Source organism: Pseudomonas sp. GW823-FHT02F05 (assembly GCF_058797315.1).
This window is the reverse complement of record NZ_JBXAJM010000002.1, coordinates 450,167-564,361: the sequence shown is the minus strand read 5'-3', so window position 1 is coordinate 564,361 and position 114,195 is coordinate 450,167. Positions and strand designations below refer to the sequence as shown.

At 61.1% G+C, this 114,195-nt stretch carries 100 protein-coding genes and 1 pseudogene (1 of these 101 running past the window's edge); 45 read left to right on the top strand and 56 right to left on the bottom strand.

The features are described 5' to 3' along the window. Positions 1 to 306, top strand: partial view of an alpha-ketoacid dehydrogenase subunit beta gene (locus tag AC1RAC_RS04965; protein ID WP_054896571.1) — the end only. Its footprint begins 714 nt before the window's first position; only the last 306 of its 1,020 coding nucleotides appear in the window; the start codon falls outside the window, past its left edge; it ends in the stop codon at positions 304 to 306. Next, positions 303 to 1,406, top strand: coding sequence for an acetoin dehydrogenase dihydrolipoyllysine-residue acetyltransferase subunit (locus tag AC1RAC_RS04960; protein WP_072447702.1), 1,104 nt, complete (start codon positions 303 to 305; stop codon positions 1,404 to 1,406). Before AC1RAC_RS04965 ends, AC1RAC_RS04960 begins: the two co-directional genes overlap by 4 nt. A gap of 59 nt (positions 1,407 to 1,465) precedes the next feature. Here AC1RAC_RS04960 and AC1RAC_RS04955 read toward each other — a convergent pair whose 3' ends face one another. Beyond that, entirely contained in the window at positions 1,466 to 2,362 is an 897-nt protein-coding gene (locus tag AC1RAC_RS04955) for a helix-turn-helix domain-containing protein (protein ID WP_057977162.1), read from the bottom strand. Positions 2,363 to 2,499: 137 nt separating this feature from the next. Between AC1RAC_RS04955 and AC1RAC_RS04950 the strand changes: the two genes are divergently transcribed. From AC1RAC_RS04950 to AC1RAC_RS04940, 3 genes are read left to right on the top strand one after another with little or no spacing between them, the layout of a single operon-like run. Then, positions 2,500 to 3,858 carry a glutamine synthetase family protein gene (locus tag AC1RAC_RS04950; protein ID WP_014718136.1) on the top strand — a complete coding sequence of 453 codons (1,359 nt, stop codon included), beginning with the start codon at positions 2,500 to 2,502 and terminating at the stop codon, positions 3,856 to 3,858. A 25-nt stretch (positions 3,859 to 3,883) separates the two neighbouring features. After that, a complete protein-coding gene (locus tag AC1RAC_RS04945; RefSeq protein WP_492616312.1) occupies positions 3,884 to 4,972 on the top strand; it encodes a polyamine ABC transporter substrate-binding protein in 1,089 nt (362 codons plus the stop codon). Continuing rightward, positions 4,969 to 6,261 carry an NAD(P)/FAD-dependent oxidoreductase gene (locus AC1RAC_RS04940; protein ID WP_034125775.1) on the top strand — a complete coding sequence of 431 codons (1,293 nt, stop codon included), beginning with the start codon at positions 4,969 to 4,971 and terminating at the stop codon, positions 6,259 to 6,261. Before AC1RAC_RS04945 ends, AC1RAC_RS04940 begins: the two co-directional genes overlap by 4 nt. A gap of 130 nt (positions 6,262 to 6,391) precedes the next feature. Here the strand turns inward: AC1RAC_RS04940 and AC1RAC_RS04935 are convergent, their stop codons facing one another. Next, entirely contained in the window at positions 6,392 to 7,276 is an 885-nt protein-coding gene (locus AC1RAC_RS04935; protein WP_492616311.1) for a LysR substrate-binding domain-containing protein, read from the bottom strand. A gap of 112 nt (positions 7,277 to 7,388) precedes the next feature. Between AC1RAC_RS04935 and AC1RAC_RS04930 the strand changes: the two genes are divergently transcribed. From AC1RAC_RS04930 to AC1RAC_RS04920, 3 genes are read left to right on the top strand one after another with little or no spacing between them, the layout of a single operon-like run. Further along, the gene (locus tag AC1RAC_RS04930; RefSeq protein ID WP_054918610.1) at positions 7,389 to 8,399 is read left to right on the top strand and encodes an aldo/keto reductase; all 1,011 of its coding nucleotides are present in this window, start codon (positions 7,389 to 7,391) and stop codon (positions 8,397 to 8,399) included. An 11-nt stretch (positions 8,400 to 8,410) separates the two neighbouring features. Further along, on the top strand, positions 8,411 to 9,208 hold the full coding sequence (locus tag AC1RAC_RS04925; RefSeq protein ID WP_259039043.1) for an SDR family NAD(P)-dependent oxidoreductase: 798 nt from the start codon (positions 8,411 to 8,413) through the stop codon (positions 9,206 to 9,208). 25 nt (positions 9,209 to 9,233) lie between these two features. Next, the gene (locus tag AC1RAC_RS04920; RefSeq protein ID WP_054918606.1) at positions 9,234 to 9,644 is read left to right on the top strand and encodes an SRPBCC family protein; all 411 of its coding nucleotides are present in this window, start codon (positions 9,234 to 9,236) and stop codon (positions 9,642 to 9,644) included. Positions 9,645 to 9,753: 109 nt separating this feature from the next. On the opposite strand, the gene AC1RAC_RS04915 is transcribed toward AC1RAC_RS04920, so the two are convergent. Then, a complete protein-coding gene (locus AC1RAC_RS04915; protein WP_054918604.1) occupies positions 9,754 to 10,251 on the bottom strand; it encodes a P-loop nucleotide/nucleoside kinase family protein in 498 nt (165 codons plus the stop codon). 161 nt (positions 10,252 to 10,412) lie between these two features. On the opposite strand from AC1RAC_RS04915, the gene dapF reads away from it, so the two are divergent. Next, positions 10,413 to 11,216 (top strand): diaminopimelate epimerase, encoded by an 804-nt coding sequence (dapF, locus tag AC1RAC_RS04910; protein ID WP_197884190.1) that lies wholly within the window; start codon positions 10,413 to 10,415, stop codon positions 11,214 to 11,216. Here dapF and AC1RAC_RS04905 read toward each other — a convergent pair. After that, the gene (locus AC1RAC_RS04905) at positions 11,213 to 12,349 is read right to left on the bottom strand and encodes a PAS domain-containing sensor histidine kinase (RefSeq protein ID WP_259039045.1); all 1,137 of its coding nucleotides are present in this window, start codon (positions 12,347 to 12,349) and stop codon (positions 11,213 to 11,215) included. The genes dapF and AC1RAC_RS04905 overlap by 4 nt on opposite strands. After that, positions 12,339 to 13,154, bottom strand: a complete 816-nt coding sequence (locus AC1RAC_RS04900) for an alpha/beta fold hydrolase (protein WP_034125766.1) — start codon at positions 13,152 to 13,154, stop codon at positions 12,339 to 12,341. Before AC1RAC_RS04900 ends, AC1RAC_RS04905 begins: the two co-directional genes overlap by 11 nt. Positions 13,155 to 13,285: 131 nt before the next feature. On the opposite strand from AC1RAC_RS04900, the gene AC1RAC_RS04895 reads away from it, so the two are divergent. Then, a complete protein-coding gene (locus tag AC1RAC_RS04895; protein ID WP_034125765.1) occupies positions 13,286 to 14,479 on the top strand; it encodes a TPM domain-containing protein in 1,194 nt (397 codons plus the stop codon). A gap of 145 nt (positions 14,480 to 14,624) precedes the next feature. Here the strand turns inward: AC1RAC_RS04895 and AC1RAC_RS04890 are convergent, their stop codons facing one another. The 3 genes from AC1RAC_RS04890 to AC1RAC_RS04880 all read right to left on the bottom strand — a co-directional run bounded on the left by AC1RAC_RS04890 (position 14,625) and on the right by AC1RAC_RS04880 (position 17,648). Then, complete coding sequence (locus tag AC1RAC_RS04890) at positions 14,625 to 15,191, bottom strand: hypothetical protein (protein ID WP_127881287.1); 567 nt, start codon at positions 15,189 to 15,191, stop codon at positions 14,625 to 14,627. A gap of 308 nt (positions 15,192 to 15,499) precedes the next feature. After that, the gene (locus AC1RAC_RS04885; RefSeq protein ID WP_034125762.1) at positions 15,500 to 16,009 is read right to left on the bottom strand and encodes a GNAT family N-acetyltransferase; all 510 of its coding nucleotides are present in this window, start codon (positions 16,007 to 16,009) and stop codon (positions 15,500 to 15,502) included. 223 nt (positions 16,010 to 16,232) lie between these two features. Further along, the gene (locus AC1RAC_RS04880) at positions 16,233 to 17,648 is read right to left on the bottom strand and encodes a purine-cytosine permease family protein (RefSeq protein ID WP_492616310.1); all 1,416 of its coding nucleotides are present in this window, start codon (positions 17,646 to 17,648) and stop codon (positions 16,233 to 16,235) included. A 250-nt stretch (positions 17,649 to 17,898) separates the two neighbouring features. Here AC1RAC_RS04880 and AC1RAC_RS04875 point away from each other — a divergent pair, with 250 nt between their 5' ends. Further along, on the top strand, positions 17,899 to 18,810 hold the full coding sequence (locus tag AC1RAC_RS04875; RefSeq protein ID WP_072447726.1) for a LysR family transcriptional regulator: 912 nt from the start codon (positions 17,899 to 17,901) through the stop codon (positions 18,808 to 18,810). A 30-nt stretch (positions 18,811 to 18,840) separates the two neighbouring features. On the opposite strand, the gene tkt is transcribed toward AC1RAC_RS04875, so the two are convergent. Next, the gene (gene tkt / locus AC1RAC_RS04870) at positions 18,841 to 20,895 is read right to left on the bottom strand and encodes a transketolase (protein ID WP_492616309.1); all 2,055 of its coding nucleotides are present in this window, start codon (positions 20,893 to 20,895) and stop codon (positions 18,841 to 18,843) included. A 175-nt stretch (positions 20,896 to 21,070) separates the two neighbouring features. On the opposite strand from tkt, the gene AC1RAC_RS04865 reads away from it, so the two are divergent. Beyond that, on the top strand, positions 21,071 to 21,295 hold the full coding sequence (locus tag AC1RAC_RS04865; RefSeq protein WP_034125758.1) for an HP1242/YdcH family protein: 225 nt from the start codon (positions 21,071 to 21,073) through the stop codon (positions 21,293 to 21,295). Positions 21,296 to 22,092: 797 nt separating this feature from the next. Here the strand turns inward: AC1RAC_RS04865 and hglS are convergent. Further along, positions 22,093 to 23,469, bottom strand: coding sequence for a 2-oxoadipate dioxygenase/decarboxylase HglS (gene hglS, locus AC1RAC_RS04860; RefSeq protein WP_492616308.1), 1,377 nt, complete (start codon positions 23,467 to 23,469; stop codon positions 22,093 to 22,095). Between the two features lie 198 nt (positions 23,470 to 23,667). On the opposite strand from hglS, the gene AC1RAC_RS04855 reads away from it, so the two are divergent. Beyond that, positions 23,668 to 26,304, top strand: coding sequence for an MGH1-like glycoside hydrolase domain-containing protein (locus AC1RAC_RS04855; RefSeq protein ID WP_054896553.1), 2,637 nt, complete (start codon positions 23,668 to 23,670; stop codon positions 26,302 to 26,304). Positions 26,305 to 26,495: 191 nt separating this feature from the next. On the opposite strand, the gene AC1RAC_RS04850 is transcribed toward AC1RAC_RS04855, so the two are convergent. Continuing rightward, a complete protein-coding gene (locus AC1RAC_RS04850; protein WP_034125754.1) occupies positions 26,496 to 26,810 on the bottom strand; it encodes an SCP2 sterol-binding domain-containing protein in 315 nt (104 codons plus the stop codon). Between the two features lie 56 nt (positions 26,811 to 26,866). After that, positions 26,867 to 27,577, bottom strand: a complete 711-nt coding sequence (locus AC1RAC_RS04845) for a histidine phosphatase family protein (RefSeq protein WP_034135852.1) — start codon at positions 27,575 to 27,577, stop codon at positions 26,867 to 26,869. Between the two features lie 194 nt (positions 27,578 to 27,771). Here AC1RAC_RS04845 and sohB point away from each other — a divergent pair, with 194 nt between their 5' ends. Then, positions 27,772 to 28,797 (top strand): protease SohB, encoded by a 1,026-nt coding sequence (sohB, locus tag AC1RAC_RS04840; RefSeq protein WP_014718187.1) that lies wholly within the window; start codon positions 27,772 to 27,774, stop codon positions 28,795 to 28,797. Positions 28,798 to 28,945: 148 nt separating this feature from the next. Here sohB and dhaL read toward each other — a convergent pair whose 3' ends face one another. From dhaL to AC1RAC_RS04805, 7 genes are all read right to left on the bottom strand, one after another. Then, positions 28,946 to 29,590, bottom strand: a complete 645-nt coding sequence (dhaL, locus tag AC1RAC_RS04835; protein ID WP_492616307.1) for a dihydroxyacetone kinase subunit DhaL — start codon at positions 29,588 to 29,590, stop codon at positions 28,946 to 28,948. Between the two features lie 3 nt (positions 29,591 to 29,593). Next, entirely contained in the window at positions 29,594 to 30,595 is a 1,002-nt protein-coding gene (locus AC1RAC_RS04830; RefSeq protein ID WP_492616306.1) for a dihydroxyacetone kinase subunit DhaK, read from the bottom strand. 96 nt (positions 30,596 to 30,691) lie between these two features. Next, positions 30,692 to 31,807 (bottom strand): erythritol/L-threitol dehydrogenase, encoded by a 1,116-nt coding sequence (locus AC1RAC_RS04825; RefSeq protein WP_019817618.1) that lies wholly within the window; start codon positions 31,805 to 31,807, stop codon positions 30,692 to 30,694. Between the two features lie 27 nt (positions 31,808 to 31,834). Continuing rightward, positions 31,835 to 32,590, bottom strand: a complete 756-nt coding sequence (locus AC1RAC_RS04820) for an SDR family oxidoreductase (RefSeq protein WP_054896550.1) — start codon at positions 32,588 to 32,590, stop codon at positions 31,835 to 31,837. Between the two features lie 120 nt (positions 32,591 to 32,710). Then, positions 32,711 to 33,718: a substrate-binding domain-containing protein gene (locus AC1RAC_RS04815; RefSeq protein WP_034125748.1), complete on the bottom strand. Its 1,008-nt coding sequence runs from the start codon at positions 33,716 to 33,718 to the stop codon at positions 32,711 to 32,713. A gap of 34 nt (positions 33,719 to 33,752) precedes the next feature. Beyond that, positions 33,753 to 34,730, bottom strand: a complete 978-nt coding sequence (locus tag AC1RAC_RS04810; RefSeq protein ID WP_014718193.1) for an ABC transporter permease — start codon at positions 34,728 to 34,730, stop codon at positions 33,753 to 33,755. Then, a complete protein-coding gene (locus tag AC1RAC_RS04805) occupies positions 34,727 to 36,214 on the bottom strand; it encodes a sugar ABC transporter ATP-binding protein (RefSeq protein WP_294156568.1) in 1,488 nt (495 codons plus the stop codon). Before AC1RAC_RS04805 ends, AC1RAC_RS04810 begins: the two co-directional genes overlap by 4 nt. Before the next feature lie 273 nt (positions 36,215 to 36,487). Between AC1RAC_RS04805 and rpiB the strand changes: the two genes are divergently transcribed. The 3 genes from rpiB (at position 36,488) to AC1RAC_RS04790 (ending at position 39,993) form a co-directional block, all read left to right on the top strand. Continuing rightward, positions 36,488 to 36,949: a ribose 5-phosphate isomerase B gene (gene rpiB, locus AC1RAC_RS04800; protein ID WP_492616305.1), complete on the top strand. Its 462-nt coding sequence runs from the start codon at positions 36,488 to 36,490 to the stop codon at positions 36,947 to 36,949. Positions 36,950 to 37,012: 63 nt separating this feature from the next. Continuing rightward, positions 37,013 to 37,993: a sugar-binding transcriptional regulator gene (locus tag AC1RAC_RS04795; RefSeq protein WP_034125745.1), complete on the top strand. Its 981-nt coding sequence runs from the start codon at positions 37,013 to 37,015 to the stop codon at positions 37,991 to 37,993. A gap of 431 nt (positions 37,994 to 38,424) precedes the next feature. Then, on the top strand, positions 38,425 to 39,993 hold the full coding sequence (locus AC1RAC_RS04790) for a TerC family protein (RefSeq protein WP_197882025.1): 1,569 nt from the start codon (positions 38,425 to 38,427) through the stop codon (positions 39,991 to 39,993). A gap of 22 nt (positions 39,994 to 40,015) precedes the next feature. Here the strand turns inward: AC1RAC_RS04790 and AC1RAC_RS04785 are convergent. Beyond that, positions 40,016 to 40,297: pseudogene (locus AC1RAC_RS04785) on the bottom strand (thioredoxin family protein); the annotation flags it as partial. Positions 40,298 to 40,377: 80 nt separating this feature from the next. Continuing rightward, positions 40,378 to 40,626 (bottom strand): hypothetical protein, encoded by a 249-nt coding sequence (locus tag AC1RAC_RS04780; RefSeq protein WP_034125743.1) that lies wholly within the window; start codon positions 40,624 to 40,626, stop codon positions 40,378 to 40,380. A 281-nt stretch (positions 40,627 to 40,907) separates the two neighbouring features. Between AC1RAC_RS04780 and AC1RAC_RS04775 the strand changes: the two genes are divergently transcribed. The 8 genes from AC1RAC_RS04775 to AC1RAC_RS04740 all read left to right on the top strand — a co-directional run bounded on the left by AC1RAC_RS04775 (position 40,908) and on the right by AC1RAC_RS04740 (position 47,494). Beyond that, positions 40,908 to 41,756 carry a transporter substrate-binding protein gene (locus AC1RAC_RS04775; protein WP_054896548.1) on the top strand — a complete coding sequence of 283 codons (849 nt, stop codon included), beginning with the start codon at positions 40,908 to 40,910 and terminating at the stop codon, positions 41,754 to 41,756. A gap of 52 nt (positions 41,757 to 41,808) precedes the next feature. Next, positions 41,809 to 42,471, top strand: a complete 663-nt coding sequence (locus AC1RAC_RS04770) for an amino acid ABC transporter permease (protein WP_054896547.1) — start codon at positions 41,809 to 41,811, stop codon at positions 42,469 to 42,471. 11 nt (positions 42,472 to 42,482) lie between these two features. After that, complete coding sequence (locus tag AC1RAC_RS04765) at positions 42,483 to 43,145, top strand: amino acid ABC transporter permease (protein ID WP_034135844.1); 663 nt, start codon at positions 42,483 to 42,485, stop codon at positions 43,143 to 43,145. After that, on the top strand, positions 43,142 to 43,924 hold the full coding sequence (locus AC1RAC_RS04760) for an amino acid ABC transporter ATP-binding protein (protein WP_020301585.1): 783 nt from the start codon (positions 43,142 to 43,144) through the stop codon (positions 43,922 to 43,924). Before AC1RAC_RS04765 ends, AC1RAC_RS04760 begins: the two co-directional genes overlap by 4 nt. 14 nt (positions 43,925 to 43,938) lie before the next feature. Then, a complete protein-coding gene (locus AC1RAC_RS04755; protein WP_003191822.1) occupies positions 43,939 to 44,328 on the top strand; it encodes a RidA family protein in 390 nt (129 codons plus the stop codon). A 134-nt stretch (positions 44,329 to 44,462) separates the two neighbouring features. After that, positions 44,463 to 45,227: an IclR family transcriptional regulator gene (locus AC1RAC_RS04750; protein WP_003191821.1), complete on the top strand. Its 765-nt coding sequence runs from the start codon at positions 44,463 to 44,465 to the stop codon at positions 45,225 to 45,227. A gap of 9 nt (positions 45,228 to 45,236) precedes the next feature. Continuing rightward, entirely contained in the window at positions 45,237 to 46,445 is a 1,209-nt protein-coding gene (locus AC1RAC_RS04745) for an amino acid deaminase (RefSeq protein WP_054896545.1), read from the top strand. A gap of 143 nt (positions 46,446 to 46,588) precedes the next feature. Further along, on the top strand, positions 46,589 to 47,494 hold the full coding sequence (locus tag AC1RAC_RS04740; RefSeq protein WP_054896619.1) for a sugar kinase: 906 nt from the start codon (positions 46,589 to 46,591) through the stop codon (positions 47,492 to 47,494). Between the two features lie 129 nt (positions 47,495 to 47,623). Here AC1RAC_RS04740 and AC1RAC_RS04735 read toward each other — a convergent pair whose 3' ends face one another. The 14 genes from AC1RAC_RS04735 to AC1RAC_RS04670 all read right to left on the bottom strand — a co-directional run bounded on the left by AC1RAC_RS04735 (position 47,624) and on the right by AC1RAC_RS04670 (position 64,474). Then, positions 47,624 to 47,899: a peptidylprolyl isomerase gene (locus AC1RAC_RS04735; protein ID WP_003174397.1), complete on the bottom strand. Its 276-nt coding sequence runs from the start codon at positions 47,897 to 47,899 to the stop codon at positions 47,624 to 47,626. Between the two features lie 43 nt (positions 47,900 to 47,942). Further along, complete coding sequence (locus tag AC1RAC_RS04730) at positions 47,943 to 50,480, bottom strand: PAS domain-containing hybrid sensor histidine kinase/response regulator (protein ID WP_034125737.1); 2,538 nt, start codon at positions 50,478 to 50,480, stop codon at positions 47,943 to 47,945. A gap of 138 nt (positions 50,481 to 50,618) precedes the next feature. Continuing rightward, the gene (locus tag AC1RAC_RS04725) at positions 50,619 to 52,574 is read right to left on the bottom strand and encodes an acetoacetate--CoA ligase (RefSeq protein WP_492616304.1); all 1,956 of its coding nucleotides are present in this window, start codon (positions 52,572 to 52,574) and stop codon (positions 50,619 to 50,621) included. A gap of 127 nt (positions 52,575 to 52,701) precedes the next feature. Continuing rightward, a complete protein-coding gene (locus AC1RAC_RS04720; protein ID WP_492616303.1) occupies positions 52,702 to 53,475 on the bottom strand; it encodes a 3-hydroxybutyrate dehydrogenase in 774 nt (257 codons plus the stop codon). 7 nt (positions 53,476 to 53,482) lie between these two features. Next, on the bottom strand, positions 53,483 to 54,874 hold the full coding sequence (locus AC1RAC_RS04715) for a GntP family permease (RefSeq protein ID WP_492616302.1): 1,392 nt from the start codon (positions 54,872 to 54,874) through the stop codon (positions 53,483 to 53,485). Positions 54,875 to 55,167: 293 nt separating this feature from the next. Continuing rightward, positions 55,168 to 56,559 carry a sigma-54 interaction domain-containing protein gene (locus tag AC1RAC_RS04710; RefSeq protein WP_463389184.1) on the bottom strand — a complete coding sequence of 464 codons (1,392 nt, stop codon included), beginning with the start codon at positions 56,557 to 56,559 and terminating at the stop codon, positions 55,168 to 55,170. Between the two features lie 145 nt (positions 56,560 to 56,704). Next, on the bottom strand, positions 56,705 to 58,276 hold the full coding sequence (locus AC1RAC_RS04705) for an ABC transporter ATP-binding protein (RefSeq protein ID WP_054896540.1): 1,572 nt from the start codon (positions 58,274 to 58,276) through the stop codon (positions 56,705 to 56,707). A gap of 10 nt (positions 58,277 to 58,286) precedes the next feature. Beyond that, a complete protein-coding gene (locus AC1RAC_RS04700; protein ID WP_032896898.1) occupies positions 58,287 to 59,309 on the bottom strand; it encodes an ABC transporter permease in 1,023 nt (340 codons plus the stop codon). Continuing rightward, a complete protein-coding gene (locus AC1RAC_RS04695) occupies positions 59,309 to 60,367 on the bottom strand; it encodes a microcin C ABC transporter permease YejB (protein WP_005788805.1) in 1,059 nt (352 codons plus the stop codon). The genes AC1RAC_RS04700 and AC1RAC_RS04695 overlap by 1 nt, the downstream gene beginning before the upstream one ends. After that, positions 60,367 to 62,226 (bottom strand): extracellular solute-binding protein, encoded by a 1,860-nt coding sequence (locus AC1RAC_RS04690; RefSeq protein WP_054896539.1) that lies wholly within the window; start codon positions 62,224 to 62,226, stop codon positions 60,367 to 60,369. The genes AC1RAC_RS04695 and AC1RAC_RS04690 overlap by 1 nt, the downstream gene beginning before the upstream one ends. A 129-nt stretch (positions 62,227 to 62,355) precedes the next feature. Further along, the gene (locus AC1RAC_RS04685; protein WP_492616301.1) at positions 62,356 to 62,637 is read right to left on the bottom strand and encodes a peptidylprolyl isomerase; all 282 of its coding nucleotides are present in this window, start codon (positions 62,635 to 62,637) and stop codon (positions 62,356 to 62,358) included. Positions 62,638 to 62,744: 107 nt separating this feature from the next. Continuing rightward, entirely contained in the window at positions 62,745 to 63,239 is a 495-nt protein-coding gene (locus tag AC1RAC_RS04680; protein ID WP_127881307.1) for a DUF1543 domain-containing protein, read from the bottom strand. A 144-nt stretch (positions 63,240 to 63,383) separates the two neighbouring features. After that, positions 63,384 to 63,866, bottom strand: a complete 483-nt coding sequence (locus AC1RAC_RS04675; protein ID WP_054896538.1) for a copper chaperone PCu(A)C — start codon at positions 63,864 to 63,866, stop codon at positions 63,384 to 63,386. Next, the gene (locus AC1RAC_RS04670; RefSeq protein ID WP_034125726.1) at positions 63,866 to 64,474 is read right to left on the bottom strand and encodes an SCO family protein; all 609 of its coding nucleotides are present in this window, start codon (positions 64,472 to 64,474) and stop codon (positions 63,866 to 63,868) included. The genes AC1RAC_RS04675 and AC1RAC_RS04670 overlap by 1 nt, the downstream gene beginning before the upstream one ends. 182 nt (positions 64,475 to 64,656) lie before the next feature. Between AC1RAC_RS04670 and AC1RAC_RS04665 the strand changes: the two genes are divergently transcribed. The 3 genes from AC1RAC_RS04665 (at position 64,657) to AC1RAC_RS04655 (ending at position 68,672) form a co-directional block, all read left to right on the top strand. Then, positions 64,657 to 65,040, top strand: a complete 384-nt coding sequence (locus tag AC1RAC_RS04665) for a DUF2946 domain-containing protein (RefSeq protein WP_034125725.1) — start codon at positions 64,657 to 64,659, stop codon at positions 65,038 to 65,040. 62 nt (positions 65,041 to 65,102) lie between these two features. Next, the gene (locus AC1RAC_RS04660; protein ID WP_492616300.1) at positions 65,103 to 65,648 is read left to right on the top strand and encodes a putative natural product biosynthesis protein; all 546 of its coding nucleotides are present in this window, start codon (positions 65,103 to 65,105) and stop codon (positions 65,646 to 65,648) included. 129 nt (positions 65,649 to 65,777) lie between these two features. Further along, entirely contained in the window at positions 65,778 to 68,672 is a 2,895-nt protein-coding gene (locus AC1RAC_RS04655; RefSeq protein ID WP_492616299.1) for an RHS repeat-associated core domain-containing protein, read from the top strand. 54 nt (positions 68,673 to 68,726) lie between these two features. On the opposite strand, the gene AC1RAC_RS04650 is transcribed toward AC1RAC_RS04655, so the two are convergent. From AC1RAC_RS04650 to AC1RAC_RS04635, 4 genes are all read right to left on the bottom strand, one after another. Continuing rightward, positions 68,727 to 73,157: a SpvB/TcaC N-terminal domain-containing protein gene (locus AC1RAC_RS04650; protein ID WP_492616298.1), complete on the bottom strand. Its 4,431-nt coding sequence runs from the start codon at positions 73,155 to 73,157 to the stop codon at positions 68,727 to 68,729. Beyond that, positions 73,154 to 77,833 (bottom strand): Tc toxin subunit A-related protein, encoded by a 4,680-nt coding sequence (locus tag AC1RAC_RS04645; protein WP_492616297.1) that lies wholly within the window; start codon positions 77,831 to 77,833, stop codon positions 73,154 to 73,156. The genes AC1RAC_RS04650 and AC1RAC_RS04645 overlap by 4 nt, the downstream gene beginning before the upstream one ends. Positions 77,834 to 77,867: 34 nt before the next feature. After that, positions 77,868 to 80,504, bottom strand: a complete 2,637-nt coding sequence (locus tag AC1RAC_RS04640; RefSeq protein ID WP_314544128.1) for a Tc toxin subunit A — start codon at positions 80,502 to 80,504, stop codon at positions 77,868 to 77,870. Positions 80,505 to 80,687: 183 nt separating this feature from the next. Then, complete coding sequence (locus AC1RAC_RS04635; protein ID WP_003191732.1) at positions 80,688 to 81,164, bottom strand: PA2171 family ribosome-binding persister protein; 477 nt, start codon at positions 81,162 to 81,164, stop codon at positions 80,688 to 80,690. Between the two features lie 299 nt (positions 81,165 to 81,463). Here AC1RAC_RS04635 and AC1RAC_RS04630 point away from each other — a divergent pair, with 299 nt between their 5' ends. After that, positions 81,464 to 81,670, top strand: coding sequence for a PLDc N-terminal domain-containing protein (locus tag AC1RAC_RS04630; RefSeq protein ID WP_003191730.1), 207 nt, complete (start codon positions 81,464 to 81,466; stop codon positions 81,668 to 81,670). A 237-nt stretch (positions 81,671 to 81,907) separates the two neighbouring features. Here AC1RAC_RS04630 and AC1RAC_RS04625 read toward each other — a convergent pair whose 3' ends face one another. Further along, positions 81,908 to 82,468, bottom strand: a complete 561-nt coding sequence (locus AC1RAC_RS04625; protein WP_492616296.1) for a type 1 glutamine amidotransferase domain-containing protein — start codon at positions 82,466 to 82,468, stop codon at positions 81,908 to 81,910. Between the two features lie 30 nt (positions 82,469 to 82,498). Next, positions 82,499 to 83,002 (bottom strand): DUF4142 domain-containing protein, encoded by a 504-nt coding sequence (locus AC1RAC_RS04620; protein WP_020303039.1) that lies wholly within the window; start codon positions 83,000 to 83,002, stop codon positions 82,499 to 82,501. Between the two features lie 196 nt (positions 83,003 to 83,198). Here AC1RAC_RS04620 and AC1RAC_RS04615 point away from each other — a divergent pair, with 196 nt between their 5' ends. After that, a complete protein-coding gene (locus AC1RAC_RS04615; RefSeq protein ID WP_492616295.1) occupies positions 83,199 to 83,408 on the top strand; it encodes a hypothetical protein in 210 nt (69 codons plus the stop codon). A gap of 176 nt (positions 83,409 to 83,584) precedes the next feature. Next, complete coding sequence (locus tag AC1RAC_RS04610) at positions 83,585 to 84,379, top strand: class II aldolase/adducin family protein (RefSeq protein ID WP_072447767.1); 795 nt, start codon at positions 83,585 to 83,587, stop codon at positions 84,377 to 84,379. Positions 84,380 to 84,503: 124 nt separating this feature from the next. Here the strand turns inward: AC1RAC_RS04610 and AC1RAC_RS04605 are convergent, their stop codons facing one another. Beyond that, positions 84,504 to 85,349, bottom strand: a complete 846-nt coding sequence (locus AC1RAC_RS04605) for an AraC family transcriptional regulator (protein ID WP_054897762.1) — start codon at positions 85,347 to 85,349, stop codon at positions 84,504 to 84,506. Between the two features lie 109 nt (positions 85,350 to 85,458). Here AC1RAC_RS04605 and AC1RAC_RS04600 point away from each other — a divergent pair, with 109 nt between their 5' ends. The 3 genes from AC1RAC_RS04600 to glsB all read left to right on the top strand — a co-directional run bounded on the left by AC1RAC_RS04600 (position 85,459) and on the right by glsB (position 87,251). Next, on the top strand, positions 85,459 to 85,869 hold the full coding sequence (locus AC1RAC_RS04600; protein ID WP_034125714.1) for a hypothetical protein: 411 nt from the start codon (positions 85,459 to 85,461) through the stop codon (positions 85,867 to 85,869). A gap of 73 nt (positions 85,870 to 85,942) precedes the next feature. Further along, entirely contained in the window at positions 85,943 to 86,287 is a 345-nt protein-coding gene (locus AC1RAC_RS04595) for a hypothetical protein (protein ID WP_314544110.1), read from the top strand. A gap of 55 nt (positions 86,288 to 86,342) precedes the next feature. After that, positions 86,343 to 87,251, top strand: a complete 909-nt coding sequence (glsB, locus tag AC1RAC_RS04590) for a glutaminase B (protein ID WP_014718789.1) — start codon at positions 86,343 to 86,345, stop codon at positions 87,249 to 87,251. A gap of 191 nt (positions 87,252 to 87,442) precedes the next feature. Here glsB and AC1RAC_RS04585 read toward each other — a convergent pair whose 3' ends face one another. The 6 genes from AC1RAC_RS04585 to AC1RAC_RS04560 form a co-directional block, all read right to left on the bottom strand. Then, positions 87,443 to 87,682 (bottom strand): DUF6124 family protein, encoded by a 240-nt coding sequence (locus tag AC1RAC_RS04585; RefSeq protein ID WP_054918539.1) that lies wholly within the window; start codon positions 87,680 to 87,682, stop codon positions 87,443 to 87,445. A 675-nt stretch (positions 87,683 to 88,357) separates the two neighbouring features. After that, positions 88,358 to 89,167: a PDZ domain-containing protein gene (locus AC1RAC_RS04580; protein ID WP_054918537.1), complete on the bottom strand. Its 810-nt coding sequence runs from the start codon at positions 89,165 to 89,167 to the stop codon at positions 88,358 to 88,360. 402 nt (positions 89,168 to 89,569) lie between these two features. Next, positions 89,570 to 89,734 carry a methyltransferase family protein gene (locus tag AC1RAC_RS04575; RefSeq protein WP_492616294.1) on the bottom strand — a complete coding sequence of 55 codons (165 nt, stop codon included), beginning with the start codon at positions 89,732 to 89,734 and terminating at the stop codon, positions 89,570 to 89,572. 23 nt (positions 89,735 to 89,757) lie between these two features. Continuing rightward, positions 89,758 to 90,336, bottom strand: a complete 579-nt coding sequence (locus tag AC1RAC_RS04570) for a hypothetical protein (protein ID WP_492616293.1) — start codon at positions 90,334 to 90,336, stop codon at positions 89,758 to 89,760. A gap of 449 nt (positions 90,337 to 90,785) precedes the next feature. Beyond that, positions 90,786 to 92,033, bottom strand: a complete 1,248-nt coding sequence (locus tag AC1RAC_RS04565; protein ID WP_054918531.1) for a saccharopine dehydrogenase family protein — start codon at positions 92,031 to 92,033, stop codon at positions 90,786 to 90,788. 28 nt (positions 92,034 to 92,061) lie between these two features. After that, a complete protein-coding gene (locus tag AC1RAC_RS04560; protein WP_005787689.1) occupies positions 92,062 to 93,159 on the bottom strand; it encodes a carboxynorspermidine decarboxylase in 1,098 nt (365 codons plus the stop codon). Positions 93,160 to 93,503: 344 nt separating this feature from the next. On the opposite strand from AC1RAC_RS04560, the gene metE reads away from it, so the two are divergent. Further along, positions 93,504 to 95,846 (top strand): 5-methyltetrahydropteroyltriglutamate--homocysteine S-methyltransferase, encoded by a 2,343-nt coding sequence (gene metE, locus AC1RAC_RS04555; RefSeq protein ID WP_313043194.1) that lies wholly within the window; start codon positions 93,504 to 93,506, stop codon positions 95,844 to 95,846. Between the two features lie 77 nt (positions 95,847 to 95,923). On the opposite strand, the gene AC1RAC_RS04550 is transcribed toward metE, so the two are convergent. Next, complete coding sequence (locus AC1RAC_RS04550; RefSeq protein ID WP_054897771.1) at positions 95,924 to 97,078, bottom strand: acetyltransferase domain-containing protein; 1,155 nt, start codon at positions 97,076 to 97,078, stop codon at positions 95,924 to 95,926. Between the two features lie 71 nt (positions 97,079 to 97,149). On the opposite strand from AC1RAC_RS04550, the gene AC1RAC_RS04545 reads away from it, so the two are divergent. Continuing rightward, the gene (locus tag AC1RAC_RS04545; RefSeq protein ID WP_054897772.1) at positions 97,150 to 97,692 is read left to right on the top strand and encodes a DUF924 family protein; all 543 of its coding nucleotides are present in this window, start codon (positions 97,150 to 97,152) and stop codon (positions 97,690 to 97,692) included. On the opposite strand, the gene AC1RAC_RS04540 is transcribed toward AC1RAC_RS04545, so the two are convergent. Further along, positions 97,689 to 99,128 (bottom strand): alpha/beta hydrolase family protein, encoded by a 1,440-nt coding sequence (locus AC1RAC_RS04540; RefSeq protein ID WP_492616292.1) that lies wholly within the window; start codon positions 99,126 to 99,128, stop codon positions 97,689 to 97,691. The two genes, AC1RAC_RS04545 and AC1RAC_RS04540, sit on opposite strands and share 4 nt — an antisense overlap. A 146-nt stretch (positions 99,129 to 99,274) precedes the next feature. Between AC1RAC_RS04540 and yfcF the strand changes: the two genes are divergently transcribed. Further along, a complete protein-coding gene (gene yfcF / locus AC1RAC_RS04535) occupies positions 99,275 to 99,907 on the top strand; it encodes a glutathione transferase (RefSeq protein WP_054897773.1) in 633 nt (210 codons plus the stop codon). Here yfcF and AC1RAC_RS04530 read toward each other — a convergent pair. Continuing rightward, positions 99,866 to 100,150: a hypothetical protein gene (locus AC1RAC_RS04530; RefSeq protein WP_034125707.1), complete on the bottom strand. Its 285-nt coding sequence runs from the start codon at positions 100,148 to 100,150 to the stop codon at positions 99,866 to 99,868. The two genes, yfcF and AC1RAC_RS04530, sit on opposite strands and share 42 nt — an antisense overlap. A gap of 137 nt (positions 100,151 to 100,287) precedes the next feature. On the opposite strand from AC1RAC_RS04530, the gene AC1RAC_RS04525 reads away from it, so the two are divergent. Beyond that, positions 100,288 to 100,932, top strand: coding sequence for a hypothetical protein (locus tag AC1RAC_RS04525; protein ID WP_054897774.1), 645 nt, complete (start codon positions 100,288 to 100,290; stop codon positions 100,930 to 100,932). 46 nt (positions 100,933 to 100,978) lie between these two features. Further along, positions 100,979 to 101,320, top strand: a complete 342-nt coding sequence (locus AC1RAC_RS04520; RefSeq protein WP_034125705.1) for a hypothetical protein — start codon at positions 100,979 to 100,981, stop codon at positions 101,318 to 101,320. Between the two features lie 171 nt (positions 101,321 to 101,491). Here the strand turns inward: AC1RAC_RS04520 and AC1RAC_RS04515 are convergent, their stop codons facing one another. Both AC1RAC_RS04515 and AC1RAC_RS04510 read right to left on the bottom strand, forming a co-directional pair. Further along, positions 101,492 to 102,238, bottom strand: a complete 747-nt coding sequence (locus AC1RAC_RS04515; protein ID WP_020301789.1) for a creatininase family protein — start codon at positions 102,236 to 102,238, stop codon at positions 101,492 to 101,494. A gap of 30 nt (positions 102,239 to 102,268) precedes the next feature. Continuing rightward, on the bottom strand, positions 102,269 to 102,997 hold the full coding sequence (locus AC1RAC_RS04510; protein WP_019817186.1) for a murein L,D-transpeptidase catalytic domain family protein: 729 nt from the start codon (positions 102,995 to 102,997) through the stop codon (positions 102,269 to 102,271). Positions 102,998 to 103,036: 39 nt separating this feature from the next. Here AC1RAC_RS04510 and AC1RAC_RS04505 point away from each other — a divergent pair, with 39 nt between their 5' ends. Beyond that, positions 103,037 to 104,638, top strand: coding sequence for a L,D-transpeptidase family protein (locus AC1RAC_RS04505; protein ID WP_294157060.1), 1,602 nt, complete (start codon positions 103,037 to 103,039; stop codon positions 104,636 to 104,638). 123 nt (positions 104,639 to 104,761) lie between these two features. Here AC1RAC_RS04505 and AC1RAC_RS04500 read toward each other — a convergent pair whose 3' ends face one another. Both AC1RAC_RS04500 and AC1RAC_RS04495 read right to left on the bottom strand, forming a co-directional pair. Next, positions 104,762 to 106,153: a sensor histidine kinase gene (locus AC1RAC_RS04500; protein ID WP_034125702.1), complete on the bottom strand. Its 1,392-nt coding sequence runs from the start codon at positions 106,151 to 106,153 to the stop codon at positions 104,762 to 104,764. Next, entirely contained in the window at positions 106,131 to 106,814 is a 684-nt protein-coding gene (locus AC1RAC_RS04495; RefSeq protein ID WP_003191687.1) for a response regulator transcription factor, read from the bottom strand. The genes AC1RAC_RS04500 and AC1RAC_RS04495 overlap by 23 nt, the downstream gene beginning before the upstream one ends. 375 nt (positions 106,815 to 107,189) lie before the next feature. Here AC1RAC_RS04495 and AC1RAC_RS04490 point away from each other — a divergent pair, with 375 nt between their 5' ends. Beyond that, the gene (locus tag AC1RAC_RS04490; RefSeq protein WP_054897777.1) at positions 107,190 to 108,095 is read left to right on the top strand and encodes a hypothetical protein; all 906 of its coding nucleotides are present in this window, start codon (positions 107,190 to 107,192) and stop codon (positions 108,093 to 108,095) included. A gap of 199 nt (positions 108,096 to 108,294) precedes the next feature. Here the strand turns inward: AC1RAC_RS04490 and AC1RAC_RS04485 are convergent, their stop codons facing one another. Continuing rightward, entirely contained in the window at positions 108,295 to 109,203 is a 909-nt protein-coding gene (locus tag AC1RAC_RS04485) for a MurR/RpiR family transcriptional regulator (protein ID WP_005787722.1), read from the bottom strand. A 284-nt stretch (positions 109,204 to 109,487) separates the two neighbouring features. Here AC1RAC_RS04485 and AC1RAC_RS04480 point away from each other — a divergent pair, with 284 nt between their 5' ends. From AC1RAC_RS04480 to AC1RAC_RS04465, 4 genes are all read left to right on the top strand, one after another. Further along, a complete protein-coding gene (locus AC1RAC_RS04480) occupies positions 109,488 to 111,425 on the top strand; it encodes a bifunctional 5-dehydro-2-deoxygluconokinase/5-dehydro-2-deoxyphosphogluconate aldolase (RefSeq protein WP_294157125.1) in 1,938 nt (645 codons plus the stop codon). A gap of 148 nt (positions 111,426 to 111,573) precedes the next feature. Beyond that, complete coding sequence (gene iolE / locus AC1RAC_RS04475; RefSeq protein ID WP_236454854.1) at positions 111,574 to 112,461, top strand: myo-inosose-2 dehydratase; 888 nt, start codon at positions 111,574 to 111,576, stop codon at positions 112,459 to 112,461. 3 nt (positions 112,462 to 112,464) lie between these two features. Beyond that, on the top strand, positions 112,465 to 113,253 hold the full coding sequence (gene iolB, locus AC1RAC_RS04470; protein ID WP_057977494.1) for a 5-deoxy-glucuronate isomerase: 789 nt from the start codon (positions 112,465 to 112,467) through the stop codon (positions 113,251 to 113,253). Between the two features lie 26 nt (positions 113,254 to 113,279). Further along, positions 113,280 to 114,101: a TIM barrel protein gene (locus AC1RAC_RS04465; RefSeq protein WP_294157138.1), complete on the top strand. Its 822-nt coding sequence runs from the start codon at positions 113,280 to 113,282 to the stop codon at positions 114,099 to 114,101. The last annotated feature ends 94 nt before the right edge of the window (positions 114,102 to 114,195 follow it).

Genomic DNA, 114,195 nt, shown 5'->3' with positions numbered 1-114,195 from the left:
GATTGTGAAGTGCTGGACCTGCGCACCACCAGCCCGCTGGATGAAGACAGCATCCTTGAAAGCGTCGAGAAAACCGGGCGCCTGGTGGTGATCGACGAATCCAACCCGCGCTGCTCGGTCGCCACCGACATCAGTGCCCTGGTGGCCCAGCGGGGGTTCGCTTTCCTGCGCGCTCCCATCGAGATGGTCACCGCGCCGCACACCCCGGTGCCGTTTTCCGATGCTCTGGAAGACCTGTACATCCCCAACGCCGCGAAGATCGAGGCCGCCGTGATGAAGATCGCCGACAAGAGGACTTCCGCATGATTCATACCCTGACCATGCCCAAATGGGGCCTGTCGATGACCGAGGGCCGCATCGATGTCTGGCTCAAACAACCCGGCGACCGAGTGGAAAAGGGCGAGGAAGTGCTGGACGTGGAGACCGACAAGATCTCCAGCAGTGTCGAGGCGCCTTTTAGCGGCGTGCTGCGTCGGGTACTGGCGCTCAGTGATGAAACCCTGCCGGTGGGCGCTCTACTGGGAATTGTGGTGGAGGGCGAGGCGACAGAGGCTCAGATCGATAGCGTGATCGAAAGCTTCAACGCCGGGTTCGTCTCCAGTGCCGCCGAAGCCGAAGAGGCCGGCCCCAGCGCACAAAAAGTCGAGGTAGGCGGGCGCTTGCTGCGTTATCTGGACATGGGCGAGGGCGGCACGCCGCTGGTGTTGGTGCACGGCTTCGGGGGCGATCTGAACAACTGGCTGTTCAATCAACCGGCCCTGGCCGCCGAACGCCGGGTGATTGCCCTGGACCTGCCGGGGCACGGGGAGTCGGGCAAGTCTCTGCAAACGGGAGACGCTGCCGAACTCAGTCACGCCGTACTGGCATTGCTCGACCACCTGACGCTCGACCGTGTGCATTTGGCCGGCCACTCCATGGGTGGGCTGGTGACCCTCACCGTCGCCAGCCTGGCGCCTGCACGTATCGCCTCCATCACCTTGATCGCCAGCGCCGGTCTGGGTGCCGATATCAACGGCGATTACCTGCGAGGTTTTGTCGAAGCCAACAACCGTAACGCGCTCAAGCCGCCATTGACTCAACTGTTCAGTAACCCTGCGCTGGTGACGCGGCAGATGCTGGAGGACATGCTCAAATTCAAGCGCCTGGAAGGGGTGGATCAAGCGTTGCGCCAGCTCGATCACAGGCTGTTCGATGGCGGGCGGCAGATGCTGGATCTTCGCAGCGAGGTGGGCCGCCAGCCGAGCCTGGTGATCTGGGGCAGTGACGACGCGATCATCCCGGCAAGTCACGCCCAAGGGCTGCAGGCTCAGGTGCATGTATTGCCGGGGCAGGGGCATATGGTGCAGCTGGAGGCGGCGGAGCAGGTCAATCAACTGATCTCCACTTTTTTGAACGCGCAGCCCTGATTGAGGTTTAAGGGAGGGACGGTTTGGCCTGTCCCTCCCACAAGGTCAAGCGTGTTTTTTCAGCTGGAGCGTTTCAGGGTTTCGCTGGGCAGCTCCTGAAAAAGCGCCCGGTAGCTGTTTGAAAACCGCCCCAAATGCCAGAACGACCAATTCATCGCGACCTCGGCGACCGTGGTGTCGGTCGTGCTCAGCAACTCACGCCGCGCCCCGTTCAACCGACGCAACCTTAACCACTGCGCCGGGCTCATCCCCGTGTAGGTCTTGAACCCTTGCTGCAATTGGCGCAACGGCACACCCGCAATCTGCGCCAGTTCCAACAGGTTGGCGGTTTCATCCGGTGCATCCGCCGCCCATTCGCCGATGCGCGCCATCAATTGGCGTTCTTCATTGCGCTTTTGCAATGAACTGCCGTCCAGGCACACGCAGGCGTTATCGAGGATAAACAGGCAGTCGTCGAGCAGTTGCTGGGTGAGGGCATCGCGGCTGATGGGGTCGGTCAGTGCCGACAGGCGCGTAAGGGTGCCGCTCAGCCAGCGAGTGAACAGCGCATTTTGCCGACAGGTCAGCGGTGCCATGAACAAACCTTCGAGTTTGGCTATATCCAGGCCCTGGCGCTGGACGAACTGCGGGCCGAACACCACTGCCACTTCGCGGTAGTTTACCGGGGTGATCCAGGTGTTGCGGCTTTCGCCATTGAGCAGGTACAGCGCGTTGTCACTGGCGTCGAAACAAAACGCCAGGGCGCCGGCAGGTGCGTTGAAATGCTGCTCCACCCGGGTGTTCATGCACTCTTCGTACACCTGCACCCCGTGCAGGTCGAGGTAGCGCACCCGCCCGGCAAAATGCCCGGGGGACATCTGCTGGTACTGCTGCACCCAGCCGGGTGTCGCACTGCATTGGGCGGCCACATCGCCGGTGGCGAAGGCCTGTACGCGCAAAGCGGTTGCCTGTGTCATGGTGATCCGTGCGCACTCTATTGGTGCGTTGTGCCGCGTGCAAAGTGGATAGATGCCGTTTCAAGGCTGGGCCAAGATAGACCTCAATGCGCTGGGAGTACAAGCCGGCGTCGCATCCCACCCAAGACGAGGTCCTTATGAACGCCCCCTTCGATCAGCTGTCCACCTGGCTGAAAGAACACAAGATTACCGAAGTCGAATGCGTGATCAGTGACTTGACTGGCATCGCACGCGGCAAGATCGCACCCACCAACAAGTTCCTGCATGAGCGAGGCATGCGCCTGCCGGAAAGTGTGTTGCTGCAAACGGTAACCGGGGACTTTGTCGACGACGATATCTACTACGACCTGCTGGACCCGGCCGATATCGACATGATCTGCCGCCCGGTCGCCAACGCCACTTACGTGGTGCCGTGGGCCATCGAACCCACCGCCATCGTGATCCACGACACCTTCGACAAACAGGGCAACCCCATCGAACTGTCGCCGCGCAATGTGTTGAAGAAAGTCCTGCAGCTCTACACCGACCAAGGCTGGCAGCCGATTGTCGCGCCGGAAATGGAGTTCTACCTGACCCAGCGCTGCGAAGATCCGGACCTGCCGTTGAAAACTCCCATCGGCCGCTCGGGCCGTGCCGAAACCGGGCGCCAGTCGTTTTCCATTGATGCCGCCAACGAATTCGACCCGCTGTTCGAAGATGTCTATGACTGGTGCGAAGCTCAGGGCCTGGACCTGGATACGCTGATCCACGAAGACGGCCCCGCGCAGATGGAAATCAACTTCCGTCATGGCGACGCCCTGGACCTGGCCGACCAGATCACGGTGTTCAAGCGCACCTTGCGCGAGGCCGCCCTCAAGCACAACGTGGCCGCCACCTTCATGGCCAAGCCGGTGGCCGACGAACCCGGCAGTGCCATGCACCTGCACCAGAGCGTGGTGGAGATTGCCACCGGCAAACCGGTGTTCGTCGATGCCGACGGCAACATGAGCCCGTTGTTCCTGCATCACATCGGCGGCCTGCAGAAGTACATCCCCAAGCTGTTGCCGATGTTCGCGCCCAATGTGAACTCGTTCCGCCGCTTCCTGCCCGATACCTCGGCGCCGGTCAACGTCGAATGGGGCGAAGAGAACCGCACCGTCGGCTTGCGCGTGCCCACTTCCAGCCCGGAGGCGATGCGCGTGGAAAACCGCCTGCCGGGCGCCGATGCCAATCCTTACCTGGCGATTGCTGCCAGCTTGTTGTGTGGCTACCTGGGCATGATCGAGCACATCGAACCCAGTGCCCCGGTGGAAGGCCGCGCCTATGAACGCCGCAACCTGCGCCTGCCGTTCACCCTCGAAGATGCGCTGGCGCGCATGGAGGATTGCGACACGGTCAAGCAGTACCTGGGGGAGAAGTTCGTGCGCGGCTATGTCGCGGTCAAGCGTGCCGAGCATGAGAATTTCAAGCGGGTGATCAGTTCGTGGGAGCGTGAGTTCCTGCTGTTGAGCGTCTGAAAACAAGCATAAGAGGGGTGACGATATGCGTCTTGTGAACAAGCTTCTTCCACTGGCCCTGGTCGCGGCGTTCAGCAGTGCCGGCCAGGCGGCGCCGACGGTAAGTGTCTACAACTGGACCGATTACATTGGCGAGACCACCTTGGCGGACTTCCAGGCCAAGACCGGCATCAAGGTGATCTACGATGTGTTCGACTCCAACGAAACCCTGGAGGGCAAGTTGCTGGCCGGGCGCACAGGGTATGACGTGGTGGTGCCGTCCAACCATTTCCTGGCACGCCAGGTGAAGGCCGGTGCGTTCCTCAAGCTTGACCGTGCGCAGTTGCCCAACTTCAAGAACCTGGACCCCAAGCTGCTCAAGTTACTGGAACAGAACGACCCCGGTAATGCGCACTCGGTGCCATACCTGTGGGGCACCAATGGCATTGGCTACAACGTCGACAAGGTCAAACAAGTGCTGGGTATCGACCGCATCGATTCGTGGGCGGTGCTGTTTGAACCGGAAAATATCAAGAAGTTGCACGAGTGCGGCGCGGCCTTCCTCGATTCAGCGGATGAGCTGTTCCCGGCGATCCTCAACTACATGGGCAAGGACCCACGCAGCGAGAATGCCGAGGACTACAAGCAGGCCGAAGCCAAGCTGCTGACGCTGCGGCCGTACATCACCTATTTCCACTCTTCCAAGTACATCTCGGACCTGGCCAACGGCAATATCTGCGTGGCCTTCGGTTATTCCGGCGATGTGTTCCAGGCCGCCAACCGCGCCAAGGAAGCCAAGAACGGGGTGAACATTGCGTACTCGATCCCCAAGGAAGGCTCCAACCTGTGGTTCGACCTGTTGGCGATTCCGGCCGATGCGAGCAACCCTAAAGAAGCCCATGCGTTCATCAACGACCTGCTTGAGCCTGAGGTGATTGCCAAGGTCAGCACCTCGGTGGGCTATGCCAACGCCAACCCGGCCGCCAAGCCGTTCATGCCTGCGGAGCTGGTGAACAATCCTGAGGTGTACCCGCCCCAGGACGTACTCGACAAACTCTATATCTCCACCACGCCTACGCCGGCGACCATGCGCGTGATGACCCGCGCCTGGAGCAAAGTGAAGTCCAACCGATGATGCAGCCCAATGAACACGCCCCGTCCTATTACCGCGCTTCGGCGAATGCCATGGCGCAGCGGCCCGCACTTGAGGCAGACCTGAGCGCCGATGTGTGTGTGATCGGCGGCGGCTTTACCGGGGTCAACACCGCCATCGAACTGGCCCAGCGCGGGCTCTCGGTGGTGCTGCTGGAAGCGCGCTGCATCGGTTGGGGCGCAAGCGGGCGCAACGGTGGGCAATTGATCCGTGGCATTGGCCATGATGTCTCCGGGTTCGCCAAATACGTGGGCGAGGAGGGCGTGCGCTATATGGAGCGGGCCGGTATCGACTCGGTCGCCCTGGTGGGCCAGCGCATTGCCGAGCACGGCATCGACTGTGACCTGCGCTGGGGGTTTTGCGAACTCGCCAATACTCCGGCGCAGTTCGCGGCGTTCAAGGGCGAACAGGCGCACCTGGCGGCCGTGGGGTATGCCCACGAAACGCGGCTGGTCGGCCCACAAGACATGGCACAGGTGGTGGGCTCTGCTATGTATGCCGGCGGCCTGGTCGACATGGGTTCCGGACATCTGCACCCGCTCAACCTGATATTGGGTGAAGCGCAGGCGGCCGAAGCCCTCGGGGTGCGTATCTTTGAGCACAGCCCGGTGCTGGAGCTGATCCATGGCGAAACGGTGCGGGTGCGCTGCACAGGCGGAAGCGTGCGCGCAGCCAACCTGGTGCTGGCATGCAATGCCCATCTTGAAGAGCTGGAGCCGCGCTTGAGCGGCAAGGTACTGCCGGCGGGCAGCTACATCATCGCCACCGAGCCTCTGCCTGAGCCCGTGGCCCAGCAGTTGATCCCACAGAACCTGGCGCTGTGCGACCAGAAAGTCGGCCTGGATTACTACCGGCTGACCGCCGACCGGCGCCTGTTGTTCGGTGGCGCCTGCCACTACTCGGGGCGCGACCCCCAGGACATCGCCGCGTACATGCGCCCGAAAATGCTCAAGGTGTTCCCGCAGTTGGCCAACACGGCTATTGAATTCCAGTGGGGCGGCAAGATCGGCATTACCGCCAACCGTTTTCCCCAGGTCGGGCGCCTCAAGCAGTACCCCAACGTGTTCTATGCCCAAGGCTATTCCGGTCACGGCTTGAACGTGACGCACTGGTGCGCACGGTTGCTGGCCGAAGGGATACACGCGGGTGCAAGCCAGGGCCTGGATATTTTCAGCCAGGTGCCGCACATGACCTTTCCCGGTGGCAAGGCGCTGCGCTCGCCGCTGCTGGCGTTGGGGATGTTGTGGTATCGGTTGCGCGAAGCACTCTGATTGATCGTTCCCACGCTCTGCGTGGGAACGCCGCCGCGGACGCTCCGCGTCCCGCCGTTTAGTGACGCGGAGCGTCATGGGATGCATTCCCACGCGGAGCGTGGGAACGATCACCGGAGCGTGGGAACGATCAGTCGGTCAGCACTTTGCGAAAGGTTTCCACCAACGGCCTCAAGTTGACGCGGTGCCAGGCCGCCCACAGCGGTGTGGTGTAGGCCAGCCACGGCAGTTCGCGCAATACCACGCCCGGTGGAGCGTTGCGGCTCAGGCCTTTTTGCACCATCGCCACCCCTAGGCCCGATGCGACCAGGCCCAATGCAGTAAAGGGCTCGCTGGCTTCCATAGGAATCTGCGGGGTGAAACCGGCGCGGATGCAGGCGGCGACGAAATCATCGGCCGGGTTGGCGCCAGGTTTGCGCTGCACGCCGATCCATTGTTGGTCGGCCAGGTGCTCGGGTAACAGTTCATGTTGTTGAACCAGCGGATGCTGTTCGGGCAGGGCCAGCAGCATCGGGTCATCGAGGACTTGCCAGGCGGTCAGGTCCGGGTCGTCGGCGGCAGGTGGTTCGCTCACCAGGGCGATGTCCAGGCTGCGTTGGCGCAAACCTTCCAGTTGTTCCAGGGAGGGCAGGTTGTACAGCTTGATATGCACGGCGGGCCGGTCGTCGCGCAGTATGCGCAAGGCATTGGGCAAGACACCGGCGTGCATGGCGTTTTCGATATAACCGATGCACAAACCGCCTTCTTCGCCGCGGCCCAGGCGCTTGCCCAGAGACTCCAGGCGGTTGGCGTGGGTCAGCAGTGCCTTGGTTTCGGCCAGGAAAGTCTGGCCGTCGCGGGTCAAGCGGATACGCTGCTGGCTGCGTTCGAACAGGGTAAGGCCCAGGCGTTCCTCGAGCTGGGCGATCTGCCGGCTCAGGGGCGATTGGGAAATGTGCAAGCGCTCGGCGGCGCGGCCGACGTGTTCTTCTTCGGCTACCACTTCGAAGTAGCGCAACTGGCGTAGATCGATCATGTAAGACCTGCAAGGACTCAAGTTGGTCGCAGTATGTCTTGGACGGTCTGATCTGCGCAATCTAGCATCTGCTCAACGGTCACAGCGACCTCGCACCGATTGAGGAACCACCATGAGCTTGAAAGACACACTGCCCGGCGTACTGGGCTTTGGCACCGCCCCCTTGGGCAATATGTTTCGCGCTATCCCCGAAGAAGAAGCCCAGGCCACCGTCGAGGCCGCCTGGAGCCACGGCGTGCGTTACTTCGATACCGCGCCGTTCTACGGCTCGGGCCTGTCGGAAATCCGCTTGGGCCAGGCCCTGTCCAACTATCACCGCGATGACTACGTGCTCAGCACCAAGGTTGGCCGGGTAATTCTCGATGAAGTCGAAGAAACCGCCCGTGACCTTGGGGAAAAAAGCGGCGTATTCGAACACGGCCGGCCCAATAAAATAATCAATGACTACAGCGCCGACGCCACCCTGCGCTCCATTGAAGACAGCCTGACACGCCTGCAAACCGATCGCCTGGACATCGTGTGGGTTCACGACATCGCCCAGGATTTTTACGGCGACCAATGGCTGGAATACTTCAACCAGGCCCGCACTGGTGCCTTCAAAGTACTCACCCGTTTGCGCGAGCAAGGAGTGATCAAGGCCTGGGGGCTGGGCGTCAATCGTGTCGAGCCTTGCGAGTTGACCCTGGACCTGGCCGAAGCCCAGCCCGACGGCTTTCTGCTGGCGGGTCGCTATACGCTGCTGGACCACGACCGCGCCTTGCAGCGCCTGATGGACGCAGCCCACGCCCAGCAGGTCGAGATCGTCGTCGGTGGCCCGTACAGCTCCGGCATCCTCGCTGGCGGTGCGCACTTTGAATACCAGCAAGCCGGTCCGGCGATCATTGCCAAGGTCGAGCACATCAAGGCGATTGCCCAGGCGTTTGGCGTCAGTATCAAGGCCGCTGCGCTACAGTTTTCACTGGCGCATCCGGCGGTGGCGGCGGTGATTCCCGGTGCCAGTCGTCCGGGGCGGATTGCCGAAGACGTCGCGGCGTTGTCTGAACAGATTCCAGCAGCCTTCTGGCAGGCGTTGCGCGAGGCCCGCTTGATCTCGGACCGTGCACCTTTGCCTCTCTCACGTTAAGGAGCTTGAGCATGAAGATTGATGTAAGCGGCAAAGTGGCTATTGTCAGCGGCAGCACCGCCGGTATCGGCCTGGGCATCAGCCAGGCCCTGGCGCAATCCGGTGCCACGGTGGTGGTGATCGGGCGTGATGCAGGCAAGGTGGACGAGGCCTTGGCGAGCATTCGCCAGGCGGTTCCCGCTGCTCAACTGCGTGGTGTGGTGGCCGACCTCGGCACCGTTGAAGGCGCACAGAAACTCTTCGCCGCCGAACCCCGCGCCGACATTCTGGTCAACAACCTGGGCATCTTCGACGCGGTGGATTTCTTCGACGCGCCGGACAGTGAGTGGGCGCGCTTCTATGAGGTCAATGTGATCTCCGGTGTGCGCCTGGCGCGGCATTATGTGCCGGGTATGGTCGAGCAGGGCTGGGGCCGGGTGATCTTCGTGTCGTCGGAGTCTGGCGTGGCGACGCCGGCCGACATGATCAACTACGGGGTGACCAAAAGCGCCAACCTGGCGGTGTCCCACGGCCTGGCCAAGCGCCTGGCGGGTACTGGGGTGACGGTGAATGCTATCTTGCCGGGGCCTACCTTTACCGATGGCCTGGAACACATGCTCAAGGACGCTACGGCCGAATCCGGGCGCAGTGCCCGCGAGGAAGCGGATGTGTTTGTGCGCCATGCGCGGCCCACCTCGATCATCCAGCGCGCGGCCAATGTGGATGAAGTGGCGAACCTGGTGGCGTACATTGCTTCACCGCTGTCTTCGGCGACGACCGGTGCCGCGCTGCGGGTCGACGGTGGCGTTGTCGACAGCATGGCAATCTGATTTTTTCCTGACTGGAGTATTGATCGTGGCAACAGCGTCTTCTGTGATTGAAATTGCGGTGTCGGCCGACCAGGTCTGGCAACTGATTGGCGGCTTCAACAGCCTGCCCGACTGGCTGCCTTTGATTGCCAAGAGCGAGCCGAGCGAGGGTGGTCGTGTGCGTCACCTGACCGCCGCTGACGGCGGCACGATTGTCGAGCGCTTGCAGACTTTCGACAACGTGGCGCGCACCTACAGCTACACCATTGAAGCGTCGCCGTTTCCGGTGAGTGCCTACCTGTCGACCTTGCAGGTTGAAGCGTTGACGGACACCTCGGCGAAAGTGACCTGGTCCGGCGTGTTCACGCCGGCAGCGGGTACCACCGATGCGCAAGTCGAGGAATTGTTTGCCGGTATTTACGAAGGCGGGCTTGAGGCGCTGCGCGGTAACTTCTAAAGATTGTGGTGAGGGAGCTTGCTCCCGCTGGACTGCGTAGCAGTCCCACAAAGAGCGGGGCCGCTTCGCTCCCCAGCGGGAGCAAGCTCCCTCGCCACAGGGTTGGGTTTTAGCCTATATGGAGCAAGGCTGCCGCGACAGCCTCTGCCGGCGTCATCTGCGCCGTATCCAGCCTGAACGGTGGTACCTCCCAGCGTTCATACTCATGTGCCTGTACCGATTCCCAGGTCGGTGGCACCAGCCCGGGAATATCGCCCACACGCCCTTCGACTCGACGCCGATGCGCCTGCTGATCGGTACACACCACCTCGATATTGATCAGTGCCACGCCGGCCGCGGTCGCCACCGCTTGCCAGGCATCGCGGCTTTCCTTCACCGGGTTCACACAATCGGCGATCACCCGCTGTCCCAGGCGCAGGTTACTCAGCGCCAGCGCATTCGCCACACCGTAGCCGCTGGCCCCCACATCGCCCACCAACACCGCAGCCTCCCGCAGCGCCTGCTCAATCACATCGATACGCAGGTAAACCGCGCCCAACTGTCGCGCCAGCTCCCTGGCAATCGTGGTCTTGCCACTGCCAGGCAAGCCGCTGAATACAATAAGCATGACCCATCAACCCCATATGTAGGAGCGAGCTTGCTCGCGAAAAACGCCAACAAAAACGCGTACTGCCTGAATAAACGCGGTGCCTGTGAGTTTTTCGCGAGCAAGCTCGCTCCTACAGTGGTATTAGAACCGCGTGATTCATTTCACCCACAGGAGCGCCCATGACCCTGCCGTTCGTGAAGATGCACGCCCACGGCGACGACTTCATTATCATCGACCGCCGTGGCGAGGATAACCCCGTTAATGCGCAGATTGCCCGCCACCTGGGTAACCGCCGCACCGGCATCGGTTTCAATCAACTGGCGGTGGTGCTCGACTGTGAGCAGGCCGCCGCGCGCGTTCAGTTCTGGAACCCGGACGGAACACGCCTGCAAACCTGCGGCAGCGCGACTCGTGGCGTGGCCGATCGCCTGATGCATGAGGCAGGCGCCGAGACCATCGTGCTGCTTAGCGACCGCGGTTTACTGACATGCACACGTGCTGATGGGCAGCGGGTGTCGGTGGACATGGGCGCACCCTCGCTGGGCTGGGCGTCGGTACCCTTGGCCAAGGCGATGGACACCTGCGTGTTGCCTATCGACGGCCAGCCGGCAGCGTGCAGCATGGGCAACCCGCATTGCACGTTTTTTGTAGAGGATGTGACTGCGCTCGATATTGAGGCCATGGGCTCGACCCTGGAAGTTCACCCGCTGTTTCCGGCCAGGACCAATGTGCATTTCGTGCAAGTGCTGGACCGCGGCCATATCCGCCTGCGTATCTGGGAGCGTGGCGGCGGTGTGCCGCTGGGGTCCGGTTCATGCTGTTGCGGGGCGGTCGTCAACGGCATCCGGCGAGGGCTGCTCGATGAGCGTGTGGAGGTCCAGTGCGACGGCGGCGCGGTCACGGTGCAATGGGACGGGCAGGGCGGGGTGATATTGACCGGCGGTGTCGAGCCGATCATGCAGGGCACCGCGTACCTGTACTAGAACTTCACGGTAAACGTGGTACCGGCGCTCGCACAGGAACTCACCGCCACGTCGCCGCCATGTACTTTGGCCAGTTCGCGCACGATATACAGGCCCAGGCCTACGCTGCGCACGTCGCTGCCCTGGTCGGTGCCGCGGGTCATGGGTTCGAACAACCCGGCCAGCAGGGTTTGGGGAATCGCCGGGCCGTGGTTGTGCACCGCGACCGCGCAGGTGTTATCGCCCAGGCGCGAGGTAATGGTGATCGGCTGCAGCAAGTCGCCATAGGCCACGCTGTTGGCCACCAGGTTACCGATCATCTGTTGCACGCGGTCGGCGTCCAGGCACGCGTCGCCCTGGCCCTCGGCGTGATGCACCAGCGTGGCCTTGGGGAAGGCCACCCGCAGTTCGTCGACGCTGCGATGAATAACGCTGTGCAGGTCCAGCGGTTGCGGCTTGATGGTAATGCCCTGGCCGACCCGGGCCTGGGTGAAGTCCAGCAGGTCGGCGATCATGCGGTGGGCGCGTTCGGACGACTGGCCGATGTGCCCCAACAACTGGCGCTCCTTGGCCGTGCGCTCGCCACGCTGGAGAAAGTCGGAGGCCATGCGGATCGCGGTGAGTGGGTTTTTCAGGTCATGGCTGACAATCGCCACCATCTGCTCGGCAAACAACGCCCGGCGCTGGGCAATGGCATAGGCCTCGCTCAGTTCGGCCTGGGCCTGTTGCAGGGCCAGTTCCGCAGCAGTTTTTTCCTGCAGCAGGGCTTCAGCCTGCTTGTGGGCATTGAGCAGCTCACGCTCGTACTTGTCACGGTCGGTGGTGCCGAACAGCGCCAAGTCATACACCACGCCGTCGGGCTGCTGGCGCCGGTTGGCGTTGAGCAAGACCGTGACTTTGTGCCCGTTGCAATGACGGATGTCGAGCTTCACCTCGGTGACGCTGCCATGCATACGCAGCATCGGCGCCAGGTGCGTCTGGTAAAAAATCCGCCCGCCCATGGCCAGCAGGTCCTGGAAACGCCGGCCCAGCAGCTGGGCCGAAGTGAAGCCCAGCCAATCGCACAAGCGCGGGTTGACGTGCAGGATCGTGCCATCTTCCTGGGTCACCGCCAGGGCACAGGCCGCGCTGTCAAACAGCGGGTCAACGGGCATCGGCAGCCGCCCAAGGGGCCAGGAACCGGTCCATCGCCGCGGCACACGCCTGGGGGGCGCTCATATGCGGGCAATGGCCGACATTCTCGACCAGGCAATAAGTGCTGTTAGGTAATACGGTGTGCAGGTATTCACCCACGGCCACGGGGGCGATCAGGTCGTCGGTCGATTGCAGGATCAGCACCGGGGTGGTCAGGCCGAACACATCCTGGCGGTTATCCGACAGGAAGGTCACGCGGGCGAACTGCTTGGCGATGTCCGGCTCGGTGCGACAGAAGCTGTCGGTGAGCACCTCGCTCAGGTGCGGCTGCGTCGGGGCGCCCATGATCACCGGGGCCATGGCGCTGGACCAGCCGAGGTAGTTGCTGTCGAGGGTGTCGAGCAGGTCGTCGATGTCGTCGCGCTTGAAACCGCCGACATATTCCTCGGTATCGATATAGCGCGGCGATGGGCCAATCATCACGTGCGCGGCAATGCGCTGCGGGATGAAACGGTCCGCGAGGGTGCCGATCATCGCGCTGACCGAGTGGCCCACCAGAATCACCGGGCCTTGGGCGTAGGCGTCGATAATCTCGTTCAGGTCATGGGCATAGCCATCCAGGCGGCTGTATTTGGCTTTGTCGAACGCACTCAAGTCCGACAGGCCGGCGCCGACCAGGTCATACAGCACGACGCGAAAGCGCTCGACAAAATGCGGTGCCAAGGCATTCCACATGGCCTGGTTGCAACCAAAACCGTGGGAAAACACCAGGGTCGAGGGACCGTTGCCCATCACATGTACATTGTTGCGGTGACTTAGGTCCATGGGCGTCCCGTAGATGGCTTATTGCTATGCAGCTGATCGGCAGTTTAGATAGTCGCAGGCCCTGGGTCACGCGTTTGCACGCAGATAAGGTAAAGTCGGCGCCTTCAGGGAGAGACTTCAGGTAACCATACATGATCGTGCTTGTGCGGCAATCGGTGTTCAGCCTACTGGCCCTGGTATTTTCCAGCCTGTTGATCACCGCTCATGCGGACACCTCGCCGATTGGGGTAGCCCTTGATCAGCGGGTCATTGACCTGACAAACACCCTCGACTCGGGCACCGCCCAGCGCCTCAAGCAACAGCTGGCTGACCTTGAACAACGCAAAGGCGCGCAAGTGGCCGTATTGCTGGTGCCGACCACCGGCAGCGCCGATATCGAAGGCTACGCCAACCAGCTGTTTCGTGCCTGGAAACTGGGACGCAAGGACGTCAACGACGGCATCCTGCTGGTGGTGGCCAAGGACGACCGCAAGGTACGTATCGAGGTGGGCTACGGCCTGGAAGGCATCGTCACCGACCTGCTGGCCCATCGTATTATTGAAGAACAGATCACCCCGGCGTTTCGCCAGGGCGATTTTGCCGGCGGTGTGCAACAGGGGGTGGACGCCCTGACCGTGCTGGTGGACGGCGGTGACCTGCCGCAACTGGCGGGAGCCGGGATCCACCCCCAATTCATGGCATTGTTGGCGGCGCTTATCCTGGGCGGCTTGGGCGGCGTGGCGATTGCAGCCGGCAAGCTGCATTGGCGCAAGGCGTTGATCGCCGCCGTGGCGGCCACGCTGTTGTTGACGCTGCTGGCGGGTGGTTGGGAGTGGCCGATGTTCCTGTTTGTCATGCCGCTGACGCTGTTGATAGGCGGCGCGGTATTCGGCGCGCTGTGGCAGGTGCGTACGCTGTTTTACTGTGTGATCGGGCTGCTGGCTTACAGCCTCGGGTTGGTTATGGCAAACCAGTACGTGGATGTCAGTTTCATCCATTGGCTGCTGTGGCCATTGGGCGTCTTGGTGGTGCTGGGGTTGTACCTGGTACTGCTGCTGATCATGAGAGAGACATGGCGCACCAGCCGCGCCGGTTTTATTGTGCGGTTGCTGGCGGCGGTAGTGGTGTACGTGGTGGCAGGATGGGTGATTGACGACGGCCGCGACGGCTGGCTGCTGGCGTTTCCTATCGCATCGTTTGTCGCGCTGATTATCTTTGGCAAGGTTGGCGAGGGGGCTGGATCTGGCTCGGGCGGTGGCTCCGGTTCAAGTTCCAGCAGTTCTAGCAGCAGCTCGTCCGGTGGTGGTGGTTCCAGTGGCGGTGGTGGGGCTTCCGGCAGTTGGTGACTCGCTGGCGGATGCCCACGCTTTCGCACCCACCCATGGCAAGCGCGTGTTTGGCAATACCATGGGGAGGCGCAACGGCTTGGATAGCAAACAGTCGGTCGCACTGTTACGCCTTGACCCAACCGCCCTTGCCGTCGGATTTGATTTAGGAATCTATGGGGGCGCGATTGGCGACGCTCGGAGCGTCGTCGATGACCTTTTGGTCCGCAGGCAGGTAACCGTGATCAAACCGATGGGGAAGAGGGGGGATCTGCGCGTCGTCGATGACCTTTTTGTCCGAAGGCAGGCAGAGGTGATCAAACCGACGGGGAAGAGGGTGGATCTGCGCGTCGTCGATGACCTTTTTGTCCGAAGGCAGGAAGATCTGATCAAACCGATGGGGAAGTGGGTGGAACTGCGCGTCGTCGATGACCTTTTTGTCCGAAGGCACGAAGTGGTGATCAAACCGATGGGGAAGAGGATGGACCTGAGCGACGTGGATGGCTTTTTTGTCCGAAGGCAGGAAGAGGCGATCAAACCGATTGCGATTGGCGTAGGCCCGATATTCGTCGCCGACGCTCTTCCAGCCGCACTTGCCATCGGACACTTCTGCATCATCGCCAACCCTGTTTTCTTCCAAGGGGTTGTACCTGGGTTTATCGTTATCGATCTTGTTTGCGTCAACAGGTTGATGGGTCGGGATGGATGGGGTGAAGCCACTGATTGAAGACACGATTGCACCTCTGTGATAGCTAGGAAGATTCCCCGCCGGGGCAGGGTCCTGGCGGGGTGTTTCGCAGGCTACAGCGCCCGGAACCTTCACTCAATGTGGCCTGTTTCGCGTGAATGTAAGCGTGTGAAACCCCTGTGTGGTTAGCTCATACAGCGGGAGAAGTTGCTGTAGGCACAATCTGAGATAACGCTTTGCAGCGTCAGGCTTGACGTCAGACAGCACAGACAAATCCAGGATTTTTACCTGTTGAAAAGCATTCGTTCCCTGCACGGCTTTTCGGCAGTTTCATGCCTTGCAACACACAATCACTACTGCGACGGTGTGGCTTTCAACGCCATCACCATTTCATGCCACGCCATCCCACCGTGATCCGACGGCGAAGGGCGCACGTAGGTATAGCCCATGCGGGTGTACAACGGCACATGCTGTTGCTTGCACATTAGATGAATCGTCTGCTTGCCCAGTGTTCCCATGCGCTGCACGAACGCGGTCATCAGTCTTTTCGCATAGCCCTTGCCTTGATGGGCCGGGTCGACCACCACCGACATGATCACCACATTCGGCGCCTCGGCGTCATGACCCACCAACTCCTTGAAAGCCTCGTCCGACATTACCACCTCATGGGCACAGCCCGAGTTGATGAACCCCACCACTGCGCCATCTTCCTCCAGTATCAGAAATCCCTCGGGATACTGCGCGATGCGCGTGGCGATTTTTTCAAGCGTTGCGGCTTCGTCGCCTTCGTAAGCGGTGGTTTCGATTTCAAAGCAGCGTGGGGCGTCGGTGGGCAGGGCGTTGCGCAGGGTGAGGGTGGGCATGGGTGGTTCCAGGGATATTCAGTGAAAGGCCACATCATAGAGAAACATCGGGCCTATGGCACCGCACGGCCACTCATCACCCCTTGTAGGAGCGAGCTTGCTCGCGAAAAACGTCAACGATAACGCACGTTTCCTGAATGAACGCGGCGCCTGCGAGTTTTTCGCGAGCAAGCGCGCTCCTACACGTTGTGACGGGTAGGGCGGGCGCGACCGAGCGTCTGTATCAAACCCCACCCACCAACTTGCCCCCGTCCATCCGGCGCTTATACGCACTGTCCCGACTCGCCAACCAGAAGTACAACGGTGACGTCACCGCCAGCCCCACCACCCACGACAAGTCCGCGCCGTTGATGTGCTGCGAAATCGGCCCCACGTACAGCGGCGTGTTCATGAACGGAATCTGCACCGCGATCCCCACCGCATAGGCCAGCAGCGCCTGCGGGTTGTACTTGCCGTAGATGCCGCCATCCACGCGGAAGATCGAAGCGATGTCGTATTGGCCTTTGTGAATGGCGTAGAAATCGATCAGGTTGATCGCCGTCCAGGGCACCAGCACCACGAGCAGCACCAGCACCATGTCGACGAAGTGACCGATGAAGTCTTGGGAAGCAAACACCGCCGCAATCGAACAGGCGGCCAGCACGATAATGGAGATCACCGCACGGCTTTTCGCGGTCGGGATCCAGCGGTAGGCGAAGGTCTGTACCAGGGTGATGATCGACAGCACCGCGCCGTACAGGTTGAGGGCGTTGTGGCTGATCACGCTGAGCAGGAACAGCACCAGCATCAACGGGCCGATGGCGCCGGTGGCAAGTTTGACGGCGTCCATGGTGTCCATGCCTACCGGCGTGGCGAGCACTGCCACGGCGCCGAAGATGAACGCCAGGCTCGACCCCAGCGCCGAGCCCAGGTAGGTGGTCCAGAAGGTTGCGGCTACCGGCACGTCGGCTGGCAGGTAGCGGGAATAGTCCGACACGTAGGGCGCAAAGGCGATCTGCCACAGCGCGGCCAGGGAAACGGTGGCCAGCCAACCGGAGATGTTGAAGCTGCCACGGGTGAGGAAATCCGTGGTCTGTACATGGGTGAAGATGTAGCCAAAGCCCAGCACGATGCCGGCGCCCAGCACCCAGGTGCCGATGCGATTGAGTACGTGGATGAAGCGATAGCCGATGATGCCGATGATCCCGGAACCGATTGCGCCGATGACGATGCCCACCGGCACAGGCACGGCGTCCACCACGCCATGCAGGGATTTACCGGCCAGCACAATGTTGGAGGCGAAGAAGCCGATGTACATCACCCCAGCAATCACCACCACCAGCAACGCGCCGAGGGAGCCGAACTGAGCACGGCTCTGGATCATCTGCGGGATGCCCATCTGCGGGCCCTGGGCCGAGTGCAATGCCATCAACACACCGCCGACCAAATGGCCGACAAGAATGGCGACAATGCCCCACACCAGGTTGAGGTGGAACAGTTGCACACCCAGTGCGCCTGTGACGATCGGCAACGGCGCGATGTTGCCGCCGAACCACAGGGTGAACAGGTCTCTTACCTTTCCATGGCGATCTTCCGGGGGCACGTATCCAATCGTGTGTTTTTCGATGAGCGGGGCGGAGGATGTTGCATTGGTAACCATGACGAGCTCCAAGGCAAGGTGAGTACGTGGACGTACTTCGCTATGCGCTGCACGGGCGGCGCTTTGTTGTTGGAGTGATCATCTGTAATGGGCGCAGGCAGGTAAATTAGTAAGTTTGTTGCTATAGACCTTAAAAAAAATATCTCACGTGGTTTTATGCTCCGGTATGTTGCATGGGCTTCAATGGCTTGAAAAACCGGTGTATCTGCGCACCTGTTTGGGGCGAAAACCCACGTTTATGGAGGTGCCGATGGCTGCCTACAACCTGCGCCAGCTCAGATATTTTGTGACCACGGCCGAATGCGGCAGCGTCGCCGAGGCGTCGCGCAAGCTGTATATCGCCCAGCCGTCGGTGTCCACGGCGATCAAACAGCTGGAAGACAGCTTTGGCGTGCAGCTGTTTATCCGCCACCACGCCCAGGGCGTTTCCCTTACGCCCAGTGGCGCGCGCTTTTATCGCAAGGCGTTGGAGCTGTTGCGGGTGGCCCATGAGTTCGAGCAGAACGCCCTGGCGGATAATGACGTGGTGGCCGGGCAGATCGACATCGGCTGCTTTGAAACCGTGGCGCCGTTGTACCTGCCACGCTTGATCGCCGGCTTCAAGGCACGCTGGCCAGGGGTGGAGATCCGCATCCGCGATGGCGAGCAGCAGGAATTGGTGCAGGCGCTGACCGCAGGCAGTATCGACGTGGCGATGTTGTTTGAGCACGACCTGGGCGGCACCATCGAGACCACGCCGCTGATGCCGCCCCAACAGCCCTATGCGTTGCTGCCGGCCGATCACCGCTTCGCCCAGCAGGCCAGGGTGTCCTTGGCCGACCTGGTGCTGGAGCCAATGATTTTGCTGGACGTGTTGCCCAGCCGTACCTACTTCGTGAGCATCTTCGAAGAGCGCGGGCTGACCCCGAATATCGTATTCAGCTCGCCCTCCATCGAAATGGTGCGGGGCATGGTGGGGCGCCGGTTCGGGTTCTCGATCCTGGTGACCAAACCCTTCAGCGAGTACACCTATGATGGGCAGAAGGTGGTGTGCATTCCCTTGGCTGAAACGGTCACGGGGTCCGGGTTGTCGGCCGTGTGGTTGCGTCGTGCACCGCTGACCAAGCCGGTGCAATTGTTTGTCGACTATTGCCGTGAAGAACTTGCGCGGTTACTGGCGTGACTGCGAACCAGCTCCGCGCGCTTATGCGGGTCAGTGCTCGGCCAACTGGAGCTGTTGCTTGGCCAGCTTCACCACATTGTCCAGGGTAAACCCGAACTTCTCCTGCAACTTTGCCAGCGGTGCCGAGGCGCCAAAACTGTTCATCACCACCTTGGCGCCGGTCTGCCCGACATAGCGGTCCCAGCCCAAGGGGCCGGCCTGTTCCACCACTACGCGAGCTTTCACTGCGGGCGGCAGCACACTGTCGCGATAGGCTTGATCCTGCTCTTCAAACAGCTCCCAACTGGGCATCGATACCACGCTGGCGGCAATGCCTTCACCTTTGAGCTGCTCATACGCGGCGACCGCCAGGCTGACTTCGCTGCCTGTTCCTATCAGGATGACCTCAGGCTCTTGCGCACTGGCCAGCACGTAGGCACCTTTGGCCGCGCCGCAGGCCGCCGCGTACTGGGTGCGATCCAGAGTGGGCAGCGGCTGGCGTGACAGCACGACACAGCTGGGCCGATGAGTCTGGGCCAAGGCGACTTTCCACAATTCCAGCGTTTCATTGGCATCGCCCGGGCGCAAGGTCAACAGCCCCGGCGTGGCCCGCAGTTGGGTGAGGTGTTCGATAGGCTGATGTGTCGGTCCATCCTCGCCGACGCCGATGGAGTCATGGGTAAACACGAAGATCACGGGTAATTCCATGATCGCCGCCAGGCGGATCGGCGGTTTCATGTAATCGCTGAATACCAGGAAGGTCGAGGTATACGGGCGCAGGTAGGACAGCGCCATGCCGTTGGCGATTGCGCCCATGGCGTGTTCGCGGATACCGAAGTGCAGGTTGCGCCCGCTGTAATCATCCGCGCTGAAACGCCCGGCGTCGTCGAAGGTGAGGTTGGTCTTGGTCGAGGGCGACAAATCCGCCGAGCCGCCCAGCAGCCAGGGGATCTGTTGGGCGAAGGCATTCAACACTTCGCCGCCTGAGGCACGGCTGGCGACGCCTTTGGCATCGGCGGCAAAGTCTGGCAGGTGCGCTTGCCATTGCTCGGGCATTTCCCCGGCGCGCATGCGTTGCAGTTCATCGGCCCGTTGCGGCTCGAGGGAGGCCAGGGTCTGGTTCCATTCGGCGTACAACGGCTCGGCACGTTCGTAAAGGGCATCGCGCAACACTGTGCGAGCCTCTTGCGGCACCAGGAAGCTCGAATCCTGCGGCCAGCCATAGGCGGCCTTGGTCAGGCGAATTTCATCGTCCCCCAACGGCTCCCCATGGGCAGCAGCGGTATTGTGTTTGTGCGGTGAGCCGTAGCCGATCACGCTGTCCACCACGATCAAGGTGGGCGCGCCGGTGTTGGCCTTGAAGGTTTCCAGCGCCACGCTCAAGGCCTGCAAGTCATTGGCGTCGGTGACATGCACGGTGTGCCAGCCATACGCCTGGAAGCGTTGGATCACGTCTTCACTGAACGCCAGCTCAGTGTGGCCCTCGATGCTGATGGTGTTGTTGTCATAGATCCAGCACAGGTTATCGAGCTTCAAGTGCCCGGCCAGGGACGCGGCTTCGCTGCTGATGCCTTCCATCATGTCGCCGTCACCGCACAGGGTGTAGACGTCGTAGTCAAACAGCACCTGGCCGTCGCGGTTGAAGCGCTGAGCCAGCCAACGCTCAGCCATGGCCATGCCCACGCTGTTGGCGCAGCCCTGGCCCAACGGGCCCGTGGTGGTTTCTACGCCTGTGGTCATGCGGTACTCGGGGTGGCCAGGGGTCTTGGAGCCCATCTGCCGGAACTGCTTGATATCCTCGAGGCTGACGGCCGGTTGGCCGGAACGCTGGCCGTGGGCGTCGATCTCTACCACGCCGGCCAGGTGCAATAGCGAATACAGCAACATCGAGGCATGCCCCACCGACAACACAAAACGGTCACGGTTGGGCCAGTCGGGGTGTTCGGGGTGATAACGCAGGAAGCGACTCCACAGTGTGTACCCCACGGGCGCCAGGCCCATGGGCGTGCCAGGGTGACCCGAATTGGCCTTCTGCACGGCATCCATGGCCAAGGTGCGTAGGGTATTGATGCATTGGGTGTCGGCAGCAGTGGCAACGTGATTCATAAAACCGTTCTCCCTGGGGTGGCGATCTACAGTGGAGGGCAGGGCGGGGCAAAGGTTTGATCCCATCGCGTGCGCCGCGACGAACGGGTCGTTCTTGACTTCAAACATGACAAGGCTTGTTGGAATGGGCTAGCTTCAAGGGCGTAGACCATCGATCAATCTGTGGAGGTACGCCATGCCAGTGAAACACGACCTGTATCAGGACTTGGGATTGAGCAAGGAAGACGTTCACAAGCGCAGGGCGCAAGACAACCGGTTGGACTCACTGCTCACTCAATACGACGACGCCGACGCCAAGGTGCTAAAAGCGGAAAAAGCCAGTGCCAGCGATGAAGAGGTGGAGAACCTGAAGAAGAAGCGGCTGTCGATCAAAGACGAAATTGCGCAGCGGCTGGGTTAAGCAAACCCGTAACCTGTGGCGAGGGAGCTTGCTCCCGTTCGGCTGCGCAGCCGCCGCCGATGGGGGCGCTTCGCACCCCAGCGGGAGCAAGCTCCCTCGCCACACACACACACGGAATGTGCACATTTGTTCAGAATTGTCTGGAGGACAAGTGCCGCTTCTCTCCTTATGATGCGCCCCGTCCACTCGGCTCTGGGGCTTGTTGCGGCGCAAGGATTGCGTTGTTTGAGCCGGGTGGGCATCCTCAGAATTCATGCAACACAGGGCCGAATCGGTCGGCTGCAAATGCTGTCTGTGGGAGCTGGCTTGCCTGCGATGGCGGCCTCCCAGCCGACGCCTATCTACCTGACACACCGCGATCCAACTGTGGGAGCGGGCTTGCTCGCGAAGGCGGCCTGACAGGCGACGCAGGTATACCGGGTGTATATCCATTCCTGCGGTAACGGCCACTTAGGGTTCCGCTTTTACAGCGGCTCACTTTTGAAAAGCCGGAATGCCGGCCCAGACAAAAGTAAGCAAAACGCTCTTGCCCCACCACTCGGCACCTCGCCCAGGCTCGGTGTGCCCGTAATCCGCCAGTGATTTGGGGGGCCGCCGCCACGCGCCATCCATGGCGCGGGGCGGCTAAACCGGCATCCCTGCCGGTTTACCCCCCAAATCCCTGTCGAATTCCGGCCAGCGTGGTTTGACGGGGCGCTTAAGATCAAGATCAAAAGCAGATCAAGATCAAGAGCGGCTCGCTTCGCATCGTGGTTACCATCAACGCCGTGACGCTTGGCGTTCGGTCTTGCATCCAGTCATTTCAACAGCGTTTCAACGCATATATCCATGGAACGCTGCTGCGTCTGCTCATACAACTGCAACTCATCAATCGTGCTGCGCCCCAGCGCCTGTTCGAAGGCATCTCGGTTGGAGTTGCCCGCGTAGTGACTCTGCGCCCCATCCCCCAGGTTTGACTGGAAGATCCCCGCCGCACTGACCGGTAAAAAGTCCTCATACACCAACGGCTCCACCGCCACATGACCGGCACCGACCAGCGCCTCCAATGTGCGCGGCTGATCGGCCTGGGCGCGTGCCGTCAGGCCTTTATCGGTGACGAAGTAGCGAAAATACGCCAAGCCCTGCTCGCGCATCTGCGGGTAGTTATCGGGGAAGGCGTGGAAGTGCTGTTCCATCAATTGCACATAGCGCTCGGCGTTGGCTTCATTAGGGAATGTGCCGAGTTCGTCGCGGGCGGCGTTCAGCAGTTGGTCGTACAGGGCGCGGCCTTTAGGGGTAAGTGCGACGCCGCGCTGTTCGATTTCGCCGAAGCGTGCGCTGTGGCTGCCGTGGGCATCAGTGAAGGCGATGGGTTCGTCCAGGGCCTTGAAGCTGGTCTGGCGCAGCAGGATCGGACATTGGCGCCGAGGTGGGCCTTCGATCACGGCTTTGGGAGTGATGCCTTTGCCGGGCATCGCCGCCTGCACCTGGTCGATGTCCAGGGTGCGCGGGGTCAGGTGGTTGATGTGCGGGCCTTTGAACGCGACGACGTCGGCGATCAGGCGGTGCTGGTCGCTCAGTTGCTGATATTGGGCGCCGGTGACCGTGGCAGTGTGGTGCCAGCGGAACGTCTCCAGGGCCTGGCGGATAAAGGCCTCGGCATCGCTGGCATTCAAGCCGCCTTGGGTCTCTGCCTGGTCGATCAATGCCAAGGCCTCGGCGGTGAAGATCGAGCGCTTGGCCAGGGCGCTTTCGGCGAAGGCGCGCAGGTCGGGGTTTTCGATCAGTTCCAGGCGTAGCAATGAAGTGAACACGCGAAACGGGCTGGTTTGCAGCGCGTGTTCATGCACGGCGCGAAAGGCGGTGGAGTGAACAGGTACGCCAGCGGGGGTGAGGTCGTAGTACCCCACCGGTTGCATGCCCATCACCGCGAACAAACGGCTGATAGTCGCCAGTTCCGCAGCGGTGCCCAAGCGGATGGCGCCGTGGCGTTCCATGCCCAGGCGCTGGATTTCGCCGGTACGCTGCAGCTGGTGCGCCAGGCCCGGTTCGCTGTCGAGCACATGTGCGTTGGTCTCGGCCACCAATTCCAGCAACGCCCCATATAAAGGAACTTCATCTCGATACATGTCGGACATGGCCTTGGAAAAGCCCTTGCGGATCTCGTCAGGGCTGACATGTGCAGTGGCGTGCATAGAAAAATTCCTGATGACTGGAGCGATGAAAGTGGCCTTTGCCTGATTTTGTTGAGCAGCCTGCCGCCTTGCAAACGAAGATTCTTCTGGACTTCATTCTGCAAATGAATGAGTTGACCCTGCGCCCAAGTCTTCATGTGCAAGCGGGCGTCATTGGGCTCTACACTGCGCTCCACTGTGTAGGTGAAGGAGGACCCAATGACGGCCAAACCCGCAACCAACCTGCTGGACACCCTCGAAGGCCAGCGCCTGGCAACGCCAGGCGCCGAGCAGTGGCGCGACTGGGGCCCGTACCTGAGTGAACGCCAATGGGGCACGGTGCGCGAAGACTACAGCGCCGACGGTGACGCCTGGGCCTACTTCCCTCATGAGCATGCACGCAGCCGCGCCTATCGATGGGGCGAGGATGGATTGGCCGGTTTCAGTGACAAGGCTCAACGCTGGTGCCTGGGCCTGGCGCTGTGGAACGAGCGTGACGCAATCCTCAAGGAACGTCTGTTCGGCCTCGACAACGCCGAAGGCAACCACGGTGAAGACGTCAAGGAACTGTACTTTTTCGTCGATGGCGTGCCGAGCCATGCCTACATGCGCATGCTCTACAAATATCCCCATGCGGCCTTTCCCTACGCTGACCTGATCGCCGAAAACGCCCGTCGTGGGCTGGCGGATGCCGAGTATGAAATCCTTGATACCGGTGTGTTCGCAGACAACCACTACTGCGACGTCAGTGTCGAATACGCCAAGCATCAGCCCGACGATATTTTCATGCGCGTCACCGTGCATAACCGTTCGGACCAACCCACACGCCTGCAGGTGCTGCCCCAGCTCTGGGCGCGCAATGACTGGAGCTGGACCTTCGATGCACCCAAGCCCAGCTTGAGGTTGGACGGCGAGCGGGTTCTGGCGCGTCATCATGAACTCGATGATCGCCACCTCAGTGCCTGGGGCCAGGACGGGTTGCAGTGGCTGTTCTGCGAAAACCAAACCAATCGGCCCAAACTGGACGGGCAACCGGCGCCGGGGCCATTTAAGGATGGCATTAATGATTACGTGGTGGGCGGGGTTGGGTCGGCCGTTCGCCGGGACGCCGGCACCAAGGTGGCCGCGCATTTCACCCTTGAACTGGCGGGCCAGGAAAGCAAAATCCTCTACCTGCGTTTTGCGCCTTTGGACGCGCCCGATGTCAATGCGCGCAAGCTATTCGAACAGCGCCGCCAGGAGGCCGATGACTTCTACGCGGTCTTGCAACAGGGCCTTGCCGATGACGATGCGCGCAATGTGCAACGCCAGGCCCTGGCCGGCCTGCTGTGGTCCAAGCAACTGTACTATTTCGACGTGAACCAGTGGCTTGACGGCGACCCGGCCCAGCCCGCGCCACCGCCCGAGCGTCTGCTTATCCGCAATACCCATTGGCGGCACCTGAGCAACTTCGACATCTTGTCCATGCCCGACACTTGGGAATACCCCTGGTATGCCTCCTGGGATCAAGGCTTCCAGGCGGTGGCCATCGCGCTGATCGACCCCGGTTACGCCAAGCAACAGCTGTTGCTGCTGGTAAAGGACCGCTTCATGCACCCCAACGGCCAATTGCCGGCCTACGAATGGCGCTTTGACGACGCCAACCCGCCCGTGCACGCCTGGGCCAGCTGGCGCGTATATCAGCAGGACAAGGCGTTGACCGGCGTGGGCGACATGGATTTCCTGGAGCGGATCTTTCACAAACTGCTGCTGAATTTCTCCTGGTGGGTCAACCGCAAGGACGCCGAGGGCCGCAACCTGTTCCAGGGCGGTTTTCTGGGCCTGGACAATATCGCCTTGTTCGACCGCTCGGCCACGTTGCCGCCGGGTTACCAGTTGGACCAGGCCGATGGCACCGCCTGGGTGGCGGCCTATGCCCTGGACCTGATGCGCATCGGCCTGGAGTTGGCCAAGCGCAATGTGGTGTACGTGGACATTGCCGTGAAGTTTTTCGAGCATTTCCTCTACATCGCCGGCGCTATCAACCGCGTCGATGACAGCGCCGAAGGCTTGTGGGATGAGCAGGACCAGTTTTTCTACGACGTACTGCACCGTCCTGATGGCCAGAGCGAACCGGTGCGCCTGCGCTCCATCGTCGGGTTAATGCCGCTGTTCGCGGTGCTTGTGCTGGAACAGCGCGAGCACGAGGGCCTGGAAGGCTTGCGCGAGCGCCTGCTGGGCTTTATGCATCATCGGCCGGACCTGGCCAGGTTGGTTTCGCGCTGGACCGAACCGGGGCAGGGCAACCGCCTGTTGCTGGCGCTGCTGCGCGGTGAACGCACCAAGGATTTGCTGCGACGCATGCTGGATGACCAGGAGTTCTTGTCGGCCTTTGGCGTGCGCGCCCTATCCAAGGCGTTCGCCGAGCAGCCCCTGGCGTTGAAGATGAATGGCGACACCTTGTGCGCCAGTTACCAACCCGGTGAATCCGACTCACGCTTGTACGGCGGCAACTCCAATTGGCGCGGGCCGCTGTGGATGCCGGTCAATTACATGCTGATTGAATCGTTGCGCGAATTTCATCGCTATTACGCGGAGCATTTTTCCGTGGAGTACCCGACGGGCAGTGGGTATCTGGCGTCACTCGAGGAAGTGGCTGACAGCCTCAGCGAGCGGCTGACGCGGCTGTTTCTCAAAGATGAAAACGGTGTGCGGCCGTCGATGGCGGGGTATGCGCAGTTGCAGGAAGACCCGGCCAGTCGTGACCTGGTGTTGTTCCATGAGTATTTTCATGGTGAGACAGGGCGAGGGTTGGGGGCTTCACACCAGACCGGGTGGAGCGCGTTGGTGGCGTTGTTGCTACAGCCAAAAACCTGAGCAGTCCTACGGATTTGCTTTTCTGTGGGAGCTGGCTTGCCTGCGATACAGGCACCGCGGTGCGTCCGGCAAATGGAGTAGATGCCATCGCAGGCAAGCCAGCTCCCACAGGGGATCTTCATTCACCGCGAGAATGCCGGCAAAAAAATCCCGCCTGGGGAGGCGGGATCAGGATTCAGGGTTACCGTGAATCAGGAAGGGAACAGCTCGCTCAGCTTCATCGCCAGCATCATGTCGCCTTCGGTGCGCAGCTTGCCGCCCATGAACGCTTGCATGCCGTCGGTGGAGCCGTCGACGATGCCTTCCAGGGTCTCGCTGTCCATCACCAGGGTGACCTGCGCGTCAGGGTTTTCGCCTTCTTTGAGCTCGCAGGTCTTGTCCTTGACCACCAGCGAGAAATTCTTGCTGTCGTCGATACGGAAACCGAACACCAGGTCCAAGCCTTCGGCAGCGCTTGGGTTGAATTTGGCTTTCATTGCTTCTACTGCTTTAGCTACGTCAGTCATGGTTTCGATCCTTAAGGGTAGAGTCCAGTGACCTTGGGGTCACGGTTGGCCGCAGTTCATCGGAAAGTGATGAGCTGCGGCGCCTTCAACAGTTGCAAGTGGGCGTGACTGTTGAAGGAAGCCAGTGCCACCTCGCGACCACGGAACTTCAGTTGGTTGAGCGAGGTGTTAACAATTTGCCAGTTCATTTCGAAGGCCTGGGCGGCAGGCATTCGGGTAATCAGGTGGAGCAGGGCGGTGATGGTGCCGCCGGAGGTGAATACGGCGATTTTGTCGGTGTGGTTGGCGGCTTCAAGGATCCGCTGCAAACCACCCTGGACCCGCTCGACAAACCCCAGCCAGCTTTCCAGCCCGGGCGGATCATAGGTGCCGGCCAGCCAGCGTTCGATGATCAGGGCGAAAATGCGTTGGAACTCGCTGCGGTTCTGCGGGCCATTGCGCAGGATGTGCACGGCATCCGGCTCACTGCTGAGCAGGTCGGGTAACAGGCCGCGAATGATTGCCTCGCCGTCGAACTCGTTGAACGCGCTGTCTGTTTCCAATGCCGGAACCGGCAAGCCCAGGGCGCTGTACTGGTCGAACGTGGCGCTGGCAGTGTGCTGCTGGCGACGCAGGTCGCCGGCGATGCAGCGGTCAAACGCAATGCCCAGGTCTGCCAGGTGGCGACCGAGCACTTGCGCTTGTTCCACGCCAATGGGCGAGAGGACGTCATAGTCGTCTGCACCGAAGGAAGCCTGGCCATGTCGAATCAGATAAATGCTGCCCACGTCCGTTTTCCCGGTACGTTGAAAGTCTGGCGAGGTTATGAGGATGCCTGCGAGCTGTCAATGAAAAAACATACGCTTGTTTTAAAAGCGCGTTGGAGCCCACCTGCTGGCGGTTTGATCACTGGCTCCTTCGCAGTGGCGTCGGTATGCTGAGGCCATCCGCGCCTGGCGCAGTGCATTTTTTAAGGAGACATATGGATTTTTTGGCCGAATACGCGAGCTTTCTGGCGAAGACCGTCACCCTGGTGGTCGCTATTCTGGTGGTACTGATCAGCTTTGCAGCACTGCGCAGCAAAGGTCGTCGTAAATCCGCCGGCCAATTGCAGGTCAGCAAGCTGAATGATTTCTACAAGGGCTTGCGTGAGCGCCTGGAGTCCAGCCTGCTCGACAAGGACCAGCTCAAGGCCCTGCGCAAGTCCGAAAGCAAAGCTGAAAAGAAGAAAGACAAGAAGAAGCCCGAGCCCAAGCCACGGGTATTCGTGCTGGATTTCGACGGTGACATCAAGGCTTCGGCCACCGAAAGCCTGCGCCATGAAATCACCGCACTGCTGAGCCTGGCGACGCCCAAGGACGAAGTGGTGCTACGCCTGGAAAGCGGCGGCGGCATGGTGCACAGCTATGGCCTGGCCTCTTCGCAACTGGCGCGTATCCGCCAGGCCGGCGTGCCGTTGACCGTGTGCATCGACAAAGTCGCGGCGAGCGGCGGCTACATGATGGCGTGCATCGGCGAGAAGATCATCAGTGCACCCTTCGCCATTCTCGGTTCCATTGGCGTGGTGGCGCAGTTGCCCAACGTCAATCGCCTGCTTAAAAAGCACGACATCGACTTTGAAGTGCTGACCGCCGGTGAATACAAGCGCACGCTCACTGTGTTCGGCGAAAACACCGAGAAGGGCCGGGAGAAGTTCCAGGAAGACCTGGACATCACGCATCAGCTGTTCAAGAACTTCGTCTCGCGTTACCGCCCGCAGTTGGCGATTGACGAGGTGGCCACTGGCGAAGTGTGGTTGGGGGTTGCCGCTCTCGACAAACAACTGGTTGATGAGCTGCAAACCAGCGATGAATACCTGGCCACCAAGGCCAAGACCGCCGAAGTGTTCCACCTGCACTATGCCGAGCGTAAGAGCCTGCAGGAGCGTGTGGGCCTGGCGGCCAGCGGCTCGGTGGACCGGGTGCTGTTGACCTGGTGGAGCCGCTTGACCCAGCAGCGGTTCTGGTAAGCCAGTACTGAAAACCAGGTAATCCCCTGTCGATCGTTCCCACGCGGAGCGTGGGAATGCCTCCAGTGACGCTCTGCGTCACCCTGGCGTAGGTGGGACGCGGAGCGTCCAAGGCTGCATTCCCACGCGGAGCGTGGGAACGCTCATGTCAGGTCAAACGGGGTTTAATCGAGTCCGCCAACTGCGTAAGGATCAGGCAGCACGATACGGCCCCGGCATCCAGAACGCCGAGGGAACGCTCACCCAAACGACTCGCTCGGCCAATCTTGGCCACCAGGTCCTTGGTCGAATCCCGCCCCTGAGAAGCAGCGCTTTTCATCGCGTCGAGTGCATCGCTGAAAGAACGCGCCGCTGCATGCGCCCGTTCAAAGGCTTCCACCGCCGGGATCAACGTGTCCATCAAGCACTTGTCGCCCACGCCCGCTTCGGTGATGTCCTGCAACGAGGTCAAGCCGCCGCGCAGCAGGTGGGTGAAGGTGGCGGCGTCGATGTCTTCACTGGCGCGCACTTCGTCGGCCATGCCGATAAACAGGCTGCCATACAAGGGGCCCATGGAGCCGCCGATGCCTTCCATCAGGCTCAGGGTCAGTTCATCCAGGGCTTCGGCCAGGGTCAGTTGGCGGCCTTCGATCGTGCGGCCGCAATGGGCAAAGCCCTTGGCCATGTTGATGCCATGGTCGCCATCGCCTATAGCGCCGTCGACTTCGCTGAGGTACTCCCGGTTTGCCACGATCACGCTGACCAGGTCGGCGACAATGGCGCTACCGTCATGGGTGGAAAAATGCTGGCTCATGGTTCACTCCGCCTGGGTCATGCCGATGGAGCGGCAGGGTTGGTCGATCAGGGTTTTCAGCTCGGCGTCGAGGCCGAGCAGGGTCAAGGTCACGCCCATCATCTCCAGGGACGTGAAGTAGTTGCCCACGTAGCAACGGTGAATCTTCAAACCTTTGGCCTTGAGCTGTTTTTCCACCTCGGCGTAGAAAATATACAACTCCATCACCGGGGTGGCGCCCAGGCCTGAGACCAGCACCACCACGCTGTCGTCCTGGCTGAAATCGCGGTCGGCGAGGATCGGCGCCAGCATGCGCTTGGCCATGGCGGCGGCCGGTTCAATCGGGATGACTTCGATGCCCGGCTCGCCATGATGGCCAATACCTAATTCCATCTGCCCGTCGGGAATCTGGAAGTTCGGCTTGCCCACCGCGGCGATGGTGCAGGGCGTAAGGCCGATACCAATCGAGCGGCAGTGGTCGACGGTTTTCTGCGCCACCCGAATCACGCCGTCCAGGTCGTAATGCTGGGCAGCGGCGGCACCGCCGATCTTCCACATGAAGATCTCCCCGGCTACACCGCGACGCTTGGCGATGTCGGCCTTGGGCGCGGACGCCACGTCGTCGTTGGCGACCACCGTGCGGATGCGCATGTCTTTGCTGGCGGCCATTTTCATCGCCAGCTTCACGTTCATGTTGTCGCCCGCGTAGTTGCCATACAGGCATGCCACGCCTGCGCCATGGTCGGCGGCGTGGAAGGCGTCGAAAAAGCTTTTGGCGGTGGGCGAGGAAAAAATCTCGCCAACGGCCACCGCATCCACCAGGCCTGGGCCAACATAACCGAGGAACGCCGGCTCATGCCCGGAGCCGCCGCCGGTGACAATGCCGACGCGGCCCTGGGCGGAGGGCTTGGCCTTGACGATGACCCGTGGGTTGCTTTCGTACTGGCGCAGCTCGGGGTGCGCGACCAGGATGCCGCGCAGCATGTCTTCGACCACTTGGTCGGGATCGTTGATGACTCGATTCATAACGCGGGTTCCTGTGTTCTTGTTCTAAGGGGCGACACCCTTCCATTGTGGGAGCAGGCAAGCCAGCTCCCACAGGGTTTTGTGTTGTTACTGAGATCAGGGTTCGAGCACAACCTTCAGCGATTTATCGCCGCGTTCCATCACTGCAAAGGCTTCCTTGAAGTCCGCCAGCGCAAACTTGTGGGTCACCACGTCGCGCATATCGATCTTGCGGTTGCCGATAAAGTCTATGGCCCTTGGGTACATATACGGCCCCAGGTGCGAGCCGAGGATATCCAGCTCCTTGCGGTCACCGATGATCGACCAATCCACCGTGGCCTCGTCATTGAACACGCTGAATTCCACAAAGCGTCCCAGCTTGCGCAGCATCGCCAGGCCTTGGTTCACCGCCTTGTGATGCCCGGTCGCCTCGATATAAATGTCGCAGCCGTAGCCATCGGTGATTTCGCGGATCTTCGCCAACACATCCACCTCGGCCGGGTTCCACACTTCATCGGCGCCCAGGCGCAGGGCGAGGGCGGCGCGTTCGGGTTTCATGTCCAGCACGATGAGTTTTTTCGGGTTGCGCAACCGCACCGCGCCGATGATGCCCAGGCCCAGGGTGCCGGCGCCGGCGACCACCACGATGTCGTCATGGTCGACGTTGGCGCGTTCCGCCGCGTGTAGCGAGCAGGCCAGGGGTTCGATCAGGATCGCTTCATCGGGGGCGATGGATTCCGGTACTTTGTGGATGATGCCTTCCTTGGTGAAGATCATGTATTGGGCCATGGCGCCCTGCACATTGTTCTGGAAGCCATACAGGTCGTGCTTCTGGCACATCCAGTACTGGCCGTGGTTGCAAAAGCGGCAGCCCCAGCACGGCACGATCTGCTCGGAGATCACCCGGTCGCCCACGGCCACGCCGCGCTTCTCGGCGCCTGGGCCAAGGGCGACCACGCGGCACACGAACTCATGCCCGGGGATCATCGGTGGCTTCACGTAGCGCGGTTGTTCGGCATCGCCCCAGAACGACGGCGCGCCGCGATAGGTCTTGATATCGCCCATGCAAATGCCGCACAGCTCGACTTTGGTCAGGATCTCGTCGGGGCCGGGTGTGGGCACGTCGACGGTTTCCAGGCGGTAATCTTCGGGACCGTGGCAGACCACAGCCTGCATGGTTTTCGGGATGCTCGGGGCGAGTTGTTCAGGTGTGCGTTCGGTGACGGTGGACATGACAAAACCTCACGACATAACGATGAATTACTGAATGCTGTAGCCGCCGTCGATCACCATGTTGGCACCGGTGATCATCTGCGCGGCATCACTGAGCAGGTACAACGCCAGCCCGGCGATTTCTTCCGGCTGGGCAAAGCGACCTGCCGGAATCTGCAATTTGGCCCGCTCACCCACCTCGCCCGCCCAGGCTTTTTTGCCCAGGGCGGTTTCGACGATGGTCGGGGAGATGGCGTTGACGTTGATCTGCGGCGCCCACTCCATGGCCAATACTTTGGTCATGCCGACGATGGCGGCTTTGCTGGCGCAGTAGGCGACGTGACGGTCCAGGCCAATCACGGCAGCCTGGGACGCCAGGTTGACGATGCGCCCGCTGCCCTGGGCGATCATGTGCCTGGCGCAGGCCTGAGCCATGAAAAAACTGGCCTTGAGGTTGATGTCCAAGGTGGTGTCCCAGGCGCTTTCGCTGACGTCGATGGCCTTGTCCAGCAGCACCACGCCTGCGCTGTTGATCAGGTAATCCAGGCGCTGGAAATGCGCGAACACCTTGTCGACGGTCGGTTGTATCTGGTCGATCCTCCCGAGGTCGACGGCAATGCCAAGGTGCCCGGCACCCAGGCTGGCTGCCACCTCGACCACGGCCGGGTCGCGGTCCAGCAGCGCCACCCTTGCGCCGCGTTCCGCCAGCAAGGTGGCGCAGGCCAGGCCGATGCCGGCGGCGCCACCGGTGATCACCGCGCAACGGCCGCTGAGGTCGAAGGCTTGGTTCCAGAAACCAGACATGAATGACTCCTCGTTCTCACGCTCTGCGTGGGAATGCCGCGTGGAACGCTCTGCGTTCCGATGTTAAGTGACGCGGAGCGTCACGGATGCGTTCCCACGCGGAGCGTGGGAACGATCAAACTACTTACCGCCGCTGACTTGCTTGTACAGCGCGTCCGCATTGGCATTGGTCACCGGCACCCAGGGCAGGATGTAGTTCTTGGCCGTGCCGTCACCCCATTTCACGTCTTTGGCATAGCGCTCCCAAATCACCGATTGCGGCTTGTAGTCCTTGCCGGCCAAGGCACGCAACGCTACGTCCAGCGCGCCTTGGGACTGGGCCTGGGCATCCTGTAGGAAGGTGGTGACTTCGTCCTTTTTCGCCGCCTGGATCGCATCCGGCATGCCGTCGATAGAGGTCACAGGCACATCCTTGGAGGTGAGGCCATGGGACTTCAGCGCCTGCACGGCGCCCAGGGCCATGTCGTCATTCTGGGCGATCACGCCATTGATGCCCTTGGGGTGGGCGTTGAGCCAGTCTTCGGTGAGCGTCATGGCCTGGGCGCGGTCCCAGTTGGCGGTTTTCTTTTCGATGATCTTGATGTCCGGGTGTTTGCCCAGCACTTCCAGCTCGCCTTTTTCCCGGTCGATCTGCGCCGACTGGCCAATCGGGCCCTGGATGATCACCACGTTGCCTTTGCCATTGAGCTTGTCGACCATGGCCTGGGCCTGCAGGCGGCCGCCTTCCACGTCGTCGTTACCCACATACGGCACGCTGGCATCGGCTACTTTCGTATTGGAGGCGATGACCACCACGTCGTTGCTCATGGCGGCCTTGACGGTACCGACGCCGGCCTTGGTATCAATCGGTACGAACAGAATCGCGTCGTAGCGTTGGGTCACCATGTTTTCGATCTGGTTGTTCTGGGTCAGGGCGTCGTAGTTGCCGTCGAACACGGTCAACTGCACGGTGCCATCCTTGACGGCCGGATGTTCCTTGAGCTCGCGGACCCAGTTCTGCATGAACTGACCCTTGAGGCCATAGACGGCTGCGCCGATCTTGTAGGTCTTGCCGTCGGCGGCCAGGGCGATACTGCTGGCGAGCAGGGAGAGGGCCGCCGCAGCGGCCAGGGTGGTACCCAGTTTCATAAGTAGAACTCCAGTTATTGTTATGGGTCGTTCTTCAGCGTTTCTTCTTGCGCCACACGTCGATCAGTACTGCAAACACGATGATCAGGCCCTTGGCGACCTGCTGGTAATAGGAGGACACGCCGAGCAGGTTCAGGCCGTTGTTGATCACGCCGATCAACAGTGCCCCGAACAAGGTGCCGACAATGCTGCCGGTACCGCCGGACAAACTGGTGCCACCGATCACCACCGCGGCAATCGCGTCCAACTCATAGGAAACCCCGGCCTGGGGCAGGGCAGAGGTGGTGCGTGCCGACAGCACCACGCCGGCCAACCCGGCGAGCAGGCCCGAGACCACGTAGACCGAGAACATCACCTTGCGCACGCCAATGCCCGATGTGCGCGCGCTTTTTTCATTGCCGCCCACCGCGTACACATAACGGCCGTAGGTGGTGTAGCGCAGCACCATCCAGAAAATAAGCGCGACCACGGCGAAGATGATGATCGGCACGCCCACCGGGCCGACCTTGCCGATGCCCAGGGCCAGGTAGGCGTCGGGCAGGTCGGTGATCGGGCTGCCGTCGTTGAGAATAAAGGTCATGCCCCGGGCGATGCTGAGCATGCCGAGGGTGGCCACGAACGGCGGGATCGACAGGTTGGCGATCATGAAACCATTGACCACCCCGAGCATCGCGCCGGCAAACATCCCCGCGCTGACCGCCGCCAACAGGCCATAACCCTGGGTGGCGACCATGGCGCTGCACAACCCGGCGAACGCCAGGATCGACCCCACCGACAGGTCGATGCCCTTGGTCAGGATCACATAGGTCATGCCCACGGCGAGAATGCCGTTGATGGAGGTCTGGCGCAGGATGTCCATCCAGTTGCGCCAGGTCATGAAGTATTCGCTGGAAAACGCCATCACCACGCACAGCAGGATAAACACCAGCGGCAGGCCGAAGCGGTCGAGGGACAGGCGCAGGCGGTTGCGCGGCGCGGCAGTAACGGGAGCAACGATGGTTTTGGCATTCATGAGGCAAGACTCAACAAGGCTTCCTGGGAAAGGGCGGTGTCGGTGCTGATAGTGACCAGCCGGCCGCCTTTGAAGACGGCGATGCGGTCGCTCAAGTGCAGCAGTTCCGGTGCTTCCGACGACACCACAATGGCTGCGCCACCGGCGCGCACGAACTGGTCGAGCAGGTGGTAGATCTCCTGTTTGGCGCCTTCGTCGATGCCGCGGGTGGGTTCATCGCAGAGCAGGCATACCGGCTCGGTGGACAGGCATTTGGCGAGCACCACCTTTTGCTGGTTGCCGCCGCTCATTGATGCCACCGGCAGCTCCAGGGAGCTGGTCTTGATCTGCAAGCGCTTGACCATCTCCTCGGCCAGTTGCGCTTCTTTACGTGCGTTGATCAGCGACCAACTCGACAAGCGCTTATAGGCCGACAGTGCAATGTTCGACAGGATGCTGCCGGTCAGCACCAGGCCGCTGTCCTTGCGGTCTTCGGTAACCAGCGACATGCCGGCGTCGATGGTCGCCTTGGGCTGCCCGATGGGCATGGGCTTGCCTCGCAAGGTAACGCTGCCGGAATCCGCCACGGTCAGGCCGTAGATGCAATTGAGGAATTCACTGCGCCCGGAGCCCATCAACCCATAAATGCCGAGGATCTCGCCACGGCGCAGTTGCAGGCTGATGTCGTGGAACTCACCGTTGCGGCTCAGGTTGTCGACTTGCAGGCAGGTGCTGGCCGCACATTCGCGGCCCGCCTTGTGGTCGATGCGCGTCAGTTCCTGGCCGACAATGCCGCGCACCAGGTGGTCGCGGTCGATATCGGCCATGCGCCCGCTTTCGACAAAGGCGCCATCACGGAAGATGCTGTAGTCATCGGCGATCTGCGCCAGTTCGCTCAGTCGATGGGACACGTACACGATGCCGGCGCCGCGCGCGGTAAGGCGGCGAATCGCCTTGAACAGGGTTTCGGCCTCGCGCTCGCCGATGGCCGAGGTGGGCTCGTCCATGATCATCACCTGGCAGTCATGGCTGAACGCCTTGGCGATTTCCACCAATTGCATCTGCGCCACGCTCAAGCGGTGCATGGGGCTGGTGGCGTCGACGTCGAACTCCAGGCTTTCGAGCAGTTCACGGGTGCGGCGGTTGAGGGCCTTGCTGTCGACGATGCAACCGGCGCGGCGCGGTTCGCGGCCCAGCCAGATGTTTTCGGCGACGGTCATGTAGGGGATGGGTTCGAGCTCCTGGGTGATCATTGCGATCCCCGCCGCCAAGGCTTCACTCGGGCGATTGAACTGCACCGGTGCGCCGTTGAGCACAATGCTGCCGGCGTCACGCTGGGTGATGCCCATCAGGATGCTCAGGAAGGTTGACTTGCCGGCACCGTTGCCGCCGCACAGGGCGTGGACGCTGCCGGCGCGCAGAGAAAGGCGCCCGTCGCGCAGGGCTGGCACCCCGGCGTAAGCCTTGGCGACGTGTTCAGCCTGGAGCAGTAATGGCGTGGCCATCGGCGTGTCCTCGTGCTGTGAATTCTTATTAGGTCGCACAGTCATGTTTCGCTGTGATCATATGTGTATCAAATGAAATTCTGATCAGTCAATCTCTTTCACTTAAAAGGTGTGATTCTCATCTTTGACGCGGTTATTGCCTTGGTATTGCCTTGGTATAGGGCTTTGACTGGCAGGTCAGTTAAATCTCGCTTGACAGTAAGGGGGGAATGCTTGCGAAATGAGTGAGAGATATTTCACTAAGTGATCATTTGATCAGTGGAGTTTGGCGCCATGAACACACCTTTCCCGGTGGCTATCGGATGTGATGAAGCGGGTTTTGAGCTCAAAGAGTTGTTGAAGCGCCATATCGAGGCGTTGGGGTACCCGGTCACCGACTTCGGTACGCATTCAACGGCGCCGGTGCTGTACCCGGACATCGCCCTGGCCGTGGCCACCGCCATCACTGCCGGGCAACAGCGCCTCGGCGTGCTGGTATGCGGCACCGGTATAGGCATGGCCATCTCGGCCAACAAGGTGCTGGGCATCCGTGCGGCCCAGGCCCATGACACCTACTCGGCGGAGCGGGCGCGCAAGAGCAACGATGCGCAAATCCTCTCCATCGGTGCGCGGGTCATCGGTGCGGAGTTGGCCAAAAGCATCGTCAGTGCGTTTTTGGCCTCGGAGTTCGAAGCGGCGCGGTCCGGGGCCAAGGTCGAACGCATCAATGCGATCGAGCGCGATGGGCATCAGTAGTGGACGGCGCGGGGCAAGAGTCGGGAGAATGCGCCTTTGACGCCGAAACGGAAGCCCGTCCCCATGAGTGACAGTACCCAGCGCATGGCCAGTGATATCGATCAGATGACCGAAGTGGCGATGCTCTATTACCTTGAGAACGTCACTCAGGAGGCCATTGCCAAGCGCTTTGACCTGTCGCGGGCCAAAGTCAGCCGCCTGCTCAAGCGTGCTCGGGATGAAGGGATCGTCGAGGTGCGCGTGTTGCAGCACCCGGCGATGAACAACGAGCTGGAGCGGGCGCTGGTGGAGCGCTTCAAGCTCGACCGCGCCTTGATCGCGGTCGACCACAGCGACCCCGACACCCAGCGCTCGGCGGTCGCCAGCCTGGTCGCCAACTACCTCAACAAGACCCTGAGTGATGGGATGATCGTTGCCGTGGGCATGGGGCGTAACGTCGGCGCGGTGGCCGATAACGTGTTTCTGCCGGTGACCCGCAACTGCACTTTCGTGTGTGCCATCGGCGGTTCGCTCAAGGCCGGCGAATACATGAACCCTGACCACATCTGCCGACGCCTGGCCCTGCGCTTTGGTGGCGAAAGTGAAAGCCTGTACGCCCCGGCGCTGGTGGCCAACCCGGAACTGCGCGGGGTGCTGATCAACAACGACACGGTGCGTTCGACTCTTGACCGCGCCCGCCGTGCCGATATCGCCCTGATCGGCATCGGCGACATGAGCGAGAACAGCAACATGGTGCGCATGGGCTGGTTCTCGCCCCAGGAAATCGCCCAGGCGCGGTTGTCTGGCACCGTGGGCGACATGATGGGCTATGACTTTATCGACATTCACGGCCAGCCGGCGGTCAACGCCATCCAGGGGCGCGTGATCGGGTTGACGGTGCAGGAGCTGTTTCGCATCCCGGATGTGGTGGCGATTGCCAGCGAGAACACCAAGGCGGCGGCGACCTTGGGGGCGTTGCGTTCGGGGGTGATCAATACGCTGGCGACCACCGTCACCAATGCCCACACCATCCTGGCGCTGGACGATGCCACTCGTAAAACCTGATGCAGATCGTTCCCACGCTCCAGCGTGGGAACGCATCCTGTGACGCTCCGCGTCATCCTTGCGCGTGTGGGACGCGGAGCGTCAAAGGCGGCATTCCCACGCAGAGCGTGGGAACGATCATGCATCGAGGTGCCGGCATCGCAGGCCAGCTCCCACAAGAGTTGCTGTGCTTCTGATGGGGTTTACAGGTTTTGTAATAGTTTTGCGTTGTGGGAAATTTGTATTTCGAATGTAGGATTCAAGTCCTTTTGTCATTTCAGGACGTGCATGAACACCCTCTCGGAGCCTCCCAGTCGTCTTTCCCCAAGACAACCGCTGTCGCTGTTCCCGCTGAAGCACCCCGTATTCCGTCAACTAACCTTGTCCCGGTCGCATGACCGCACTTTGCCGTGCCCGGCGTTCTGAACACTTTAAAGACAGAGAATTTATAAATGGAATGGTTAGCGGATCCTACGGCCTGGCTCGGCCTTGCGACCTTGATTGTGCTGGAACTGGTGCTGGGTATCGACAACCTGGTGTTTATCGCGATCCTGGCGGACAAGTTGCCGCCGGAGCAGCGTGACCGTGCACGTTTGATCGGTTTATCCCTGGCGCTGCTGATGCGCCTGGGCCTGTTGGCGAGTATTTCCTGGTTGGTGACCCTCACCCAGCCGCTGTTCGAGGTGTTCGACAAGAGCTTCTCCGGCCGTGACCTGATCATGCTGTTCGGCGGTATATTCCTGCTGTTCAAGGCCACTATGGAATTGCATGAGCGCCTTGAAGGCCATGTGGCACAGCACAAGGGCAGTGTGGCTTACGCCATGTTCTGGCCGATCGTCGCGCAGATCGTGGTGCTGGATGCGGTGTTCTCCCTCGACGCGGTGATTACCGCCGTGGGCATGGTCGACGAGCTGGCGGTGATGATGATCGCCGTGATCGTGTCCATCGGCCTGATGATCGTGGCGAGCAAGCCGCTGACCCGTTTCGTCAATGCGCACCCCACCGTGATCATGCTGTGCCTGGGCTTCCTGATGATGATCGGTTTCGCCCTGACCGCCGAAGGCCTGGGCTTCCATATTCCCAAGGGCTACTTGTACGCGGCCATTGGCTTCTCGATTCTGATCGAGGTGTTCAACCAGATCGCCCGAGCCCGTCGCAAAAAATCGGCACAGGGTGTGTTGCCGGTGCGTGAGCGTACCGCCCATGCGGTGATGCGCTTGTTGGGCGGCCGCAGCCTGGCGGTGGAAGAGGTGGGTGAAGAGGTAGCCGACCTGCTGGGCGAGCCGGATGCTGCGCAGGGTCCGCTGTTTGACCGGCGCGAACGGGTGATGATCAGCGGTGTGCTGCAACTGGCCGAGCGGCCGATTCGCACCCTGATGACCCCAAGGGCCAAGGTTGATTGCATCGACCTGGCGGACGACCCCGAGACGATCCGTCTGAAACTGATGCACTCGTCCTACTCGCGTCTGCCGTTGATCCGTAACGGTGCGGTGGATGAGCCCCTGGGTTTTGTGCACAAGAAGGAGTTACTCAAGGAGTACCTGGCGGGCAACGAGCCGAACCTGGAACACCTGGCGCGTCGGGCGATCAACCTGCTGGACAGTTTTTCGATCCTCAATGCCCTGGAGCAGATGCGCCAGGAGTCCACTCACATCGCTTTCGTGATCAACGAATTCGGCGACTTCATGGGCGTATTGAGCATGACGGATATTCTGGAATCCATCGCCGGTGAATTGCCCGATGCCAGCGAAATCGAAGGGCCCGATATTGTCGAGCAAGGCGATGGCTTCCGTGCCAATGGCGCCTTGAACCTCAACCTGGTGCGTCAACGCACGGGCTTCAAGGCGGTGACGACCGAGGATTATCAAACCCTGGCAGGTTTGGTGATGAGCCTGCTTGACCGCCTGCCGGTGGTGGGCGATAGCCTGGAACATGAAGGCTGGCGTTTGACCGTGGCTGAAGTGGAGGAGCGTCGAGTGACGCAAGTGCACTTGCACCCTTGCTCAGGTCATAACGGCTGAAGATGTCCTTCACGTACTGCTCTTGTTCTTCAAGGGGGCCCAAACCTTTGTGTTGTTCCACCAGGGCGCCCTTGCGATAGATCAGCAGCGTCGGGGTGCCTGACACGTCAGGGTGCCTCGGCGTATGGGCGCAATCGAGTACCAGGCTCACGACCCAGGGATGCTGCCAGGCGTGCTGTTCGAACAAGGAGCCTGCCTGCGCGCAAGCGGGGCAGTGCTCTGATACAAACAGGAGGAACACCGGGCGCGGTGTATTCAGTACGCGTTCGAACGCTTTGGCGCTGGAAATGATGCGGGTGGCCATTCCCATGGTGATCTCCCTTCAAGCCGCGTGGGTGTTTGCCAACGCTAAGCCCGTGGCTTATCACCGTCTACTGTCAACCTTCACAGGTCTGCCTCGCGCTCTATGCGCTCCCTGGCCTTGCGGGCCTGGCTCGCGCACTTCTCGTATTCCTCATTGTCGCGGGAGGCCTTGGCCCGGCGATAGCCATGGTGATTCTGGGCGGTGTAGTCGGTGCTGAAGGCTTCCTTGAGTTTCTGCAGTTCTTCCTTGCATTCACGGCGGTCGCTACTGGCCAGGGCGTTGCCAGCCACCCCGAGCAAAAGCACGGGCAAGATATATCGCAGTTTCATCAGTCAGGTTCCATGTAAGGGCGAGCAAGCACGCTCTTAGAGGTTAGCCCAGGCGTTCGGTATTGGTGCGCAGTAACAGGGTTTGAGGTCTTGCGTAGCAAAGCGTTTGTACTCACAGGCAGGCGCCGTATTCCCGTCAGGCCGCTATCTGACTGATCCACAAGGCATTTGCGGGGCGCATGTCTTTCCATGAGCACCTATGGCACACTTTCTGCTGTCTATTCCGTTGTTACATACCAAGTTCCGGTATAGCGGAATACACCCTCCCTGGAGTGCTTGTCATGCATCACCGACCTTCCGTATTCAAAGCGTGTGTTTTTCTCGTCGCTGCATCGGCTTCCCTCGCCAGCGTGGTGCAGGCGGCGGACAGCAAGCTCGATGATGTGCTCAAGCGTGGGCACTTGATCGTAGGTACAGGCAGTACCAATGCGCCGTGGCACTTCCAGGGAGCGGATGGCAAGTTGCAGGGGTTTGATATCGACATCGGCCGCATCGTGGCCAAAGGCTTGTTCAATGACCCGAGCAAGGTGGAGTTTGTGGTGCAATCGTCCGATGCACGTATTCCCAACCTGCTCACCGACAAGGTCGACATGAGCTGCCAGTTCATCACCGTTACCGCCAGCCGTGCGCAGCAGGTGGCCTTTACCCTGCCGTACTACCGGGAAGGCGTCGGCCTGCTGTTGCCCAATAACAGCAAATACAAGGAAATCGAAGACCTGCAGGCGGCGGGCGACGACGTCACCGTGGCTGTGCTGCAGAACGTGTATGCCGAAGAGTTGGTGCACCAGGCACTGCCCAAGGCCAAGGTCGATCAGTACGACAGCGTTGACCTGATGTACCAGGCCGTGAACTCAGGCCGCGCCGATGCTGCTGCCACCGACCAGTCCTCGGTCAAATACCTGATGGTGCAGAACCCTGGCCGCTACCGCAGCCCCACCTACGCCTGGAGCCCGCAAACCTATGCCTGCGCGGTCAAGCGCGGCGACCAGGACTGGCTGAATTTCGTCAACACCGCGCTGCACGAAGCCATGACCGGTGTGGAATTCCCCACCTACAAAGCCTCGTTCAAGCAGTGGTTCGGCGTGGAACTGCCAGAACCGGCGATTGGTTTTCCCGTGGAATTCAAGTGACCCGCAACAACAGGGGCGTGCCTGAACACGCCCCCTTCAGGTGCTGCTGACCATGAACTATCAGTTGAACTTTGCCGCCGTCTGGCGTGATTTCGACACCTTGCTGGCGGGGCTCGGCCTGGGGCTGCAGTTGGCGTTGCTGTCGATCGCCATCGGCTGCGTGATCGGCCTGTTGATGGCGTTTGCCATGCTTTCCAGGTACCGCGCGTTGCGTATTATTGCCTCGGTGTATGTCACCGTGGTGCGCAACACCCCGATCCTGGTGTTGATCCTGTTGATCTACTTCGCCTTGCCCTCCCTGGGCATTCGGCTGGATAAGATTCCCTCGTTCATCATCACCCTGTCGCTGTATGCCGGTGCCTATCTCACCGAGGTATTCCGCGCAGGCCTGGTGAATATTCCCAAGGGCTTGCGGGAAGCCGGCCTGGCCATCGGCCTGGGGGAGTGGCGGATTCGCGCTTACATCACCGTGCCGGTGATGCTGCGCAACGTGTTGCCGGCACTCTCGAACAACTTCATCTCGCTGTTCAAGGACACCTCCCTGGCCGCCGCGATCGCGGTGCCGGAGCTGACCTATTACGCCCGCAAGATCAACGTCGAAAGCTACCGGGTGATTGAAACCTGGCTGGTCACGACCGCGCTCTACGTGGCTGCCTGTTACCTGATTGCCATGCTGCTCCGTTACCTGGAACAGCGTTTGGCTATCCGTCGTTAAGGAAGGGCCTCATGTACGAATCCCCCAGTTGGCTGCATGAATTGTGGATCGCCCGCGAGACCCTCTGGGCCGGCTTTCAGGCCAGCGTGGCGGTCTCGGCGCTGGCGATTGTCTTTGGCACCCTGATCGGCATCGTCGCCGGGTTGATCCTGACCTACGGCAAGTTCTGGATGCGTGCGCCGTTCCGTCTGTATGTCGATTTGATCCGTGGCACGCCGGTGTTTGTGCTGGTGTTGGCATGTTTCTACATGCTGCCGGCCCTTGGCTGGCAAATCAGTGCGTTCCAGGCCGGTGCTGTCGGGCTCACCTTGTTCTGTGGCTCCCATGTATCGGAAATCGTGCGCGGCGCGCTGCAGGCCATTCCCCGTGGGCAATTGGAAGCGGGCAAGGCGATTGGCCTGACGTTCTATCAGTCCCTGGGCTATGTGCTGCTGCCCCAGGCGCTGCGGCAGATCTTGCCGACCTGGGTGAACTCCTCTACGGAAATCGTCAAGGCTTCCACCTTGCTGTCGGTGATCGGTGTGGCCGAATTGCTGCTCAGTACCCAGCAGGTGATCGCGCGCACCTTCATGACCCTGGAGTTCTACCTGTTCGCCGGTTTTCTGTTCTTTGTCATCAACTACGCCATCGAATTATTCGGGCGCTACATTGAAAAGCGGGTGGCCTTGCCATGAACCAAGCTCAAACCAACCCAGCGCTGCTGGACATTCGTGGCCTGCGTAAACAATACGGCCAGGTGGAAGTGCTCAAGGGCGTCGACCTGTCCATGCAGCGCGGCAATGTGGTGACGTTGATCGGCTCCAGCGGCTCGGGCAAGACCACCTTGCTGCGCTGCGTGAACCTGCTGGAAGAGTTCCAGGGCGGGCAGATCACCCTGGATGGCGAGTCCATCGGCTACAGCGATGTCGGCGGCAAGCGTGTACGCCACCCGGAGCGAGTGATCGCCCAGCACCGCGCAATGACCGGCATGGCGTTCCAGCAATTCAACCTGTTCCCGCACCTGACCGCGCTGCAGAACGTCACCCTCGGCTTGCTCAAGGTCAAGAAAATGGGCAAGGATGAAGCGGTAGCGCTGGCCGAAAAATGGCTGGACCGCGTCGGCCTGCTGGAGCGCCGCAACCACTTTCCCGGCCAATTGTCCGGCGGCCAGCAACAGCGCGTGGCCATTGCCCGGGCCATTGCCATGAACCCCAGCCTGATGCTGTTCGACGAAGTCACCTCGGCCCTCGACCCGGAGTTGGTGGGCGAAGTGCTCAGCGTGATCAAGGGGTTGGCGGAGGAGGGCATGACCATGTTGTTGGTCACCCACGAGATGCGCTTTGCCTATGAGGTCTCGGACCAGATCGTCTTCATGAACCAGGGCCGCATTGAAGAGCAGGGCAGTGCGAAGGACATCTTCGAACGGCCGCAGTCGCCGCGCCTGGCAGAATTTCTCAAGAACATTCGTTTTTAACAAGGAGCAACTTTATGAGCATTACTCGTTACGGCACCGGCAGCACCGCAGGTGGCGGCCAGCCACGTCCGTTCGCCCGCGCGGTGGAAGCCGATGGCTGGCTGTACGTGTCGGGCCAGGTGCCTGCGGTGGACGGTGAAATCATCAATGGCGGCATCATCGAGCAAACCCGCCAGACGATGCGCAACGTGGTGGCTATCCTCGAAGAAGCCGGCTACGAACTCAAGGATGTGGTGCGGGTGGGCGTATGGTTGGAAGACCCACGGGACTTCTGGAGTTTCAACAAGGTATTCGGCGAATACTTCACCCCGGAGCACGCACCGGCGCGCGCCTGTGTTCAGGCCAATATGATGGTCGATTGCAAGGTCGAGATCGATTGCGTGGCCTACAAGAAAAAGGCCTAACTGATCATTCCCACGCTCTGCGTGGTAATACCGCCTTGGACGCTCTGCGTCCGCGCATGTGACGCAAAGCGTCACCGCATGCATTCCCACGCAGAGCGTGGGAACGATCATCTGGAACGGGACCGAGTACTGCCATGACCGAAGACACCATCAAACGCCGCGCCAAAGGCCTGGACCGTGCGTTCGATATCCTCGATTTTCTCAAGGAAATCGGCCAACCCCTGCGCCCGAATGATATTGCCAGCGGCATTGGCAGCCCCAAATCCACGGTCTACGAACTGGTGGCGTCGTTGCTGGAGCGGCGCATCCTGGAGACCGTGGGCAAGGACGGCCACGTGTATCTGGGGCGCCAGCTGTATTTCCTCGGCCAGGCACACTTGCGTCACTTCGACCTGACCCGCGAGGCCGACCACGCCTTGCAGGAGATCGTCAGCCAGACCCACGAAACCGCGCAGATGTGCCTGCTCAACGGGCGCAAATACACGGTGGCGCTGATGCGCGAGGGCCAGCGGCATTTCCGTATTTCTTCGGACATCGGGGAAAACGCGCCCATTCCGTGGACTGCCTCGGGACGCTTGTTGCTGGGGCATTTGAGCGATCAGCAGATCGTCGACCTGATCGATCCCGACGATTTCATCCTGCCGGATGGCCTGCGCCTGCCGCTGGACACCTTTCTGGCGCAGATCCGCCAGGCCAGCCTGGATGGTTTCTTCTCCTTCGACAGTGTGGCCGACACCTTCACCCACTGCTTTGCCGCCCCGGTGCGCGATGCCCAGGGCATCAGCATCGCGACCCTGTGCATCGTCGCCCCCCGGGCTGATGCGAGCAAAAACTACCATGACTATCGCCGGGTACTGATCGACAGTGCCAACAGCCTGGCCCGGCGCATCAACGAATAGGAGTTTTCCATGTCTGCCCTCAATGCCGTTGAAAAAGGGGCCGCCGCCGTCGGTGCCCATTTGGTTCGCGATGTCAGCCTGCCTGCCCTGGTGCTGCACCGTGACGCCCTGGAACATAACATCCGCTGGATGCAGGACTTTGTCCGCAGCAGCGGCGCCGAGCTGGCGCCCCACGGCAAGACCAGCATGATGCCCGCGCTGTTCCAGCGCCAGATCGCCGCCGGTGCCTGGGGCATCACCCTGGCTACCGCCGTGCAGACCCGCGCCGCCTACGCCAGCGGCGTGCGTCGCGTGCTGATGGCCAACCAACTGGTGGGCGCGGCGAACATGGCCTTGATCGCGGACCTGCTGGCCGACAAGGATTTTGACTTCCATTGTATGGTCGATCACCCGGACAACGTCGCCGACCTGGGCCTGTTCTTCGCCGCCCGTGGCCAGCGCCTCAACGTGATGATCGAGTACGGCGTGGTCGGTGGCCGGTGCGGCTGCCGCAGCGAGCAGCAAGTGCGCGACCTGGCCAAGGCGATCCAGGCCCAGCCGGCATTGGCCCTCACCGGTATCGAGGGTTACGAAGGCGTGATCCACGGCGAGCACGCCATCAGCGGTATCCGCGCCTTCGCCGCCAGCCTGGTGAGCCTGGCGGTGGAACTGCAAGACAGCGGCCTGTTCGACCTGCCCAAGCCGATCATCACCGCATCGGGCTCGGCCTGGTACGACCTGATCGCCGAGTCGTTCGAAACGCAAAACGCCGCCGGCCGTTTCCTCAGCGTGTTGCGCCCTGGCAGTTACGTGGCCCACGACCATGGCATCTATAAAGAGGCGCAGTGCTGCGTACTCGAACGCCGCAGCGACCTCAACGAGGGCCTGCGCCCGGCAATGGAAGTCTGGGCGCATGTGCAGTCGCTGCCGGAGCCTGGTTTTGCGGTGGTTGCCCTGGGCAAGCGCGACGTGGCCTACGACGCCGGTTTGCCAGTGCCGCTCAAGCGCTACAGGGCCGGGATCGTGCCGGCGCAAGGTGATGATGTGAGCGGGTGCAAGGTCACGGCGGTAATGGACCAGCATGCGTTCATGACTGTGGCGCCGGAGGTTGAATTGCGTATTGGCGACATCATTTCCTTTGGTACGTCCCACCCTTGCCTGACCTTTGATAAATGGCAGGTGGGGTGCCTGGTGGACGAGCAGTTGCAGGTGGTCGAGTCTCTGCATACCTGCTTCTAGACCGAGTCGCGGCTATCGCAGCGATGCGGCGACCCGACAAGCCAGCTCCCACAGTGACCGCGTTTTAACTGAAGGAATGCAGTCGAATGTGGGAGTCGGGCTTGCCCGCGATGGGGCCCTCCAGCACACCTGAGAACTTTGCCATGAACACCCACCCCCGCACCGCCCTCATCGGCGAATGCATGATCGAACTGCAACACCGCGCCGACGGCAGCCTGCACCAGAGCTTCGGCGGTGACACCTTGAACACCGCGGTGTACCTGCGCCGCGAGCTGGGCGATGCCGGCAGCGTTGACTACGTCACCGCCCTGGGCGATGACAGCTTCAGCGATGCCATGTGTGATCATTGGCACGCCGAAGGCCTTGGCCTGGACAGGGTCCAGCGTCTGCCTGGGCGCCTGCCGGGCTTGTATTGCATCCAGACCGACGCCCAGGGCGAACGTAAATTCCTCTACTGGCGCAACGAGGCGGCCGTGCGCGACTGCTTCACCACGCCTGCCGCCGAGCCGGTTCTGGCGGCCCTGCCGGGCTATGATGTGGTGTATTTCAGCGGCATTACCTTGGCCGTGCTGGGAGACATCGGGCGTGAGCGTTTACTGCAGGCGCTGATCGAAGCCCGCCTGCGCGGCGCCAGGGTGGTGTTCGATAACAATTACCGGCCCCGGTTGTGGGCCGATGTGCAAACGGCTCGTGAAGCGTATCGCAGGGTGGTGGCCGAGGTGGACATTGCCTTGCTCACCGAGGATGACGAACGCGCGTTGTTTGGTTATGAGGATAGCGAGCAGGTGTTCGCGGCGTACCCGTCGATTGCAGAAGTGGTGCTCAAGCGGGGAGCGGATGCGTGCCTGATTCGTTGCGCGGGCGAGCGCTTTGCGGTGCCGTCGTTGAAAGTGGAGAAGGTGGTGGACACCACGGCGGCGGGGGATTCGTTCAGTGCGGCGTATTTGGCCTGTCGGCTCAAGGGTGGCTCGCCCCAAGACGCCGCACTGGCGGGGCATCGGTTGGCAAGCCGGGTGATTCAGGTGCCCGGGGCGCTGATACCGAGATGATCACTGATCGTTCCCACGCTCTGCGTGGGAGCGCAGCCCGGGACGCTCCGCGTCCCAGAAGCGGACGCAGAGCGTCCAGTGAGGCATTCCCACGCAGAGCGTGGGAACGATCGGACTGAAGCCATCCACTCAATCGCGGTAAAACACCTGCACCAGGTGATAGCCAAACTTGCTCTTGATCGGCCCATGCACCACCTTCACCGGTTTCTTGAAGATCACCGCATCAATCGCCCCCACCATCTGCCCGGGCCGCACTTCGCCCAGGTCACCACCGCGTTTGCCCGACGGGCAGGTGGAGTACTTCTTGGCCAGCACATCAAAGGCTTCGCCCTTGGCAATGCGCTGCTTGAGTTGTTCGGCTTCTTCGCTGGTTTTCACCAGGATATGACGGGCTTGGGCTTTCATGGGGCTCTACCAGCTGTGCGACGGCGCGCGATTATGCCTGAACTCAGGCCTCGACGCCGATCATGCTACGGATTTTGTTGGCCAACAGGTCAATGGAAAAAGGCTTGGCGACCATGTCCATGCCGTCCTCCAGGAACCCCTGGCGCTCGGCGGCTTTCTCGGCATAACCGGTCATGAACAGCACGCGCAGGCCGGGACGATGCTGACGGGCGATTTCCGCCAGTTGTCGGCCGTTCATGCCGGGCAAGCCAACGTCGGTCACCAGCAAGTCCACACGCAAATCCGACTCCAGCAACGGCAGCGCCGCACGGGCATCCGCCGCCTGGTGCGCGGTGTAGCCCAGTTCGTCGAGCACATTGACCACCAACATGCGCACCGCCGGGTCGTCCTCGACCACCACCACCGCTTCACCGGCCAGGGCCACGGGCGCTTCGGTCAGGCTGGCGGGCAGGCTGCTTTCCAGCGCCGTGCCATACAAACGCGGCAGGTACAGGCGCACGCAGGTGCCCTGGCCCGGTTCGCTCTGGATGGTCACGTGGCCGCCGGATTGCTGGGCAAAGCCGTAGATCATCGACAACCCAAGGCCAGTGCCTTGGCCGATGGGCTTGGTGGTAAAGAACGGGTCGAACGCCTTGGCGAGGATTTTCGGCGCCATGCCGCTGCCGTTGTCGCTCACACCAAGCATCACATAGTCGCCGGCCTTGACCGGTTCCAGGGTGGTGATGTCGGTGCCGTCCAGGTAACTGTTGGCGGTTTCGATCAGCAGCTCGCCGCCGTCGGGCATGGCGTCGCGGGCGTTGATCACCAGGTTGAGCAGGGCGTTTTCCAACTGGCTGGCGTCGGTGTTCACCGGCCAGATGTCCTTGCCCAGTTGTACCTTGAGTTCGATATGCGCGCCCTTGGTACGCCGGAACAGGTCTTCCAGGGACGCCACCAGTTGGTTGGGGTCGGTGGGGCGACGGTCCAGTGACTGGCGCCGCGAGAACGCCAGCAGCCGGTGGGTAAGGGCGGCGGCACGGTGCGCGGAGGACACGGCAGCATCGGCAAAACGGCCGATATCGTCGCTGCGCCCGGCGGCGATATAGCGCTGCATCAGGTCCAGGCTGCCGATGATGCCGGTGAGCATATTGTTGAAGTCATGGGCGATACCGCCGGTGAGCTGACCGACCGCTTCCATCTTCTGCGCATGGCGCAGGGCATCTTCTGCACGTTCGCGCTCGAACATCTCGTTCTGCAGGCGCTGGTTGGCCTCGGCCAGCGCCTGGGTGCGCTGGGCCACGCGTTCTTCAAGGTTCTCGTTGAGGTGGCGCAGGGCCTCTTCGGTGAGCTTGCGTTCGGTCTCGTCGATCACAAAGATGTAGAAACCATTCACCGAGCCGTCACTACTAAACCGCGGCAGGTACTTCATCAGCGCATGGCGGGGGCGGCCGTCGCGATGAGGCGTCACCGTCATGAAGCTGCACGCCTTGCCCTTGAGCGCGGCGGCGATCTTGTCTGCGCGCCCGGCATACACCTCGTCGCCGAGCACTTCGCGGATGGTCTTGCCGTACAGCTCCTGGGGCGTTTTGCCATACCACTCGAGGTAAGCGCTGTTGTTGAGGCGAAAGCGCTGTTCGTGGTCAACGTAGCCGATCAACACCGGCATGGCGTTGATGATCAGTTGCAGCTCGGTCTGGCTCTGGCGCAAGGCCTGCTCGGTGTTTTTGCGCTCGGTGAGGTCCAGCGCGGCGCCGAGGAACCGCGCCGGCCGGCCCTGTTGATCCTTGTAGCAGCGGCCACGGGCGAACACCCAGCGCACCTGGCCATCGGCCTGTTGCAGGCGGTATTCCTCGGCGTACTCGGTGCCATGGGTGATGCAATGCTTGATGCTGCGCGTCACTGTGCCCCGGTCTTCGGGATGCACGCCGTGCAGGTAGGCGCTGATGGGCAGCAGGCTTGAATCGTTGGGGTCGACGCCATGCAGGTAGGCGAAATGGGCGTCGGCGATGAAGCGGTCTTCACCGATATCCCAGTCCCAGGTACCCACCGCGTCGGTGGCCGCCAACGCGAGTTGCAGGCGTTGCTCGGTGTTGTGCTGGGCCTTGAGGCTTGCTTCGGAGCGCTGTTGCAGTTCGAGGGTTTTGCTGCGTCGCTCATTGGTTTCAATGGCCGTGACCAGAATGCCGGCTACCCGGCAGCTTTCATCGCGCACCGGGCTGTAGGTCAGATCCAGCCAGATTTCGGTATCGCAGCCCTGGCGGTGCAGCACAAAGCGTTGCTCGCTGAAGGTACGCACCTGGCCGCCGAGCACGGCGTCGTACACCGGCGCGGCGAAGCTTTCAAGCTCAGGCCAAGTGTGGTGCGCCGGCTGGCCCAGGGCGCCGGGGTGCTTGCTGCCAATCAGGTGTGCAAAGCCATCGTTATAGAGTTGCGTGAGGTGCGGGCCCCACAGCAGTACCATCGGCATGGGCGAATGCACGACGATATCAACGGCAGTGCGCAGGCTTTGCGGCCACTCACTGGCCTCACCGAGTGGGCTTTGCGCCCAGTCCAGCCGCTTGATCAACGCAGCGGCTTCGCTACCGGTGGATGTTCCATTCATAAAAAGCCCTGAGCATGACGCTTTGAAAAATGACAACACCCATTATCCCAAGGAGCGGCAACGGGTGGCTACCCCGGAAAAATAGCATGCCTTGAGGGTTTTTCTTCAAAACGCTGCGTCAGCGCTGAAACCTTTCATCTAATAAGCCAGCTCAGCTCTGTCGCGAAATTGCTCCAGTGCCTGGGGGTTGGCCAGGGCATCGGTGTTTTTCACCGGCTCGCCATGCACCACATTGCGCACCGCCAATTCGACGATTTTGCCGCTGATGGTGCGGGGGATATCCGTGACAGCGAGGATCTTCGCCGGCACATGGCGCGGGGTGGTGTTGGCGCGAATCACCTGGCGGATCTGCTGTTGCAGCGCCTCGTCCAGTTCAATTCCGTCATCCAGGCGCACAAACAGCACCACGCGCACGTCGTCCTGCCAGCGTTGACCGATGGCGAGGCTTTCCAGCACCTGCGGGACCTTTTCCACCTGGCGATAAATCTCGGCGGTGCCAATGCGCACGCCGCCGGGGTTGAGCACCGCATCGGAACGCCCGTGGATCAACAGGCTGCCGTTGGCGCGTTGCTCGGCATAGTCACCCTGGGCCCATACACCGGGGAACTGACTGAAATACGAAGCGCGCTGTTTCTGCTGCTGCGGGTCGTTCCACAGTCCGATGGGCATGGCAGGGAAATGCCGAGTGCACACCAGTTCGCCTTTCTCTCCGATCAGGGGCCGGCCCTGGTCGTCCCACACTTCGATGGCCATGGCCAGGCTCTTGCACTGCATCTCACCACGCCGTACCGGCAGCACCGGGTTGCCGATCACAAAGCAGGAGACAATGTCGGTGCCACCGGACATCGAGGACAGGCACAGCTCGGCTTTGATCTCGCGGTACACGTAGTCGTAACTCTGGGGCGACAGCGGCGAGCCGGTCGAAATCAAGCCCTTGAGGCTGCCCAGATCGTGGCTCAGGCGCGGCTGCAACCCGGACTTTTCCAGGGTGGCGAGGAATTTGGGGCTGGTGCCGAACACGCTGATTTTTTCCGCATCGATCAGGTCGATCAAACGTTCGGGGCCGGGGTGGAACGGCGAGCCGTCGTACAGCACCGCGGTGGCGCCGATCGCCAGCACCGACACCAGCCAGTTCCACATCATCCAGCCGCAGGTGGTGTAATAGAACAGGCAGTCCTCGCGGTTCAGGTCGGCATGCAGGCCGTGTTCCTTGAGGTGAGTCAGCAATACGCCGCCAGTGCCGTGGATGATGCACTTGGGGATGCCGGTGGTGCCGCTGGAATAAAGGATATACAGCGGGTGATCGAACGGCACCGCGACAAATTCCGGTTCGCCGCCGGCTTGATAGAAGTCGTCCCACAGCGCGACGTGGGCGTGGGTGGTGTAGTCCCCAGCCTGCGCTTCGGGCTTGGCGTAAGGCACGATGATCAGCTGTTGCAGGGAGGGCAGGCGTTCAAGGATCTCATTGAGCTTGGCGCTCTGGTCGATGCGCTTGCCGGCATAGCGGTAGCCTGCGCAGGTGATCAGCACCTTGGGCTCGATCTGGCCGAAGCGGTCGATGACGCCTTGGGTGCCGAAATCTGGCGAGGAGCACGACCAGATCGCACCGAGGCTGGTGGTGGCGAGCATGCCCACCAGGGTTTGCCAGGTATTGGGCATACACGCGGCCACCCGGTCACCTATGCCGACCCCGGCCGCCCGCAGGCTTTTTTGCAGGCCGGCAACCTGTTCCGCCAGTTGCGCATAGCTCAATTGTTCACGTTGGCCGTCTTCGCTGACAGCCACCACCGCAGGATGATCGTCGCGCCGGCGCAACAGGTGTTCGGCGAAGTTCAGGGTGGCGCCGGGAAACCATTGGGCGCTGGGCATCTCGATGTCTTCGATCAGCGTGACGCTGGATGGGCTGCGAAACTGCACGTCGAAGAACGCGACAATCGCCTGCCAGAAATCCGGGCGCTGGTCGATGCTCCATTGGTGCAGGGCGGGGTAGTCGTCGAGCTGCACGCCGTGCCGTTGGTTGATGAAGCGGCGGAACTGATCCATGCGCGTGTTGGCGATGCGTTCCGGGGAGGGTTGCCAGAGGATCTCGGACATAAGCTGCCTCTTCTCGTTCCCACGCTTCGCGTGGGAATGCCTGACTGGACGCTCTGCGTCCGCTTTTGGGGCGCGGAGCGCCCCGGTCTGCGTGCCCACGCAGAGCGTGGGAACGATCATCACGGGTTTACTGGGCCAGCCAGCCACCATCGATGTTCCAGGCCGCGCCGCGCACCTGGGCACCGGCTTCACTGCACAAGAACAGCACCAGCTCCCCGAGTTGCGACGGCGTCACAAACTCCAGCGACGGCTGTTTCTCTGCCAACAGATCCTGCTGCGCCTGCTGGGGGTCTATTCCAGTGGCCACGCGATCATCAATCTGCTTCTGCACCAGCGGCGTCAGCACCCAGCCCGGGCAGATGGCGTTGCAGGTGACATTGCTGGTGGCGGTTTCCAGGCCCACCACCTTGGTGAGGCCGATCACCCCATGTTTGGCCGCCACATACGCCGCCTTGCCCACTGAGCCGACTTGCCCATGCACCGAGGCGATATTGACGATGCGCCCCCAGCCCTTGGTCTTCATGCCCGGCAAGCTCAGGCGTGTGCTGTGGAACACCGAGGACAGGTTGATGGCGATGATCGAATCCCAGCGCTCCACAGGGAAGTCTTCTACCGCTGCCACATGCTGGATACCGGCATTGTTGACCAGGATGTCCACGCCACCGAACTCGCGCTCGGCGTAGGCGAGCATGTCGGCGATCTGCGCGGGGTCGCTGACGTCTGCCGGGTGATGCCCGACCTTGCCGCCAAACGCCTGTACCTGGGCGACCACCGCGCTGGCGTCGCCAAAGCCGTTGAGAATCAGGTTGGCGCCGGCCTTGGCCAGGCTCAGGGCAATCCCCAAGCCGATGCCGCTGGTGGAGCCGGTGACCAGGGCGGTCTTGCCATTCAAAGTTGTCATGAAAACCTCACACAATGCCGGTGGCGTAGAAAGTGCCGATCACCACGAACACCGCAAGGGTCTTGATGATCGTGATGCCAAAAATGTCCTTGTAGGCTTCGCGGTGGGTCAACCCGGTGACCGCCAGCAGGGTGATCACCGCGCCGTTGTGGGGCAGGGTGTCCATGCCGCCGCTGGCCATGGCCGCGACTCGGTGCAGCACCTCAAGGGGGATATTGGCCGCGTGGGCGGCTGCAATGAAGCTCTCGGACATCGCCGCCAGGGCGATGCTCATGCCGCCGGAAGCGGAGCCGGTGATACCGGCCAGCAAGGTCACGGTGATCGCTTCGTTGATCAGCGGGTTGGGGATGCCCTTGAGCCAGTCCGCCAGTACCAGAAAGCCTGGCAGCGAGGCGATCACGGCGCCAAACCCATATTCCGACGCGGTGTTCATCGCCGCAAGCAATGCACCGCTTACCGCGCTTTTACTGCCTTCGGCCAGCTTGCTCTTGATCGCCGAGAAGCCGAACACCAGCACCACGATAATTCCCACCAGCAATGCCGCCTGCACCGCCCAGATCGCGGTGAGCTTGGCGATTTCGGTGGTCACCGGCGCGCTCATGCCCGGCAGGCTGAGGCTGTGGGTCTTGCCGTACCACTGCGGGATCCAGTGGGTGAACAACAGGTTCATCACCCCCACCAGGATCAGCGGCGACAGCGCGACCCATGGGTTGGGCAAGGCAAGGTTGTCGGCGGTTTCCGGCTCATTGCGCAACTCGGTGCCATAGCCCTCACCGGCACGCTGGGCCTTGTTGCGCTGGCGTGCGAGGTAGAGCATGCCGGCGCAAAACACGAAGATCGTGCCTATCAGCCCCAGCCACGGCGCCGCCCAGGCGGTGGTGTTGAAGAAGGTGCTGGGGATGATGTTCTGGATCTGCGGCGTGCCGGGCAGGGCGTCCATGGTGAACGAGAACGCACCGAGGGCGATGGTCGCCGGGATCAGGCGCTTGGGGATATTGCTCTGGCGGAACATCTCGGCGGCAAACGGGTACACCGCAAACACCACCACGAACAGCGACACGCCACCGTAGGTGAGCAGGGCGCAGACCAGCACAATCACCAGCATCGCCTGGCGCGTGCCGAGCAAGCGGATCGCAGCGGCCACGATCGAGCGCGAAAACCCCGACAGCTCAATGAGCTTGCCGAACACCGCACCGAGCAGGAATACCGGGAAATACAGCTTGATAAAACCGACCATCTTTTCCATGAACACCCCGGTAAAGGCAGGTGCGACGGCGGACGGGTCGGTGAGCAGCACCGCGCCAAGGGCGGCGATGGGGGCGAACAGGATAACGCTATAGCCACGGTAGGCGGCCAGCATCAGCAGCGCGAGCGCGGCCAGGGCAATGATCACACTCATGGTGTGTCTCCATCGGATTGTTATTGTTGTGGGTGAGGCTGTGGGAGGAAGCTATAGCGAGATGTGTGCCAGATTTATAACTTGTTGATATGTATGGATTTATTGTGGATTTAAAGTGATTTTCGAGACGGCAGTCTCAACCTGGAGACGAGTGGAGATCCTTGTGGGAGCTGGCTTGCCTGCGATAGCGGTGGTTCAGCTGGCTTGTAGGGCACTGTTAGACCGCTATCGCAGGCAAGCCAGCTCCCACATAAGAAAGTCTTGATATTGGGAATTGCGTCTCTTGTTTGAGACTAAGTTAGTCCAAGCGCCAGCATTTTTTTATACAACGTCGACCGCCCAAGCCCCAACCGCTTGGCCGCCTCTACAACATTTCCGTCACTGGCCTTGAGCGCGCCCGCAATCACCTGCCGATCAAACCGCTCCCGCGCCGCCGCAAAGGTTTCACCCTCGACCGCCGCCGCCGCGCCTCGCTGTACCGGGCTGAACGTGCCAATCGCTGCGCGAAGGTCGTTGGCATTGAGCATCAGGTCATCACTCAGCAACGCCGCCCGCTCCAGCACATTGCGCAGCTCGCGGATATTGCCCGGCCAGGCATGTTGGGCCAACAGCGCCAGGGCATCGCGGTCCAGTTCGTGCTGGCTGCGCAACTCCTCAAGGATCGCCTCGCTCAGCGCCGGAATATCCTCCAGCCGTTCACGCAGCGGCGGCACCTGGATCGGCAGCACGTTGAGGCGGTAATACAGATCGGCGCGAAACTCGCCACGCTTGATCGCCGCTTCCAAGTCCATGGACGTCGCGGCAATCACCCGCACATCGCTGTGCAGCATCTCGTTGGAGCCCACCGGTTCGAATTCCTTTTCCTGCAACACCCGCAGCAATTTGCTTTGCAGTGGCAGCGGCATGTCGCCGATTTCATCGAGAAACAACGTGCCGCCCTGGGCAATCTGGAACTTGCCGGGGCGACCCTTGCGGTCGGCACCGGTAAAGGCGCCGGGTGCGGTGCCGAAGAATTCGGCTTCAAGCAGATCATGGGGGATCGCCGCGCTGTTGACGCTCACAAAGGCTTTGTGCGCCCGTGGCGATGCGCCGTGAATGGCCTGGGCCAGCAGCTCCTTGCCGGTGCCGGTCTCTCCGAGCAGCAATACCGGCGAATCGGCACTCGCACTGCGCCGCGCCCGGCGCTTGACCTCAAGGCTGGCGGCGCTGGTGCCGATAAAGTGCGCGAAGTTGTATTTGCTTTGCCGCGAACGCAGCAGCGAGCGCGTGGAGGCCAGCTCCTGCTGCATGCTCAGGTAGCGCTCGATCAGCGGCGACAGGTTGCGCAGTTCATCGAACAGCGCAAACCCAATCGCGCCGATCACCGCCCCGGCCTCGTCGTGGATCGGCAGGCGCATCACCACCAGCGGGCCTTTGGGAGTGTCCTGGATATCCAGCAGGATCGGCCGGTCGTTGCGCACCACCTGGCGCAGCAGGCTGTTGGAAATCACCTGCTCGCAAGGCTGGCCGATGGCTTGGTCGGCGCTCTTGAGGCCAAAACGCTTGGCGTAACGCTCGTTCATCCACACGATGTTCGCATCGCGGTCGACGATGACTGTGCCCTCGCTGGACTGCTCGATGATCTCGAACAGCGACTGGATGGCCAGGCCGCGAACCTGTTGGTAGTCCTTGAGGCTGGTACTCATGGGTACAGAATCCTGTTAATGATCGTTCCCACGCTCTGCGTGGGAATGTCTACCGTGACGCTCTGCGTCACTCGGCGTAGGGCCAAGACACGACGCGGAGCGTCTCGGGTTGTGTTCCCACGCAGAGCGTGGGAACAATCTCACCTCACAAAGGGATGTGCGCTGCTGCCAGCAGTTCTTTGGTGTACGGGTGTTGGGGCGATTCGAACACATCATGGCTCGCGCCACGCTCCACCACCTTGCCATCCTTGACCACGATCATGTCATGGGCCATGGCCCGCACCACCGCCAGGTCATGGCTGATAAACAGGTAGGTCAGGCCGTATTTGTCCTGCAGTTCGCGCAGCAGCGCCACCACTTGTTTCTGCACTGTACGGTCGAGGGCCGAGGTCGGTTCGTCGAGCAGCATCAGCGCTGGCTTGAGTACAAGGGCGCGGGCAATGGCGATGCGTTGGCGCTGGCCACCGGAAAACTCATGGGGGTAGCGATGTCGGCTGGCAGGGTCGAGGCCCACGTCCTTGAGCACCTGTATGACTTGCGCGTCACGCTCGGCCAGGCTGCACGGCGCGTGTACTTCCAGGCCCTCGCTGATGATCTGCTGCACCGACATGCGCGGGCTGAGGCTGCCATAGGGGTCCTGGAACACCACCTGCATCTGCTTGCGCCATGGGCGCATCTGCTGATGGTTGAGCGGGTCCAGGGCCTCACCCTGGAAGCGAATGCCGCCGCTGGAGTCGAGCAAGCGCAGGATCGCCTGGCCCAGGGTGGACTTGCCGGAACCGGACTCGCCGACAATCCCCAGGGTTTTGCCGCGCTGCACGCTGAGGCTGATGCCGTCCACCGCGCGCAGGTAGGTCTTGGCCCGGAACAGCCCGCCACCGAGGGGGAATTGCACGCTCAGGTCATCCACTTCCAGTACCGTCTCACGGGGCTCGCTGCACAGCACATCGCCCGAGGGCTCGGCGTCCAGCAGCAGGCGGCTGTAGGGATGCTGCGGTGCGGTGAACAAGGCCTGGCAGTCAGCCTGCTCGACGATTTCGCCGGCACGCATCACACAGACCCGCTGGGCGATACTGCGCACCAGGTTGAGGTCATGGCTGATCAGCAGCAGCGACATGCCCAGGCGTTGTTGCAAGGACTTGAGCAGCAGCAGGATCTTGCGCTGCACCGTCACGTCCAGCGCCGTGGTGGGCTCGTCGGCAATCAGCAGTTCGGGCTCGCAGGCCAGGGCCATGGCGATCATCACCCGCTGGCGCTGGCCGCCGGACAATTGATGGGGGTAGGCCTTGAGCCGTTCCTGGGGTTTCTGGATGCCCACCAGTTCCAGCAGTTCGAGGATGCGCGCCTGCGCCGCCTTGCCGCCCAGGCCCTTGTGCAGCAGCAGGGTTTCGCCGATCTGCTTTTCGATGCTGTGCAGCGGGTTGAGGGAGGTCATCGGCTCCTGGAAGATCATGGCAATGCGGTTGCCGCGCAATTTTTGCAAGGTACTCGGTGAGGCGCCGATCAGTTCCTGGCCGCGATACTTGATGGAACCCAGGGTTTCGGTGCCGGCTTGCGGCAGCAGTTGCAGGATCGAATGGGCCGTCACCGACTTGCCCGAGCCCGACTCGCCCACCAACGCCAGGCACTCGCCAGGGCGCACGTCCAGGCTCAGGTTGCGCACGACGGTCTGGCCGTTGAAGGCGACGCACAGGTCGCGGATTTCGATCAGGTTCATACGCAGTCACTCATGAGCGGGGGTCGAAGGCATCACGCAGTGCCTCGCCGATAAACACCAGCAACGACAGAATCAGCGCCAGGGTGAAAAACGCCGTCAAGCCCAGCCACGGCGCTTGCAGGTTCTGCTTGCCCTGGCCGATCAGCTCGCCCAGGGAGGCGCTGCCGGCGGGCATGCCGAAGCCAAGGAAATCCAGAGCGCTCAAGGTGGATATCGCCCCGGTCAAGATAAATGGCAAATAGCTGAGGGTCGCGGTCATGGCGTTGGGCAGGATGTGCCGGCGAATGATCTTGCCGTCGCCCAGGCCCAGGGCGCGTGCGGCCTTGACGTACTCCAGGTTGCGCCCACGCAGGAACTCGGCGCGCACCACGTCCACCAGGGCCAACCAGGAAAACAGCGCCATGATCCCCAGCAACCACCAGAAGTTCGGCTCCACAAACCCCGACAGGATAATCAGCAGGTACAGCACCGGCAGGCCAGACCAAACCTCGAGGATGCGCTGGCCGAGCAAGTCCACCCAGCCGCCGTAGTACCCCTGCAACGCCCCGGCGGCAATGCCAATGACCGCGCTGATGGCGGTCAGGGCCAGGGCAAACAGGATCGACACCCGTGCACCAAAGATCACCCGGGCCAACACATCGCGGGACTGGTCATCGGTGCCCAGCCAGTTCACCGCCGACGGCGGGCTCGGGGCAGGGCGGGTGAGTTCGTAGTTGGGTGTGTCATCGCTGAATGGAATCGGCGGGAACAGCATCCAGCCGCCATCCTGCTTGATCAGCTTTTGCACGTAGTCACTGCGGTAGTCCGCCTGGAACGGCAACTGCCCACCGAACTGCTGCTCGGTGTAGCGCTTGAACACCGGAAAATACAGCTCGTTCTTGAAACTGAGCACCAGGGGCTTGTCATTGGCGATCAACTCGCCGCCCAGGGTCAGGATAAACAGGCCGATAAACAGCCACAGCGACCACCAGCCACGGCGGTTTTTCTTGAAGCGCTCGAAGCGTCGGCGGGCCACGGGGGAGAGGTTGAGCATCAGGCGTTCCTCGCGGCGAAGTCGATACGCGGGTCCACCAGGGTGTAGCAGAGGTCACCGATGAGTTTTATCAAGAGGCCGAACAGGGTGAAGATAAACAGCGAGCCGAACACCACCGGGTAGTCGCGGGACACGGCCGCCTCGTAGCTCATGCGGCCCAGGCCATCGAGGGAGAAGATCACCTCGATCAGCAGCGAACCGGCAAAGAACACGCTGATAAACGCTTGGGGAATCCCCGAGATCACCAGCAACATCGCATTGCGGAACACGTGACCGTACAGCACCCGGCGTTCGCTCAAACCCTTGGCGCGGGCGGTGACCACGTACTGGCGGGTAATTTCATTGAGGAACGAGTTCTTGGTCAGGATGGTCAAGGTGGCAAAGCCGCCGATCACCAGCGCCGTTACTGGCAGTACCAGGTGCCAGAAATAGTCGGCGATTTTGCCCACGGTGCTCAGTTCGGCGAAGTTTTCCGAGACCAGCCCGCGTACCGGGAACCAGTTCAACGAGGTACCGCCGGCGAACACCACGATCAGGAACATCGCAAACAGGAACGCCGGCATCGCGTAACCGATGACGATGGCCGTGCTGCTCCACATATCAAAGCTGCTGCCATGGCGCACGGCCTTGCGTATGCCCAGCGGGATCGACACAAGGTAGGTGATCAGCGTGGCCCACAGGCCAAGGGAAATCGTGACGGGCATCTTTTCCAGGATCAGGTCAGTCACCGTCGCGCCACGAAAGAAGCTGTTGCCGAAGTCCAGTTGGGCATAGTTCTTGAGCATCAACCACAGGCGTTCCGGCGCGGATTTGTCGAAGCCGTATTGTTTCTCGATGTCCTTGATCAGCTTCGGGTCCAGGCCGCGGCTGGCTCGCGAGCCGCTGATGCCTTCGCCGGATGCGCCGGCTACACCACCGCCGCCAATGCCTTGCAAGTGGGCGATGGCTTGCTCCACCGGCCCGCCGGGCGCGGCCTGCACGATTACGAAGTTCACCAGCAGGATGATCACCAGCGTCGGGATGATCAGCAGCAGGCGCCGTACGATATAGGCAAACATCAGTGGGCCTCTCCGCGTTTTTTCAACTCAGCCTGCATTTGTTCGTTCGTCAGCGGGGTGGGGCTGACTTCCCACCAGGTTTCCAAGGCTTCGTCGTTCTTCGCCTCGATGGCCGGGCGCCCGAAACGGTTCCACCATGCGGCGGAGGTGCCCGGTGGGTAATAGTTGGGGATCCACAGGTAATTCCATTGCAGTACGCGGTCCAGGGCGTGGGCATAGGTGAGCATCTTCGCCTGGGTGTCGGCCTTGACCAGGCCATGGATCAGCGTATCGACGGCCGGGTCCTTGAGTACGATGTAGTTGTTGGCGCCCGAATCGAACGCGGCGGCAGAGCCGAAATAGTTGTACAGCTCCATGCCGGGCGAGGTGGTGACTGGGAAACCCGTGACGATCATGTCGTAGTCGCGGGCCATCAGTCGGTTGACGTATTGCGAGGAGTCGATGCGGCGGATGTTCAGGGTAATGCCGATCTGCGCCAGGTTGCGTTTGTAGGGCAGCAACAGGCGTTCGAGGCCGTTCTGGACGTTGAGGAAGGTGAATTCCAGTGGCTCGCCCTGGGCATTGACGAGTTTGTCGCCCACAGGTTTCCAGCCGGCGTCTTCCAGCAGGGCCAAGGCTTGCAACTGTTTGTCGCGGATCATGCCACTGCCATCGGTGACCGGGGCCTTGAACACCTGGGTGAACACCTCGTCGGGAATCTGCCCGCGCAGGGGTTCGAGGATCGCCAGTTCTTGCGGGGTGGGCAACTGGCTGGCGGCCAGCGGGCTATTGGAAAAATAGCTCTGCTGTCGGATGTACAGGTTGCGCATCATCTGCCGGTTGGCCCATTCAAAATCCCACAGCATCGCCAGGGCCTGGCGCACGCGGCGATCCTTGAATATCGGTTTTTGCACGTTGAACACATAGCCCTGGGCCGGCTGCGGCATCTCCTTGGCCAGGTGCGCGCGCTGCAGGCGGCCATCGTCCAGGGCCGGGCCGTTGTAGCCGATGGAGTAACCGGTGGCGGAGAATTCACGGTTGAAATCATAGGCGCCGCCGCGTAGCACTTGGCGGGCTACTTCGGTGTCGCCGAAGTACTCCAGGCTCAGGTGATCGAAGTTGTACAGGCCGCGGCTGACCGGCAAGTCCTTGCCCCACCAGTCGGGGTCACGGGTGAAGGTGATGGTACTGCCGGAGTCGATCTTGCTGACCTTGTAAGGGCCGCTGCCCAGTGGCGCTTCGTAGCCACCGCCGTTGGCAAAGTCGCGGGTCTTCCACCAGTGCTCGGGGAACACCGGCAAGGTAGCGATATCCAGGGGCAGGGTACGGTTTTCGTTGCTGGAAAAGTCAAAGCGCACCTGGCGCTCACCTTCGACCTCGACGTGCTTCACGTCGGCAAATAGCGTGCGAAAGCGCAAGCTGCCTTGGGTCATCAGCACGTCAAAGCTGTAGCGCACGTCTTGCGCGGTGATGGGCTTGCCATCGGCAAAGCGCGCCTTGGGGTTCAGGTAGAAGCGCAGTGACAGGCCATCGTCGGCGCGCTCCATCTTTTGCGCCACCAGGCCGTAGACGGTGTAAGGCTCATCCAGCGAGCGCAACGCCAAGGGCGCATACACCCAGCCGTCGACCTGGGATACGCCGATGCCTTTGTCGATATACGGCAGCACATGGTCAAACCGCCCCACCTCCAGCGCGGAACGCCGCAGGCTGCCGCCCTTGGGAGCGTTGGGGTTGGCATAGTCGAAATGGCTGAAACCTTCGGCGTATTTGGCGGGCTCGCCGTACACCGTCAGGTAGGTTTGCGGGGCTGCGATCACCGCAGTGCTGGCCATTAGCAAGGCCAGGGTGGAACAGAGCAGAGATGAAAAAGCCAATCGCATTATCAGCCTTGAGCGCCGGGTAAGAGTCATAAGGATTTGTACGCTAACGGCCTGGGCATCGCCAGTCATCAGATGCACAACGGCCCACCAAAGGGCGGGCCGTTGTTTATAGCATCAGCGCGGATTGAATCAATCCTGGCGGCTGGTGACTTCCAGCAGGTGGTAGCCGAACTGAGTCTTCACCGGGCCTTGCACGGTGTTGACCGGGGCACTGAAGACCACGGTGTCGAATTCCTTGACCATCTGGCCTGGGCCGAACGAACCGAGGTCACCGCCCTGGCGGCTGGATGGGCAGTTGGAGTTGGCTTTAGCGATTTCTGCGAAATCAGCGCCGCCTTCGATTTGGGCCTTGAGTTCGTTGCACTTGTCTTCAGAGGCAACGAGGATGTGACGGGCGGTGGCTTTGGCCATGGTGAGTAACTCCTAGAGTAAAAAACGGTGAGCGTACCGGATTCAGGCGGTTATTTCTCGGCAAAGTTCCACTGGGTTTCAGCCGGCACTGTTTTCGCCGTGAGGATTCAAGGCAGCACAAGGTAGTCGTTGCGCTGCACGATCGGGCGGTGCGCCGCTTGCACCAGGTGGATATAGCGGCCGTCCACCAGGTCGATGGGCAGGCAGTCGTCGATATCCAGCACCGCGTCGGTGTGGGCCTGGGACCAGTGGCTGAGCATCTGCTGCTTGCCTTTGCCCATGGCCTCCTTTTTGTTACGGGCGATCACCAGCAGGTAGTGATGGGACTCGCCAAAGCTATTGGCTTCGTAACCGCCCAGGTTGATGAAGTACAGGCGGAGTGCATCGCCGTGGGGCGCCAGGTGGCTCAGTTCAACCTTCCAGCCGTCGACGCCATCGACGGCCATCCATGAATCGATGTGTACGCCTTTGGGGCTGCCGAACCAGGCGTCGCGTAATTGCGGGTAGGTGGCTTGCAGGGTGTCCGCCACGGCGAACACCACATCGTGTACTTCGATCCTGGCCCGCGGGTGCTTGCCCCCGAGCATGACGACAAACAGCATTACCGATGATTCCTGGGGAGGGCGGCCTGACAGCCTATCTGATCACTCCCGGCAATCAAACTGTGGGAGATTCTATGGTTGAGGGGCAACCCTCAACCAACGTTACCGGGGAGCAGAGCAAGAGCTGCAGGCTTGTTTGCGCAATCAATGCATCTTGCTATGGTCCATCTTGCTGTGGTCCATGCCATCCAGCCCACGCGCCGTTGCCTTCACTTCGACGGCCTGCTTTTCACCCTTGGCATCTTCTACCGTAAGGGTCAGTGGTACCTGGTCGCCTTCCTTGATCTGGCCGGTCAGGCCCATCAACATGACGTGGTAGCCGTTGGGGTCGAGCTTGACGGCTTTGCCGGCAGGCAGGGCCACCGAGCCCACCGGGCCCATGCGCATGACGTCGTCCTTCATGCTCATCTCATGAATCTGCACGTCCTTGGCCACTGGCGATGCCACGCTCAACAGTTTGCTGTCGCTGTCGGCGGTGAGGGTCATGAAGGCGCCACTGGACGGTTGGCCCACTACGGAGGCGCGTACCCAGGCGTCAGTGACTTGTACCTGGGCACTGGCGTGGGCAGCGAGGCCCAGCAGGGTTAGACCGAGGGTGAGACGCTTGAGGTGTTGAACGGCAGTCATTAGCAGACCTCCATGACGGTGAGCAGGTCTTCTGCGCACTCTTGAGCGGTAAGGGATGCCTGCAAGCCAAGGCGCAGGTTGCCACGGGTGTCGAACACGAAACTGGTGGCGGTGTGGGAGAGGGTATAGGTGTCGCCGGCGGGGATCTTTTCATAAAAGATCCCGAACTCCTTGGCGGCCACGGCGATTTCTTCCGGGGTGCCGTAGAGCGCTTCGAAGCTTGGGTCGAAGGCCTTGACGTAGTTGTCGAGAATTTCGGGGGTGTCGCGCTCGGGGTCCAGGGTGATGAACACCACCTGCATGATCTTGCCATCGCGGCCCATCAGCTTCTTGGCCTGGGCGGCGCGGGCCAGGGCTGTCGGGCAGACGGCCGGGCACTGGGTGAAGCCGAAGAACACCACCGGCATCAGGCCGCGGTACGAGCTCAGGGTGACGGTTTCGCCGTCGGTGTTCTTGAGCTTGAAGGTGCGGCCCATGATCTTGTCACTGAGGTCCTTGCCGTACTTGAAGTTCAGCTTGGGGCTGTAGTCACAGCCGCCCAGCAGGCTGCCCAGGCCCAATAGGCCCATGCCGGTCAGCACTTTGCGGCGGGTGAATAACGTACTCATCAACTGTGCATCCTGTGAAACGCCTGTAGGGCCGTGGAGCTGCTCCGCCAGGCTTTGAAAAGGAGTAACGAGAAGGGTGCAGAGTCTAGCAACCCTGGCCGGCGCGCGTAATCTGCGACGTTCTGCCACAGGGGCGCGTCGCATTTCTTTCTTTATATGGCTTCGGTGGTAGAGTCGCCGCCATGAAATTGCGCCACTCTGACCGCTCACTGATCGCCTGGGCCCTGTACTTCTGCGTGCTGATGAACCTGTTCGCCTGCGGTTTGGGGCATGGCCAGATGATGGGGCAGCAGCTCAACGGCATCGGCGGGCTGTTCTGTTCGGTGGACGGCGGTCAGTCGCCAATTTCCGACAAAGGGTTGGCGAACCCGTCCTCCAGCAACATCTCGAACTACTTTGCCTGCCCGGTGTGCAACGCGGTTACCGTTGCCCTGGTGTTTCTGATCGGCCTGGCCTGGCTGCTCGGCCTCATCCAAGCCCCGCGTGTCGCCCATGAGCGGCGCAATAAGGCGCCGCCGCGCTATTCCTGGCCCTCGGCCAACCCCCGCGCTTCTCCCGCATCCTGACGTGTGCCTTGGGCTTCCTGTAACCAGGAGGCATTCTCTCGTCACGATTGTGAGAACACTCTATGAACCCTCAATTGCCTGCCGGCGCCGGCCGCCTGGTCAGCAAGGCGTCGCGGCGCCTGCGTGCGCAACCGGCGCTGTCTGATTACCCGAGTAATTCGCGCTGCTTCGTGCACCTGGATGCACGCCTGTTGCCTCACTGGCATACCTTGTTCGACATCTGCCCGGCGTTGCTCAAGCTCGACCCACCGGAGGGCTTGAACCTGTTTCGCGCCTTCATGACCTGGGCCTATCGCAACCAGCCGCCGCTGGACTGGACGTACCATCTGAACGTATGCCGCTGGTTGCTGAGTTCGGCGTACCGCACACAGATCGATGAGGAACCGATCGAGGCCTTCATGGCCGCCGCTGCTGCGCGTTGGGTGCTGACGGATGACAGCCCGGCGGCAGGCATTGTCTTGAGCTGGCGCGATTGCACCCTGTTCGACTGGAAGGGCCACCCTTCGATAGCCGCGCCGCGACCGGCATTGCCGTCGCCCGCCTGGGATTTTGCCTGGTCCCCGTTGGGTGCCCAAGGTGCTTTCAGCGGTTGGCTGCCGGTGCCATGAAGCGCCGCGTCCGGTAAGCCTCACGACACCCTCGGAAGCGCCGCACACTGCGCAGCGTGCGGAGCCCGCAGGCTGGCACTGGCTTGATGACTAGGCTCTAGGCTTCTTTGGTTTCCAGGTCATCAGGTTATGTCTTCTTTGCATCACAACACGCCCACGCTGACGGTGGTCGACCCGCGAGGGTTGACCGTGCGCAGCGTGGCGTACCATCGCAATACCGCGCAGCAATCACCCAGCGCGCAGGTCACGCGGCAGGTGTTCGACGCTCGCGGCCTGTTGCAGCAACAGTGGGACCCCAGGCTGTTCGAGTTGCACGCTGCCGATCCCGACGTGCGGCCCAATCTGTCTCATCGTTATAGCTTGAGCGGGCAAGTGCTGAGCACCGACAGCGTGGATGCGGGCCGTCAGACGCGCTTGCTCGGCAGTGGCGGCCAGGTCGTGCAACAGTGGGACAGTCGAGGCACGCGCCAGCGGTTCGAATACGACCCGTTGCTGCGCCCCGTCGCGGTATTCGAGCGCGCGGAGGAGGCAGCGGCTGAACGCTGTGTCGAGCGCATGAGTTACGCGGGCATGACGTCCACGGAGGCGGCGCGCAATCGCTGTGGGCGCATGATTCGTCACGATGACCCGGCAGGCACGTTGCTCGTTGAGCGCTACGACGTGCAAGGCAACATCACCGAGCAAACCCGGCGCCTGTGCACGTCGCACACCGCGCCCGACTGGCCGCTGCCCGTGAGTGAGCGGGATGCACAGTTGCAAGCCCAGACCTTCACCACCACCTGGCAGCACGATGCGCTGGGGCAACGCCTGGAGCAGGTCGACGCGCGCGGCAATCGCCAGCAATCTCAATACGGTGTCGACGGCCAATTGACGAAAAGCGAGATCATCTTCAAAAGCGGAGCGCGCAAGACCCTGGTGGATCAACGCAGCGTCAACGCCTCGGGCCAGGTGTTGAGCGAACGCTTGGGTAATGGCGTGCTCAGCGTTGCCGAGTATTCGGACACCGATGGACGTTTGACACGCTTGAGCGCCCACCTCAAGGATTCGGCAGGCAAGCGACTGCAAGACCTCTTCTACAGCTACGACCGGGTCGGCAATGTGTTGCGCATCCGCGATGCGGCGCAGCCGACCCGCTGGGCCAGCAACGTGCAGGTGGAGGCAGTAAGCACATTCGAATACGACAGCCTGTCGCGATTGATCAAGGCCACCGGTCGTGAAAACGCGCGCAATACTGGCGCATCCGCACTGCCGGGGCGAATCACGTTCGGCGCCACAGACGACAATCTCTGGGGCAACTACACCCGCCACTATGCCTACGACTCGGCCAGTAACCTGACTCAGATGCGCCATGTGCCCAGCACCGGCAGCGGTTATACCCAACGGATGCAGGTGGGCGAACACAGCAATCACAGCGTGATTGCCCGCGAGGGCGCAAAGGCGCCGGGCCTGGGCAACGGCTTCGACCAACGTGGCAATCTCCAGGCACTGGCGCCTGGTCAGGCGTTGACCTGGAATGGGCGCAACCAGTTGGTTCGCGTTGCGCAGGTGCTGCGTGACAATGGCGAACATGACGATGAGGTGTATCTGTATGACGGCACCGGCCAGCGAGTCATCAAGCGTCGCGTGGCACATGGCAAGACGCAGACTCACACCCATGAAGTGCTTTATCTGCCAGGGCTGGAGCTGCATCGCCACGGGCCGGATGGCGAGTGGTTGAACGTGGTGCTTGCTCCGGGCGGGCGGCATTCGGTCAGAGGGCTGCAGTGGGAGCAGCAGCGCCCCGACGAGATGCAGGACGAGCAACTGCGGTTCAGCCTCGACGATCATTTGGGCAGCGGCACTCTGGAGCTGGACGAGGCAGCCGGCCTGTTGAGCCAGGAAAGTTATTACCCCTTCGGCGCAACTGCCTGGTGGGCGGCAAAAAGTGCCTTGGAGGCAAACTATAAAACCCGACGTTATTCGGGCAAGGAGCGCGACGCCAGCGGGCTGTATTACTACGGCTTCAGGTACTACGCGCCGTGGTTGTTGCGGTGGATCAGCGCTGACCCGGCGGGGGATGTGGATGGGTTGAACCTGTATGCGATGGTGGGGAACAACCCCATGGGTTATGTAGACGAAGACGGTTTGCAGCGCCGCTCGATGCTGGAGGTGGTGACGGTTCTGCTCCTGGTGTTGTTGATCGGGCACGGAGTAGGGGTAGAGATAGGCTATAGGGCTGAACTGGCTTATTTCGGGCTGATTTCAGGTGTGGTGGGCGTGGCGCTTTACGCGCTTCAGCGATTAGGCACCACTGACGTTCAGCGCAGAGCGTTCTATGAGCAGTCCGTAACGGTCGGTGCGCAAGAGCTGGGCCGCCGACAGGGCGCTACCGAACATGAAGTCAGCGAGTTGGCGGACTTTTTCCTGGAACACCGTCTGGCTACCGCTGACACTAAAAGTCTGTCCTACGGGCTGACCCCGGCAGCGCGGGGCGGTCTCTATGGGTACGTTGGGCCCACCGAGCATCGGGACCGGGCTGAAACAGCCTCACGAACGGAGCGTAACCCTAGCTTTACGCTTGCCAGGTTGGGGTTTGTAGGCATAGAACTGCGCGCCCCGGCACGCAAAGTGGGCGCCAGCCCGCTGCCAGCGGCTGGGCTGACCCACACCGAAGTACAACCGCAAACCAGGGTCACGAGCGTGGGCCGCAGAGGCTCCGCTTCTGAGGTGCCCGCCGCGCAGCCGGTAAGCCCGGGACCTTCCTCCGGGCTGGTGCCTGAGCCCCTCGAGATTGACGTCACACCTATTCAGAATGAATTACATGGCCCGGGAGGTGAAATTCTCAGAAGGGTGATTGATCGGCTCGAAGACCGCACACTGGATTTTCATACCGGCCATGCCATGGCGGGTGGGCAGAATGTCCGCAGTTTTGACTTGCCGCGTTATCGCGGGCAGCGCGGTCGTGGCGCCTATCGGGTGATGATCCAGCACATCAGTGGGCTTAACTATCGGGCGGTCAGGGTGATGGACCCCCACCGCCGTTAATACGCGCAACGTCAGGCCAAGGAGCGCGGGCCGTGTAACGGCCCGGCTCTGTTGTCAGGCCGGCGCGTGCGTGTCGTTTTCGTCCTCAGCGATGCTGTACCAGGCGCAGTAGGTCTGGCGCCGCGTGTCGCCATTGGCATTGAGCACGCGTACCGGGCGCCCCAACGCGTCATGAAAGTGCTGCTCGCTGGGACGCAAGGTGTTGAAGGCCGCATCGTCGATATAGCCGGCACGGTCGGCAAAATAAGGTCGCCAGGTGCGCGCCAGGCAACCCTGATTGTCATACTCCACACGGCCGCTGATCCGCCAACGGCGAGTGGCATCGGTTGGCTCGGCACCCGCGCTCAACATACCGGCGTCATCGACTGCAAAGGCCGGGCCCGGTTGCGCCTTTTCCTGGGTTTGCCGCACGCGGCCAAAGCCGTCGCTGAAGGCGAGGGCTACCTGGATCTGCGCCGTTTGCGACGTGCCTTGCCAACGGTCGGCGTGCAGTACCACGACGTGCACCGGCACTTGCCTGGCCGCCTGAATCATGCGCTTGAGGGTTTGATGATGGGGGAGCGCAGCGCTCAGGCTGTTCAGGCGTGCCAACGCCGAGGCACGAATATGCCCGCTGGGCAGCAGGTAACCGTTGCTTACCCATTGCGCCTGGATGCTGGCGGGTGGAATGCGCCCCATCCAACTGAACACGTCGTAGAAGCACGCGCTTTGAGCGTTGAGCAACGCCGCCTTCGGATCAGTCAGGGCCTGCGTCGGGCCCGTATCGGGCGTGCGGATGAAGGGCGTAGGGGCGTCATGGCCCACGGGCTTTCCTTGCTCCTCACCCTTGAGGCCGGTCGCCAGCAGCTGCCCGTGGGCGTCGTAGTGCGCGTAGCGTTGTGTACGCTGTGCGTCAGTCACCGTCACCGGCAGGCCAAGGCGGTAGTCGTACTGCGCCTGGGTCGTGCAGCCGTCCGCCAATTGCACTTTGATGATGTACAGCCCATAGCGGTCGTACTCGGACTGCGTGAACCCATGGCTCAGGCTCGCCTGATGCCGACGAGGCCGATAGAACATTTCGGCCTGGCCGTAGCGGGTGTAACCCTGGCCGAGGGACCACAGGGTGATGGCCTCGTCCTGCCCGGGGTCCGGTGACAGGAACGCGGCCATGGCCCGATAGTGCTGTGCACTGAGCGTAGCAGTGACAGTGCGGCCCTCATATACCTCCAGCGCTTGCTGATCGAGTTCGGCCGTCTCGATATAGGCAGGCAGCGCCTGAAAACTCGCGGTGCCGGCCGGCAAGGGTTCGGTGTGCTCCGCCACGCAGTAGTGCTGCACCGACAGCCCCCCCAGCCTGCGTTCGGCCGCTGTTCCCAATGGATCGGACGGGCCCTGCGCGATGAAGTGTTCATAGCTTATTTTTTCAATCGCTAACGCCTCTTTGCTCAGCACCAGCACGTTGCTTCGTTGCTGGTAGGGCAAGTGCAAGCGCCAGCGCTGCGCGGCGTCCAGGTGAATGAAGCGGGCGCGGGTTTCGTTGAGGTAATACGTCTGCTGCGCTGAGTCGTGTGCGTCACGCCACCACTGCTGCTGGTGGGCTGGCCCGGGCGGTGGGGAGTCGCTGGCTGTCCTGCGACGGGCATAGTCGACCACCACGCTGTGCAGATTGCCGGCGTAGCGGTCCCAGCGCAGATTGAGGATGTGCCGGCAGCACGGGTCGTCCGGTTGGCGCTCGTAGCGACAGGTCAGCGACTCCAGCAACAGTGGCAGCAGCACCGCCGGTTCGCCGGCCTTGGCCGACGGGCTTAATTGCCGTATGAGATAGCGCTGTTGCTGCACCGAATACGGCACTGCCTGTGGTGGCGAATCGGCGGCGGCATAAACCTCTTCCCGCAGCAGGCTCCCCGCCAATGCACGCTGCATCGCGCGGCGGGTGGTTGCGACGGGCGTGGCGATCAGCGTGTCTCCTGTGCGCCCGGCCTCCAACTGGCCCAGCAGGGTTGGCCCCAGCGCGGGCGCCTGTGGGTCGCCCGGGTAAAAAGCCTCCTGCGAGGGCTCAAAGGTGTGGAACCAGCGTTTGGTCAACACCCCAGGCTGCGCATCGGCCGTAGGGGGTTGCTCGGTGTGCAACACCAGGCCAAAGCCGAGGAACTGGCGCTCCTCACGGTCATAGCAGGCTTGCCGGTAACGAAAATACTGGGTGGAGCGGTTGCCGCTGACCAGGTCCTTTTGCTGTTGCCGCTTGACCACCTGCACTGGGAACGCAAGGCTACTGCCTTGGGGCACTCCCAGGGTTTGCCAGTGCTGTTTTTCGTCGAGCCATTCCTGGGCGCTGCTGCGGTAGCTCAGCTGGGTGGTGGCCCCCCGGTTGTTGAGCGTGGCGGTTAACAAATACGGTTTGAGACTGACGAAGTCATACCGCCAGTGCTGGGGGGTCATGTGCGGCACGCTCAGGATCAGGCTGGAACAGCCCAGGCCTTGAAGGTCGGCAAAGCTGACCTGGCACGTCGCGTCATGGCGCACGCCCTCGGGCCAAGGCAATGTCAGTGGCTCCGATACCAGCCCGCTGCCGGCGCGGTTCATATAGATCTGTGCGTGTTCAGGCGCCAGGTAAATCAGGTCCACCGCGCCTGAACCATCCAGGTCGGCGAGGCGAATATGGGCGGCATCGAAGCTGGCGTGGTCGAACGCCAGTGTGGCGAAGACAAACCCTTTGCCGAAGCGTCCACGGCCGAGGTTGGGCCAGCATTTGATTTCGTTATGGCGGATACGCACCAGGTGTTGTTGGCCGCTGCCCAGGGGGTCGCAAAAGGCGATCAATTCAGCCGGCGAATGGCTGAGGGTGGGTAGCCCCTCATCGTCGGGCGCATGGCGCACCTCCTGGCCAGGATCAAACCCGCCGTCCTGGCGATGAGCATACAGGCGCACGCTACGGCTGCCGATCAAGGCCAGGTCCAGCCTCCCACTGCCCATCAGGTCGGCCAGTTGCCCGTGGGGATGAAAAAACTCCTGGGGTATCGCCGCAAAAGGCACGAAACCCGACCATTGCCGCTGCGAGTCGAGGCTGAAAAAACCACTCATCCCCGGTTGCGCCACCACCCATTCCAGATGCCCATCGCCGTCAAGATCCGCCAGTGCCTGGCGCGTGGCTTGGACGGTATCGGCGAGGGGGATGCGTGGCAGGGCCTGCCATGGACCATAGATCAGCGCATTGCTGCTGGCCGGGCCGGGGGCCCTGAGCGGCTCGCGGTAATACCAGCTTTTATCGGTGCGGTGCAGGATGCCCGGCAAACCGTCGCGGTACAGGTCCACCAGTTGATAATGCTGCCCGTCGTTGATGCCCGCCATGGCGTCGAACGCTTGGTAGCGCGCGGCGTCTAGCGTCGGCACGAAGGCGCTGTAGGCCAGTTCCAGAGGCGGCCAGGCACTGGCGTTCCCCTGGGCGTCAAAGGCCTGGTTGTGCACGGCGTTCAGGCAACTGCCGATGGCGTGGCGATGGGTGTACTCCAGCAACAGACGCCGCGTCAGCACCGGCTCGGCGCCCACGCTCGGCTCGTCGGGGAAGTAATGAAACATCAGCACTTGCTGGCACCGCCGCAGGGTGCCGAGTTCAAAGCCATAGGCATAACTGCTGATCGGGTCGTTGCGGACCGGCCAGGCGTGTTGTTCGGCATAGGTCGGCACTTGGCTCAGGCCAGCGTGGCGTTCACCATAATCCAGCAGCAGTTCGAAGTGCCATTGCTTGTCAGCGAGGGCGTCCGCGCGCCACAGCGCCAGGTGCTCAAGGGGCTTGAGGTTGCCGTAGCACACCCGCGCCAGATAACGCTGGGCGCGATAGTCCCTGGCGGCGCTTGGCGGCTGGTCGTCGTGTTTGTAGTGGTAATAGATCTGCTCACCCAGGGGGTTGAGGCTTTCCTGCAACAGCCATTGGGCAACACGTAGATCGTCGTTCGGGTCTGCACAGCGCGCGATCGGGGTCTTGCCGAACAGGTGCACGCAGCCGTCGGCCCCCTGAACCAGCCAGAACCCGGCCTTGTCGCTTTCGCAAGACCAATGCTCGATACGGTCGAAGCGCGCTTCTATCACCGGAAAATAGCGCACCACTCGGTGGGATTCACCCAGGGCCAGGCCGTTATAGTGGTCCCAGGTCGTGGCCTGAACTTCGCCGTCGGCATCACGCTCAGGGATCATGTCGATGCCTTGGGGGCTGATGAAACGGTCGTCATCACCGTAGGCCGGTACGCCTTTGCGGGTATCACGACTGATGGCGCCTGCCGACATCGCCCAGCCGAGGCCGAAGGGCCCGTTGCCTAGGGCGCTGCGATAACCCAGGCTCAGGGCCGGCGTGAAGCCACGGCCCGGCGAAATGGGCAAGGGCACCTCCAGGCACGCCTCACCCCGTGTGCCCACGGCGCCCCATTGCGCGCCGGGGCCCTGGATGGCGCCACCGCCCTTGGGCAGCGCCGGAATCTTCGGTTCCAGGAGTTCGGGCGGCTGCACGCTCATCGTTGACCTCCGGTGTTTTTAGCGGTGTAGCGCAGGTGCACGATGATATCGGTGAGGGATTCGAGCAGAGCGTTTTGCCGGGCATGGTTGGGAAAGGTCAGTTGCCAGGTGGAGATCGCTCCTGTGTATTCGAACGGCAGGTAACGCTCGTCGCTGTCGAAGTTCAAGGTGAACAATCCGCTGTCATTGAGCCCGCTGGACAGGGCGATTTGCTGTTTGGCGCGCAGGTCTTTTTTTACCGCGGCTTCGGTGTGTCTGGTCACGGGGGTGAGGTGCGTGGTATTGGCGGTTTGGGTCAGGATGGCCTTGATGTCTTCATAGGGCCCCAGCGTGGCGGGCAGGGACACACTGACGTGCTTGATACGCCGCAGGTAATGGCCTGGGTAGTCGTCGTCAAACAGCTTGAGGGTCAGTTCAAAGGTCAAGGTGCCGGTTTTTACCAGCTCGGCTTTAAGCGCGGCCCAGGGCATGTCGCGCGTGGCCATCGGGTCTTGGCTGTGCAGATGGCGCAGCGACACGGTTTTAGTGATCTCCAGCAAACGTTCGTTGTGGGTGACGTAGGCGTTACTCATGCTCAGTAGATTTTGCTTGAGCGCTTCGCCGGCGCTGAAGCCGCGATATTGATGGGTCCAATGCTGGGTTTGAATGAAGTGCTTGTCCCACTGAGCCCGTTCTTCCTGCCAGCAGGCCTCGGCCGCCAGGCACAGCGACAGGGTCGAGTCATAGGCTTGGTAGTAGAAAGTGGAAAGTTGGCCATTGAGCCATTGATACAGTTGGGCGTTGGTAAAGCGTTTGCCGAGCTGGTCGTAGAGGCTTCGTGCCTGGGTCAGGCTGGTCTGGGCCAGGGCCAGTTGCAAGCGGGTATGGGCTTGCTGTTCGGTATAAGCCTGCAGTTGGGCGTCGACCTGGGCCAGCTCAAGGCTTGCCTGTTCAAGCGAATGGGCCCACTCGGCGGCGCGTCGGGCAAACAGGTCGGTGCGGTCCAGGTGGGCAGCGTTGGCGCGCTTTTCATTGGCAATGCCTTGGGACGCCGCGTGCAGGGCGTGAAAAGCGCCCTCGTAGCGCACGCCGCCGTTGGAGGTGCCAAAAATATTCGGTATCAGCATCGCCAGCCCCGCGCCGGCTTGTGCCACGGCGGCGGCGGTGTCCCAGCGCGCACTGTCCTGGTACTCCTGGGTGGCCTGGGCCTCGGCCGGGCTGATGCCTCGCTTGAGCTGCTGTTCGAAGAACGCCACCCGCGCTTCGACCATGCGGCGTCCTGCCAACAGCGCCTCCTGGTTCCTCGCATCGAACTGTACGGCCTGGGCCTGTTGCTCGACGGCCAGCCTCGCCAAGTCCCAGGCTTGCTGCTGCTGGGTTTCCAGGTACTGGGCCTGCTCTTTGCGTTCGAACAACGACAATAAGGTCGTCCCCAACTGGATCAGGTTGTCGACCGCTTGCAAGGCGTGTCCCAGCAGCACCTGGAAGCGATAGTGCGCGGCCTGGGCGGTGCGTAGGGACGGGCGCAGGCTGGCGCCGACCGCCCCTTGCTGGTACGCGGCAAGCAGCGTTTGAGGCGTCAGGGTCGCGGCGTACAGCGGCAGACTCAAGGGTTTGCCGGTCAGATCCAGGTGATGGCGCAGGTTGTGCAGGCGAGATTCGATCTTGTCCCAGCGCAGCAGCAAATCAGGGCTCAGGGACCGACACAGCCGCGAGGTGCCCGCAGGTACTGTCGTGCTGTCGAGCGTGGAAGGGTTTTGCAGTTTGTCCAGGGTCGTGGCTGCCCAGGGATCGACCGGGTTGAGCGGCGGCCTTGGCCCGAGCAAGCCCTTGACGCGGATGTACCACAACTTGGCGTCGGCCAGGCCGTCACGGGTCATTTGCCGGTAGGCCGCATCCCCGCGATTGAGCAGGATGTCGACGTACAGCAGGTACAGCGCCTGACGAAAATGTACCGCGCTGCTTGTCGCCAATGGGTGGGACACGGACGAGACGTCGTGGCGTTGTGGCGCACTGGTAAGCAGCGCAGGCAGGCGCCAGAACCCGGATGGGTGTACGGGATCGAACACGTAGCGTATCCACGTTTCGGCCTCGGCGTATTGTTGCTCCTGGTTCAGGCGTTGTGCCAACAGCCAGGGCAGGTAAAGAAACAACTCCCAGTAATAGGTGCCATGGGGGCCGTGAAAGTCCAGTGGACTGGGCTTTTTCTCGCCTGGCAAGGGCGGCTCGCGCCAGGCATCCGGCGCCAACGCAAACAGCTCATGCAAACCTGCGCCCGCGGTTTTTGCCAGCAGCCCGGCCACGCAGGTGTTGGTGCGTATGGGCGCTCGTTTGTTTTCAGGCTTATCGAGAGACTCGATAGTGGACCCGCTGAAGTCGATGAACTCTGCCGTGCCATAGGGCGGGGTAGCGAGTCGCCGGATAAACGGAGCCAGTGGAATGATGGGGGTGCTGTTATCGGGCGGCAGGGTGAAAGTCGCGGTTTTCAGCGCGTAGCCCAGGATGATGGGGTCGGGGTAATGCACATCGCTTTCCAGTAGCAACACGCCGTGAATCAGCGTCAATGTGGAAGCCGTCGTGTCAGTGGAGTCCTCGTCGTAGGGGTGCAAGGTCGAGGGAGAGAGTTCGATCTGCGCCTCAAGCGTGTGCGTTTCGGAGAGTTCAGTGAACGTGTCGCGCAGGGTGCGCCGAGAGGCGTCTGCCAGGCCGACGAGTACCGTGTTATTGCGGTGAGGGCTTTCCGGTAAAGCGCTGTCTCCCTGTCTGGGATACATCAACACGGGTTTGTACAGGCGTTGTTTCTGCTGGACCTGGACCTTGTCCAGTACCAAGTCGTAGGCATGGCTGCTGGACTCCGCTTGATTGTTGTAGAACGAGAGAATGACGGTATAGGTGGCGTCCGGCGTATTGAAAAAATAATCGAAGGCTTCTTGGCTAATGCGTTGGTCGCGCAGATTGAATGTCGCGCTTTTCGGGGTTTCTTGATCTTTTTCAATCTGCGGCAGGGTAAAGGTCGTCGGCTGATTCGCTGCATTTTTTATGAATTGGGCATAGCTGACGCCGGTCTCGTTGCACTTGAGGGTCAAGTCGATGCGCACGTTGGAGAAGGTTGCCAGCCTGGCGCTCTCCAGGAAAATCTCGGCGGTGGGGCCTAACGCCAGCATCTCGTTCTGGGCAGGACCGCTGCTGCTGAGGGTGATGGTCAAATTGGCCATTGCGTCTGCCTTGCTGAACCTGACAGTGCGGTGCGGTTCGAAGCGTTTCGCCAGGCGGGTGGTGACCTCCAGTACTGACGTCGTTCGGTTGAACCGGATATCGCTCTCAGCCGAAAGACTGCGGATATGCTGTTGATTGTCTTCGTAATTCCAGCCATGGGTGGTGCCATGGGGCGCATTGTTGGTCAGGGAGTGAACTTTGACCTGGACCGTTTCGGGCGCCCTGAATTGAAATCTTGACCTGTTGTGGTGCCCGAACAGGGCCTGGTACCGCCCGGCCAGTTCAGACTCTTTATGCCAGGAGAACATCCGCCGAGTGCTGCCCAGGGTTTCCAGCCAATGGACGTTGAAGTGCTGATCCAGCCGTACCGCTTGAAAGAAATGCCGATGCACGCCGTTGTGCGAGGAAGCCGTTTGATGGTTCGGCTGTGCGCTCAGGCCCAGGAACAGTGACGGCGGTTGGCTTTTTGAATCGAGTACGGCGATGGACGCAGTGGCACTCATCAGGTCTTCCGAGCTCAATTCGTCAAGGCCCTGTGCAAGGCTGTATTCCTGAATGCAGGCCTGCGGCACGCTCCAACTGTCATCCAGTTTTTTATAGGAAAAGTACAAGCGCAACTGTAGATAGGTGGTCTTTATCCGGGTTTCCAGCCGTTGTTGGTATTCCCTCTCCGATTCGACATCACCTCGTCCAATCGGGGTGATGTCCCTCGACGAGGACGTCGGGTTGATGCATTGGGCCCACACCACGAAGAGGCGCCCGTTGAACACCACCGGGCGAATCGTCTGTTCGGGGACGTTATCGTCAATCGACAGCGGGATCTTTTGCCAGGAGGACCAGGCTGGCGGAGTGGCCGCGTCGCCCGAGGCCATTTTCAGCGTGCGCCAGTAATAGGTGTTTTCCGGACTGGACTTGCCGGTGAAGTAATAAGTGCTGCTGGCAAAGCTGTCTTTATCACCGTCGATATAACCATTGAGGGTCTTGATGTTGGCAAGTGCTTCGAAGCGGCTGAGGTAACTGTGGACGGCTGTCTGCAGCGGCGCAGGCTCGATGCGAAATTGGTTGAGCTGGTTCTCCAGTTGCCTGAAGTTGTCGCTTTTGTCATGGCGCAATGCAGGGCTCAGGTAGGTGGCCGGGTAGTGCTGGAGTTGCTGGTGGGCACGCCACAGTGAATAGGACAGCAACTGGTCTCGCCACTCGCTCTGCTCGTCAGCGCTCATGCCCTGTTCGTCGTAGCCGGGCTCCAGGCCCAGGTAAATGCCTGTGATGTACTGCTGCAGGCTGGCAATGGCGCTGGCGACACGGGTGGTAGGCACCGTATGGCTGACCTGGGGGTCGAGCAGCCAATAGGTATAGACATCGTCTACGGTCTTGACGGTATCGGCCACTGCCGTGTCTTCAGGCAGCACGCTGTTGAGGTAGAACCCCAGCATCGCGTCGCGCAGGTATTCGTTGAGGTGTTGGGTGAGGGTGTCAGACATGGTCATTCCTTGAACCAGGCGAAATACAACGGGATTAGGGGGTTGTGGCGATCAATGCCGAGCCAACGTGTTGCCAGTCTTCATTCATCAAGGTGGCATGCAGGTCGGCAGCCTTGAGCAAGGCGCTGGCGGAGAGGCCGGTGAGCCTGACGGCTTCATGGCAACGCAGGAGCCAGTCCAGGTCGGCCAGGGTCTTCACCTGTTTGGCAGGCAGGTATTCAACGAGCAGGTTGATTTCATCGACATCCCACTTGAGCAATGCGGCCAGTTGCGAGGTGCAAGCCCCATTGTCAGTTATGGCGGAGCCTTCGACGGAGGATGAATTGGCGCACTGCAAATAGGCGAGCACGCTGTCCTGGGCCAGCCCGTAGGTGCTGAGGCAATGGGCAAAGCGTTGCAGCAGGTACAGCGTGCTCAGCGTCAGCTTGAGCAGCGAGGCCGCGGTGTGGTCCGGGCTCAGCCAGTGCGGATGGAGCACGAAGGCCTGCAAGGCCTCACGGCTCACTGCCAGCCCCAAGGACACTTCGGCATCCGGCAGGCTCAGCAGTACATTTTTGTGCAGCTCCGTGGTGGACTCGGCAGTGGCGGTTCGGGCAATTTGTCGAACCACGAGTTTGCGCCATTGCAGGTACGCGGCGGGGTCACCGGCGAGGTGTGAGGGAGCGTTGAGCAGCGTGTCGATTTTTGCTTTCAGCGGCTGCATTTGTTGGTAGAACGCGCCCAGCTTCTTGGTCACTGCCTGTTTGGCATCGCTGTGCAGAGCCGTGTTGCCTTCTGGGTCGAGGCTCAGGGTCTGGGCTTCGATAAGCTGCACCAGCGCATTGGGCAGTTCTTTGGGCGGCGCGGGCTTGAGCAGCGGTTGGCTGTGCAGCAGCCCTTGTACGATGAGGGCATGCCAGGCAATGGGCGCCGCTTTGGTGTCAGGCTCGGGCTGGGGCAATGACAGGTCAGCGAGGTCTTCTTGCGCCAACAGGCCATGCCGGGTCAGTTCGACCACCTCATCGAGTTGGGTGATGTACGTCTGCACGTGGGGCGGTGGGGATTGGGCATCCAATAGCAATTGGCGGCGAAGCTGATCAACCGTTTGACCCGTGTCGTTGAGCCAGCGGACCAGCCAGTCCATTTGCATCAGCACATCGAGCAGGTCGGCAGGGGCATTGACGCCGGAGCGACGCAGGCTCGGGTTGACCAGTTGTGCGGTGTAATCCTTACCGCCCAGCAGCGCCGCCACATGGTAGCTGTCGAGCACTGACAGCCCGAACAATCGCGCGATACGGGTTTGGCGATACAGCGCGCTATAAAACGTAAGCGTCGGGCAAGAAGCGGGTAGATGCAGGCGGGCCTGCTTGATCAGCCAGTGCAACGAGGCTGGGGTGTCGCTCAGGTGCAGGCCGGTGCAGAGCTGGTGGCGCAGGGTTGTCGGGATTTCCTCCCTCAAGGCCAGGGTCGGCCTGTCCAGGGTCAATGCCTGGCCTGGCAACGGGCCGGGATTGAACAGCTGGTCGTACAGCGACAGACGAGTGCCGGGTGCCCACACCGGTATCTCATCCAGCACGGCGGCAAAGGCTTGCAATGACAGGCTGTAGCGGCGCTCCAGATAGCGATAGACGCCCAGTGCGCGCAGGGTATTGTCGTTGGCGGGCTGCGCCGGGTCGCCCTCGTGTTCACGCCGCACCACGCTCGTCGACAGGGCGTCGAGTGCGTCGAAGGGCAATTGCGTCCAGCGTTGCAGGCGGATCATTCGGTGCAGGCGCTGATAACGTTCCCATGAGGTATTGAGCAGGCGCGCACCATCCTTGTCCTGCGCATTGATCGACAGGGGCGACTGGGTCGCGCCGGCCTCGGTGATCGGCCCGTTCACGTACGCGGCACCGTTGTGCAGGCGCAGCTTGGCCGGCGGCGTTGGCAGGGCGCTTGCCAGAACATTGCTCGACAGCACCGGCACATACTTGCCGCAGGCCAGTAGCGCTTCGGTCTGATCGGCGGTGAGTCCGGTTTTCTGCAACCAGTGGGACAACTCCTCAAGGGGCTGCTCCTGGGTACCATAGTGCTGGGTAAAAAAATCTTCTGCCTGTACGTCTCCCGTTCTTATTAACAAAGGCTCGATCAATAACACCTGCTGGGCAGGGCTCAGCCCGGACAGCAAACGTTGCGCTTCATAGGCCTCGTGCCGGACCACGCCGTAAGTGTTTTGCGCGCGCTGGCTGGTGGGCAGCTTGAGGCTGATGCGGTAACTGAGTTCGCCCAATTGTGGCTTGCCGCCGGACAAACCGAGCCAGCACTGGCGATGCGCGCGTTCGAACGGCAGCACGAAGGGGAAGCGTTGCCTGCCGAGCACCTCATCAAGGGAGCGGCCGCGGTATTCACGGCGGGTTTGTTTGAGATGAGCGTCGATCTGGCGGGACAGGGTTTCGTTGATCATCGAGAGTTGAGGAATCACAGCGCTGAGGCCGCGTTCGTCCAGGGGCAGTGTCTTGAGTTCGGGGCGTCGCCGGTCGAGGGTGATCTTGGGCTGTTTGCCTTTACCGCTTTTTTCCAGCGCTTGGGCAAACAGGTATAACGCCTTCAGGTAGGCGATCGGGGAGTCGATTGCCGCCATGGAAGAGGCCGAACACAGCAGGTGCCAGTCCTCTTTGAACAGGTGGGTATAGGTGGGGGAGTGCGTGTCCATTGTGATGAATCTCCTGAAAGCCCCCGGCCACTGCCAAGGGCAATGGCACGCTAGCATGGGGCGCCAGGCCGGCTCGGTCGGCCGGATCGCTGGGTGAGCGAGGAGAAATCATCGGTGCAAATCGATAGCGCGACAGGGCCTGTGGGTCACTGTCGCGCGAACCTTGCTGCGAGGAGGTAGCCGTTACGCCGCCAGCGGTTTTTTCGCCATGGCTTTTTTGTGCGCGGCCTTCATCGCTTCCATCTCGGCTCCCAGCTCTTCGAGCAGCGCTTTACCCAGCAGTTTCTTGGCCTGAGGGAACATCTCGGTTTCTTCTTCTTCGATATGGTGCTCAAGCAACTCCTTGACCACTTTGACGCGACCGGAAAACTCGGTGGACGAGGGGTCGGTTTTCTTCAAGTCCGGCAGTACCAGCGAGTCGACGGTACGGTGCTCTTCCTTGGCTTCGTGGTACATGATGTCCTGTTCCTTGCCACCAGCTTTCCTGAACGCGGGGTAGAGGATCTCTTCTTCGAGTTGGGTATGCAGGGTGATCTCCATTTCGAGTTTGGCCAACAACTCGGTACGCTTTTTTACCCCGCGTTCAGTGGATTCGCTTAACTGGGTCAGCAGGGTCTTGACGCGTTCATGGTCGGCTTTGAGCAGGTCGATGGCATTCATAGGTAACCTCACGGGGGGTATGCGGGCGTGTCGAAGTGCACGCCTCGTGGTGAGGAAGGTTGCATCAGGCGTACCAACTTTTATGGTTAAAAATTATCTTGTAAATCAGTTGGTTGTATTTTTCTGTGTGCTTGGTGGTCGTGCAGCTTGCATGGTCGGGCCGCGTTGAGATTGCACAACGCACAACCGGTTGCTGACGCTCCAGCGCAACGGGCGGCCAGAAAGTGTGGCCAGGAAAATTCTAATGGAACCCTTGGGGCATCTGCTTGACCTAACGCTTAGACTTCAGGAGGTGAATCATGCAAATTGAATATATCTGGATCGTATTGGCGGTGGTTCTGCTGCTCTTGGAACTCTGGGCGATCAATATCGTTTTGCGCAGCACTGGCGGATGGGAGACCAAGGGGTTGTGGGTCGTGGTGCTGGTGTTCGTGCCGCTGCTGGGGTTGATTGCGTGGGCGATGTTCGGACCCAAGCGTGAAATGGCGCAGCAGCGTAAAAGCTGAAGCGGTGAGTGATAAAAAACAGGCGCCCATGGGGCTAATGCCAGTCAGTTAAGACAGAATCGGTAACTGTGGCGAGGGAGCTTGCTCCCGCTGGGGCGCGAAGCGGCCCCAAAAATGGGACTGCTACGCAGTCCAGCGGGAGCAAGCTCCCTCGCCACAAGTCACTGGTTGTCTGCTCGAGCTCTTAACTGACTGGCATTAGCCCATGGGGCGCCTGTTTTCATTGCGGTCAACCGATCAGCCGCCGACGGCCTTGGCAATCGCCTCATTGAACGCCGGTAGATCGTCCGGCGTACGCGAGGTGATCAAGGTCCAGCCATTGGCCTGGCACTCTTTAACCTCGGCATCCACCACGCCGGCAGCGCCGGCGTTTTCAAGGTCGATGTGCACGCTTTTATAGGCGGTCAGGGTTTTGCCCTTGACCACGCCAGCGTCGATCAGGGTCCATGGCCCGTGGCAGATCGCCGCGATGGTCTTGCCGGCCTGCACGAACTCATTGATCAAGCGCAGCGCGGCGGCATCCTGGCGCAGTGTATCGGCATTCACTGTACCGCCCGGGATGACCAGCGCATCGAAGTCGGCGCTGACAACATCCGACAGTTGCACGTCGGATTCCACGGTCTGGTCCTTTTCCGTGTCGCCGACAAATGTCTGGGTTGTGCCCCCTTTGCTGGAGGCGTGCGTTACGGTCGCGCCGTAGCCACGCAGCGTCTCCAGAGGCTTGAGCAACTCGTCGCGCTCGATGCCGGTGTTGGAGGTGATGACGAGGATGTGCTTGCCGTTGAGTTGCGAGCTCATGGTCGAGTGTCTCCTTGGGTCATGGATGGATTAATGGGCGTATTTGGTTTGCAGTTCCTTGGCCATTTTCAGGTGGGCTTCAAGGGTGGGCAGGGTCTTGGTGGCGAAGGCTTTCAGCTCGGGATTGTCTGAGGAGGCCGCTTCTTTCTTGAACAGTTCGACGGTTTTTTCATGGGCCGCTACCTGGTTGTTGGCATAGGCCTTGTCGAAGGATTCATCGCGCATTTCCAGGATGGCTTTCTTCGCCTGGTCGGTGAGCGCAGCGTCATCGGGTACTTCGATATCGAGTTTTTTCGCCAGGGCCATCAGTTCCTGATTGGCCTTGGTGTGGTCTGTGACCATATGCTGGGCGAAGGTCTTTACGTCCGCCGAGCTGCTTTTTTCCAGGGCCAGTTTGCCCGCTTCCACCTCGGTGATACCGCCCTCGGCGGCGTTGTCGACAAAGTCGTTGGAGGTCGCCGCCATCGCGGTGGAAATCGAGCCTGCAATCAGCATGAAGGTAAGGCCCATCGGTTTCATCAGTCGAGTTTTCATGGTGTCTCTCCTTGGAAATGGCGGGATGCCGTTACCTGACTGTTGAATCGAGAGGCGGGTAAAAGGTTTAAATTTTTTTGCGCTTTTTTGCCCAGTGGTGAGGCGAGGCAATTGACTTGAACCAATCCGGATTCGCAGGGTTCTGCTGCATAGGGCCGCCATCTCAGGGGCCTGCCACTGCCAGGAGGATTGCACTGTGACTGATCGTAAAACCGCCGATAAAACCCCCGACCCCGTCAGCTCTGAAGACGCGCAAAAAGGTAATGTCGAGGCCACCAAAGGGCAGACGCTTGAACCTGCGAACCCCAAGACTGAAACCGTCGACAAAGTCGTGACGCCGACCTCGATCAAGGACATTGAACGGCAAACAGATGCAATCAACGAGAAACTCAACAACGGGGGTTGAACCTGCTGAGTTGATCGGTGGAAAAGAAACGAGATCCTGTGGCGGCCTGAAAGCTGCCACTGCTACTTTTATAAAAAAAAATAATAATTAGCTTAGATTAAAATGTGATTTTTATTATTTATGACCATCCCCTAGTCTTGCCTGGAAGTCCCTTAGGTCATCCAGGAAGATTTGCCATGAGTAGCGTCACGCCGATTTCCAGTGTGTTGAGCAATGTGCGCCAGCGGGTCACACCGCAAGAGTGGGAGGTGCGGGTCAAGTTGGCCGCGGCCTACCGACTGGCGGCGTTGTACAAGTGGACCGATCATATCTACACGCATTTCTCGGCGCGGGTGCCAGGGGCCGAGGAGCATTTCCTGATCAATGCTTTCGGGCTGTTGTTCGACGAAATCAGCGCCTCCAACCTGGTCAAGGTCGATCTGGACGGCACCCTTGTCGATGACCCTACGGGCCTGGGGATCAACTACGCCGGCTATGTGATCCACAGCGCCATCCACGGCGCACGCCATGATTTGCAAGCGGTGCTGCACACCCACACCCGCGACGGTATTGCGGTGTCGGCGCAGAAGCAGGGGTTGTTGCCGATCTCCCAGCACGCTATCGCATTCTCGGGGCGTGTGGCTTACCACGGTTACGAAGGCGTGGCGCTGGACCTGGACGAGCGTGAACGGCTGGTGGCGGATTTGGGCGACAAGAGTGTGATGATCCTGCGTAACCACGGCTTGTTGACGGGCGGCGTCAGCGTCGAGCATGCCTTCCAGCAACTACAAAGCCTGGAGCGGGCCTGCAACATCCAGATTGCGGCACAGGCAGCGGGGAATGCCGAGTTGATCTTCCCACCGGCTGACGTGGTGGCCAAGGTCGAGCAGCAGGCCAAGGTGTTCAGCAATGGCGAAGGCCCGGGCGTGGCGCGGCATTGGAATGCGCTGGTGCGCCAGCTTGAGCGTACCGATACCGACTACAAGAACTGAGTCGGGTGGATTGTTCCCACGCTCTGCGTGGGAACACAGCCCAGGATGCTCTGCGTCCCTAAGCGTGACGCGGAGCGGCACACGAGGCATTCCCACGCAGAGCGTGGGAACGATCATCAAAACCTCACGTCAAGGCGATAGTTGACACGTTGCTGTGCGGCCCGACGGTACTGGCTCGGTCTGCCAGGTAACGCGCCGGCGGTTGGCCCATGGCCTTGCGGAACATGGTGATAAACCCGCTGGCATTTTCATAACCCAGGTCCAGCGCCACGCTCTGCACACTCTCGCCGTTAGCCAGGCGCTGCAGTGAAAGGATTACATGCAACTGCCGGCGCCAGCGACCGAAGCTCAGGCCGATCTCTTCCAGCAGCAGGCGGGTCATGCTGCGTTCGCTCATGCCGATGCGCACGGCCCATTCGCCCAGGGTCGATTTGTCGCCGGGGTTGGCCAATAAGCTGGTGGCCAGCCGATGCAAGCGAGGGTCCTGGGGCATGGGCAAATGCAGGGCCTCGAGGGGGGCCAAGGCCAACTCGTCGAGTAACGTCGCCACCAGCCGGCCCGGGGCGCCGTCTTCGTCGTAGAGCTGCGGGAAGCTGACCGCCTTGCCGATCAATTCGTGCAGCAATGGCGACACCGACAGCGTGCAACATTGCCGGGGCAGGGCGCTGGCGGCGTCCGGGCTGATCAACAGGCAATATACATCTGCTTCGCCAGCGCCACGGGCCGCGTGGGTCACACCGCCGGGAATCCACAATGCGCATTGCGGCGGCACGATCCAGATACCCGCCTCGATCACACAATGCACCACGCCGCGCAAGGTGTAGATCAATTGCCCGTGTTGATGGTGGTGAGGGATATGTTCCCAGCGTTCGGACGTACTCGAGGCGCCCACTGCAACAATCGAGCGAGGGATCGCGGCGGCGTCCCGGACCCGGCAGGGGTCGTATTGGTCGAGGCGGTGATGAACCATGCTGATAACTGCCTTGGCTGGATTGCGAAATATTCTGGCTATTCTATGCAATGCTGTCCAGCGTCATGCGCCCTATGATGAGAACCAATCTCATCAAAGGAGCTTTGCCATGCGACTCGACAGTTCAACTTTCCCGGTGGTGAAAATCTTTTTCGACGCGCCTAGCGAGGGAGCGCCGGAAGACGCCTTCCTGACATTCGAACGTCTGCTGGCGCGTGAGCAGCCCTTCTTGCTGCTGCACGAAAAGGCCGTGGATGAGAACAATCACGAACACGCCCACGAAGAGCGCAAGCGCGCTTCTATCTGGATGAAGAAAAACAAGGCTGCCTTGCGCGCTTACGTCAAAGGCATGATCCAGGTGGAGCCCAGCGCTGCCAAGCGCCTGGCCCTCAAGCCCTTTGCCGTGACGTTCGGCAAGGCCTGGGGTTACCCGCTGCTGGTGGTGGAGTCCAAGGATCGCGCCTGGGCGTTGGCCCAGGATGTGCTGGATGCAGAAGTGTCGGATGTGGCGTATTTCTGAGCCTGGCCAAAGCTCGACAGCGTCCACAATTGAACTACCTTGATTGACGAGCCTTCCCACTCGGTACTCAAGCATGCGCACTTTATGGACGCGGTACCTGGCGTTGCTGGAAAACGACCTGAGCACGCAGATTTTCGACAATGTTAAAAACCTGTTGGTCTGCGCGTTGTTGTTTGCGGCGGGGACCAACGCGCTGGTGGGACCGCACGAGTTGCTGATCGGTATCTTCGCCTCCAGCGTCGCGGGCTGGGGCTTGATTGTGCTGTCCACGGTGCTGATGCTGTTGAACGTCAGCGACGGCATCCGCCGCCTGGCCAAGTTGCGTTATCACTTGGCGTTGCAACTGTGGTTGATCCTGATCTACGTGGTGATTGCCGAGCGGGTGGTAGAGATTGTGTGGGTGTTGCGCGCCCATTGACGTATCCTCCGCGCCTCGTTTACCACTGATTCGAACAAAGATGACAGGACAAGCTATGCAGGCGCTGCTGGAGTCGATCCTCGACGAAGTGCGCCCCTTGATCGGCCTCGGCAAAGTCGCCGATTACATTCCCGCGCTGGCCGACGTGCCCGCCAACCAACTCGGCATCGCGGTATACGGCAACGACGGCACGGCCTACTGCGCTGGAGATGCAGACACGCTGTTTTCGGTGCAAAGCATTTCCAAGGTCTTCAGCCTGGTGCAGGCCATCGACCATGGCGGCGAATCCATCTGGGAGCGCTTGGGCCACGAGCCCTCGGGGCAGCCGTTCAACTCCATGGTGCAGCTGGAATTCGAGCGTGGCCGCCCGCGCAACCCCTTTATCAACGCTGGCGCGCTGGTGATCTGCGACATCAACCAGTCACGCTTCGCCGTGCCGATTCTGTCGATGCGCGACTTTGTACGGCGCCTGTCGGGCAACCCGCAGATCCTGGTCAACAGCGTCGTGGCCGAATCTGAAGCCCAGCATGGTGCGCGCAATGCGGCCATGGCCTACCTGATGAAGTCGTTCGGCAACTTTCATAACGATGTGGACGCGGTGCTGCACAGCTACTTCAACTATTGCGCGTTGCAGATGAGCTGCCTGGACCTGGCCCGAGCGTTCAGCTTCCTGGCCAATGAAGGCGTGAGTGCCCACAGTGGCGAGCAGGTGCTGACGGCGCGCCAGACCAAGCAAGTGAACTCGATCATGGCCACCAGCGGGCTGTATGACGAGGCGGGCAATTTTGCATACCGCGTGGGCCTGCCGGGCAAGAGCGGGGTCGGCGGAGGGATCGTCGCGGTGGTGCCGGGGCAGTTCACGGTGTGCGTGTGGTCGCCGGAGCTGAACGCAGCGGGCAACTCGCTGGCGGGGATGAAGGCGTTGGAATTGTTGAGTGAGCGGATTGGGTGGTCGGTGTTTTGAACTCGGTCCCCCTGTGGGAGCTGGCTTGCCTGCGATAGCGGTTTTTCAGTGCCATCGATCACTGTAGGAGCGAGCTTGCTCGCGAAAAACGCCCAGGCCCTGCGGTCATCCAGGTTGCCCGCGTCATCGTTGACGATCTTCGCGAGCAAGCTCGCTCCTACAGTGGTTAAGGGCGCGGCGCGAGCATCAGGTCAAGTGGCTGGGTGGGTGTCATCCCGAGCCTTGTCCACGAGCAACTGCACACCTTCGAGCATGCGGCAGATGCCCAGCGCTACGTTGCGTTGGGTACCGTCGATTTCAAAGGCAAGATGAGTAGCGATGTCATTGATGGAGGCTAGATCCTGGGAGGCGTTGATCAGCAGGGTTTCGGTGCCTAGGCCGGGGCGCACGTTGAAGAGTTGTTCTGGTGGGTTGGGGCTGTCTTTGATCATGGTGAAACTCCAAGGGATATGGAGCTGCCACGGTTCGCGGTCAAACGAATTAGGGTGGCAGCTATACGCGGGTTGACCGACCGGTCCCAAGGAGCCCGGCATACCCGGAGGTATCCCGCGTACAGCTGCCGCGACACGATACAGCAGGCGTAAAGAAAACGCCTGATTCGATGTGGCACAGATGCAGTTGGGAGTCGGACGGTCAAATCCGGCCGCTGAATTGGCAGCGACGGCCCAGAGGTTAGTCAGTGAAGTTCCGAGCGACAACCTGAAACAGCTGTGGGAAATATCCTAACGCCGCAAATCCTCTGTGGGAGCTGGCTTGCCGGCGATAGCGGTTTTTCAGCGCCGCATATGCTGGCTGACATAGCGCCATCGCAGGCAAGCGAGCTCCCACATTTGATCTCTATTGTTCGTTGAACTGTAGGAGCGAGCTTGCTCGCGAAAAAAGCCCAGGCCCTGCGGTCATCCAGGTTATCTGCGTTATCGTTGATGATCTTAACGAACAAGCTAAGGTTGGCTATGGGCTTGTTCAGCCGCGGCACAGTCGTTCTACCGATAGCGTTCACCATAGCGCCACGCCTTGCGGGGCGCACTTTCTGGTGCCAATGCAGAGCTTGGAAGTGATCACTGCCTAGGCCGATGGGTAGGCGCTATCTGACTGGTGATCAAGCGTCAATTGTTGAGTTGGATTGATTTCTCGAAAGCCTTACCTTTGCGGGTTAGGGACAAATTGATGACTTGACCTTTCTTCGCATTAATCAAGCTCGATAGATGAGCCGCACTGCTGATGCGCTGGCCATCAAGCTTCTCTATAGTATCTCCGATCAGTAAGTCGGCTTTGAAAGCGGGTGAGTCATCGGAAACCATCGTGATTTTCACGCCATAGTTCGTCTGACGAGACTGACGTTCTGCTTCATCCAGTTCAATAGTGGCTGCGCCAAGGATGATATGTGCTTTGACAAAGTAGAGTGCGCCATAGGCTACTTGCTTCTGGGTAATCGGCACGTAATCCGTTGTAGTACCGTATGTCGAGGTGGTTGCCGAACCGTTCAGTTTGCCTGCCGTGACTGACGTAACAGAAGTGCTGGATGTAGGTCTGGATACTTTCGTCGTGGTAGTCGTGGTGCCTTGGTATTGCGGTTCGATAATGATTACTAGATCAGCCTTAATGGCCTTTGCCTGATCAATAGCTTGTTGTTCAGGAATCGGCATGGACGAATTGAATTCGGATTTACCAACAGCTGCGTATCCACGACGGAACCAAGTTCTTGCGACGTTTTCGTAGGTGCTTAGTGTGGCATGGTCGATTATCGGCACAGCGGGGGGCGGCCCTGAGCGCTCTGCCGCGATGATTTCTGGCGTGAATCCATTTGCCGACTGGTAATACTGCGTATAGCCATTAAGAGGTGGCGCCATTTTACAGCCTGCTAAACCTATAAAAAGAGCAGCAAGCGCCAGGGGCTTGAATGGGCGAGGAGTCATTTATCAACATCCTTGTTTATGTGGTGGGTTGATGGCGAATATCCGATGATACCAAAATAGTATCTCGGATTATCAAATCGCTTTTTTTTACCTTCGTTGATTTCGAGGTCGATGCTCGCCCAAACTAAAAGTGTGCCCCTTCAGATGCATTTTTTGCTCTGTCAGCTATCGCTTGTAGGCGATTGCATCCTAAGCCCGATCGCCATTTCTGTTTCTACTTCGAGTCAGCAAGCCCGTCACATCCAGCGTTGGGAGGAGTGGCTCGGCCAGCAGCTCCTTGACGTTGGACATGTACTTCGTGTTCCACTCGTTACACGCAACCAGCAGCGCAGCAGCTACCGATGAAATATATGCCCTGGATTTGAGTGCATTCCCACGCAGAGCGTGCGACACACTCGAGCGCTAACGACGGGGCCTGTTGAGGCGTGGCACGATCATGCCCACCTCACGCTGATAGCGCCGATACCGCTCACCAAACAGCGCCACCAAATCCCGTTCTTCGAAACGGGCGCCGATGAAGAGATACACCGACATCCCCAGGGCAAACAGCAGATGCCCTACGGTCATATGCGGCGTTGCCCAAAAGGCGATCAGGAAGCCCAGGTACAGCGGATGACGCACGACTTTGTAGAGCAGCGGCGCCTGAATGTCAGGCCTGAGGGTGGGGCGTTGCGCCAACGATCAATGGCCTGCTTCAGCCCGAACAACTCGAAGTGACTGATCAAACAGGTTGCCAGCACCACAATGCCCCAGCCCAGCCAGAACAGGCCGCTCAGCAATGCCTTGGCCCAGGCGGCGTCAACTTCCCAAACGGTGTGCGTAATAGGCCGCCACTGCCAGAACAGCAGCGCGAGCATCAGGCTGGAGAGCAACACATAGGTGGAACGCTCCACCGCTGCCAGGGCGAAGACTGCCAGCCAGCGCTTGAAGCGTTTACGCGCCATGGTGCTGTGCCGGACGCCAAACACAATGATCAGTGACGCATTGATCATGAGTGCCAGCGCCCAGTCGATGCGTGCGCCGGACTCGATGTGTTTGGGTACGACCACAGCCCCCACGAAGCCCATCATGTACAGCAGGGTGAATAAGAACACCAGGTAGCAGCAGGTGCTATAGACCAGGCCAGCCAAGCGTGCCGTGAGGGTGTTTGAAGAGGTTTGCCGTTTCATGGACGATTCCTTTCGCACATGGTGAATGGGTGAGCCAATCTATGACGGGCTCGCTCAGACTAACGGCATTCCCCTAGGCGGTAACCTGTTGGAATTGACAGTTGCAAGAGCGATTGGCGATCTAACGGACCTTCAACCTATCCAACAAGCTATACCAGGCCACGCCTGCGCCAATATGAGCCCCCGTGCTGTGGCAGTGCTCAAGGGCGCGGAATAATTCGGCGCGGAACCTGGAGTGAGCCGAAGCCCCGGATACACCGGCGACTCATTGTGGGAGCTGGCTTGCCTGCGATGGCGGTGGTTCAGTGGAAAAATCATTGACTGACAAACCGCCTTCGCAGGCAAGCCCGCTCCCACATTTTGAATCTGTATTGTTCTTTGAGCTGTGGGTGAGCCCAAACAAAAAATGCGCCCCTTGGGGCGCATTCTTTTGCTCGGTCAGCTATGGCCTATGAGGCCGTCGCATCCCAGGCCCGATCACCGTTTTCGTCTTTGATCCGAGTCGGTAAGCCCATCACATCCAGCGCCTTGAGGAACGGCTCGGCCGGTAGTTCCTCGACGTTGGCCATATGCTTCACATCCCACTCGCCACGCGCCACCAGCAGCGCAGCGGCTACCGGTGGTACGCCTGCGGTGTAGGAGATGCCCTGGCTGTCGGTCTCGGCATAGGCCTCTTCGTGATCAGCCACGTTGTAGATGAACATCTCACGCGGTTGGCCATCCTTGGTGCCTTTGACCAGGTCACCGATGCAGGTCTTGCCGGTGTAGCCCGGGGCGAGCGAAGACGGGTCGGGCAGCACGGCCTTGACCACTTTCAACGGCACCACTTCCAGGCCTTCGGCGGTCTTGACCGGCTGTTCGGAAAGCAGGCCGAGGTTTTTCAGCACGGTGAACACGTTGATGTAGTGTTCGCCGAAGCTCATCCAGAAACGCACGTTGGGCACGTCGAGGTTTTTCGACAGCGAGTGCACTTCATCGTGGCCGGTGAGGTAGAGGTTCTGCGAACCGACTACCGGCAGGTCGTCGGTGCGTTTGACTTCGAACATGGTGTTGCTGGTCCACTGGCTGTTCTGCCAGCTCCACACCTGCCCGGTGAATTCGCGGAAGTTGATTTCCGGATCGAAATTGGTGGCGAAGTATTTGCCATGGGAGCCGGCATTGACGTCGAGAATGTCGATCGAATCAATGCGGTCGAAATGCTGTTGCTGCGCCAGCGCGGCATACGCGTTGACGACACCTGGGTCGAAGCCCACGCCAAGGATGGCGGTGATGTTCTTCTGTTTGCACTCTTGCAGGTGGTTCCACTCGTAGTTGCCGTACCACGGCGGGGTCTCGCAGACCTTGCCCGGCTCTTCGTGGATGGCGGTGTCGAGGTAAGCCACGCCCGTGTCGATGCAGGCACGCAGTACCGACATGTTGAGGAAGGCGGAGCCGACGTTGATGACGATCTGCGAATCAGTCTCGCGGATCAGGGCCTTGGTCGCTTCCACGTCCAGGGCGTTCAGCGCGAAGGCTTGGATATCGGCGGGAACCTTGAGGCTACCCTTGGCCTTGACGCTGTCGATGATGGCCTGGCATTTGGAGATGTTGCGCGACGCGATAGCAATACGACCGAGTTCGTCGTTGTGCTGCGCGCACTTGTGGGCCACCACCTTGGCGACACCTCCTGCACCAATGATAAGAACGTTCTTTTTCAATTGCTTTATCTCTCCTTTATCCGCCAGCTCAGGACAGGCTGGACAGGTAGTCGTCGTAACCAAATTCACGAACCACCTCGACTGTACCGTCGAGTTGTTTCACTACGATGGACGGCATTTTCAGGCCGTTGAACCAGTTTTTCTTGACCATGGTGTAGCCTGCGGTGTCGATGAACGACAGCCGATCGCCGATGGCCAGCGGACGATCAAATTGATACTCGCCGAAGATGTCCCCGGCCAGGCAGGATTTGCCGCACACCATGTAGGTGTGTTCACCCTCGCTCGGCGCCAGCTTGGCGTTGAGGCGGTAGATCAGCAGGTCCAGCAGGTGGGCTTCGATGGAGCTGTCGACCACGGCGAGATTCTTGCCGTTGTAGAGAGTGTCGAGCACGGTGACTTCCAGGGAGGCGCTGTTGGTGATCGCCGCTTCGCCGGGTTCCAGGTAAACCTGCACGCCGTACTTCTCGGAGAACGCTTTGAGCCGTGCGCAGAATGCATCCAGTGCATAGCCTTCACCGGTGAAATGGATGCCGCCGCCGAGGCTGACCCACTTGACCTTGTGCAGCAGTTCACCGAAGCGTTCCTCGATGGTGCCGAGCATCTTGTCGAACAGGCTGAAGTCACCGTTCTCGCAGTTGTTGTGGAACATGAAGCCGGAGATCTGATCGATCACGCCATCGATCTTCACCGGGTCCCACTCGCCCAGGCGGCTGAACGGGCGCGCCGGGTCGGCCAGCAGGTAGTCAGAGCTGCTCACCTGCGGGTTCACACGCAGGCCGCGGGTCTTGCCTTCGCTGCGTTCGGCAAAACGCTGCAGCTGGCTGATGGAGTTGAAGATGATCTTGTCGCAGTTCTCGAGCATCTCTTCGATTTCATCGTCGGCCCAGGCCACGCTGTAGGCGTGCGCTTCGCCTTCGAACTTCTGGCGACCGAGCTTGAGCTCATACAGCGACGACGAGGTGGTGCCGTCCATGTATTGCTGCATCAAGTCGAATACCGACCAGGTGGCAAAGCACTTGAGCGCCAGCAGAGCCTTGGCGCCGGACTGTTCGCGCACGTAGGCAATCTTCTGCATGTTGACCAGAAGCTTCTGTTTATCGATGAGGTAGTACGGCGTTTTGATCATTTTTGAGAGCCTGCGGCGGTGCCTGCCAAAAAAGGACACGCATTGTGCCCGCACTTGGAACAGATCGAAAGGTTAGCCGGCGGATTTTGCGCGCCACGTTAAGCATAGGGCGTAAGTATGACCGTTCATAAGAATCATGCCGCCTCCTGTGGGAGCGCTCGAGCCTAAGCGAGGCCGCGATGACGGCCGTCCTGGCACCCCACACATCAACAATAGCGCCGCGAATATCCTGCTTACCTGAACATGAGTAAATCTTGTGATGATCTAGAACAGAATGAGTTTGTCTCAAGACACCCCTCTGTCGACAATGACCGCCATCAATCACACCATCGGAGTTGTAAGTCATGGCAGTCGCTCATTCCCTCGGGTTTCCACGCATTGGACGCGATCGTGAACTGAAAAAAGCGCAGGAAGCGTTCTGGAAGGGTGAGCTCGACGAAGCCGGCCTGCGCGCCGTTGGCCGTGATTTGCGCAGCACCCACTGGGCGCTGCAACAGCAAGCCGGTATCGACCTGTTGCCGGTCGGTGATTTCGCCTGGTACGACCAGGTGCTGACCCATTCGTTGATGTTCGGTGTGGTCCCTGAGCGGTTCCGCCCGGCGGATGGCCAGGCCACGTTGCATACCTTGTTCGCCATGGCCCGTGGCGTCAGTGACAGCTGCTGCGGCGGTGCCCATGCCCAGGAGATGACCAAGTGGTTCGACACCAACTATCACTACCTGGTGCCGGAGTTCAGCGTCGATCAGCAATTCCACCTGGCGTGGGACCAACTCTTCGAAGAGGTCCAGGAAGCCCTCGACCTGGGGCACAGCGTCAAGCCCGTGGTGATCGGCCCGCTGACCTATTTGTGGCTGGGCAAGGCCAAGGGCGCTGACTTCGACAAGCTCGACCTGCTCGAGCGACTGCTGCCGCTGTATGGCCAGATATTCCAGCGCCTGGCCGAATTGGGCGTTGAGTGGGTGCAGATCGACGAGCCAATCCTGGCGCTCGATCTGCCTCAGGATTGGAAGAACGCTTTCGAGCGCGCCTATAACCTGATCCAGCGCGACCCGCTGAAAAAATTGGTGGCCACTTACTTCGGCGGCCTGGAAGAAAACCTTGGCCTGGCTGCCAACCTTCCGGTGGATGGCCTGCATATCGACCTGGTGCGTGCGCCGGACCAGTACCCGACCATTCTCGACCGCCTGCCAGCGTACAAGGTGCTGTCCCTGGGCGTGGTCAACGGCCGAAACGTGTGGCGTTGCGACCTGGAAAAAGCCCTGGCCACCTTGCAGCATGCCCATGAGAAGTTGGGCGATCGCCTGTGGGTCGCGCCGTCCTGCTCGCTGCTGCACAGCCCGGTGGACCTGGAGCGGGAAGATCAGTTGGGTGCCGAACTGAAAAGCTGGCTGGCCTTCGCCGTGCAGAAGTGCGCGGAAGTGGCGCTACTGGCCAAGGCCGTCGATCAGCCCGAAGCCCCTGGCGTACTCACCGCCCTGGCTGCGAGCCGCGCGGTGCAGGCAGCTCGTGCTGCATCGCCACGCATTCACAAGCCTGCCGTTCAAGCTCGTGTAGCGGCCATCACTGCACGGGACAGCCAGCGCCAGTCGCCGTTTGCCCAGCGCATCGAAAAGCAACGGGCCGGCCTTAACTTGCCGCTGTTCCCGACCACCACCATCGGCTCGTTCCCACAGACCGCGTCGATCCGCCTGGCGCGTCAGTCGTACAGGGCGGGCAAGTTGAGCCACGCCGAATACGTCGAAGCCATGCACAGTGAGATCAAGCACGCTGTCGAGGTGCAGGAAAATCTCGGCCTGGATGTGTTGGTGCACGGTGAAGCCGAGCGTAACGACATGGTCGAGTACTTCGCCGAACAACTGGATGGCTACGCGTTCACCCGGTTCGGCTGGGTGCAGAGCTATGGTTCGCGCTGTGTGAAACCCGCAGTGATTGTCGGTGACCTGAGCCGCCCGAACGCCATGACCGTGGAGTGGATTCGCTATGCCCAAGGCCTCACCGACAAGGTGATGAAGGGCATGCTCACAGGCCCGGTGACCATGTTGATGTGGTCGTTCCCACGGGAAGACCTGAGCCGCGAAGTGCAGGCCCGGCAACTGGCCCTGGCGATTCGTGACGAAGTGGTGGACCTGGAAGCGGCCGGCATCAAGATCGTGCAGATCGACGAAGCGGCTTTTCGTGAGGGCTTGCCGTTGCGCCAGGCGCAGTGGCAGCACTACCTGGACTGGGCGACTGAGGTGTTTCGTTTGTGCGCGAGTGGCGTGGGCGATGAAACCCAGATCCACACCCACATGTGCTACAGCGAGTTCAACGATGTGATCGAGTCCATCGCCGCCATGGATGCCGACGTGATCACCATCGAGACCTCACGCTCGGACATGGAGCTGCTCGACGCGTTCGAAGCCTTCGCCTACCCGAATGAGATCGGCCCGGGGGTCTACGACATCCACTCGCCACGGGTGCCGGATGCCTCGGAAATGGCCAACTTGATGCGCAAGGCCGCCAAGCGGATTCCGGCAGAGCGCTTATGGGTGAACCCCGATTGCGGCTTGAAGACGCGGGGCTGGCCGGAGACCGAGGCGGCGCTCATTCATATGGTCACCGCCGCTCGGCAACTGCGTGCTGAGTCAAACTGTAGGAGCGAGCTTGCTCGCGAAAAACGCCAACGATTACGCGTAGCTTCTGAATGAACGTGGCGCCTGTGAGTTTTTCGCGAGCAAGCTCGCTCCTACAAGGGGAGGGGGCAATATTCGCCCCCTGCATCAGGTCAGAGGTATTTGAGCCACGCCAGATCCCGCCGCCGTGCTTTCAGGCCGGCGAACCAACGCACGGGCAAGTACAGGGCAATCGGCAACAGCAGCGCTGCCAACCACACCGCACCGATATCGTCGAAGCCAAAGTAAGTGCCATGGTTGAGGCCAAACAGCGCAACGCAGGCTACATAGAGGATTTTCAATACATAGAGGTGCAACAGATAAAAGAACATCGGCGCCGCGCCGAACACCGCCAGCACGCCGATCCAGCGCTTATGCCCGGCGCGTTCAAACGCCAGCAGCAACAGCAAGCCAATCCCCAGGGTCAACGCCAGGAACAACAGCGAAGGCGGGTACTTGGTGATATTGAAAAAGCTCATCAGCGTCAGCACGCTGCTGTCATACGCCTGCCAAGGCTGCTCGCCATAGCCGTTGAGCGCTCGCAACAACCCAAAGCCCACCAACGCGCCCACCCCTGCGACCAGTAAATAACGCTGACGCACAGCCGGCAGCGTGGCATTGGCAAACCATGGCCCGAGGCCGTAACCCAGGGCAATCACACCGATCCATGGCAGCACCGGGTAGGTGGTGCGCAGGCGCAGGTTTTCAGAGACTTCAATCCAGGTGCGTTCATGCAGGATGGCCCACGGCACATGCAACATCGAACCCGCTGCGAAGTGCAGCCCATCGAGCAGGTTGTGCCCGGCGATAATCACCAGCGCCAAGCCGATCAGCCAGGCACGCGGTAGCCAGACCAACGCGGCGAGGGCGATCATGCTGATGCCGATGGCCCAGATCACTTGCATGTAGATCACGCTGGGCGGCAGTTGGAAGGTCCACGCGAAGTTGACCAGGGTGAATTCCAGCACCACCAGGAACAGCCCGCGCTTGAACAAGAATGCCGACACGTCGCGACGACCTTGATATTTCTGACCGTACAGCCAAGCCGACAAACCGGTGAGCAGCACAAACACCGGCGCACACAAGTGAGCCAGGGTGCGGCTGAAAAACAACGCAGGCTCGGTGCTGTCTATGCTCATGGGGTCGCTGACCTGGCGGTGCAGCAGGAAGGTTTCACGCACGTGGTCCAGCAACATGAACAGGATCACCAGGCCGCGCAGGGCGTCGATGGACAGCAGGCGTTTGCGTAAAGTCATAGCGTCAGTCATAAGTTAAGGATCACACGCAGGCAAAATATTGACGTTATTCTATAACATTAAGCGAGGCGCTGATGACAAGCATGACCCCACACTCGGCCGAAGCTGTAATCGCGTTCTGGAAACAGGCGGGGCCCAAGCGTTGGTTCGCCAAGGACGAGGGGTTCGATAGGGACTTTCGCGATAGATTCAACGCGGCTCATATGCAGGCTGCACGGCGTGAACTCGAAGGTTGGTTGACCACGGCGGATGGCGCGCTGGCGTTATTGATCCTGCTGGATCAGTACCCGCGCAACGCCTTTCGCGGCACGGCGCATATGTTCGCCACCGACCCGCTGGCGCGGTTTTATGCGCGAAAGATGGTGGACGCGGGATTGGATCAACAGGTTGAACCTCAGTTGCGCGCGTTCTGCTATTTGCCTTTTGAACATTCGGAAGACCCGCAGGACCAGCAACGCTCCCTGGCCCTGAACCAGCAGTTGGATGCCAGCACCTACCACTGGGCCAAGGAGCATGCCGACATCATCGAGCGGTTCGGGCGGTTTCCCCATCGTAATGGGGTGTTGGGCAGGGCGAGCACCGATGAAGAACTCGCCTTCCTCAAGGCCGGTGGCTTCGCCGGTTAGGCGTGTTCTGGCGCCAGGCTCTGCTGGGTGGCGACACGGCGAAACCGCCGCACGCCCTTGAGGTCTATCGCCCACCGCAACGCTTCAGTGGCTGAAGGACGCGGGCCTTGGGTGATCGCCTGTTCATCCTTGCCCAGTGCGTCGAGGTAACCCTGGGCACCGCCGCGTTCGCTCCAATAGTGAGTATGGCTGAGCCAGGACTTGGCCAGCCAGCTTTTGCCGTTGCCCACGGTCACCGGCAAGTCCAGCACGCCGCCGCCCATCACGGGCTTGACCGGGCCGCTGACGATGTCGCCGAACAGGCCGAAGGGGGCAGGGAAGTACAGGTTGGTCCAGCGCGTGACGGCAAAGGCTGCGGCGTGGTGCAGGTAGTGCGGGGTGAAGGGCTTTTGGCCGAGCATCAGCGGTTGGCGAGCGTTGTAGCCGTAGCCTTGGGTGTCTTCGGTCGGCGGGCAGGCCGGGGCTTCGCGGCGTTCCATGCGCTGTTTGAAGTCACTGACGCTGCGGCCCAGCAACAGGCTGGCGTGGGCCATCGGGCTGCCGACCGTGACTAGGTCGGTGATGCGCCAGGGGTTGCCCAGGCCGCGCTGTTCGGCAAAAGCTTCGGTCTGTTGCTGACGAAAATTCAACAGGCTGCCCAGGCTGCCGTCCAGCAAGGCGCCGGCTGCGGGCAGGGCCTCCTTGACCACCGGTTGCAGCGGTTCGCGGTTCGCATAGCGGGCCGCCAGCTCCCGGTTGCTGGGGATCAGTTGGGTCAGTTGGTCGTGATGTTCATGCCAGAGGTAGCCGACGATGTCGTAGGCAATCACGCTGCCCAAACTGTGGCCCACGACGATGATGCGCTCGTAGTCACCCTGATTGTGCAGAGCGCGCAGCAGGTCGACACCATCAGCACGGATCTGCTCGCGCACCATCACGTTTTGCGGGTTGGGGCTGAGGTAGCGTGCGGCGTCACCCAGGTAGGCCAGCGCCGAATAGCGCAGCGCCAGTCCCATGGCCGCGAGCAGCAGGGGGATCAGCGCGAAGGGGTTGTCGCTGGGGGGCAATTGGCCCCAGGCCGTGGCCAATGTACCGCTGGCAACCAGCAGCAATAACACCAGCACCGTCCAGCGCGTGCTGCGCCAGATCGGCACGATGGCCTCGGGAATGTCGCGACGCGGGCGCTTGAAGATATCCCACAGCCAGCCCAGCAGATGGCCGAACTTGGTGCCCTGCATCTTGTGGGCCCAGTAGTATTCATAGAAATCCGTCGAGGTACGGCCCGAGGCCTTTAGTACGCGCAGGTCGAAGTTGCGCGACAGATGATCCGGCTTGCTCCAGTACAGAGGTGTGCCATCGGGGGTGTCCGTGGGGATCATCGCTTCGACAAAGCCGCGCAAGGTGTCCATTGGGCGCTGTTCGCCGATGCCGTGGATAACCACAACTGCTTGTTTCATGTGCTGTTCCTTCCTTGAAAATCAGCGGGAGCCATAATATTGCCACTAGCCGCGCTATTCCTGCCAGGAATGCCCCCATAAAAACCCTGCATTGTCTTTATCGGCCCGGATCTCGTAGCGTGATGGCTCACACCAGGAGATTGCCCATGAGCCAAGGCCCGCTGCACCTCTACGTTGATTCGCTGTTCACCAGCCCCTATGCCATGTCGGTGTTTGTCGCCTTGCGCGAAAAAGGCCTGGCGTTCGAGACCCTCACCCTGGACCTCGATGCCGGGCAGAACCAGGCGGCAGATTACGTCCAACGCTCCCTGACCCAGCGAGTGCCGACCCTGGTAGACGGTGATTTTGCGCTGTCGGAGTCTTCGGCCATCACCGAGTACCTGGACCAGGCCTACCCCGAGACCCGCGTGTACCCGGCGGATGTGCAGCAGCGGGCGAGGGCGCGACAGGTCCAGGCGTGGTTGCGCAGCGACCTGCTGCCGATTCGCCAGGAGCGCTCGACGCTGGTGGTGTTCTGCGGGCAGAAGAGGCCGCCGTTGTCAGCAGAGGCTCAAGCCGCCGCGACCAAGTTGATCACCGCGGCGCAAGCCTTGCTGGCGGATAACCGCGAGTACCTGTGCGGCCAGTGGTCGATTGCCGATGTGGACCTGGCGGTGATGCTCAATCGCCTGATCCTCAACGGTGACGCCATGCCAGCGCAGCTGGTGACCTACGCGCAACGCCAGTGGCAGCGGCCGTCAGTGCGCGAGTGGGTCGAGCTGCGACGGCCCGCGCTCTAGCTCTGCCTGCTGGGCAACGCGCCGGTCGAGGTCTTCCCAATCGGCCATGCCCAACACGCGCATGGTGTTCAAACCACGCAAGTAGCCGCGCAGTTGCTCGGCGCTGGCGCTGCCTTTTGCGGCGTCGGCGTGTGAGTCCAGCAGCACGGTTTCGTACTCGACCAGGTAGTCGGCGACTCGCTCGCGAAACTCTGGCAGGACTGCCTCGCGGATACGATCGAAGATTTTCTGGTAGGGCTTCATGGCGGGTCCTTATAGATTTTATGGGCGGCCTGACACTATCGGTTCAAATGATAGTCACCATCAAGGATCACAAGTTCTGTTTTTTCGCCAAACGCGCAGAATCTGCACATCGAGACGCAGCCCAAGGAAAATGCGCGATGAGGACGATTATCCAGTTGGCTTTGATGGCCCTGATGCTGGGCACCGCGGTCATGACCACCCCGGCGATGGCCGATGACGTGCGTACAGGCCATTTGCTGCCACTGGTGGGTAGCGTAGACTCTCTGCAGCGTGCCCAGTCGGTGGGGGTGTTGTTCAGCGAAAACACCCGCGACAACCTCAGCTACCTTGAACGCTACCACGCCATGGCGCTGAACGGCGCCAAGGATGCCCTGGATGGGCGGATTCGCGAGGCGTTCGTCAACAGCTCCGACCCGGAACTGGCGATCGACTGGTTGATGCACTCGTTGCAGGGCACTTTTTTCTCGGTGACGGTTTATAGCAGCCTGGATGCCCTGGTGCAGGCGCACCCGGATGTGGTGGTGGTGCTCGATACCCATAACCAATTGCTGACCCAGCGTAATGACCGGGTCGAAGCACGCTTTGTCGCACGCTTCTACGACGCGAACCTGCAGTTTATCGCCAAGGCCGAAGGCTCGGTGGACAAGCACGTGCCGTCAGTGTGGGTGCACGACAAGGCGGCGCCGGAGATTGCTGCACTGATCGAGCAACAACGCGATGTACAGCAAGATGCCCTGAAGCAGTTCGATGCGTCGCTCAAGGCCCTGGTTCGCGCAGGTTGACCCGCGAATGGTTGTGAACCCTATTTGGTTATTTTCAGGAATGTTTATGCGCTCTTTCTTCGCCCCGGCCCTGGCTTGTGCTTCGTTATTGCTGACCGGCTGTATCACGGCGCCAAATGCCCCATCACTGACCCTGCAAACCAACAAGACCCCCGACGGCTATGTGCAATGCGTGTTGCCCAAGCTGGAAAAGCACGGCATCACCTCGACCGTCACCCAGAACTCGCGCCACGCCAAGGTGCTGCTGACCAGCAAGATTGCCGCCGATGATGTGCTGGAGGCCTACAAGTCCCAGGACGGCACCAAGGTCTTCCTGTACGAGCGCAAGCCGCTGGCTTCGGCGATCAAGCCATCGCGGCTGGAGCAGGCCGCACAGGATTGCAGATAAACCCAGGCACAACGCAAATCCAAAGGTGGGCGGGGGCAACTTCTGACACCCTGTAGGAGCGAGCTTGCTCGCGAAAGACGTCAACGGTAACGCGCGCCCCCTGAATAAACGCGGCGCCTATGATTTTTTCGCGAGCAAGCTCGCTCCTACAGGGTATTGGCCCCATTTGGATCAGGGTTTGGCTTCGTTGCTGAAGCTGTCGACAGTCTTGACCAATCCCTGCGCCGCCAATGCCACCAACTCACCGCCTTTCTCCACAGTAGCCAACGCCGGGTCCGAGCCCATGCGGCCGTCAGGGAAGCGCGCCCGGAAGTCCAGGGCCTCGCGGATCGGGCCGGTGTTGGCAATTCGTGGTGAGTAGTCGGCAGACTTGATCGCGTCCGGATACGCCCACTGCGTCACAGCAATTTCCGACGGCGTGGCGTGGCTGCCATGCCCGACCGGGAATTGACGCTGGGCCAGGTCAGTGACGCCTTCCAGGTCCCACCAGTTCACCAGCTTCAGCGCGAACCCGGCCGGGCGGCGGGCGAAGCTGGCTTCGGCGTACAGCTCGGAGAACGCCGCTTCAATCGTGGCGATGTTGCCGCCGTGGCCGTTCAGGAACAGGATCTTTTCGAAACCATGCCCGGCCAACGAGCGCACCCAGTCGCCAATTGCGGCGATAAAGGTGGAAGGGCGCAGGGAGATGGTGCCGGGAAAGCCCAGGTGGTGTTGAGCCATGCCGATATTGAAGGTCGGGCCGACCAGGATATCGGCGTGCTTCTGGGCGTGGTGGGCGATGATCTCCGGGCACATCCAGTCCGTGCCCAGCAGGCCGGTGGGGCCATGTTGCTCGTTGGAACCGATGGGAATCACCACCGTGCGGCTGCGTTCCAGGAACTGCCCGATTTCGATCCAGGTGGAGGTGTGTAGAAGCATGCGACGCTCTCTTTTATCTATGGGGACAGGCTATCCGCCACGGATTGTACGACTACTCGCCACCTGTTGGGGTTTGCAATTGAGGTAGGTCGACGACTTCAGCCAGCGCTGGTCGGGGTACCACGAAAACATGAACTGCCCGTCCTTGAGCTTGTCCACAACTTGACGGGCAACTTGCGGGCGCACGGCCGGGCAACCCTGGCTGCGGCCGATGCGGCCTTCGCGCTTGCTCCATAAGGGGCTGACGTAGTCGGCGGCATGAATCACGATGGCGCGGTCGCGGGCCTGGTCATTGAAACCGGGTTCCAGACCGTCCATGCGCAGCGAGTAGCCATGGGCGCCCAGGTAGCTTTCCTGGGTGCGGAACAACCCCAGGCTCGACTGGTGGCTGCCCTCGAGGTTGGAGAACTGGGTAGCGAAGTTTTCCCCGGACTTGGCGCCGTGGGCCACCAGGTCGCGCAATACCAGGGTCTTTTTGCGCAGGTCGAAGATCCACAGGCGACGGGCGGTCGAGGGCTGTGAGTAGTCAATAACCGCTAGGCGATCGGAACGTTCCTCGCCGTTATTGACCGCGCACTGTACGGCGCTCAGGGCGCTTTTCAGCACGGTGGGATTGAGTTCTGGAGCCGAGCGCGCCAGGCTGCTATACAGGGAAGGAGAGGTGCCATTGGCGGCGAGCGCAACATTGCTCAATAAAGCCAGGCACCCAGTGATCAAGCCCAGGCTGGTTAGCCTGAGCAGGCGTATAAAAGTCAGCATCTACAGTCGAGTCCCCGCTGTGGAGTGGAGCTAAGTCAATTGTTCAAAAAACACGCATGTTACTTGAGCATTTGCCTGCTCGTTGCACCATTGGTCGCTACAGCCGAAACGCTGCCGGTGGAGCCATTGCCCGTCACCACCCCTGCACCGGTCGCGCTGGCGCCACTGCAACAGGCGTTGGCCCAGTTGACCAGTGTCTGCCCGCACCTTGCGCCGCGTATCGATGCCGCCGCGTTGGTGCGCCTGCAAGCCTTTTACCTGCAGCAGGGCGATGCCCCGCTATGGTCGGCTGACGAACGCCGGCAAGCCTTGCACAGCCAGTTGCTGATGCTTGCCGACGATGGCCTGGACCCCACCCACTATAGCTTGCCTGCGGCGGATGCCACGGCCAACGTGCTGTGCAGCGATATCGCCAACAGCCAGCAGTACCTGCAAGCCCTGCAGGATTTGCATTACGGGCGCCTGCAGCAATCGCGCTTTGAGCCTCTATGGCATTCACAGCCGCCCAGTGGCGATCCTAATGCCGAGGTACTGGCGTTCGCCGCCACCGGCCTGCAAGACATGGCCCAAGCCTTCGATCAGGCGCGGCCCAGCGCTGATTTGTATCGCAGCCTGCGCAATGCCTACGCCGGCGTGCGTCAGCAACCGCTGCCCCATTGGGACCCGGTCGCCGAGGGCGCGTTGTTGCGCCCGGGCATGAACGACCCCCGCGTGCCGGAACTGGCGCGGCGCCTGCACAGCGGTGGCTACCTGGCCCAGTTGCCCAGCGGCAACGGCAAGCAATACCAGGGCGAACTGGTCAAAGCGGTGAAAGCCTTCCAGCTCAGCCACTCGTTGCAGGCCGACGGTGTGATCGGCGCCGGCACCGTGGCCGAACTCAATATCAGCCCGGCGGTGCGTCGTGAACAGCTGCGCATCAACCTGGAGCGCTTCCGCTGGCTGGCCCAGGACCTGGAGCCTGAAGGCGTCGTGGTCAATGTGGCCGCCGCGCAGCTGAGCGTGTATCAGAGCGGCATCCCGGTGTGGCAAACCCGCCTTCAAGTGGGCCGGGCCGAACGCCAGACGCCATTGCTCAAGTCGCGCATCACCCGGCTGACCCTCAACCCCACCTGGACTATCCCGCCGACCATCATGCGCGAGGACAAACTGCCCGCCATCCGCCTCAACCCTGAATACCTGCGCCAGCAAAACCTGCAAGTGCTCGACGCCGAAGGTCACCCATTGACCCCCGACCAAGTCGACTGGGCACGCCCCGGCAATATCCTGCTGCGCCAGCAGGCCGGCCCGCGTAACCCGCTGGGCAAGATTGTGATGCGCTTTCCCAATCCGTATTCGGTGTACCTGCATGACACCCCCAGCCAGCCCTTGTTCACCAAGGGCCCACGGGCGTTCAGTTCGGGATGCGTGCGGGTCGAGCAACCGTTGTTATTGCGCGATCTGCTCGTAACACCCGCCGAACGCACCCGCACCGATGAGCTGCTGGCGACCGGTGAAACCCATGAATTCAGGCTGGCTACGCCGGTACCGGTGCTGTTGGGGTATTGGACGGTAGAAGTGGATCGCCAGGGCGAGTTGGTGTACGCGCCGGATATTTATGCGCGTGACCCGGTGTTGATCAAGGCCATGGGCAGCGTGTTATAGCGTCAGATGGCTTGATATGAATGTAGGAGCGAGCTTGCTCGCGAAAAACGCCAACGATAACGCGTGCTTCCTGAATGAACGCGGTGTCTGTGAGTTTTTCGCGAGCAAGCTCGCTCCTACGTTCTATTCCGGCATCAGTTGCTGGCGGCATTCCAGCACCAGGCGGGCGCCGCCCAACTCACTGGTGCCGACCTCCAGCTTGAAGCCATGCAAGTTGATGATCGCCGCCACAATCGACAGGCCCAGCCCAAAGCCGCCTTGCTGATCACTCTCATCGACCCGATAGAAACGTTGGAACACCGACGCGCGCTCGGCAGCTGGAATGCCTGGCCCGGAGTCGAGCACTTCGATGCGCGTACTCCCAAGGTCGTTGACTGCTCGCAGGATCACCTTGCCATTGGGCGGGGTGAACTTGATCGAGTTACTCAGCAGGTTGGCCAGGGCTTCAAACAACAGCGCACGGTCACCGGTAATCCACGGCAGTGAGTCAGGCGCCTGCAGCACCAACTCCAGTTCGCCTTCTTCGGCCAGGGGCAGGTAGAAATCATGCAGTTCGCGCAGCAACGGCAGCGGGTCCAGCACCAGGAAGCCTGAGCGACGCTGATGGTCTTCCAGTTCCGAGATGCGCAGCAACCCGCGAAAACGCGCCATCAGCGTGTCGGTTTCGGCGATGGCGTCATCGAGTTTTACCGCGTGGGCCGAGTCTTCCTCGGCTTGTTGCTTGATGCGGTAAAGCTGGGCGCGCAAGCGAGTGAGCGGGGTGCGCAGGTCGTGGGCGATGTTGTCGCACACGCCCTTGACCTCGTTCATCAGTTTTTCGATGCGGTCGAGCATGGCATTGACGATGGCGGCGAGCATGTCCAGCTCGTCGCGCCGGTTGGACAGCGGCAACCGGTGCGTGAGGTCGCCGGCGACGATGGCCTCGGCGCTGGCCTGGATCCCGCGAATGCGCCGCAACGGGCGGCGGCGCAGCAGGTGCCAGCCGGCAGCGCCAGGAATGATGGTCAAGGACAGCGCCCACAGCAGGGCGTGCCAGATAATCCGCGTTACCCCGAACAACGAGCCGTTGGCGCGTACCAACACCAGCCAGCGGCCGTCTTCGGTGTGGGTGGCCACGGCGTCGCAGCTGTCCTTGGGCAGTTTGGGGTCATCGGATTGCACGCAATTGGTCAGGGCGTAAATCTTGCCATCCAGCGGCAGGTCGGGTGGTACGGCGCGGATCGGCCCGCTCAAGGGGCGAAATTGCTCATCGAACAGGCCATAGGCGTCAACACCCTTCATGTCGAAGGTCATGCTGGTGGTCAGCGCTTCCACCAGTTCTTCGCCGTCGAAACGCTGGAAAAGATGCTGGCGCTGCAACAGGGAATGGCGCGACAAGTCGCTGAGGTAGCCTGAGACCTCGTAGTACAGCACCCCCATGAGGATGCAACTCCACGCCACGAACAACGAGCTGTACAGCGCCAGCAAGCGGCTGCTGGAAGAGCGCCAGCCTTTAGAGGGGTTCAGCAATGACATAGCCCGAGCCTCGTACCGTGCGGATCAGCGGCGTGAGGCCCGGTGGGTCGATTTTCTTGCGCAGACGGCCGATGTGCACGTCGATCAGGTTGGTGCCGGGGTCGAAGTGATAACCCCAGACTTCCTCGAAAATCATCATCCGCGACAGGATCTGCCCGGTGTTGCGCATCAGGAATTCAAGCAGTTTGTATTCAGTGGGCAGCAGGGTCAGCGGCTGGTCGGCCCGGCTGGCTTCGCGGCTGATCAGGTTCAGTTCCAGGTCGGCCACACGCAGGGCGGTTTCGAATTCCTGGACGGTGCTTTTACGCCGCAGCAGCACCTCGACACGGGCGGCCATTTCATCCGAGGCGAACGGCTTGGTCAGGTAGTCATCGCCGCCGGCACGCAGGCCGCGCACGCGCTCGTCGACATCGGAGAGGGCGCTGATCATCAGGATCGGCGTAGACACCCCAATGGTGCGCAACGTGGTGACGATGGCCAGGCCATCCAGCTCGGGCAGCATGCGGTCGAGGGTGATCAGGTCGTAATCCCCACTCACGGCACGGACCAGGCCCTCGCGGCCGTTGTCCACCCAATCTACGTCCAGTCCATGGCTACTCAGCTCGGCGACAATCTCGCGGGCCGTTACGGCGTCATCCTCGATGGTCAAAATGCGGGTCATAGGATTACCTGGTGAGCGTTCACACTAGAAGTGACGACATTTTGCCAAGAAGTTGCTGAATGTTTCCTAAATAAAACTTCATCTTCTTCAAACCGACATCGCCCTGTGGGAGCTGGCTTGCCTGCGATGGCGGCTTACCTGCTGGCATATTCGTTGGCGGTCATGCCGCTATCGCAGGCAAGCCAGCTCCCACAGGGGAGTGCATTACGCCCGCCTAATATCGCCGTTTATTGCAACCTGCATGATCTGGCTAAGTTCAATTTAAATAAATCATTGAAATTAAAGGAATTTAATTTTAATCGCCGCTGGCACGCTGCCTGCACTGTCCGTTTTGAGACTTGTAACATCATTTTTCGTGCCTGGAGCAAAACAACAATGATCACATCCTCAACCACGCTGCAAGAGTCAAGCACGCTCTCCGGGGTTTCCTGGGGGGCGATTTTCGCCGGTGCCGCTGCGGCGGCTGCACTGTCATTGATCTTGGTATTGCTGGGCTTCGGCCTGGGCTTTTCGGCGGTGTCGCCTTGGGCTGACAGCGGTATCAGCGCCAAGGGCCTTGGCATTTCCACAATTGTCTGGCTGGCGTTCACCCAGATCGTTGCTTCGGGCCTGGGCGGTTACATCGCCGGTCGTTTGCGGGTGAAGTGGGCCAATATGCACGGGGACGAGGTGTACTTTCGCGACACCGCCCATGGCTTCCTGGCGTGGGCAGTGGCCACATTGATCACGGCGATGCTGGTGGTCGGCTCGGTCAGCAGTGTGGTCAGCGGCGGCGTGAAAGCTGGCGCCAGCGTGGCATCGGGCGCCGCCAGCGGCCTCACCCAAGCTGCTGGCAGCGCGGCAAAAGGTGCCGACAGTGGTGACTTCGGTTATTACGTCGACAGCCTGTTCCGCGATGATCGCCCAGCGGCGGTCAGCGATGATGCAGCCCACGCCGTGGTCGGTCGTATCCTGACGCGTACGTTGAGCAACGACGGCCAACTGGCAGCGGAAGATCGCGCCTACCTGGCCCAACTGATCAGCCAGCGCACCAACCTTAGCCAGGCCGATGCCGAAGCCCGTATCGACAAGGTCTATGGCGACGCGCGCAAGGCCGTTGAAGACGCCAAGCTCAAAGCCAAACAAGCCGCTGACACCGCTGCGAAAGTAGCGGCCTACACCTCGCTGTGGACCTTCGTGGCCCTGCTCATCGGTGCGTTCTTCGCCAGCTTCGCCGCCACCTTCGGCGGTCGCCGCCGGGATGCCGTGGTGTATGTCGAAACCGAAAACTACGTTCGTTAATTCAAGGAGAACATGATGCGCTCATTACTGCTGTGGTTCCTCGGCGTGCCGATTCCGGTGATCATCCTGATCGCGATTTTCATGCACTAATTGTAGGAGCGAGCTTGCTCGCGAAGAACTGCTGGGCGCCGCGTTCATTCAAAATGGCCGCGGCGTTCTTGCGTTTTTCGCGAGCAAGCTCGCTCCTACAGTTGGAGGTTCAGTCGTCGAACCCGACCTGTTCGTGAATCTCATCCACCTTGAGTTCCAACCGATACGCCACCGCAATAAACAGCGCCTGGCACAGGCACAGCGTGGCGCTCAGCGAGCGGAAAGCAAACGAGGAACCTTCATTGACCAACAACACCGCATTCGCCCGCTTGGCCAGGGGCGACAGGTTGCTGTCGGTGATGATCAGGGTCTTGGCCTGGTGATGCTGCGCGATGCGCAGGCAGTGCTGGGTCTCTTTGCCGTAGGGCGTGAAGCTGATGGCTATCACCAGGTCATTGGCGCGCACGCTGCGCATCTGCTCGCGATAACTGCCGCCTAGCCCCGAGATCAGGTGGATGCGCTTGTTGGTGTGCTGCAGGTTGTAGACCAGGTAGTCGGCCACCGCAAAGGAGCGGCGCACGCCGACCACGTAGATGTTGTCGGCATTGACTACCAGGTCCACGGCTTTCTCGAAGGCAGCGTCGTCCAACTCCAGCCCCAAGCGTTCGATGCCCGACAGGGTGGCGTTGACGCACTCGCGCGCCAGGTCGCCGCCGCTGGCCTTCTGGGACTTGTTGGCGATCATGCTGCGAATGCGCTGCTGGTAGTTTTGCACCGGCGTAGTCTTGTGCGTATACGCCTCGCGAAACAGCGCCTGCATCTCACTGAACCCGCTGAAACCGAAGCGCTGGGAAAACCGCACGATGGCCGAAGGGTGCACTTCGCATTCCCGGGCGATGTCGCTGATCCGGTCGACCATGATCCGGTCACTCTGCTGACTCATGTAGCTGGCGATACGCTTGAGCTGGCGCGGCAGGCTCTCGTATTCGTCGGTGATCAGCTGCAACAGGCGTTCGGCATTGATCGGAGGGCTGGCGACAGTTTCTTCCAGGGTGGTCTCGGGATCGGTGCGGGACATGGGCAATCCTTCTGGCGTGTTCGTCTGATGCGCTGATAGGTGGCGCAAGTCTACAGGGTAGGCGCAAAAAAATACCCCGGCATCACGGCCCGCGTGGCCTGCTGAAACGATGCATGGGCGCTGGAGTGCCGCTATCCTGAGGTATTGGAAAAAATATTCCACTAAAAATAATTATGGAATAAATATTGATTGCTGCCAGCGGACGTTCTAGTCTGCTCCCACCAAGAGCGTTTGCCGTCGCCACGGCGGCACAACGCAGGCTGATAAAAATAACAGGAGCCAGCATGGGCCAGACTCGTTTTGCCAGTGGGCGTCAATTGGATCTGATTTGCCTCGGGCGCCTGGGCGTCGATCTCTATGCGCAGCAAGTCGGTGCGCGGCTTGAGGATGTGTCCAGCTTCGCCAAGTATCTGGGCGGATCTTCCGCCAACATCGCTTTCGGCACCGCCAGGCTGGGGCTGAAGTCGGCGATGCTGAGCCGGGTCGGCGATGACCACATGGGCCGTTTCCTGGTGGAATCCCTGGCCCGCGAAGGCTGTGATGTCAGTGGCATCAAGGTCGACCCTGAGCGCCTCACCGCCCTGGTCCTGCTGGGCCTCAAGGACCGCGAAACCTTCCCCCTGGTGTTCTACCGCGAAAACTGCGCCGACATGGCCTTGCGCGCCGAAGACATCAGCGAAGCCTTTATCGCCTCCAGCAAAGCGTTGTTGATCACCGGTACGCATTTCTCCACCGACGGCGTGTACAAGGCCAGCCTCCAGGCCCTGGATTACGCGGCCAGGCACAACGTCAAGCGCGTGCTGGACATCGACTACCGCCCCGTGTTGTGGGGCCTGGCCGGCAAGGCCGATGGCGAAACCCGTTTCGTCGCCGACCAGAATGTCAGCCAGCATGTGCAGAAGATCCTGCCGCGTTTCGACCTGATCGTCGGCACCGAAGAGGAATTCCTGATTGCCGGCGGCGGTGAAGACCTGCTCACCGCCCTGCGCACCGTGCGTGAACTGACCCCGGCCACCCTGGTGGTCAAGCTCGGCCCCCAGGGCTGCACGGTGATCCACGGCGCAATCCCGGCGCGCCTGGAAGACGGGGCCATCTATCCTGGCGTGCGGGTTGAAGTGCTCAACGTGCTGGGCGCAGGCGATGCTTTTATGTCGGGCTTTCTCAGCGGCTGGATCAATGACGCCAGCGATGAGCGTTGCAGCCAGTTGGCCAATGCCTGTGGCGGCCTGGTGGTATCGCGCCACGCCTGTGCGCCAGCGATGCCGACCCCCGCCGAACTCGATTACCTGTTCAACAGCCCCGTGCCCATCACCCGGCCGGACCAGGACGTGACCCTGCAACGCCTGCACCGTGTCACGGTGCCGCGCAAGGCCTGGAAGCAACTGTTCGTCTTTGCCTTCGACCACCGCTGGCAATTGGTGGAGCTGGCGCAAAAAGGTGGCCAGGCCCCTGAGCGTATCAGCGACATCAAGCAGTTGTTTATCCAGGCCATCGAACGCGTGGAGCGCAACCTCAGCGAGCAGGGCGTCGAGGCGGATGTGGGCCTGCTCGCCGACCAACGCTTTGGCCAGGATGCACTCAACGCCGCCAGCGGTCGCGGCTGGTGGATCGCTCGCCCGGTGGAAGTGCAGAACTCGCGGCCCCTGGCGTTCGAGCACGGGCGTTCGATCGGCAGCAACCTGATTGCCTGGCCCCAGGAACACATCATCAAGTGCCTGGTGCAGTTTCACCCCGATGACGAGCCGATGCTGCGCCTGGAACAGGAAGCGCAACTCAAGGCGGTGTACGAGGCGTCGCTGGTCAGTGGCCACGAACTGCTGCTGGAAGTCATCCCACCCAAGGATCACCCGTCCACCTACCCGGACGTGCTCTACCGCAGCCTTAAACGCCTGTACAACCTTGGCATTTACCCGGCCTGGTGGAAGATCGAAACCCAATCGGCCGAAGACTGGAAAAAGCTCGACGAACTGATCCAGGAACGCGACCCCTACTGCCGTGGCGTGGTGTTGCTGGGCCTGAATGCTTCCCCCGAGTTTCTCGCCGATGGCTTCAAGCAAGCCAGCCAGAGCAGCACCTGCCGTGGGTTTGCCGTGGGCCGCACGATCTTCCACGAGCCGAGCCGGGCGTGGATGGCGGGGGAGATTGATGATGAAACGCTGATCCAGCAGGTGCAGGCGACCTTCGAACAGCTCATCAATGCCTGGCTCAGCGCCCGACAGTAAATACGATCAAATGTGGGAGCTGGCTTGCCTGCGATAGCAATCTATCCGTTGCAAATGTATTGCCTGACACACTGCTATCGCAGGCAAGCCAGCTCCCACACAAAGCAGATCCCAGTGAATTCTGAAGATAAAAACAAAAGGTGCAGCCATGCCCGCAATCCGAATTGGCATCAACCCGATCTCCTGGAGCAACGACGACCTCCCGGCCCTCGGCGGTGAGACCCCGCTGAGCACGGCCCTGAGCGAAGGCAAGGACATCGGCTACGAAGGTTTTGAACTCAACGGCAAATTCCCCAAGGATGCCAAGGGCGTCGCTGACGTGCTGCGTCCTTATGACCTGGCGCTGGTGTCCGGTTGGTACTCCAGCCGTCTGGCCCACCGTTCGGTGGCTGAAGAAATCGAGGCGATTGCCGCCCATGTCGAACTGCTCAAACACAACGGCGCCTCGGTACTGGTATACGGCGAAGTGGCTGACTCGATCCAGGGCTCGCGCATTCGCCTGATCGAGCGCCCGCGTTTTCACAGTGAACAGGCCTGGCAGGCTTACGCCGACAAGCTTACCGAGCTGGCGCGCTTCACCTTGTCCCAGGGCGTGCGCCTGGCCTATCACCACCATATGGGCGCGTACGTCGAATCCCCCGAGGACATCGACCAGTTGATGAAACGCACGGGCCCGGAAGTCGGCTTGCTGTTCGATTCGGGCCACTGCTACATGGGCGGCGGCGAACCCATCGAGGTGCTGCGCAAGCATATCGAGCGCGTCTGCCATGTGCATTTCAAGGATGTACGCAAACCCGTGGTGCAACTGGCGCGTAACCAGATGTGGAGCTTCCCGGACTGCATCGTCAACGGCACCTTTACCGTGCCCGGCGATGGTGATATCGACTTCGCACCGTTGCTGGATGTGTTGCTCGCGGCGAACTACAAGGGCTGGCTGGTGGTGGAAGCCGAGCAGGACCCGGCCGTGGCGCCCAGCTATATCTACGCGAAGAAGGGTTACGACACCCTGCGTGCGCTTCTCAACCAGAGGACTTGAGTGATGAGCTTGTTGGTCAAAAGCAGCAAACGCGGGCAAACCATGGTTGCCCTGGAGGCGGGTCGCCTGGAGTACGTAGGCTTTGCCGCGTACCGCCTGAGTCTGGGTGAAACCCTGCCGGTCAGTGCGGGCGATCAGGAACTGTGCCTGGTGCTGCTCAGCGGTCGGGTGAATATTGAAGGCGAAGGCTTCAATTGGCAGAACCTGGGGGATCGCCAGTCGGTGTTCGAAGACAAGTCACCGTTCGCCGCCTATTTGCCGCCGGGCACTGGCGCCCGAGTCACGGCCCTGAGCGATGTGCAAATTGCCGTCTGTGCAGCGCCGGGTGCTACGGGTTTTGCCCCGCGCTTGATCCGCCCCGAGCAGTGCAAGCGCAGTGTGCGCGGCAAAGGCGCCAACACTCGCTACGTCTGCGACATCCTGCCTGACAGCGAGCCGGCCCATTCGCTGCTGGTGGTGGAAGTGCGCACGCCGTCGGGGCATTCCTCCAGCTACCCGCCGCACAAGCACGACACCGACGACCTGCCGCACCAGAGCTTTCTGGAAGAGACCTACTACCACCAGGTCAACCCGCCCCAGGGCTTCGTGTTCCAGCGCGTGTACACCGATGATCGCAGCATCGACCAGGCCATGGCCGTGGAAAACAGTGACCTGGTGGTGGTGCCCAAGGGCTATCACCCGGTCAGCGTGCCGTATGGCTACGAGTCTTATTACCTGAACGTGATGGCCGGCCCCAAGCGCGCCTGGCATTTCCATAACGACCCGCAGCACAGCTGGCTGCTGGACCTGTAAACGGTGTTGGACGGAGAACAAAAACAATGAAGTCGCCGCTACGTTTTGCCCTCAACCGCATGGTCGCCCCCAACCTGTCCCTGCCGGATTTCATCCAGTTGGCGGCGGCTCTCAACTGCGAGGCCATTGAGATCCGCAACGACCTCAAAAACCGTGAAATCGAATACGGCACACCCGCCAGCCGCGTGCGTGAATTGTGCGCAGCGCAGGGCATCAAGGTGCTGTCGATCAACGCGCTGTACCCCTTTGATGTGTGGAATGACCAACGCCGTGCCCAGGCAATCGAACTGGCCACCTACGCCCGTGAGTGCGGGGCCGAAGGCTTGGTGATGTGCCCGTTCAATCAGCCTGGCGATACGCGCAACGACGCGCAGCGCGCGGCTGGTTTGCGCACGGCGTTGAGCGAGCTGGCGTTGATCCTGCGCGAGTACGGGATTCTGGGTTTCATCGAGCCCCTGGGCTTCACCGTATCCGCCCTGCGCCGCAAGCGCGTGGCAGTGGATGCAATCAAGGCCATCGGCGGCCTGGATGTATTCCGGGTGGTGCACGACACCTTTCACCATCACCTGGCCGGCGAGCATGAGTTCTTCCCGGAACTGACCGGGCTGGTGCACATCTCCGGGGTGGAAGACCGCGAGGCGCCGCTGGAGTCGATCCGCGACGGCCACCGCGTGCTGGTGGGCGAGGACGATATCCTCGGGAATGCGGCGCAGATCGACACCTTGCTGAGCACCGGCTACAGCGGCTATCTGTCGTTCGAACCGTTTGCCGAAAGCGTGCACGGGTTGGCGAATATCCGGCAGGCGTTGGGCAGCAGCATGGCGTATTTGCAAAAGCCCTTGCCATAACGCGATCAAAAATGTGGGAGCTGGGGGGGGGGGGGGGGGGGGGGGGGGGGGGGGGGGGGGGGGGGGGGGGGGGGGGGGGGGGGGGGAAGGGTCC

Coding starts and splice junctions, on each gene's coding strand:
- tkt (WP_492616309.1), bottom strand. CDS start 20,895: ATGAATCACGTTGCCACTGCTGCCGACACCCAATGCATCAATACCCTA.
- AC1RAC_RS04720 (WP_492616303.1), bottom strand. CDS start 53,475: ATGACAACTTTGAATGGCAAGACCGCCCTGGTCACCGGCTCCACCAGC.
- AC1RAC_RS04915 (WP_054918604.1), bottom strand. CDS start 10,251: ATGCTTATTGTATTCAGCGGCTTGCCTGGCAGTGGCAAGACCACGATT.
- AC1RAC_RS04930 (WP_054918610.1), top strand. CDS start 7,389: ATGAGCTTGAAAGACACACTGCCCGGCGTACTGGGCTTTGGCACCGCC.
- AC1RAC_RS04695 (WP_005788805.1), bottom strand. CDS start 60,367: ATGTTTGCCTATATCGTACGGCGCCTGCTGCTGATCATCCCGACGCTG.
- AC1RAC_RS04540 (WP_492616292.1), bottom strand. CDS start 99,128: ATGAAACAAGCAGTTGTGGTTATCCACGGCATCGGCGAACAGCGCCCA.
- AC1RAC_RS04745 (WP_054896545.1), top strand. CDS start 45,237: ATGTCTGCCCTCAATGCCGTTGAAAAAGGGGCCGCCGCCGTCGGTGCC.
- AC1RAC_RS04685 (WP_492616301.1), bottom strand. CDS start 62,637: ATGGCCAAAGCCACCGCCCGTCACATCCTCGTTGCCTCTGAAGACAAG.
- AC1RAC_RS04895 (WP_034125765.1), top strand. CDS start 13,286: ATGATCGTGCTTGTGCGGCAATCGGTGTTCAGCCTACTGGCCCTGGTA.
- AC1RAC_RS04875 (WP_072447726.1), top strand. CDS start 17,899: ATGGCTGCCTACAACCTGCGCCAGCTCAGATATTTTGTGACCACGGCC.
- AC1RAC_RS04905 (WP_259039045.1), bottom strand. CDS start 12,349: ATGCCCGTTGACCCGCTGTTTGACAGCGCGGCCTGTGCCCTGGCGGTG.
- AC1RAC_RS04550 (WP_054897771.1), bottom strand. CDS start 97,078: ATGACTGACGCTATGACTTTACGCAAACGCCTGCTGTCCATCGACGCC.
- AC1RAC_RS04665 (WP_034125725.1), top strand. CDS start 64,657: ATGAAATTGCGCCACTCTGACCGCTCACTGATCGCCTGGGCCCTGTAC.
- AC1RAC_RS04955 (WP_057977162.1), bottom strand. CDS start 2,362: ATGACACAGGCAACCGCTTTGCGCGTACAGGCCTTCGCCACCGGCGAT.
- AC1RAC_RS04730 (WP_034125737.1), bottom strand. CDS start 50,480: ATGAATGGAACATCCACCGGTAGCGAAGCCGCTGCGTTGATCAAGCGG.
- AC1RAC_RS04945 (WP_492616312.1), top strand. CDS start 3,884: ATGCGTCTTGTGAACAAGCTTCTTCCACTGGCCCTGGTCGCGGCGTTC.
- AC1RAC_RS04490 (WP_054897777.1), top strand. CDS start 107,190: ATGATCACATCCTCAACCACGCTGCAAGAGTCAAGCACGCTCTCCGGG.
- AC1RAC_RS04790 (WP_197882025.1), top strand. CDS start 38,425: ATGGAATGGTTAGCGGATCCTACGGCCTGGCTCGGCCTTGCGACCTTG.
- AC1RAC_RS04675 (WP_054896538.1), bottom strand. CDS start 63,866: ATGACTGCCGTTCAACACCTCAAGCGTCTCACCCTCGGTCTAACCCTG.
- rpiB (WP_492616305.1), top strand. CDS start 36,488: ATGAACACACCTTTCCCGGTGGCTATCGGATGTGATGAAGCGGGTTTT.
- sohB (WP_014718187.1), top strand. CDS start 27,772: ATGGATTTTTTGGCCGAATACGCGAGCTTTCTGGCGAAGACCGTCACC.
- AC1RAC_RS04465 (WP_294157138.1), top strand. CDS start 113,280: ATGAAGTCGCCGCTACGTTTTGCCCTCAACCGCATGGTCGCCCCCAAC.
- AC1RAC_RS04500 (WP_034125702.1), bottom strand. CDS start 106,153: ATGTCATTGCTGAACCCCTCTAAAGGCTGGCGCTCTTCCAGCAGCCGC.
- AC1RAC_RS04825 (WP_019817618.1), bottom strand. CDS start 31,807: ATGTCCACCGTCACCGAACGCACACCTGAACAACTCGCCCCGAGCATC.
- AC1RAC_RS04610 (WP_072447767.1), top strand. CDS start 83,585: ATGAGTAGCGTCACGCCGATTTCCAGTGTGTTGAGCAATGTGCGCCAG.
- AC1RAC_RS04660 (WP_492616300.1), top strand. CDS start 65,103: ATGAACCCTCAATTGCCTGCCGGCGCCGGCCGCCTGGTCAGCAAGGCG.
- AC1RAC_RS04855 (WP_054896553.1), top strand. CDS start 23,668: ATGACGGCCAAACCCGCAACCAACCTGCTGGACACCCTCGAAGGCCAG.
- AC1RAC_RS04680 (WP_127881307.1), bottom strand. CDS start 63,239: ATGCTGTTTGTCGTCATGCTCGGGGGCAAGCACCCGCGGGCCAGGATC.
- yfcF (WP_054897773.1), top strand. CDS start 99,275: ATGAGCCAAGGCCCGCTGCACCTCTACGTTGATTCGCTGTTCACCAGC.
- AC1RAC_RS04560 (WP_005787689.1), bottom strand. CDS start 93,159: ATGATCAAAACGCCGTACTACCTCATCGATAAACAGAAGCTTCTGGTC.
- AC1RAC_RS04755 (WP_003191822.1), top strand. CDS start 43,939: ATGAGCATTACTCGTTACGGCACCGGCAGCACCGCAGGTGGCGGCCAG.
- AC1RAC_RS04585 (WP_054918539.1), bottom strand. CDS start 87,682: ATGATCAAAGACAGCCCCAACCCACCAGAACAACTCTTCAACGTGCGC.
- AC1RAC_RS04770 (WP_054896547.1), top strand. CDS start 41,809: ATGAACTATCAGTTGAACTTTGCCGCCGTCTGGCGTGATTTCGACACC.
- AC1RAC_RS04750 (WP_003191821.1), top strand. CDS start 44,463: ATGACCGAAGACACCATCAAACGCCGCGCCAAAGGCCTGGACCGTGCG.
- AC1RAC_RS04630 (WP_003191730.1), top strand. CDS start 81,464: ATGCAAATTGAATATATCTGGATCGTATTGGCGGTGGTTCTGCTGCTC.
- AC1RAC_RS04725 (WP_492616304.1), bottom strand. CDS start 52,574: ATGTCCGAGATCCTCTGGCAACCCTCCCCGGAACGCATCGCCAACACG.
- AC1RAC_RS04650 (WP_492616298.1), bottom strand. CDS start 73,157: ATGAGCGTGCAGCCGCCCGAACTCCTGGAACCGAAGATTCCGGCGCTG.
- AC1RAC_RS04580 (WP_054918537.1), bottom strand. CDS start 89,167: ATGACTCCTCGCCCATTCAAGCCCCTGGCGCTTGCTGCTCTTTTTATA.
- AC1RAC_RS04735 (WP_003174397.1), bottom strand. CDS start 47,899: ATGAAAGCCCAAGCCCGTCATATCCTGGTGAAAACCAGCGAAGAAGCC.
- AC1RAC_RS04640 (WP_314544128.1), bottom strand. CDS start 80,504: ATGGACACGCACTCCCCCACCTATACCCACCTGTTCAAAGAGGACTGG.
- dhaL (WP_492616307.1), bottom strand. CDS start 29,590: ATGAGCCAGCATTTTTCCACCCATGACGGTAGCGCCATTGTCGCCGAC.
- AC1RAC_RS04625 (WP_492616296.1), bottom strand. CDS start 82,468: ATGAGCTCGCAACTCAACGGCAAGCACATCCTCGTCATCACCTCCAAC.
- iolE (WP_236454854.1), top strand. CDS start 111,574: ATGCCCGCAATCCGAATTGGCATCAACCCGATCTCCTGGAGCAACGAC.
- AC1RAC_RS04880 (WP_492616310.1), bottom strand. CDS start 17,648: ATGGTTACCAATGCAACATCCTCCGCCCCGCTCATCGAAAAACACACG.
- dapF (WP_197884190.1), top strand. CDS start 10,413: ATGACCCTGCCGTTCGTGAAGATGCACGCCCACGGCGACGACTTCATT.
- AC1RAC_RS04830 (WP_492616306.1), bottom strand. CDS start 30,595: ATGAATCGAGTCATCAACGATCCCGACCAAGTGGTCGAAGACATGCTG.
- AC1RAC_RS04765 (WP_034135844.1), top strand. CDS start 42,483: ATGTACGAATCCCCCAGTTGGCTGCATGAATTGTGGATCGCCCGCGAG.
- AC1RAC_RS04575 (WP_492616294.1), bottom strand. CDS start 89,734: ATGACCGTAGGGCATCTGCTGTTTGCCCTGGGGATGTCGGTGTATCTC.
- AC1RAC_RS04690 (WP_054896539.1), bottom strand. CDS start 62,226: ATGCGATTGGCTTTTTCATCTCTGCTCTGTTCCACCCTGGCCTTGCTA.
- AC1RAC_RS04495 (WP_003191687.1), bottom strand. CDS start 106,814: ATGACCCGCATTTTGACCATCGAGGATGACGCCGTAACGGCCCGCGAG.
- AC1RAC_RS04510 (WP_019817186.1), bottom strand. CDS start 102,997: ATGCTGACTTTTATACGCCTGCTCAGGCTAACCAGCCTGGGCTTGATC.
- AC1RAC_RS04810 (WP_014718193.1), bottom strand. CDS start 34,730: ATGAATGCCAAAACCATCGTTGCTCCCGTTACTGCCGCGCCGCGCAAC.
- AC1RAC_RS04635 (WP_003191732.1), bottom strand. CDS start 81,164: ATGAATGCCATCGACCTGCTCAAAGCCGACCATGAACGCGTCAAGACC.
- AC1RAC_RS04700 (WP_032896898.1), bottom strand. CDS start 59,309: ATGCTCAACCTCTCCCCCGTGGCCCGCCGACGCTTCGAGCGCTTCAAG.
- AC1RAC_RS04820 (WP_054896550.1), bottom strand. CDS start 32,590: ATGTCTGGTTTCTGGAACCAAGCCTTCGACCTCAGCGGCCGTTGCGCG.
- AC1RAC_RS04600 (WP_034125714.1), top strand. CDS start 85,459: ATGCGACTCGACAGTTCAACTTTCCCGGTGGTGAAAATCTTTTTCGAC.
- AC1RAC_RS04620 (WP_020303039.1), bottom strand. CDS start 83,002: ATGAAAACTCGACTGATGAAACCGATGGGCCTTACCTTCATGCTGATT.
- AC1RAC_RS04715 (WP_492616302.1), bottom strand. CDS start 54,874: ATGAGTGTGATCATTGCCCTGGCCGCGCTCGCGCTGCTGATGCTGGCC.
- AC1RAC_RS04780 (WP_034125743.1), bottom strand. CDS start 40,626: ATGAAACTGCGATATATCTTGCCCGTGCTTTTGCTCGGGGTGGCTGGC.
- AC1RAC_RS04805 (WP_294156568.1), bottom strand. CDS start 36,214: ATGGCCACGCCATTACTGCTCCAGGCTGAACACGTCGCCAAGGCTTAC.
- glsB (WP_014718789.1), top strand. CDS start 86,343: ATGCAGGCGCTGCTGGAGTCGATCCTCGACGAAGTGCGCCCCTTGATC.
- AC1RAC_RS04950 (WP_014718136.1), top strand. CDS start 2,500: ATGAACGCCCCCTTCGATCAGCTGTCCACCTGGCTGAAAGAACACAAG.
- AC1RAC_RS04940 (WP_034125775.1), top strand. CDS start 4,969: ATGATGCAGCCCAATGAACACGCCCCGTCCTATTACCGCGCTTCGGCG.
- AC1RAC_RS04595 (WP_314544110.1), top strand. CDS start 85,943: ATGCGCACTTTATGGACGCGGTACCTGGCGTTGCTGGAAAACGACCTG.
- AC1RAC_RS04865 (WP_034125758.1), top strand. CDS start 21,071: ATGCCAGTGAAACACGACCTGTATCAGGACTTGGGATTGAGCAAGGAA.
- AC1RAC_RS04815 (WP_034125748.1), bottom strand. CDS start 33,718: ATGAAACTGGGTACCACCCTGGCCGCTGCGGCGGCCCTCTCCCTGCTC.
- AC1RAC_RS04545 (WP_054897772.1), top strand. CDS start 97,150: ATGACCCCACACTCGGCCGAAGCTGTAATCGCGTTCTGGAAACAGGCG.
- AC1RAC_RS04775 (WP_054896548.1), top strand. CDS start 40,908: ATGCATCACCGACCTTCCGTATTCAAAGCGTGTGTTTTTCTCGTCGCT.
- AC1RAC_RS04515 (WP_020301789.1), bottom strand. CDS start 102,238: ATGCTTCTACACACCTCCACCTGGATCGAAATCGGGCAGTTCCTGGAA.
- AC1RAC_RS04925 (WP_259039043.1), top strand. CDS start 8,411: ATGAAGATTGATGTAAGCGGCAAAGTGGCTATTGTCAGCGGCAGCACC.
- AC1RAC_RS04570 (WP_492616293.1), bottom strand. CDS start 90,336: ATGAAACGGCAAACCTCTTCAAACACCCTCACGGCACGCTTGGCTGGC.
- AC1RAC_RS04530 (WP_034125707.1), bottom strand. CDS start 100,150: ATGAAGCCCTACCAGAAAATCTTCGATCGTATCCGCGAGGCAGTCCTG.
- AC1RAC_RS04795 (WP_034125745.1), top strand. CDS start 37,013: ATGAGTGACAGTACCCAGCGCATGGCCAGTGATATCGATCAGATGACC.
- AC1RAC_RS04645 (WP_492616297.1), bottom strand. CDS start 77,833: ATGTCTGACACCCTCACCCAACACCTCAACGAATACCTGCGCGACGCG.
- hglS (WP_492616308.1), bottom strand. CDS start 23,469: ATGCACGCCACTGCACATGTCAGCCCTGACGAGATCCGCAAGGGCTTT.
- AC1RAC_RS04960 (WP_072447702.1), top strand. CDS start 303: ATGATTCATACCCTGACCATGCCCAAATGGGGCCTGTCGATGACCGAG.
- metE (WP_313043194.1), top strand. CDS start 93,504: ATGGCAGTCGCTCATTCCCTCGGGTTTCCACGCATTGGACGCGATCGT.
- AC1RAC_RS04655 (WP_492616299.1), top strand. CDS start 65,778: ATGTCTTCTTTGCATCACAACACGCCCACGCTGACGGTGGTCGACCCG.
- AC1RAC_RS04710 (WP_463389184.1), bottom strand. CDS start 56,559: ATGAGTACCAGCCTCAAGGACTACCAACAGGTTCGCGGCCTGGCCATC.
- AC1RAC_RS04740 (WP_054896619.1), top strand. CDS start 46,589: ATGAACACCCACCCCCGCACCGCCCTCATCGGCGAATGCATGATCGAA.
- AC1RAC_RS04935 (WP_492616311.1), bottom strand. CDS start 7,276: ATGATCGATCTACGCCAGTTGCGCTACTTCGAAGTGGTAGCCGAAGAA.
- AC1RAC_RS04705 (WP_054896540.1), bottom strand. CDS start 58,276: ATGAACCTGATCGAAATCCGCGACCTGTGCGTCGCCTTCAACGGCCAG.
- iolB (WP_057977494.1), top strand. CDS start 112,465: ATGAGCTTGTTGGTCAAAAGCAGCAAACGCGGGCAAACCATGGTTGCC.
- AC1RAC_RS04525 (WP_054897774.1), top strand. CDS start 100,288: ATGAGGACGATTATCCAGTTGGCTTTGATGGCCCTGATGCTGGGCACC.
- AC1RAC_RS04850 (WP_034125754.1), bottom strand. CDS start 26,810: ATGACTGACGTAGCTAAAGCAGTAGAAGCAATGAAAGCCAAATTCAAC.
- AC1RAC_RS04485 (WP_005787722.1), bottom strand. CDS start 109,203: ATGTCCCGCACCGATCCCGAGACCACCCTGGAAGAAACTGTCGCCAGC.
- AC1RAC_RS04480 (WP_294157125.1), top strand. CDS start 109,488: ATGGGCCAGACTCGTTTTGCCAGTGGGCGTCAATTGGATCTGATTTGC.
- AC1RAC_RS04605 (WP_054897762.1), bottom strand. CDS start 85,349: ATGGTTCATCACCGCCTCGACCAATACGACCCCTGCCGGGTCCGGGAC.
- AC1RAC_RS04760 (WP_020301585.1), top strand. CDS start 43,142: ATGAACCAAGCTCAAACCAACCCAGCGCTGCTGGACATTCGTGGCCTG.
- AC1RAC_RS04900 (WP_034125766.1), bottom strand. CDS start 13,154: ATGGACCTAAGTCACCGCAACAATGTACATGTGATGGGCAACGGTCCC.
- AC1RAC_RS04520 (WP_034125705.1), top strand. CDS start 100,979: ATGCGCTCTTTCTTCGCCCCGGCCCTGGCTTGTGCTTCGTTATTGCTG.
- AC1RAC_RS04670 (WP_034125726.1), bottom strand. CDS start 64,474: ATGAGTACGTTATTCACCCGCCGCAAAGTGCTGACCGGCATGGGCCTA.
- AC1RAC_RS04885 (WP_034125762.1), bottom strand. CDS start 16,009: ATGCCCACCCTCACCCTGCGCAACGCCCTGCCCACCGACGCCCCACGC.